This is a genomic window from Pseudomonas sp. FP603 (genome assembly GCF_030687415.1).
Taxonomy (GTDB): Bacteria; Pseudomonadota; Gammaproteobacteria; order Pseudomonadales; family Pseudomonadaceae; genus Aquipseudomonas; species Aquipseudomonas wuhanensis.
Window position 1 is genome coordinate 1,487,406 of record NZ_CP117431.1, and the last position, 115,343, is coordinate 1,602,748.

Consider the following 115,343-nt stretch of genomic DNA (forward strand, 5'->3'; position numbering starts at 1 on the left):
ACTTTCCCCAGATTCTCTTCGGCAATGCCGCCACCGTTATCGGCAACGGTCAGGCGCCACAATTGTTCATCGGCTTCGAGGCGGATTTCCAGACGCTTGCAGGGTTTGTCGTGCATCGCATCCAGGGCATTGCGCAGCAGGTTGATCAGCACCTGTTCCAGGCGAATCGCATCGCCACGCACCCAGGCCGGGCGGGTCAGGTGGAGCACGGTGCTGACATGTTCGTCTCGCAAGCGCGCATCCAGCAACTGCAAGGATTGATCGACCACCGCCGCCAGGTCCAGCCGTTCGCGCAAACCGCTGGGGCTTTTGCGGGCGAAGGTCTTCAGGTGGCCGGTGAGGGCGGCCATGCGCGTGAGCATGTCGTCCACCGGTTTGAGCGCCTTGTAGGCCTCGTCGACCCGACCGTGATCGAGCAGCAGCCTCAGAGTCGCAAGCTGCATGCGCTGGGCGGTCAGCGGCTGGTTGATTTCATGGGCCAGTGCCGCAGACATCTGGCCAAGGGCCGCGAGTTTGGCCGATTGCACCAGCCCGTCCTGAGCGGTGCGCAAATCCCGGGTGCGTTCTTCCACCAGTCGCTCGAGTTCTTCACGGCTGCGCTGACGCATCTTGGCCAGGCGCCAGCGCTGGTTGAGAAACAGCAGCAAAAATACGATGGCCAGCCACAACCCGGCCGCGGCGAGCCCGGCGTTACGGCGGTCTTCGAACGCGACTTGCGGGCGACGCAACAGGTGCAGCGTCCAGCCTTCGGCGGCCAGCGGCAGCGATTCCCAGAGGTAATCCGCCGTCCCGTCGGGGCCAACGACCCGGGTCAGCGCACTGTTGTCGTCGAAGCGCCGCACCGATTGATATTCCAGCGGGGTCAGCGGTTGTTTGTCGTATTGGCGGGTGGCTTTGAGCTCGGCGCGGTCGCCGTCGCTCAGCGGTTTCAATTGGCGATAACGCCAGCCCGGCTGGTTGGCGATGAAGATAATCCCGCGCGCATCGCTGACCAGCAACGTGTCGCTGCCCTGGCGCCATTCGCGCTCAAGCTCCGGGAATTCGAGTTTCACCACCATGGCGCCGAGGAACTCACCACCGTCGCCGGTCACCGCGCTGGAGAGGAAGTAGCCGGGAATACCGCTGGTCACCCCCACCGCATAAAAGCGCCCGGTGCCTTGGGTTCGGGTCTGGCTGAAGTAGGGGCGAAAGCCGTAATTGTGGCCGACGTAACTGCTGGGCAGGCGCCAATTGCTGGCGGCCACGGCCAGACCGGTGCGGTCGAGCAGTTCAAGGGTTGAGGATTGCGCGGCGCCGTTGATCTTCTCCAGTTTGCGATTCAATGCGAGCTGTTGTTCAGGGCTCACTTCACCGCTTAGCGCGGCGCGCAGTTCCGGGTCCAGCGCCAATACGGCGGGCAGGGCACGGTAGCGGTCAATCAGGGTGTGCAGCGAGTTGGCGTACAGCGCCAGTTGCTGATTGGCTCGCGCGGCATCTTCCACCAACGCCTGGCGTTCGGTGTGACGGATGGCCAAGGTGGCGGCGAGCACCGCACCGGCGATGATCAGCAAGGAGTACAACGACAGGCGCAGGGTACGGGAGGTCGGCAGCATGCGGGGCGCAAACAGGTAGACAGTCGGGCGGGCACCATAGCATGGTGCCCGCGGAAAGAGACAAAGGCATCGGAAGTTCCGGTGCCCCTGAGGCGTCAGAGATGGGTGTTGTTTTTGCGCACCGGAGTGCGTGCTGTCGCTCTTCTTTGAAAAACGCCGCTGCCGCCGGAGCTTTGAGATGAAGTGGATGCTCGACGCGACGATGCATTGCTTTCGCTGATGTTTCCTGGTCTCAAACGGGTGATTTTCTCGAGCATCTCCATTGTTTGCCAAGTGATGCCTGTCAAGTCTTCGACTTCCAGCACTTGTTCACGTAACGAGGTCTGTGCCTTCACTGACACCTCATCCACCAGGCGTTGCTCGGCAATCAACCTGTCGATCGTGTCTATCGATTTGCCCGCCTGCGCTTTTTTGTCCGCTTTGGCTTTGGTGCCTCTGAGCTCGTCGACGTACCCCCCCACTATCGGACCCAGCACAGTCCCGGCGACAGCTCCGGCCAAGGTCACGCTGACGCTGATCGTTTGAAACAGACGGTTGGCGTCTTGTGTGACGTCTTTAGGTGGAAGTGTGCCAGCGGTCGCTGAACCCCAGGTGGCCGGTGGAGACCAGCCCGGGTTGAAGATTGTGGCGTGTAATATCAGCTGCGCGCTGGCGGTCAGTATCGTTGAAACGATTGCTGCGTTAGCAGGCCCTGATGTGGTGACTGGAAGCAACGCCAACCCGACTTTAGAGTTGACGGCCGCCAAAGCCTTTTCCTTGCCCCATTCACGCCACGACTGCTCAGGCTTGGGCGGCAATTGGCCGGGAGGGTTTGCTTCAGGATTGCCCACCAGCGCAGGTGAATTAGAACCTTGCGACGTACTGCTTGCGACGGAGCTTCTGCGTGACGACGATGGGGATGAGATACTAATTGTTGTTTGTGCAGGCGTTAAAGGAGGGGGCGCCATCATGGCCCCTTGCTCATCAACAAAGTTGATCGGGTTGTTTCCGGTCATCCGGTACAGGTTCAATCCATCCACGGTTCCGGATTTATCCGGCTGCGTCCAGCGACCCAGCCACGGTGCGTAATAACGCATGCCGTAGTAATACAACCCGCTGACATCCATCTCCTTGCCCGAATAGCGCACAGTCTTGTAATCGACCTCCACCGCCGAACGCGCTGTCATCCATGCGGTGGCGCCGAACGGGTAGTAGCCTTCGTGGCTGATCAATTGTGCCTGTTGATCCAGTTCCATCAGGCACGAACCCAAGTGGTCATCCAGGCTGTAGCGCAACTGGTCGGCGTCGATATCGGCCGGTTTTCCTGCCTCCCAGTGCAGGCAACGCACGCTGCCGATCCCGGTGGCGAGAGTGATGATGTGCAGTTCTTCGCCGTTGTCCCTGGTGCGGATCTCCAGTCTCGGCAGATAGCGCACCTCGTGAAAATGGCTGGTTTTCGCGGTATGGGTTTCGTGGCGTTTGTAGACCCGCACGCCTTGGCTGTAGCGGTAACGTTCTTCGTCGTCGGGGCCGCTGTCGCGCTTGACCAGGGTTACCGACATCAGCTGATCGCGGGCATCCCATTGCATCGACCGGTCGGGCTGCGGGGCCAGTAGATTGCCGTGGCGGTCGAACAGCGTTTGGAAATCCGGGGTGGGGTCACCCTCAGTCCAACGCACGCCACGGTTGCTGCCAGAGTCGATGAATAACTCGCGAGTATGACTGGCACCGTCGCGCACATGGCGTAGCCCGATCAGGTTACCGCCGTGATCATAAGTGTAGGTCTGGGTGTAGTTGCGTCGATCGTTGGGGGCGGTCGGCACGGGCCGGCCCGGAAGGTCTGACGGCGGGGCGTCGTCGTAACCGGTCGCGGTGATCAGTTGGTAAAGAGAGTCGTAGCTGAATGCACGATGGCCATCGACTCGCTGATTCCCAAAGTGGCTGGGGATGAACGCATGGTCGAGGATGCGGATGATGTTGCCTACCCGGTCGTAAACGTATTCGAAATCCTGAAGGGCTGGCTGCTGGTCTTTCTGCGCGCGTTGCCGTTGCAGGCGCCCATCGGCTGGGTCGTAGGTCCAGTGGCTGGTCACGCCATTGCCGGCCTGCTGTTCAATGATTTGCCCGGCGGCGTTGTACTGTGCGTCCCGCAACACCGTCTGCCAGTCGGTTTGCCCCTTGAGCTTCAATTGCACGTCTTTGAGTTGACCGGCAAGGTCGTGGCGTGATTGTTGCCGGTGTTCGCCGGCATCGATCTGCTCCAGCACTGTGCCCAGAGGACTATAAATGCAGCTGCTGACAAAGGTTTTGGCATCGTGAAAGGTGCGGGTTTCGCGTAGCGGCTGCCGGAGCAGGCCATAGCTGTCGAGGCTCAATTTTCCCGAGGGGTCCACTTGTTCAAGCAACTGGCCGCGCAAGTTGTGGCCGGCGTCGACCGAGGCATCGGCATAGGTAAAGGTTTCGACGTCTGGCTGGTCGTTTTCCTCGATGGCGAGCGGGCGCAGCTGCGGGTCATAGGTGGTGCGCCAATGACTGCCGCGTTGATCCCGGCGCTGAAGCGTTTCCCCGGCCAGCCCTGGCAGGCTCAGACGCCAGCCGGCGTCGGCACTGTCGATTTTCAGCGGCTCGTTGGACAGGCTATAGGTTGTAGCGTGGTTGGGTTTGGATAGGCGCGGGTCCCATTGCTCTATCAATCGTCCGGCAGCATCGTGGCGCTGACGGGTCATCAGGGCGATAGCCGTTTCATTGACGAGAGTGCGCAAATACGCGATCTGGCGAATCGGCAAGCCACGACTGTCATTCACCGTGAGCGAGGGCGTGTGTCTATGGATGCCAGCGGTCATGGGCGCGATCTCTGCGGTTCCGTGGACGGCGGCTCATACGTGTCGTTAAAGTCCTCGCTGATGCGGTACCACGGATGATACGTCTCGCGGGAGAAGTACCCTTTGGCGTTGATCAGTTTGACCGGCCGGCCCAACACGTCATAGAACAGTTGATCGAAATAGCCGAGCTCGCGCAGGGAATGATCGTTGACGTAGCGATGGGTGTTGGCAAAAAACGGCCGGAACTGTCGAACTGGCAAGCCTTTATTGTTGTATTCGACCCGTTCGCTGATGCGCCAGCGCGGGTCGGCGAAAACTTCAAGATACTTACCGTCTTCAATGATCAGTTTGCCGTCGGCGTCCACCGCATAGGCCATGCCGGGCTCAACCAGTTGCTGGGTTTGCAGCGGCCGGCCGAAACCGTCCACGCAGGCTTTGACGATGCGGATCTGGGCCGCAACCGGATCGTCGGGGTAACGGTCGACGTCGAGGCTGACGCTGTGCACCGGCACTCGGCGAACCGTGGCGATGAGTTCGCCCAATGCCTGGTCCGACGCGGTCATGGGAACATCTTGCCGCAAGCGTTGCCGGGCGCTGGCGCAAATATGCCCACTGGGCAGGACATCACCGTTGGCGATCCATTTGTCGAGCAGTTCGGGGTTGACGGTTGGCGGCAATTCTCCCATCCAGCTGAACAGATTCTCGAGCAATATGCCGGCGGCCTGTTGCACCGCTGCAACCGGGTCGGCGATGGCCGGGTCGGGACGAGGATCCTCCGGGCGCAGGAAATCGCTCAGCGGCTTGAAGCCTGTGGCGATACCGTTTTCGGTGCCGAAAAAACTGTGGGCAAGGAGCCGCCCGAACGGTTGGTAAATGGCTTCCTGAGTGTTTTCGTTGGCATCGATGATGCGCACCGTTTGCAGTGAGTGATAGTCATGTTCGCTCCGGGTTGTACAGCCATCGGGCAATTCGACGCTTTTGATCGCCAGTTGATAGTCGTCGTGCTTGGCTTTCGTCACACCATGGCTGGGCGTCTTGTGGTACTCCAGCACGTTGAAAAATTTGGCGAGATTGTCGTACCGGGCGAATCCGTGGAGCGACGACCACACATTCTTTTTCTCGTTTTCCGGTGGCGGCGGTTCGAACAAGGGGGGCATCGGCGTGTACCCGATGTTCGTCAGTTCCGCGCGGATATCGAAGGGCGGCGGCAGATCGTTGTAGGCGTCCAGTGCGGTCTTGTCCATTTGCGCCACTTCCAGCGGTCCGGCCAAGGCTTCGTATTCGGCACGGCCATCGGGCAGCAGCGATTGATCGGACGTCTTGAGGTAACGCTGCACCGATTGTCCGGTCAGTACCCGCAAAGCCTTCCACTGTGCAGAATCCTGACGCAGGGTCAGTTGCTCGAACGAAACAAGGCGCGGCTCCAGACCATTGGGTAGAGGCACTTTTGGCAAGATCAGTGCATCGCTGCGCTGCTGCCAGGGCAAACCCAGGCGCCGACGCTGCGAATCCGGATCCACGTCAATGAACCGGGCACGGGTCTCGTTCACGTAGTACGACTGTTGAGCTTCATCACAGGCGTCGCGCCACCACTGTTGTTCATCGGGGTCGGTAAAGGGCGGATCATCTGATTCGGTCAGGCGGCGAGCATAACTGACCTTTAGCGAATGTATGGGCAGACCGTATGGGCTCCAGCGCAGGTTGATTTCATGCTCACACAATGGGTCATCGATAAATTGTTCGTACCAGTATCTGATCGTCTCCAGCGGTAGAGGCAGGATGATTGCATCGGGATAGTGCTCGCCTTTGGCGCGCACCTCGCGAACCAGGTAGCGGTACTCTTGCACCGAGTAAGGCAGCGCGGTTTTCGGGTCGTCTTCGCCGTTGTAGGTCTCGGTTCGCATGGGCGCCCCGGACATTCCTCGGGCGATTTCATACGGGAGGGTGCTGTCGTCGGACGGCGTGAAGGGTACGTCGCGCCCCTCGACAGGGTCATATTGGCTGATCAAGGTATTGCCCAGCGGGACAGCATCCGTGTCCCCGTTGAAATAACCATGACGGGGTGGATTCATGTACTGACCGATGATGAACCAACTGCAAACCCGTATTGGTGCAGTGAAACCGACATCATCGTCGCCGGTGGCGGTTTCGGCGTCCGCCTGTTCCACATAGCCGAACCCCCGGTATTCACGGGCAAGCGGGTCGTAATAACCCTTGCGGTATTTGAACCTTTGGCTCAGGCAATTGCCGGTGACTTCATCCAGCTGCGTTTGCCGACTGACAACCGGCACAGTGAGCGGCAAATAGCATGCCGGGGCTTCATCCGGTTTAGCAGCGAGCCGTTCCTGCTTTTCATCCAGCCATTCCTGGGCCGAACTACGATAGACGACACTGGCGCTGCAGCCCATGTTGTTGTTGCTGGACGTGATCAGGTAGGGCTTGGCCGACAGAAAGTCGTAGCACCAGTGATGCGGCTTCATGTGCGGCTTCGTAAAGATCAGGCTGGCACAGCCCAGACCCTGCCGGTCGACAAGCGTGACCTCGCACAGCCGGTCGTATCGCACGTCCGTGGGCCATGGCACGCTGATCGGTGTTTCTTCCAGGCCCTTGCCGCCCCGGTTCAGGTAAATCTCGAACCCGTCGGAATTCAGGTAGATCAATGCCGGTGCGCCGGATCCATCAACGTCGGCGATCCGCACCCGTGCGGCATCGAACCCGCCGTACAGGAATTTGGGGCCGGGGAGCACCCGACCCTTGCCGAATTTGCCATGGCCCAGGTTCGGCCAGCATTTGATTTCGTCGTGGCGGATGCGGCACAGCCCACTCGTGTCGGCACCCAGCAGGTTGCTCATAAACACCAGTTCGCTGCGGTGATTGCCGAACACGGGAAGGCGGTCATCCACAGGCTTATGGGGAACGTCCTGGGGGGGCTGGAAACCCTCCTCCAGATTGTTGCGGTAAATGCGCACGGCGCGAGGCCCGATCACTGCCAGCGAAAGGAGCCCTTCGCCCGCCAGATCTCCTAATTGCGAATGCGGGCCGAAGAGCTCCGGCGGGATCTTGGCGAAGGTCTGGAATTCAGCCCACGTGCGATCGGCGTTCAATGCCCGGAAGCCACTGAAGCCGGGCTGAGCGCAAACCCATTGGAAACGGCCGATACCGATCAGATCGGTCAGTATCTGAAGCACGGGTTTATTGCGGTCCGCGACCGGTATGTTTTCCAGCACTTTCCAGGGGGCGTAGCGGATTTCATCGGTCCCCGGCGTGTCACGTTCCGGTTCGCGGTAGTACCAGCACTGGTCATGGCTGCAGAGAAAGCCCGGCAAACCTTCGCTGTAAAGGTCGACGCACTTATACAACCCGCCATCTTCGATGCCCGGCATGTTTTCGTCTTCGAACAGGCGTTCCGGTGTTGTGTTGAGGCTGAACGGTGAATGCTCGAACTGCACCGGCGGCATGTTTTCCACAGCGCCGTTGGCATCCCAGGCCTGATAGTGGGCCGAGGTGATGCGGCTGTAGCTCCATTGAGTTTCGTGTTCGTTGTACTTGAGCAGCAGCCGCCGGACCAGCACCTTTCCTGCACCCAGCTCGGCGGGAAAGTGGTGAAACATCAACACCTGCTCACAGCGCCGGCGCATGCCGACTTCAAAGCCGTGCCCGAAGGCTGAGGAGGGGTCTTGACGGGTCAGCCAGGGGCTCAGGGAGGGACCGTCATATTCGGGTTTTTCGGTCAGGGAAGCGGGGCGTTCCCCATAGTCGAACAGCAAATGAAAATGCCAGTCCAGATCGGTCAGATGATCGAACGTCCAACTGTACAGATCCTGGCTGGCCGTGAAGTTGCCGTACAAAACCTGATGCAGATAGCACTGGGCACTGTAGTCATGAACAGGGTCGGGGTCCTGGTCGTCGGTCTTGTAGACGCAGCAGATATGTTCGCCACGGGGGGTCATGCTTTCGCAAAGCAGCCAGATCCCCACGCGTAGCGGATCGTCCGGATCCGCTACCCGCGAGTCCTCTGTTTTGCCGTACATATGCAATGAGCCGTCGGGGCCAAACACCAGCCAGAAAATCGCCTTCGGCTCGCCCGGCGGGTCGATGACAGGCTCCCAGCGCTCCCTGATGCTGAAATCGCTTTCGACCTTCGGCGTGAAGCGCACCACCCTGTGAGGACCGATGTCCTTGCCATTGAAGCTGCTTTCGATGCGGGACTTGATCGTGCCATCCGCATTGCGTTCTTTCGTGCAGATCTGCGCGTCGTGACCGATGATTTCGTCATCGTCGTTATACTGCGGTACACCCTTGTTGGTTCGACGACGGATTTGACCGTTGTTCAGATTCCAGCCGAGGCCGAACGGGCCGTTGCCGGATTGACTGCTGTACGTAAGCGCAAGCTGCGGGTCGGCGCCGCGTCCGGGAGAAATCGGCAGCAGTAGCTGGAATGACGCTTCGCCGGTCGGGCCCACGGGGCCAAAGCCTTGGCCGGCCATGGCGATCGATGAGCTTTTGGTGATGGAAGGCGTGATGATGCTGAGGTCTTGATCGGCCATGATTTCATCCGGTACGCGAGCTGGACGCAGATGCAGTTACGTTATCAAGGCGGGGGTGGGACGTAACCTGTCAAATCTGATAGGGGGGGCGGCGGTTTTATATCAAACAGCTCGGGCAGTTGTGGTTCACGGCCGATACAAAAACGGCCGGTTCACCTTTCGATGACCGGCCGTTTCGGCAGGCGAAGCGCTTACTGCACCTCCACCGCCAGGCTCTCACTGATCTTCTGCTGCCAGATCGCAGGACCGGTGATGTGTACTGACTCGCCCTTGCTGTCGACCGCAACGGTCACAGGCATGTCTTTGACGTCGAACTCGTAGATCGCTTCCATGCCCAGTTCGGCGAAAGCTACCACGCGGGATTTCTTGATGGCTTGTGCCACCAGGTAAGCCGCGCCACCAACAGCCATCAGGTAAACGGCTTTGTGGTCCTTGATCGCTTCGATCGCGGTCGGGCCGCGCTCGGATTTGCCGATCATGCCCAACAGGCCGGTTTGCTCGAGGATCTGACGGGTGAACTTGTCCATCCGCGTCGCGGTGGTCGGGCCAGCCGGGCCGACTACTTCTTCACGCACCGGATCGACCGGGCCGACGTAGTAGATGAAGCGACCTTTCAGATCTACTGGCAGGGTTTCACCCTTGTTCAGCATCTCGACCATGCGCTTGTGCGCGGCGTCGCGACCGGTGAGCATCTTGCCGTTGAGCAGGACGGTTTCGCCCGGCTTCCAGCTCTGCACTTCTTCAGGCGTCAGGGTATCGAGGTTGACGCGACGGGCTGATGGGCCGGCTTCCCAGACGATTTCCGGGTAGGCGTCCAGTGGTGGCGCTTCCAGCGAGGCCGGGCCGGAACCGTCGAGCACGAAGTGCGCGTGACGGGTGGCGGCGCAGTTCGGGATCATGCACACCGGCAACGAAGCGGCGTGGGTCGGGTAATCCATGATCTTCACGTCGAGCACGGTGGTCAGGCCACCCAGGCCTTGGGCGCCTATGCCCAGTTGGTTGACCTTCTCGAACAGCTCCAGGCGCATCTCTTCGATACGGTTGGACGGGCCGCGCTTCTTCAGCTCGTGAATGTCGATGGACTCCATCAACACTTCCTTGGCCATGACAGCGGCTTTCTCGGCGGTGCCGCCGATGCCGATGCCGAGCATGCCCGGTGGGCACCAGCCGGCGCCCATGGTCGGAACGGTCTTCAGTACCCAGTCGACGATCGAGTCGGACGGGTTGAGCATGGCCATTTTCGACTTGTTCTCGGAACCGCCGCCCTTGGCCGCCACGTCCACTTCTACGGTGTTACCCGGAACGATGGAGTAGTGAATAACGGCCGGGGTGTTGTCCTTGGTGTTTTTACGAGCGCCCGCCGGGTCGGCGAGGATCGAGGCACGCAGGACGTTTTCCGGCAGGTTGTAAGCCCGGCGCACGCCTTCGTTGATCATGTCGTCCAGGCCCATGGTGGCGCCATCCCAACGAACGTCCATGCCCACACGCACGAACACGGTAACGATACCGGTGTCCTGGCAGATCGGGCGGTGGCCGGTGGCGCACATGCGCGAGTTGATCAGGATCTGCGCCATGGAATCGCGGGCTGCCGGCGATTCTTCACGCAGGTAGGCCTCGTGCATCGCCTGGATGAAATCCACGGGGTGGTAGTAGGAAATGAATTGCAGGGCGTCGGCAACGCTCTGAATCAGGTCGTCTTGCTTGATCACGGTCATGAGTCGCGCTCCTCTAAAAGACGGGAACATTCAATAAGGTGCTTGCAGCTTGGGTGCATCGGTCGGTTGCAAGCACCTTTCAAGGCACGCCGGGCATGCTGGCGCGACGCTAAAAAGGCGCGGCAGTATACCGCGCCTCGATGGCGGGCACATCCGTTGACAGTCAAACGTTGGTCGCATACCGCCCACATATGAAAGGCCGTTGTGGCGAGGGAGCTTGCTCCCGTCCGGCTGCGAAGCAGTCGTGATGGATTTATCGCAGTTCAACTGAAAGAAGGCAGAGGAAGGCATAGGGCCGCTTCGCAGCCCAGCGGGAGCAAGCTCCCTCGCCACAGGGTTATCTTGAACTCGGGTCATGGCTTTGACGCCAGTTTTCTGCCCCGAAAATTGAATGGTCATTTATCAGACACGCCACTAAAGTGGCATCCGGCCTGTAGAGTAGGACACTCAATCAGCCTCCTTTCCCACGGTGAATCAACGATTGACCCATAACGCCATCCAGCGGCTTTTGCTCAAACGCTTTGCCCTCGCAGCTGGCACCTACGCCCTGGCTTTGCTGCTGCTGTGGCTGGCGTTTTTCACCGGTCACTACCAAGAGTCCATCACCGGTATGGCGATCGGCAGCGCGTTGGTGGTGCTCAGCCAGGCGGTGTTGTTCGCGGTGTTCTCCAGCGGCTGCAACCTGCGCTTTTCCGATCCAAGCCTGACCGAAGTGCAAATACTACTGGGGCTGGGTTGGCAAACCTGGCTGATCGCCCATCTGGACGAAGCGCGCGGCGTGTTTTTGCTGTTGTACCTGCTGATCCTGCTGTTCGGGTTGTTTCATCTTTCGCGCGCGGCTTTCGCCCGTTGCGCGTTTCTGGTGTTTTTCAGTTTCAGCGCCATCACCTTGTGGGAGGGCTACCACTTTCAGCTACCCGACCCGACGCTGGCACTGTTGCAGGTGTGCGTGCTGTTTGTGGTGCTCGCATGGCTGGTGCTTTACGCCCGTTACGTGCGGATGTCGCGCCAGCGTATGCGTCAGCGGCGGTTTGCCTTGCAGGCGCATCAGGACACCCTGCGCGGAATGATGCGCCAGCTCGAAGGCCTGGTGGCGACCGACGAACTCACCGGGCTGTTCAACCGCCGTCATTTCCTGCGCCTGGCCTCTCGCGAGTTGAACGCCATGGAAGCCGACGTGGTGCATGGCCTGGCGTTGATCGACCTCGATCACTTCAAGCGCATCAACGATGTTCACGGCCATGCCGCCGGCGATCAGGTGTTGCAAGCGTTCGCCGGGGTGGCCACTGCCTGCCTGCGCGATGGCGATATTCTGGCCCGCTATGGCGGCGAAGAGTTCGTGGTGCTGTTGCCCGATTGCGACGCCGAGCGCCTGACGGCATGTTGCGAGCGATTGCGCATTGCTTTCATGGATGTCGAGTTGGTCGGCCTGGATGTGCGTCACCTCAGCCTGTCGGCGGGCATGACGTTGTTGGCGCTTGGCGACGATCTGGATGATGCCTTGCACCGCGCCGATCAGGCGCTGTATCGCGCCAAGCGTGACGGCCGTAACCGTTGCGCGGCGGCCTGGGAGAATGTCGATGCCTGAGTTACGGGTCGGCGAACGCCAATGGACAGTGGCGGCGGGGAGCAACCTGCTCGATGCCTTGAATCAGAACGGCGTATCGGTGCCTTATAGCTGCCGGGCGGGCAGTTGCCATGCGTGCCTGGTCAAATGTGTCGAGGGCTTGCCCAGCGACAGTCGTCCCGATGCCTTGAGCCATGAGCAGCGTCAGCAAGGGTGGCGGCTGGCCTGTCAGTGTCAGGTGGTCGATGATCTGCAAGTCGAAACCTTTGACCCGCTGCGTGATGGGCTTGCCGCTCAGGTGGCCGCCAGCGATTGGCTGAGCCCCAGCGTCTTGCGTTTACGCCTGACCAGTGAGCGACCGTTGCGCTATCAGGCGGGGCAGCATCTGGTGTTGTGGGCGGGCCAGGTGGCGCGGCCGTATTCCCTGGCCAGTCTGCCGGAAGAAGACCGCTTCCTGGAGTTCCACCTCGATTGCCGCCAACCGGGGGAATTCAGTGATGCGGCACGCCAGTTGAAAATTGGCGATCCGATCCGCCTCGGCGAGTTGCGCGGCGGGGCGCTGCATTACGACCCGGACTGGCACACCCGACCGCTGTGGTTGTTGGCGGCCGGCACCGGTCTGGGGCCGTTGTTCGGTATTTTGCGCGAAGCGTTGCGTCAGGATCACCAAGGCGCCATCCGTGTCATTCATCTGGCCCATGATGTGGGTGAGCATTATCTGGCCAAACCCCTGCAAGCCATGGCCGACGGCCGGGAAAACCTGACGGTCGAGCTATGGACCGCGGCCGAGTTGCCCGCGGCTTTGGCGCAACTGCGCCTTGTTTCGCGGCAAACCCTGGCCTTAGTCTGCGGGGCGCCCGACAGCGTCGACGCCTTTGCCCGGCGCTTGTACCTGGCCGGTTTGCCGCGCAATCAACTGCTGGCGGATGTCTTTCTACCCCGTGGTTGAGCGCTGATTTTTGTGGCGAGCGAGCTTGCTCGCGCTGGGCTGCGCAGCGGCCCCAAATGTTTGTGAGCGCTGCGCACTCAAGCGCGAGCAAGCTCCCTCACCACAGTTGATCCTCCCAGATCAGGACTCACCATGCCCGATACCATCCGATTTGAACGCGAGCGCGGTTTGCTGACCCTGCGCCTCAACCGCCCCGAGAAGAAAAACGCCCTGACCTGCGCCATGTACAGCCAACTGGCGGAGGGTTTGCGACTTGCCGACAGCGATCCCGACATCAACGCCGTGCTGATCACCGGTGGCGCTGAGTGTTTCACCGCCGGCAACGACATCTTTGATTTCCTTCAGCAACCCCCGAATAACCTCGACAGCCCGGTGTTCCACTTCATGCTCAATTTGCTGGAGTGCCGTAAACCGGTGATCGCCGCTGTGGCCGGTGCGGCGGTGGGGATCGGCACCACGATGCTGCTGCATTGCGATCTGGTTTACGTCAGCACCGACGCCCGGTTGCGCATGCCGTTCGTCAATCTTGGGTTATGCCCTGAGTTCGGTTCCAGCCTGATCCTGCCGCGCTTGCTCGGGCAGGCCAAAGCGGCGGAGTTGTTGCTGCTGGGTGAGGGTTTCAGTGGTGAGCAGGCGGCGGCGTGGGGGATAGCGACTGAGGCTTTAGGCAGTGGCGAGGCGGCATTGGCCAAGGGGCGGGAGATGGCGTTGCGTTTTGACGAACTGCCGCCGGAAGCGGTGCGCATCAGCAAGCAATTGATGAAAGCGCCGGATCGGGAACAGTTGCGCAAGGTGATAGAGGAAGAGGGGGCATTATTCACCCAGCGGCTGCGTTCGCCGGAAGCGATGACGGCGTTGTCAGGGTTTCTCAACAGGCATTAAATCCGCGATGGCCGGGCGGGCTCTTTCGCGGGCAAGCCCGCTCCCACAGGATTTGTGTTGAAATTCGATTTTGTGGACACCTGCAATCCTTGTGGGAGCGGGCTTGCCCGCGATGAGGCCGGCTCAGACAACACATTTTCAGGATCAAAAACCAAAAAGCCCCGCCATTCACATGGCGGGGCTTTTGTTTTTCAGCGAGCGATCACTCAGACCATCGGGTCGCCAACGTGCAGGATTTTCATCCCGTTGGTGCCGCCGGTGGTGTGGTAGCTGTCGCCCTTGGTCAGGATGACCCAGTCGCCTTTCTGCACGACGCCGCGTTTGAGCAACTCGTCGATCGCAGCCTGGCTGACTTGCTCGGCCGGCAAGGAAGCCGGGTCGAACGGTACGGTGTAGACGCCACGGAACATGGCCGCGCGGGCTTGGGCTTCGCGGTGCGGGGTGAACGCGTAGATCGGCACCGAAGAGCGGATGCGCGACATGATCAACGGCGTGTAGCCACTTTCGGTCAAGGCGATGATCGCCTTCACGCCCGGGAAGTGGTTGGCGGTGTACATCGTGGCCAGGGCGATGCTTTCGTCGCAACGTTCGAACGTCTTGCCGATGCGGTGGCTGGAGGTCTTGCTGGTCGGGTGCTTTTCAGCGCCGACGCAGATGCGCGCCATGGCTTGCACCGCTTCCAGCGGGTAAAGACCTGCGGCACTTTCCGCCGACAACATCACGGCGTCGGTGTAGTCGAGTACGGCGTTGGCTACGTCGGACACTTCGGCGCGGGTCGGCATCGGATTCTGGATCATCGACTCCATCATCTGGGTCGCGACGATCACGGCCTTGTTGTGGCGGCGTGCGTGCAGAATGATTTTCTTCTGAATGCCCACCAGCTCGGCGTCGCCGATTTCCACACCCAGGTCACCACGGGCCACCATCACCGCGTCGGAGGCTTTGATCAGGCCGTCGAGGGTTTCGTCGTCGGCTACGGCTTCAGCGCGTTCGATCTTCGCCACCAGCCAGGCAGTACCGCCGGCTTCGTCGCGCAGTTGACGGGCGTATTCCATGTCGGCGGCGTCACGCGGGAAGGACACCGCGAGGTAGTCGACTTCCATTTCCGCAGCGAGCTTGATGTCGGCCTTGTCTTTCTCGGTCAGGGCCGGTGCGGTCAGGCCGCCACCGCGACGGTTGATGCCTTTGTGGTCCGACAGCGGGCCGCCGATGGTCACGGTGCAATGCAGTTCGGTTGCGGTGGCGGTATCGACGCGCATGACCACGCGGCCGTCGTCGAGCAGCAGCTCGTCGCCCACGCCACAGTCTTTCACCAGGTCCGGGTAGTCGATGCCGACCACTTGCTGGTTGCCTTCGGTCAACGGATGGCTGGTGGAGAAGGTGAATTGATCACCGATCTTCAGCTCGATCTTCTTGTTGGCGAATTTGGCGATACGGATTTTCGGGCCTTGCAGGTCACCCAGCAGGGCGACGAAGCGGCCGTGCTTGGCAGCGAGGTCACGCACCAGCTTCGCGCGAGCCTTGTGCTCGTCGGGGGTGCCGTGGGAGAAGTTCAGACGGGCGACGTCCAGGCCAGCCAGAATCAACTGTTCGAGAACTTCCGGCGAGTTACTGGCCGGGCCAAGGGTAGCGACGATTTTGGTACGACGGACGGACATGCAAAGACTCCTGAGTTCAAGCGCTAGCAGAGGCTACTATGGTCTTTGGGTGTAGTCATTGTTCGTATGCACTACTTATTGCTTTCTTTATTGAACCCCCAACAACTTTGCTGCAAGCCATCCTGAAGATTTCCGCCAAGGGGTCGATATAGAGCGCAAGACAGGAGATCCCCCCATGCGATTCGTGCTCATTGCCGTCCTTGCCCTCAGTGTTGTGGGCTGCACCCGTTGGTCGATGAACCATCATTTGAATAATGCCTACAGCGCCTATGACCGTGGCAACTGCGAGCAAGTGATGCTCGAGCTGTCCAAGGTCGAACGCGCAAGCCAGGCGCGGCCTTATGTGTGGCCGGAAGTCTCGATGATGCGCGGCCAGTGCCTGGAGCGGCAAAAGCTGTTCATTGATGCAGCACAGACTTACCAGTTCATCATCGCCTCGTACCCGCAAAGCGAGTACGCCTACCGCGCCCGTGCCCGCCTGGAAACGTTGCAGAGCCTGGGGCATTACCCGACCCGCAGTGCGGCAGCAGTAGTGCGCCCAACCCGGTTCTGATTGAAGGATATTCAAAGGCTGGCTGACCGGCGGCGGTGAGCTATAGTCGAATAGATCGGTTTAGAGCCTTGTTTCTAATTCGAGGTAACACCTGTGATCGGCAGCAGTAAGCGACAGCGGTTGGATGGACTGTCGCACCAGGATCGGGGAGAGCGCGGCTTATGCCTATCAAGCAATAGAGCAGGCCCCGTTCCGAAGCATTAGTGCGGCCCTGCTTAAGGGTCTTGCGTAGCGAAATCAGCATGTTCACTGACCGCCGGATCGAGCGGCATCAACTGCCGTATTTTCTCAAAGTGTTCAACAGCGTCACCGACAAGCCCATTGGCTTTTTGGGCAATCTATCCGAGGACGGGCTGATGTTGATCAGCCAGTTGCCGATCATGGTGGGCGCCGACTTTAATCTGCGCCTGAAAATCCCTACGGATGGACATTGTCAGCAGGTGATCGACCTCAATGCCTGCTGCCTGTGGTGCCACGAGGACGCAACCCCTCACCACTATGACGCCGGGTTCAGCCTGCAACGGGCACCGCCTGAATATGGGCAACTGGTCGAGGCGCTGAAGCAGTACTTCAGTTTTCAGCCGTTGCCTGCCTCGGCCTGAAGGTTGCGGCGCGTTCATTATCGCCATCGCGGGCAAGCCCGCTCCCACAGTTTCAGTGGTGTTCACCTATTGTGTGTTCACCGAAGATCCCTGTGGGAGCGGGCTTGCCCGCGATGGCGTCAGACCAGACGGCCAATACTTAAAGGCTAGGCCGGCTTAATCGCCCGCTCGATATCCAGCGACCGCTCCGCCAGCATCAACCCCATCTCACTCATCTGATAAATCGCCATCGCCAGATGCCGCTGTTTGTCGTCCAGGCTTTCTGCCAGGTCGAGCAGCAAAATGCTCACCGAAGAAAAGGTTTCATAGGTCTGGATGACGAGGGCTTCGGGGTTTGCATCAGCTACGACGGTGAACATTTTCATGGCACGGTCCTGGGATGAGCGCAGCGGTTCGATGTCGGGTTTGAGGTAGTGGTCGAGGGCCTTTTCGGCGGCGGCGTGAAGCTTTTTTGAATCGAGGGAGGCGTAGGGGGAAACCGGGTCGGTTTCTGGGGGATTTGGAGTTGCTTTGAACATAAACGTAAATCCTCTAATGGGGCTGCCACCGTCTCGCGACTAAACGAGGGGTGGCGGCTGTACGCAGGTTAGTCGACCGGGAGGATCACGAAAAAACCGGCGCGCCCGAGGGCGCCCTGCGCACAGCCACCATCAAGTGCGGGGATAGGGATTACCCGACTGGATGACGCTTATGCACCTTTCGCAATACCTACCCGGGCGACTAAACCCGGCCGCTGATTGGCAGCGACGTGGATCAAGTTACGGGGCAAGGCCAAGGTGCACAAGCCGGCGGATTCTGAGGGATCTGTAGGCAAAGGCGCAAGACGTTGTAGTTTGCGGCCGGTGTCGATGTAGTGCCGATAAAAGCCATCCGAGGGGGCGGCTGAAGGCGCTGTTGTCACCCATTGGTTATTCGAATTCCCAAGGGTTGTGTGGTTTTTTATTTCTTATGCCTATCAATAACTGTCATTTCTATCAGTAGGCATGCCGGTGCTGTTTGGTTACGTTGTTATCAACTACGTGCCCTAGGTTTTCAGGTGCGTTTCACGAGCCGAAGAGCCTTACGTGTATAGGTGCGAAAATGGAAGATAAAGCCGTTGATGCAGTTATCAGTGAGTCGGAGCAAGCGCAAGAAAGCCCCCCGGAGCAAATCGATGCAGATATGGATTTGCATGACGAAGTTTTCTGGGCAGATGGTGTTACCGCTACGATAACTGCAATAGGTGGAATAGGCAGTGGGCTGAATAGATTTGCCGCGGTCATGGAGTTTAAATACCGAAATTATGGTGGTTCACTCTTCGTTCGCACAACGAGATATAAAATGACTCAGCCGCCCGGGTATGATCATAAGTACAGAGCGAACATAAATTTTAAGATTGGAATGAAAGGTTCCTATAGGCAAGTGAACTCACCGGATGCATTGTCGCAAGACCGTCAATGGCATACATATGAGAAAGAACTGAGTCTTTCGTGGCAAAGCGGTTATCCGATAGAGATTGCTATCCAATGTGATTTCGATGGCCCGGATGGCGGTGAACCGTTCTGGACGACAAAAAATTATGAGGCAGCCACACCGAATATTACTTTTCCAACAAATTATTTGAACATTGCCGGCTATCCCCTGCGCGTCAGCGGAACAAATAATTTTGCAGTCCCGATAACGGTGAAGTTATGGAGAGGGGGAGACTCGCTGCACGACAGCGTCGCTGCGAGAATCGTTGGAAGTACGTGGACGGCGGATTTTACTGATGGTTTTGTCCCCGGCACTTATCGAGTGACAGCGGAACAACATAGTCTATCTGGAATTTGGGTGTCTCTATTACCTTTGGTTCCACAAGTTAGTTCGCCGGTTTCAAACTCGGTAATCGCTGTGCAGCCAATCACAGTGACTGGCCGCGGTTATCCAGGTGCAGTTGTTGATCTGGTGTATCCTGGCGGTCAACCGTTGAAGGTGGGTATACAAGTGCCTCCAAGTGGAGTCTGGACAACGACCCTGGATACTTTGCCCTGGAATAACGAACTTTCTTTCCATACCATCCAGCGCATCAACGGCATGGATTCTGCCTATCTGGATCCACCCCATAAACTCCGCCTCCTGGGCTCACCGCCCCTCACCACCCATTCCGCCAACCAAAAGGTGGAGCAGAAAATTACCGTTGGTGGGTTGCTGACCGGCCCCTTCAAGAGCGGGACGATCAATGTCTATAGGGATGCCACAAGCACTCGGCTGGGTACCGGGAATGTTCTTTCTACGGGGGGGTGGTCGGCTTCTATTACTTTGACCCCGGGGCCCTACACGGTGACGACGAGTCATGTCTATTCGTCGGTGACGTCATTACGCAGCGCTCCCCTCCGGTTGCGGGTGCGGCCATCCAAACCCACGATTACATCCGCGCTCAATGGGGAAACTGTCAGGCTATCGGGTACGGGGTATAACGGTGCCGATGTCCTAATGCACGTCCATCAAGCTCACAGCGCTGCCCATTACTTTGATGTACCGGTCAACTCAGGCACGTGGGCGAAGGAAATTCCCGGAGAATTTGTACCCGGCAATTACCAGTTCTCGGGTAAACAGAGTGTTTCCGACGGGGGGAGCGGGCGTATTCTCAACTCCGTTTGGGCTGACAATTTGACGGTCAACGTCCCGACACCTGCCCCGACCGGGGTAACCGCCACCGTCAACGGGCAGCGGGCAACCTTCAGAGGCCGAGGGCGCCAGTGGGGAACGAATGCGGTCAAAATCGGTATTTACAACAACGGCATTGCCCTGCCCGGCGTACCACAGGCGAATGTTCTGCCAAACCTCAACTGGGAAACCACGGCAAACGCCGACCTTGCCCCGGGCAATTACACCGCGCTGACGGCCCGGCAATGGGTGAACAATCAGTGGTCTGGCAACAGTGCCAGCTTTTCGATGATCGTGAGTTCGCCTCCCCCCATATTTACCGAACCTCCCCTGACCCCCCCCAGCGGACAACGCCCGCGGATTTCCGGCACTGCCTGGCCCGGGTCCACGATCATCTTGAAGGTCCCGGGCAAGCCCGACGTGCCATTGACGGCAACAGGAGGTTCGTTTGTCCGGAACGCCAGCGAGGACTTGCCACCGGGTACGTGCACCATTACGGCAACGGCGGCATTCGGGGGGCAGACGTCTCCGGTCGCGAGCCGGACATTCACGGTCAAAACACCGAAGCCGGAAATCACCACTGCCGCCAATGCCGAGGTCGATCTTTCTCCGGTCCTTGAGGGCAAAGGTTTCAAAGGGTGTTGGGTGGTTATTTATTCAAACGTCACTCACCAGCCATTGGGGGCTGGGCCGGTGGGGCAGGACAATAAATGGAAGGTGACACTGATTGAGCAGGTTCCGGCCAATTTGACCGTCTATGCCATACAGCAAGAGTCTCAAAGCAGTAACAATATTTCCGATCGAACCGAAGTGCAGACAGTGAAGGTGCGCGTGCCAAAGCCTGGGATCACGGTGCCTGCACAAAACGGCAAGCCGGCGCGTGGGGCGCTGTTTTCCGGCACGGGGCAGTATCCCGGAACTGTCGAGTTGTCGATCAAAGGGCAGGGCCAGCCCTTTCTCAAAGACATTGAAGTGAAAGCAAATGGCACCTGGGAGGCAAAGGTGACGTTGCCGGCGGGCGGCCCCGTCACTCTGGAGGCGAGGCAGCGGCAAAGAACCTACGCCAGTGACCCATTCGAACGAGTCGTCACTGTGGTGCCGGCGGTGCCGGTGGTCGATACACCGCGAAACGGAGCAGCGCTGGGCGCCTTGTTGCGCATTTCCGGGTTCGGTTATCCGGGGGACACTATCGGTATCTATAGACGTAATCGTTATCTCCATTTGGGTAACACTACTGTATCGGCCGCAGGTACATGGTCGGCGAGAGTCGCTCACAACATGATTGCCGGTGATGGAATCAGTGTGCTTGCTTCAGCCGGTGCAGGACTGGATTCGAACCTTTCGCCCATCTTCAATTTTCTTTTGCTCAAACCCGCCCCGAAAATCACCGAACCCCTGGCGGGCGACTGGGTGGGGATACATCCGCTTTTCAGTGGCCTGGCCACGCCCGGGGCGAGCATCGACGTTGCCTCATGGTTCAACACCGACGACGTGCTGGCCCCAGCGACGATAGCGGATGCCCATGGTCGTTGGGCGGTGACGGGCAACAAGGATTTGCGTGAAGGCGCTATGCGAGTGGTGGTGCGCCAAACGGTGGACGGTACGCCTTCGGAGTGGTTTGAGAGCGGTCGCTTCATGGTCGAACGCAAGACCGCCGAATTTGAGGCGCCCGCTGTACATTACCCGCTCCTGGGCCAGGAGGTCGGGCGGCGGCCGATGTTCTCCGGTACGGGGGAGCCGGGTGCCGAGGTGCTCATTGTCAAACAGAATGCAATGTCCACCGAGTTGGGCAGGACGCGGGTTGATCGCAACGGACGATGGGCGCTGCGTTCGCAGATCGAGTTACCGGTGGCGATTACACCCTACGTCTATTCGGTACGGCAGTCCCGTGATGGCGCCATCTCGAAGTGGTTGTTGCCCCACCGCAGTCTTGTCGTGACACAGGTTGCAGCCGGCTTCGAAAAACCGGTAATCGACATACCTGTGGATGATGCCACTCAAGTACTGGAGCGCTATCCGCTGTTCGCCGGCAGGGGAGTGCCAGGGGCGGAGCTCAAGGTCTATCAGGAGGACGAAGGCACTGTGCTTGCCATCACCCGCGTGGATGCCGAAGGCAACTGGTCGGTTCGCAATCAGTTCAGTCTTAGTCAGCGGGTGCGCCGGATATCGACCCAGCAGAATATGGACGGTCAACTCTCGGCATGGTCGTCTACTGTCAGCTTCAACGTAGCAGGGAAGTTGGACAAACCCGTATTCACCTATCCGTCCCAGAACGCGCACGTTTCGCCTCATGCGGTGATTCGTGGTACGGCGTTGCCGAGGGGCGAAGTGCGGCTGTACCAGTCGGGGAATCCGGACAAGGTGTGGGGCCGTGGTGTTGTCGATGGACAAGGGCAGTGGGTGATTGTGACCGAAGCCTTGCCGCTGGGGGATTTCAAAATGGTCGGGCGGGTGCACGCGGGGGCTGATTTCTCGCTATGGACGACTGTGCTTGAGCTGAGAGTGATCGAGGGCGGTTGACCGCTCGTTGTGCCTTCGAATGGCCCTCTTGTGAGGGCCATTTTTTTTGCTGCTTACACGTGCAACAGATTCCGACCAGCGGTCATAAAACCTGTCAGATATGACAGTAGCCCTGTTTCTACAACTAGCGCTAAATCGACGTGACGCCAGCAACCGACAACTCACTTGACGGCCGATGGCACGGTTTTTTGCTGAGGGGGAGCTACCGCAATGAATGCGTCTTACAACCGTCCGGTTCATCAGTTGGTCAAGGCTGTGCTCAAAGAAAGGAACGACGCGCCCCTGCTTTTCGATGAGTACATTGCGCAGTATCCCAGCGTATTCGACTTGATAAAACAGGGCCCGGATGGTTTGCAGAAACTGGGTCTGAGTCGCAAGGAGTCCCATTCGCTGATTGCCCGTGGCAATGCCCTGGCGTTGTACGTGGCCAGGCTGTTTCGCGAGCAAAGCCTGCGCGCACTGCCGGCGCCAGACGATGAACAGGCATTGGTGCCATTGCCCACGTACAAGGAGCAATTCCAGCCGGATATCGACGCCGCAGCCCCGCCGGGCAGCCCCGAGCACAGTGCTTCGACCACCGCCTATATGGCGGCCCTGCGCGAATGGGTCAGGGACAACATCGTGCCGCACGGCGAGCCGCAACAAACCATCCCACTGGATGAACGTCGCCCCGATGTGGATGAATTGCTGATCGACGAAATGGCGATCAACCGCGTGCAGTCACGACTGGAGATCGTCGACTCGGTACTTGAAGCGCATATCCTGGCCCTGGCCCAGCCCAATGTCGAGTTGCCGAGCGTCAAGGCGTACCTGCGCACGATCCGTTTCCATAACGGCCTGCCCTACGATCATGACTGGGAAAGTATTTCCCATGTCGTCGGTACGGCCCTCAAAGGCGGGGCGTTGGGGGACATCATTCGCCGGGTCGACCTGGACTATCCATATTTCAAGAACCCGGGCGCCCGAGGATCACGTGACGACGTGGCCATGCAACTGAGTGGCAGGATCGGGCCGTTGCAGTTGTCGTTGCTGCTGGAAGACCCGTATTTTCCTTTGAACGCGACAATGGCCGAGGCATCGCTGTACAGGGTCGATCCACTGACTCGGAGGGTCGATCCGGATCCGCAAAAGTCTGCGGCCAACTTCTACCTCGACAACTTTGGCAGCCTGGCAATTGCCCTCCCAAGTTTGCGCCAGCTGTGGATTTTTAAAGATGCAACGCGCCTTGATCAGCGTCAGGTCGATTGCCTGCTAGGTCGTGGTGCCTTTACGCCAAAACTCTCGGCCAACGCCCCTGTGTTGGGTAACCCGGACGTGCCGTTAACCGGGGTGGTGGCGGGTGCCTCGTATATCCATGGGGGGCAAGGTCCTGCGATCGAGCTGGTGAAAGACGGTGTGCCGGATCAGTTCCGTTTGCATAACGTAGGAGAAGCTCCTCTTGCGGCCTTGGAGCACCGCATGGACCGCGTCAACCGCAAGTGCCGTCTGGATCGCATGCTGCAACTGCCTGGCCATCATGTCGATCAACTGCTCATGGCCGCGATGCATGCCGAGCGTCGCGGCACCGGTGAGCCGTCGATCTGGATCCGCCCCAATACCCTGCGTTGCCTGGGGCTGTTCAAGGAGCTGAATAGCGTCTATGGCTGCAAGGCCGAAGAATTCGCGGCACTCATCGACGTTCTGTCGGTGTACGGCCAGGATGGACAACTGTCGCACTTTGACCGTGTGTACAACCGGGATGCGGTGTATGAGGAACCGTTGCGTATCGATGACGTCGAGTTTGCGATCGTGCCGCGCACGCAAGCCGAGCAGGAGACGGTGCATCAGATTTGCAGCGCGCTGGAAATCAATTTCGAAACCTACCGGTACCTGGCCACGGTGATCGCCGAGGCTTATGGTCTCAAGACCCATTTGAGGCGCAGCCTGGAGATTCTCTCCAGTTTCTGGCGCCTGGTGTTTCTGGGCCGGTTGTTCGGTCTGACCCCGATTGAATCGACGGCCCTGTTGCAAACCCTGAGCGAAGGGGAAGGCCTGGTGGCACGCCTGGCGGGCGAGCCGACGGTGTCCAGTTACGGTGCGGCGGACGGTGCGGATGCACTGAGTGCCATACGCGGGTTAATGACCTGTGCCAACTGGTGCCGGGAATACGACTTGCCGCCACTGTGGTTGGTGCAAAACGTCAACCCGGTTTATGTGCCGACGGTCTGGACCGAGTCCCAGGAGCAATTGCTGCGGCAATTGCGCAGCCAGGTGCAGGCAGTGCGGGTGGACGAGGCCACGCTGCTGGAGGAGGGCGCGCCGCTACGTGATGATAAGCAGCAGCTCATAAAGTGGCTGACTGTGCTGGAACCGCTGGTGGACGACAACGGATTGGTGAAGGGGAGTGCCGAGGAAACACAGGCCCAGTATCTGGAACACGCCACTACCGTGATCAAGGATGTCGTGAGGACGATCTATCCGCAGGAAGAGGACGCCAGGCGCGAGCCCCTGGAAACACTCATCCGCACAATCGTGCTGCGCTGCCGGGACGAGCAGCGGGTAGTGGTGGAAGAGGGCATTTCTGTCTATTTGAAGCTTGATTCATTGCTGGCGACGCAGGTGTTGTCCTGGGCCCAGGGGCACCCTTATGACTTTTTGAAAGAGGCCGTGTCGTTGCAACCCGCTGATACACCACGGGTGCAGCAGGTGCTGGAGAAGCCGGATTCGTTCCTGCAAATGCTTACCGAGCTGGAGCGGCGCGGCCGGATTGCCGACAAGCTGGAGTTGAGCCCGCAGATGCTCGCCACTCTCCTGATGGGCGAGCAGTATCAATGGTTCAGTCTCGAGAGTCCTTACGAGATTTCGATCCGGGCGGTGTACTACCTGGCGTTCTACCGTCGCGTGATTTCCCGGGCCCGGCAGCCTGAGGAAAAAATCCTCGACTACCTGAGTCAGGTCAACCAGTTGCCCGACGACATGAGTGAGGACGGCCTGCGTCTGGTTCGCGATGCCGCCGCCGACAAGCTGGCGACTTATTTCGGCTGCGGGATCCGGCATGTGCTCGAGTGCGCCGAACACATCAATCACGAGATCGAAGGCAGTGACAATCCAGCCTGGCCCATTCTGCGCAATCTGGCGCACCTTGATTTGCTGGACCGCACACTGGAGCTGGCCCGGCACGGGATGGACATCACTGCCGCGCTCAGCCTGGGCGCGTTGTTCCCGCTGGATCCGGAGCCGCTTTACGCCAGCGCTGCACAAAACGCTCTGGAAAGCCTGTCCCGGTTCAATGCCATGACTGCTCAACAGGATTCGGCGGAAGTCGGCCAGAGTTTTACTACCCGTTGTGTGGTGGACAACCCGACTCTGATTGCGAACCTGCCACAGGAAGTCGCGGAGTTTGAAATCACGCTCCTCGACTTTTACGGCGAGCCACTCAAAGGGGTCGATCTTCACGTCGGTACAGACCTTGGGGCGGTGCTCACGCCTGTGATCAGGACGGATGACAAGGGGCGCGCCTGGGCGCAGTTGCAGGCCGGGGCAAGGATGGGAACCGCCCATGTTTACTACAGTGTGCCGCTTTACGAGCCGGTTTATGCCCCATCGGTGATGATCGATTGCGATGAGGCGACCCTGAAGTTCAACTCCGAGTTGAGCGGATTGCCGCCCAAAGATCCGGTGCTGGCAGGCCGTCTGTGGGAACAAGAGATGTACGCCGTGCTGATCGACGATTACGGCAACAAGGGCGCTCACCGTCAGGTGGCCTGGTCCACGACGCTGGGTGAAATTCGTCCCAGCCAAACGTTCACCGACAAGGATGGCCTGAGCCGTGTATGGATCTCCAGCCTGAGTCCGGGTAATGCCACCCTCACAGTCAGGAACATGGAGGGCAGTCACAGTCTCACGTTCAGTCGTCCCATCGTGTTTGCAGACAAACCGCGGATTTTCGACACGCCTTCAATCACCACGGTGGCGATGGTCGGTCATGCCTTGCCGGTGCGCTGTCGGGTCGTCGGACTGGATGATGCGCCCGTAGAAGGCCAGAAGGTGATGTGGTGGACCAGTGAAGAACCGGCAAAAATCGAGCGACTCAGCGACGCCGACGGGTTCTCCGATTTTTCCGTGGCCAATCCGCAGAGGGGCGATTTGACAGTCTTCGCACAGCTGGGCAGTGATCCCGTTGTCGAGTTCAAGGTGTGGGTGGCCAGTGATGCGGTGATCCAGAACTACTCGGAGGTCATTCGCTTCCCGGTGGCCGGGGCTTTTCGGCCGACTTTGTTGTGGGTGGATGTGAAGGAATCGAGCGACGCGCAGGCGAAGCCGGTGGGCAATTATCCGGTGAGGTGGAAGGTCAATTCGAATCCCCCCGTGGAAATCATCATGGCGACCGATGCTCAAGGGCGATCAGTGTACCCGTTCAAGTCGGCGACGGCGGGTGACTTCGTTGTGACCGCCGATTTGGCGCTCCACCCAACGCACCAGCGACAATTCGATCTGACAGTGATTGAAGCCTTTGGATGGAAAGTCGAGCTGATCACCATTGAGTCCAGGAGTGAAACAAGCGTGCCGATCACCCCGGGAACAGATGTGCTCACCCTGTTCAGAAATGGCCATTACCGTCTGGAAATCTCACCGGTCGACGCCACGCAGCTCAAGGGCAGCCAGGGGGCGCTGGGATGGAGTTCCGATTACACCACCCAGGCGTTGGGAATGGTGTTCACACCACCGCTGGCCACGCGCTTTGAATTCACCGATGCCCCCTATGAGGTGGAGATCCAGACCGCAAACATCCGCAACGGTCGGTTCCAGTTGAATCTGTTTTGCGATCGTCTGAATGAGGCGCTGGTGCTCGAAGGCACTCTGGACAAGCGCCCTGTCACTCGCCGCTCGGGTGATCACGCAGTGACAGGGAGATAAACAATGGAAACGCTCCAGATCAATGAGCTGACAGAACGCTACACGGCGGCGATGGTGGAAGCCGTGTTGGGGCAGAAACTGTGGTCAGGTGCAGTCACCCTGAGAACCCCCGATGAGTTGAGCGAGTATCTGATGCTCGATACTCAGGACAGCGCCCAACTGGAAGCCACCCGGATTTCCTCGACCGTGCGTTGCTTGCAGCAGCATATCCAGTCGGTCTACAGCGGCATGGAGAAGGGATACGAAAACAGCCATTTTGAAGACGAGGACTTGCAATACTGGTATCGGTTTCTGAGTCACTACAGCACGTGGTCGGCCAATGTGCTGCTTAAGGATCAGGCGGAAAACTACATTATCCCGTCACTTCGCCTGAAAAAAACCACCTTGTTCCGGGCCTTGGAAAACAGCCTGAATCAGATGCGCCTGAGTACCGAGTCGGTGCAAAGAGGATTGATGGAGTACACACAGGCCTTCCAGCGCCTCTGTGATCTTGACGTGCTCAGTGGCTACATCGATGGAGAGAACGTTCAGGATGCCCGCTATTACTTGATCGGACAGGAGCGGACAGCGCCGCTTGCCTACTACTTGCGCAGTGTCAAAGTCGAACTGGACAACCACAGCAAAAAAATCAACCCCGCCGCCTGGGGGGAATGGCAGAAGATTGATATCGCCACCACCGGCGCCGTGGTGGATATCCGCTGTGTGAACTGGCTGGGACTGCCGGTCATGGTCTGGTGTGAATGGCGTGAACGCCAGATCGATAGCAACGGCGTGGTGCAGACACCCTGGTCGCTGGAGATCAAACTTGCCTTCAGCTCCCTGAACGGCCAGTGGTCGGCTCCGCTGTCGTTGCATCAGCGTGACAGTGAGTACGACATTTCCAATGGCCGGTTGACCGTTGTGTCACTGGGCGATGGCGATCCACGGGACGACCGTTTGGCCGTTTGTTATACCAACCGTCACGGCCTGGATGGTCAGACCCCGTTCCATGACATAGAAATTCATGAAACGCGCGATGCGTTGTTCCGCAAGGTACCCGATGACACCGCAACCCTGCTGGCGATGACCTTCGGTCGCTTCGGGAACGCGGCCAGTCTGCAACAAAAGGTGGTGCCTGCGGACTATTCGACAGTCACCATCAGTAGCACCGAGGAAACGCCGGGTCCAATCACGGCGAATTTGTTTCTGGACGCCATCCATACACGCGAACAGGGGACGGACAGCAACTTCTATGAGGTGCTCAGGGTTCGGGGCCGCTGCGATGCGGTGAAAGAAGAAGGGCGGGTGCTCGAACGGTTGTCGATCAGTTGGCGGGCGGTGACGAGCAATGCGTCCTTTGACGTCAGGGTTGTAGACGCCGGCGAACAACAGCTACGGATTACGCTGACCACGCACCAGAAGCCGGTGCAGGATTATGCGGTGGAGCTGCCCAAAGACGCTGCCAGGGAGGTTGTCCATTCATTCGTCGCCAGTGACTTCAAGGAAACATCAATGGGCGACGGTATCTGGGTGGCAGAAGCCGTAGCGGCGTTATCCTCCACTGCGCTCGCGTATTTACTTGGCAGAAGTCGGGACGAAATTATTGCGGGGAGCGGTTTCTCCATCAGCCACCTGGGGAACGCCGTTCTTAACGAACAGAATCAAGTGGTACCCCGTATTCTGTATTTCTCCGTGGCGTTCCAGCTCAAATTTCCGGCGCGGACTGTAGTTGATCCGACGGACTGGTATTCGACTGGCTTTTTGAATGGTCACTATGCAACCCCCTGGCTGACATACCGCCGACAAACCCCATCAATGGGTATCGAAAATTTTCCCATTGAATCACCGATCGACTTTTTTTTCGGTGAGGCGGAGGACAAAACAGGATACGGACGCAACAAGTTCTCGGTCTTGCTGAAGGAACGGCCGCGGTTGTACACGACCCCGTCCATCGATAAGAGCAGCGCCGAGGGGGCGCAGTTTCTGAGCTTCAACAACGCTGATCAGGCGCTCAAGTTCTCACGGGTGAACTCAACGTTCGGCCCCGTGTTGACCAGCCGTGCGGCGGTCTCGGTCGATGCATTGCTGGCCTGGGACACCCAGCATGTCGACGAGCCACCCATGCCCGATGGAAAGATTGAGGAAAACGGGCCATTCGACGGCTGCAACGGTTTGTACTTCTGGGAGTTGTTTTTCCATACACCGGATCTGGTGGGTTCGCGCTTGTCGGCGGAGGGCCGTCACCACGAAGCGCAAGCCTGGTACGAATATGTCTTCAATCCGTTGGCGCGCGAAATCACGCCCCCGGAGAATCCGCAGCCCGGTGATCCGGTGGTCATTGAGGCGCCGGCGTATTGGCGCTGCCGGCCGCTGCAAAACCAGAACATCGAATGCTCGTATGAAAGCGCGGCGCCGTCGGACCCGGATGCGATCGGGTACTGCGCGCCGATTCACTTCAAGATCGCCATTTTTCTGCGTTACTTGGAAAACCTGATCGAATGGGGCGACGCTCTTTATCGTCACCTGGATTACGACAGCATGGTTCACGCAGCGCTCAATTACAGCAGAGCCCTGACGTTGATCGGTGAAGATCCGGTCACTCGAACGGCCAGCACCTGGGAACCCAAGAAGCTAAGCGACGTGCTGACCATGATCAGAGGGCGTGATCCGCTCAAGGCTTTTGAAGCCGGCCTTGAATTCAGCCTGACCGATGTGCCTGCCGCGATGCAGACCACACCGCGTTTCGATCTGTTGGGTTCCGGTGTGTTCCGGCCCGGGATCAACGAACGGCCCAAAGCTTTGTGGACGCTGCTCAACGCGCGATTGAACAACTTGCGCAACAATCGTTCGATCGATGGTCAGCCACTGTCGATTCCACTGTTCAACCGGACGATGGATCCGCTGGAGCTGTTGCGTGCGCAAGCCAACGGCAATCCGGGCACCGCTCGCAATCCGGGTGGTCAGGTGCAGGTGGTGCCCTACAAATGGCAGACCGTGTACAACCTGGCGCTGCAAGGCGTGGAGTTTCTGATCCAGCAGGAGGATCAGCTAAGGTCATGGCTGGAACTGCGTGACCGGGGAGAGCTGGAGGAGCTGCAGCAAAACCACATGATCGAGCTGGCCGACTATGCCCGCTCGATCCACGAGGCGACGATCGCCCAGCTCGAGGCGACGGCTGCGTCATTGAGGCAAAGCGAAAGTATGGTCAAGGCCCGGGCGCAGCATTATGAGCTATTGATTCAGGAAGGGGTTTCAGGGGCGGAATATGGCGTGCTGGAAAAAAACAGGTTGGCCCGATCTGTCGCCGTTGGCGCCGGGATATTGCGGACAACGGGGGCGATGCTGGATTTACTTCCCAATATCTACGGGACGTCCAACGGTGGCATGCGTCCGGCGGCCATCCCTTATGCTTTTGCCGAGGTTGCTCAACTGACGGCGGATCTCATGATGCGCGAAGCCGAGGAGGCCAGCATCATTGAGCAACAACGGCGGCGCAAACAAGAGTGGGAGCTTGCCCGCGATCAATCCAATGCCGAGGCTCGGGTGTTGCGCGAGCAACTGCTGGCGCAGGACCACGCGATCAGCGCCGCCCAGGCCAGCCTGCAACAGACCGAAATAGCCAACACCCAAGCCAGGGCGGTGTACGCGTTCTACAAAAATCGCACGACTGGCCGGGAGTTGAGTAACTGGGTCGTGGGGCAAGTGAAGACCCTTATCTACCAGGTCTACGACGTCGTTGCCGGGCTGTGCCTGTGTGCCGAAACCTGTTGGCAGTATGAAATGGCCGATTACAAGACCCGGTTTGTTCGACCGGATGTCTGGATGGACACTTATCACGGGTTCACCACCGGCCAATCGTTGAAACTGGATCTGCTGAGGATGGCGGCTGCGCGCATCAAGCGCGACGAGCACCGGCTGCAGTTAGTCAAAACGATATCGCTCAAGAGTCTGGACGCGACCCGATGGAGCAGCTTCAAAAGCTCGGGAAAACTGGACATCAAGCTCAACGAAAAACTCTTCAATGAAGACTATCCGGGGCATTACTGCCGTCAGGCCAAGGCATTGTCACTGACCTTTCCCGGTCTGTTGGGACCGTACCAGAATATCTGCGGCACGCTGGTGCAAATCAGCAGTTCTACGCTGCTTGAACCGGATCTTGAGGCTGTCAAATACCTGCACACGTCGTCTGGCGTTGCGCCGCCAGGTTCGCTGGTGCAGAACCTGCGCCCTTACCAACAGATCGGGTTGTCCTTGGGGCTGGACGACAACGGCATTGCCAAGTGGGTGGACGATGGCCGTTATCTGCCTTTCGAAGGTACGGGCGCCCATGCTGAATATGTACTGACACTTCCCAGGCATGAGCAGCCTGCCCAAGGGCGTCTTCTGGACTCATTGACGGACGTCATTCTGACGCTGATTTATTCGGCGCGAGATGGCGGGCAGCTCTTCGCCAGCAACGTTGAAGACTTGCTCGGACCCAATGCCGAAAACAATTCGACCGACAAGGCCACGCGTACCTAGCGTGCAAGGATGACGCCGTCATGAAAGAAGAAGATGTTTATGCCAACCATAACTTCATCGCCAACGGTGATTTTGCGAATGGTCTGGACGACTGGACGATCAACGACGAGAGAAAGGTCACCCGACAGGAAGGGATTTGGCAGGGCCAAACGATCGGCTTCATGAACACCGTCAATATGGGGGAGGGTTATCAATCAATCTCGCTGGCACTGCTGCCCCGCCCGACGCCTGGCAGAGCAGATTACCTGCTGAAGTTATGGTACGAGGCGGTTCAAGGCGCGGTAGGTACGCTGCGGATCAATCCGGGGTTGGGAGGGCAGCTGGATCTAACGCTTGTACCTTCGCGCGAGGCCGAGGCTGAACCCGAAAAAGTGTTGGCGCCTGACGAACTTCTGCTGGATCTCAATCTTGTCGAGTACCTCCACACACTCACGCTCGACGCTGATGAAGAGACCGTCAAATTTACCGTCATCAGTCCGGACAATGGTGGGCCGGGTCGGCCTGGCGCCGTGCGGGTCGCTTTCGTACGTGTGGAATTGTTGCTGGAGCCTTTGCGGCTGGACAGCGTGATGATTGATGGCGAGACACAGTCCCCCGACAAAAAACTGTACCTGTGCTTTGGTGCCCGTCATCAGGTGGCATTGCAACTGGCGGGCGACAGTGTGTGGTCTGAAACGCATGCGGGACTACTCGTGAATGATGGGGTGGTTGACCCCGAGGACATTCTCGATGCCGACCCGGTGTGGGGGCGGGAACATCCCGTGGCCAATCCGTGGGAAATCTCCTGTCGCGGGATTGATGAAGACAAAGAGATTGAGCACACCCTGGCCGTGCGCAGCCAGTACACCGCCGATACCTACCCGCTGAGCACGGTCTCCGGGCACTTTCAGCTCGACGTCATTGCACTGAAGGAGGCGGCCTGGTATCCGGTGATCGACCTAAATCAAAGTGTGGAGCTGCGTGTGCGGGTGGAGTCCCATTACACCCGAACGCCTCTGGCCAACCGCCAGGTCACCTGGACGCTGAAAGGCCCGACTGTTGCAGACGATGTCGTGTTGTTCGGGCAACTTTCGGACGAGAACGGTGAGGCCGGTTTTACCTGGACACCGGATACCGCAGGCGATTGGCAAATCGAAGCCTCTGTAGACAGTCACTATAAAAAGGAAGATGCCCGGTATGTGTTCGCGGTGCGTGCGCTGAAGGAGGATCCATGGTTGAGCGCAAAATTTGCACTGGATGGCTCGTTGCGTGAATGGATTTGGGGAGGCGAAACGGGATATCCCTGCCGCGGCGCAACTCATGACGTGGTGCTGGCCTTTGCGGACGGTCATGTATTGGCCGAAACCCAACTAGCGTTGCATTGGGAGGGCGACGACACTCCGGTCGGCCTGGGGATGGGTTTCACGCCGGATCTTGACGACCTCAACCCGGTGGAAGGGTCGGGGCGTCAGTGGAAGATGGTGTGTGGCAATCTGAGGGACAGTCTTTTCGGGTTCAGTGTCAGTTGTTCGAAGCTGTTGAATCGCTCGCCCTTGCAAGAGCTGGTACTGGCCCATAACTGGTTGACCATCGGTGAAGTGAAGCTTCCGACGAGGTTTCCTTCGGTGGGCGGTGCTTCCCTGCCATTGCAGGTTCAAATCCTGTCGGGTGTTCCGGGTGTGGGGGCCGTGACGGGAGTTGATGTCGTATGGCGTCTCAGGGATAAGCCGGATCAGAGACTGCCGACGGGCGCTGACGGTTGGTCTCAATACGACTTCAACCCTGAAGAGGAAGGCTCCTTCACGGTCACGGCCAAAGTCGCCAGCCCTTACGATGGTGCGGATGTCGAACATCGGTTCGAGCTCACGGTTCTACCTGAAAATCCGCTGGCAGGTTTGACCAAGGTGACATTGGCTGGTCAGGAAGCAGGGGCGGTGGGACTTCTCTGTTTTCGCAATGCAGCATCGGTAGAGCTGTCGATTAAGCCGGTTACAGATACCTTGGTGGGCGAATTGTTTTCTCTGAAGCTGACGACCGAAGATGATCGGGATCTGGGCTTTCATTTCGAACCTGACATCGAAACTCCGCGCAGTTTGCCCCAGGATGGCTTGACTTGGCAGGTCAGTTCAACCTCCGATATCAGTGCTCGTTTCCAATTGACTGTGTGCCATGACGAGATAACGCCCTATGAGTTGCAGGGCAGATTATTGTCGACGACCCTTGAGGATGAAGGCACGCTCACTTTTGACGAAGGGGCGTTGGACCTCGCGAGTACGGCATACCCCTGCCTGGGAGGCCTGCACACCCTACGCTTTGTGCCAAAGGCCGGCAGCTTGTTGACCGGACTTGAGGTCGCAGCGAAATGGGTTGATGCGTCAACTCATGCCCTCAATATAAAACTTGCGCCGGACTATGCACGGGATCTCCAAAGTGAAGGCCTGGAGTGGACGCTTGACGCTCGCGACAGCAGTGAAGGTGGAACGTTGGCGCTAGCGTTGGAACTCCCTCAAGCCCGTTTTACATTCCCTTCAATGAATATGGTGTTGGGACACAACCGTATCAAGATCGTCGAAGTCCGTGGGCCCACGTTCGATCCGTTTGTGGGCGAAACCGTTAATTTGGAGATCAAGAGTCAGTCGCACTATACCCAGCGATCAGTACCGGGGCTCGAAGTGAGCTTCTCGCACGGGGGCACTTCAACACCCGTTCCGACATCGGACAATGGTTGGGCACGCTTTCCTTTCACCGCCACACAGCCGGGTAATGTGCAAGTCATGGCCACAGTGCCAAGCCCCTATGATGGCCCTGATGGTTCTCCCTTATTTATATTTGACCTCACGGCACTGGCCGCCGCCGGTGAATCGGATTCGCCCACGGTATTGGCGCCCACAACGCTTGCGGACGAGGGATTGTTCATGTCTGAAGAACAGAATCCGGTACCCAGTGATATCGAGATTGGTGAGGTGAGAGAGCCGGCGTTTGATCCGGTAGAGGGCGAAAGCGTCCGGATGGGCCTCATGGTTCGCTCGTCGGGCACCCGACGGGCAGCGTCCGGTGTCGAGGTGACGTTCATTGCCGAGCAGAAGCGTACCCGGGTGATGACGGGTAGTGACGGTTGGGCGTATTTAGACTATGAACCCGGGCAAGCGGGGAACGTCGAGGTGATTGCTATGCTGGAAAGCGTCAACGATGGCACCGAGGCGGCACCGTCCCATACTTTCCGTTTCAAGTCCTTGGCCGCCGGTGTCTGGGACGATGCCCTGATACAGCTGAACACGGATTTGCCCAAAACGGTGTGGGGCGCAGAAACCTGTTTTCCCCGGACCCCGCAAGCTCATACCATCGGGTTATCGTTCGACAATTTGAACGGCCAATTGCTCGGTCGCGATATTTGCCTCGGATTGAAGGGGGACTCCTCAGCCCGGGAGTCGGGATTGACCGTGCAGCCAGCACTGGGCGTTTTCAGAACATTAACTACCGCTGGTTTGAGTTGGCAGGTCACCGGCACGAACGGTGGTGCCTATGCCTTGCAACTGGAGGCGTCCCGCTTGCTCAAGCAGTCGCCAGTCAATGCGATGTCGTTGGGGCCGGTGCCGCCCGTCGATTGATCGAAGGCTAGAAGGCTAGAAGGCTAGAAGGCTAGAAGGCTGCGGCCTTCTTCCAGCTCAAATACCGCGTCACCAGCTCGGCCCCCAACTCCCCGGGCCGGGCTTGCAGCACCGCAACACCATGGGCACTCAACTGCTCATGGCGTTGCGCGCTGGCATTCAGGTAGTTCACCGCGCCGCAGTAGGCCAGCCCTTCGTCCAGTGTCTGCACTGGACGTTGACGTATTTCATCGAGCACGTTTTCCCGAAGGCTGGCCACCAACACCCGGTGCTGAGCGCTCAGCCGTTTGACGGCGGTCAACAGGTCTTCATCGTCTTCGTCGCGCAAATTAGTGACCAGGATCACCAGTGCCCTGCGTTTTTGTTTCGCCAGTAATTGATTGGCCGCTGCCTGGTAGTCGGCCGTCCGCTGGGTACTGTCGAGATCGTAAACGCTGTTGAGCAACACGTTGAGTTGACCAGTGCCTTTGACCGGAGCGAGGAAGCGCGGCTGATGGCTGGCGAACGTGCTCAGTCCCACCGCATCGCCCTGGCGTAGCGCGACATAGCTGAGCAACAAACAGGCATTGAGCGCATGGTCGAAATGCGACAACTCATCGTCCTGGCTACGCATGCGCCGCCCGCAATCAAGCATGAAAATGATCTGCTGATCACGCTCGTCCTGATACTCACGGGCAATCGGTGTGCGCTGGCGTGCCGTGGCTTTCCAGTCGATCTGACGCAGGCTGTCGCCTTCTCTGAATTCGCGCAGTTGATGAAACTCCAGGCCCAATCCGCGGCGTTGACGTTGGCGCACCCCGAGTTGGCTGAGCCAGTTATCCACCGCCAGCAATTGGCCGCCGTAGAGGCGGGCGAAGTCGGGGTAGACGCGGGTGTTGTCGACGACGTTCAGTAGACGTTTGCCTGACCATAGGCCCATCGGGCTCGGCAGTCTGATTTCACAGTGTTCGAAGGTGAAGTGGCCGCGCTTGAGTGGGCGCAGGCGATAGCCGATCTGGCTCTGTTGGCCGGGTTGCAGTTCGGCCGACAGGGGAAGCTGTTCGAAGTCCAGGCCGTGCGGCACATGGTCGAAGATGTGTACGTTCAGCGGTTGAGCAAAATCGTGCTCGATGTCCAGTCGCACTTCGCCCCATCGACCGAGCGCCAGGCTGCCGGGCATCTGCCGTTGTGCGCGGGGGGAGGGCAGGCGTTTGAGGCGGATGGCGTCGATGATCGCCAATGCCAGCAGTGCTAACAGTAGTCCCCAGTTGATCGCCAACAGGCTCGATGGAACTGCAATGTCCAGTGCCCGCAATGCGCCGAGCACGATGCCGATGGCCAGCAGCATTGCGAGCCAGATCAGCAGCAGGCGTGTGGGTTTCATCGGCGCATACCTTTTGTGGCGAGGGGGCTTGCTCCCGCTCCAGTGCGCAGCGCTGGCAAGCTCTTCGTCCTGTCAGAAATGTCGGGGCCGCTTCGCAGCCCAGCGGGAGCAAGCTCCCTCGCCACAGGGGTGATCCGCATGACGGTGTTCACAGCCGCGGCGCCGGCACTTGATCGAGCAGTTGCTTGAGCACCTGATCGACTTCCAGCCCTTCGATGTCCAGCTCCGGGGCGATGCGCACACGGTGGCGCAGAACGGCCAGGGCGCAGCCTTTGATGTCGTCGGGAATCACGAACTCGCCGCCGCGCAACAAGGCCCGGGCGCGGGCGCAACGTACCAGCGCGATTGACGCGCGAGGCCCGGCGCCCAGGGTCAACCCCGGCCAGGTCCGGGTGGTGCGGGCCAGGCGCACGGCGTAATCGAGTACCTGATCGTCCATTGGCAGATCACTGGCAATGCGCTGCAAAGCCAGCACGTCCTTGGCTTGCAACACAGTGCGCAATGGTTGCACGTCGAGCATGTCGGCCCGGGTCGAGCGGCTGACCTGGCGCACCATGTTCAATTCCTGCTCGGCATCGGGGTAGTCCATGCGCACCTTGAGCATGAAGCGGTCGAGCTCGGCTTCCGGCAACGGGTAAGTGCCTTCCTGTTCGATGGGGTTTTGCGTGGCGAGCACCATGAACGGTTGCGCGATGGGCAGGGCTCGGCCTTCGAGGGTGACCTGGCGTTCCTGCATGGCTTCGAGCAACGCCGCCTGGGTTTTCGCCGGGGCACGGTTGATCTCGTCGGCCAATAGCAGATTGGTGAATAGCGGGCCTTTGCGCAGTTTGAATTGCTCGGTTTGCAAGTCGTACACGGCGTGCCCGGTGACGTCGCTGGGCATCAGGTCCGGGGTGAACTGGATGCGCGCGTATTCACCGCCGAAGCAGCGAGCGAGGGCGCGTACCAACAATGTCTTGCCCAAACCCGGCACGCCTTCGAGCAGTACATGGCCGCCGGCGATCAGGGCGGTCAGCACATCGTCGATCACGATGTTCTGGCCGATCACGGCTTTTTGCAGTTCCGTCCTTACCGCTTGGGCCAACTGGCTGGCGCGCTGGCGCTGTTGGGCGGCGTGGGTCAGTGTGCCGGGCTCGATCTGTTCACTCATGGTTTCCGGAGCCTTGCTAACTGTTACATGTGTTTTATCTTCCATAAATCAGTTACTTACCTAATTTAACTTTTTTTAAGTTTTTTTCGCGCGTAACGAGTGAGTGATTGCCAATCTGCACGACTGCGATTCCATAGTAACCTCTCATTTGAGCTCGTCTGAAGTGGAGGCTAGGCCATGACGGCCATTTATGTTTGGGGGTAGTGCACCCCAAGTGCCGGTTAGCCTTCTGTGGTCTCGACTTCGACTCACTCTCGTTCGTTTCCGGTCGGACTGATGAAGGGTCAAAAATCAGCGCGCAGCGTCGGGATGGCAAGACGTACTACAGTGCGAACCAGCTCATTAGGTTGGCCGTTCCTTTCTGTGCCTAAGAGAGCGAGTCGGATCGTTACATCAAGAGTTTGCCATTTTTCATAGGTGAAGTTATGGAGGACGTTGCTCGGTGAAAATTAGAAAGATATCGATAAAAAACTTTCGTGGAGTGAAAGAGCTTGATTGGAGCCTTCCAACGGCCGACATTTTCTGCCTCATAGGGAAAGGGGATTCTTCCAAGTCAACCATCTTGGAAGCAATTCGATATACGTTCTACCCTCAATGGAATCTCACCTTCAGCGACTCAGATTTTTATCAATGCAGGATTGAGAATGAGATAACCATCGAAGTCACGATTGGCAGCCTGATTGAGGAGTTCTGCGCGCTTAACAAGTACGGGCATCACCTTCGGGGCTGGGACGCAGCTGCATTGACGCTCATGGACGAGCCAGACGACCACCTGGAAAGTGTTTTAACCGTTCGGCTCACGGTTGAGAAAGATTTGGAGCCGAAGTGGATCGTGGTCTGCGACCGCAATCCAGAAGGTGCTCCTTTCAAGCAAACCGACAGAAACAAAGTCGGGGTGGGACTAATCGGTGCGTACAGCGAGAGAGAGCTTTCATGGGCGAATGGAACCGCATTGGCCAAGCTAACTGAAGCACAGAGCCTGACTGAGCTGTTAGCGAATGCGTCGAGAACTGCCAGAACCTCGCTGGATGCTGACCGGCCAGCCACCCTTAAAAACTTCGATGCTGCGGCTATAAAATCTCAGGCGATCGCGAAGCTCTTGGGTGTTCCCGTATTGGACGCCTACAAGGCGCACCTCGACTTGGCCTCTATAAACCTGAAGGTAGGCGGGCTTGCCCTACATGACGGCGAAATACCGCTGCGTCAGTTGGGCCTTGGATCGCGCCGCATGCTTCAGTGTGGAATTCAGAGGGCGGGGCTTGAAGAGGGCCATATCACCTTGTTCGATGAATTGGAGTTCGGCTTGGAGCCGCATCGAATCACCCGCCTCATCAAGCACATTAGAGAAGACAAGCGCGGACAATATTTCCTGACAACCCATTCGCCCATGGTGCTGCGCGAACTCACGGTGAAGGACCTTTACATCGTCCACAGCAAGGGCGGTGTGGTTCAGATCATTTCTGCTGCTCAGAAGGGGCTCGAAGAACACGAGGTTCAGGGCAAGATTCGATCAAGCACCGAGGCATTCCTGGCGAAGAAAGTCATAGTGTGCGAGGGCGCTACGGAGGTCGGCTTCCTGAGAGGCTTTGACGACTACCAGATAGAGAACGAAAAAGATCCGTTTTCGTTCCACGGCGTAGCGCTGCTGGACGCGAAGGGAGCCAGCAAAGTGAAAGCACTGGCGAAAGCTTTTAAATCACTTTGCTATGACGTGTCGGTGCTGGCTGATGGCGACGCGGAGAAGCAGTTTTCTACCGCCGATGCGGCAGAGCTTGTTGCATTGGGGATTCCGACCTATGTGTGGAGCGACAAGCTTTCACTTGAAGAGCGAGCTTTCCAAGATCTGCCGTGGGACGATGTATTGGCCAGTGTGAAGCTCGCTCAAGATGAGCTGTTTTACCCTGTATACGACCAGGTGCGATCACAGCTTTTGGAAAACTTGGACAAAGATATTGGCACGTGGACGGAAAGCCCCAAGCTACGGACCGCTATCGGTGTAGCGGCGAAAAACTCTGGTTGGTTCAAGGACACCACCAGAGGCGATTTGTGGTTCAAGGCAATCTGCCTGGCCTTCCAGGACGCTGCCTTCGGCAAGAAGAACCTTGCGCTTGAACTCAGCAAGCTTTGGGAGTGGGCAGAGCGTGTCTGATGAACTGGCGATCAAGCTCAACGACTGCACAACCAAGGGGTATGTGATCGCGCCTGCTGGGTATGGAAAGACACACCTCATTGCGTTGGCAGTGCGGGCTTCTAGCGGCAGGCAACTGATCCTGACGCATACCTTCGCAGGCGTGAACTCCATCAAGACAAAGATGGCCGCACTTGGTGTTGCAGCCTCCAAATATCAGGTGGACACGATTGCGAGCTGGGCGCTGCGACTTTGCCTGGCTTACCCCAAGACGTCAGGATGGAAAGTAGAAAACCCGACTAGTAAGCAGTGGAACAAGCTCTATGAGTGTTGTTCTGGTCTGTTAGGGAAGAAATTCATTCGTCAGGCTGTAGCTGCCACCTACGTTGGCGTCTATGTGGACGAGTATCAGGACTGCTCTGAGCTACAGCATGCGTTGGTCTGTGCCTTGGCAGAGTTCCTGCCCAGTCGGATCCTAGGCGATCCTATGCAGGCCATTTTCGACTTTGACGAGGGCAAGCCTGTGGACTGGGACATTAGCGTCTATCCCTCTTTTGGCTGTCTGGGGCAACTGGATATTCCTTGGCGCTGGGAGAAGTCAGGGAATCCGAAGCTTGGCGCCTGGCTCAAGGAGGCACGGAAAAAGATAGAACGGGGCCAGAAGATTGACCTGCTCGGCGAACGGCCACCTAGTGTGGTTCGTGTCCACACCGATCCAGAATACCTCTCCTCAAAACAGTATTCCTCGCTCTGTAATCTACTGAACCATGATGAGAGCGTTATTGCTCTGCATGGTGGGGATCAGCAGTCCAAAAACAAGACTCACCTTTTGGCCCGAAGCATGTCAGGACGGTTTTCCTCCATCGAGGAGGTTGAAGGCAAGAATCTTCATTCGTTCGTCAAAAAATTTGTAGCCGCGAAGACTGTCCAGGCCGGCTTCCTCCTCGCAGTTGAGTTTGCAAAGAAATGCTTCACGGGTGTCGCTGATGCATTAACGGCTGGCACCAAACGAGGCGAGGTGGCCAATCTTCGCAAAGGGACGAGATACCCCTTGGTCTTGAAGGCAGCGAACGACTATTTGAACGAACCTACAAGCAGCCATCTCAAGGCATTCTTTCTGGCTTTGAAGAGCAACCCAGAGACGTCTGCTTATCGTCGTGACCTGCTGTATCGCTTCCTCAACGTGCTGAAGATGCACGTTGACGGTGAAGGGGCAACTCTTGCAGAGGCTGCAAACACGTATCAGCGCGAGATGAGGCATACGGGACGGCCTATCAGTCATAAAAAGCTCATCGGAACAACTCTGCTGGTCAAGGGCTTGGAATATGACCATGCAGTTATCCTCGATGCGGATGCACTTAACGCCAAGGATCTGTATGTCGCGATGACTCGTGGATCGAAATCCCTCACTATCATTGGGACGTGCAGACACCTGCCAGCAAAATAATCTTACGTCATGACTAAGAAGCTCTTGCTCGTTGGTCCAGGCGATAGCATGAGGCTCGGTTCCGAAATCAATAGACCACTACAATCGTCTGCTACCAACTCAAGGAAGAACTATGTCAAAGGTCAAGCTTCCCCCAGAGTCCGAAGTAGTGTCCTGGCTACAACAGCTCATTGAGAAGGAAGAACTGCTTCAGTCGATCCAAGGGCGAGAGGCGATCACCTCCTTAACGGACACGGTAGACCAGGGGTATTTTCTTCCCTCCTTTGGCATCGATTACATCTCTCGACGTGCTTCAGCTGAGGCGGCAGATCATGTCCTGAGCCGTTTGAGCGTTCTGGAGATCATCTCGATCAACACCAGTATCTCACTGACCACAGGGGAGGTGCTGCGCCCAGACATCCTTTGTTTCAACGCTGAGACGAAGACACTCGTGGTTTTTGAGGTCAAAAGGGCCAGCGAAACCGAGAGACAGACCGTCACTGAGCTTGCCGGCTACGAGCAGGAACTTCGGAATATGCTCCCTTTCTTGGGCAATTTCGACGTTTGCTTCGTAGTCGTCGCGGCTGACTGGTCGACGCTTCTCGTGCATGCCGTTGGCAGCATGAACGCATGGTCGGGTAAGCAGTATTTGGCACTCAAGTTGACCAACGAAGAGTCTGGGTTTGGTTTCCTAGCACACCTTCCTGAGGCCTGGCATCTAACCGGCAGTACCAATCTCCCAGTCGAGGCGCTTCCATCAATCGATCTTTACCTCGCCTATAAAGGGATTGACGATCTCGGAAGCGAAGAAGGAAATATCGATTCCGTTGGGGGAAATGAAGACGATGAGCGTTGGCCTCCGAGAATAGTGCTTACCGCCATGGATGTGATTGCTCGAGAAGGCGACAGGGCAGGCTCACATGGCTTTATGATGCTCTGGCGTGATGTCAACGGCTTTGGCCGTGGTCGATGGTGCATTACCCTCACTGCCATTGATCCATATGCAATGCATGCCTGGTGTCGTGATCATGGCCTGCCGCATAGGGAGTCGGAGGCTGCGATTTTCCTGCACAATCGTAAGGATGACCTTCTTGGCCAGACACCGCAGACGGTGTACGACATTGCTAAGGCGGCGTTTCCTCTGCTTAAAGAGCATTTCGATCCTGAATTTTGCGGAGATTTCCATTGGCAACTGAAGACTCGTCAGTACCGCAACCGAGTGGTGCCAACTAGGTTCGATTTCTGGGGAAGCCTCGGGCAACATGCCCGGGAATTTGTTTCTAACCCTGCTGTTCGAAATAATTACATGCCATTCGTTGGTCTCAATCAGCTAGATTGGACTGATCCTTCAGTTGCGATGACGTTAGTAATGAACCTCTCGCTGGGAGCACCGTTCCCCAGAGGTGTGATCAAGTGCAGCGATGCGTTTTTGACCGGTCGCGTGCTTGGCGACCTGGCTGTCGCCGCCTTCAACGCCGCTCCGGACAAAGTGCATGCTGCGAGGATTGAGCCCATGGTTGAGTGGGCGCAATTGGAGGCGCTGCGCTTTGCGATTGAGATGAAGCAAATGTACGACATCACTGAGGAAGTGGTTACGCCAATGCCGATGCTGTCCAATGAACCGGCTAAGCGATTGATGGCCACTGAAGAGCTTGCCCAGTGGGTCAGGGTGGATCTAATCAGTAAACGGCATCCATTCCATCAGGCGTGCTTCGATCTTGGCTACCGTCATGCACTGCTTTTCAATCTACTGAGTGAGCAAGCCATTGATTGCCTCAATCCGGATGAGCTTAGGGCAGCTGCTTGTATCGTGCGTAACATTCTCAAGGGCGTGTTGTCACGGGCGGAAGGCAGCCAGGGTGAGACGTTTCAATCTTCAGGCTTCCTACAATTCATGGCATTCCTAGAGCCGCATTTAGGCTCTGGCAGCCATCTCGGAGACGATGAGGCAATAAGTGTGGCGATTGATGCAATTTCTGACGAAAAGCTCCTTTCAGGCTTCTCTGGTGCCATTGTCAAAGGTGTGGATTCAATTATCCCAGTTGTACTCCATACGACCCGCCCACCCTTTCCTGCGCAGGTAGATTGGGAGTGGCTCAAGTCTGGGATTAAGGCGTTATTTGAAAGTGGAGATCATTGCCCAGCTGTCATTTTCAGCCAGGATGGAATGGTGGGTAGTGGCCGCTTGGAGCGACCCTTTAGGCTCGGGTCTCCTATCAGTGATCCTGACGTGGAGGTCTACGTCCTCGATGAGTCGTCTGCGAGGACTATCGCCATCAAGATGACGTGGGATGAGGTGAAAGAATTTCACGCCAAACGAAGTCAAGGGTATTAATCTGGCTCCAGTATGGGCGAGCGTCGTGCAAGCCTAGGGCAATTTGGCGTACTAGGTCTGAAGGACGCTGTTGTCCGATTACTGCCCATCGCGGCAGGCAGCTATCGGCCCGGAGTGTGTAAAAACGCTCTGACCTCATCGTCTTGGATCATCGAGGTTCGTTGGCTGAGCGATCGCACGGTCAATGCTGCGGGTCGTATCGGTCGCGACCTGGAGCATGTCAACGCTGTTTTTACAGCCATCAGGGATGGGCCAGAACCAGCCTTTTTATGCCGACAGCGCCGTCATCAAACCGTGAGCACCGATGATTTTCATCATCACCTGTTTCATGCTGTAGGCGAGCACATTCAAACTCATCTCCGCACTCACCCCGACCAGCTTTCGGGTTAGGAAGTGCGTCGCACCCGTCCATTGTTTGAGCGTCCCGAAGGGATGCTCAACCGTCCGTTTTCGGACTCGCATCATCTCCGGGGCCCTTTGCTCAGCCGAAGCTGCATTTCCTCCAATACGGTTTCATGGGAGTTTTAAGGCGCAATGGAGGACGCCGATGTGGCCCTGCACGGCTGCCTTGAATTGGATCCCCGTCGTTTCTTTTTTAAGAAGCTGTTTACTAAATTTAGTAAATTTACTAAAGTTAGTAATATTAGTGACTTTACTAGAGAGGGTGTCCATGAAAATTCCGACGTATTTGAAGCACAAACCTGTTCTTGAAGTCGCTAACTACGATCAGCTAGATGGCCCTTACAGGAATAAGACCGATGCGAAAGGGCTTTCGGTGGGACTGGCGCAATGGAACGAGCCCGGTTGCACGGAGATCTCGGCCAAGGTGTGGCGCAACACCGGTGAAAAGTGGTCTCGCCAATCTGAAGAGTTGCCCCTGCATCGGGTGATCGATCTGGCCACACTGGTCTGTGCGGCCATTCGTTACACCGAAAATGGCAACGAACTGACCTCCACGGAAGATTTTCCTATTTCCTTCTCGACCGATAACGAGGAGTTGAAGCGATACCTGGAGATCATGAAAAAAAGAGCTGGTAGCCAATAAAGAGCATCTGGACGTGAGCCTGGATCGCTTGGTGATTGCCTTGAAAAAGCTAGGTAAATGCTAGGGGGCGTTCTCATTTGAGCCAAGTAGGGGGCGACGTCGTTAACCAACACCAGGTTCGCAATGCTCTACCGCAACGGCACTGCCTGCGTATCTAATGAGCTCAGTGAAAATGAGTGAGTCACACCAGACCTTCAAGCCGATAATCTATCTGGATCCACAACACAAGCTATCCCGGAAGTTCGAGGCGCTATCCGACCTGCTAACCTCACTCCGTCGTCTTCGGAGTTGGATGGTGTCTGATGGCATTTGTAGACTCGTTCGTTGCCCAAATCGTAGCGCTTGAGGTAGGGCTCTACCATGCTCAAGCCCGAATGGGCGCCAGGACGGACAGTGAAGCGTTGCATGACCTCAGAATCAATCTGCGGCGCATCAGAAGCCTGTTGCGGCCATTGCGTGAGATAGAGGGCATCGCGCCACTGAATGAGGCCGCAGCCGCAGTCGGCAGACTGACCACGCCTGCGCGTGACCTTGAGGTATTGATAGAAGAGCTTGAGGCGCAAGGATTCCCAAAGCAGGCGCATGTCAGAAAAGCGATTCTACAGACCAGCTATAGCCGCATCGTTAAAGCCCGCGCGATCAATCAGCTCTTTTTCCAACTGGATGAGTGGCCTTCAGCCTTCCGAGCTGCTGAGCGTGCGTGCGAGTTAGGTCGAATTAAAAAGACCATCAGCAAACGCTTGCACAAGCAAATCGAGCACCTGAAAGCTGCGTTAGCCGATCCGCAGTTTGATCGTCACCAGCTGAGAATCCTGGTCAAACGTACCCGTTACCTCAACGATGCTTTTCCTCAGCTGTCGCCCCTCTCTGGTGAGGCCGCTGCTTCGCTCAAGACTGTGCAGTCAGCCCTCGGCTCCTGGCACGACCATTTCCAGTGGTGTCTCAGAGCCAAGCACGAAAAAGATTTACAGCCACTTGCGAAAGCGTGGCACGCAGCAGCCGATACCGCACTCTTGAAAGCGGAGTCTCAGTTGGCACAGCTTCTACGACTACTTGCTACTAAATAGAGTGATTCTCAAGAAAACCGATGACAACCTGCGACCAGATGCTTGAGCCTGTCCATGTCCAGGATTTTGACTTCACGGCCTGATACCTCGACCAGCGCATGGTCTCGCAGGTGCGCGATTCCTCGACAAATGGTTTCCAAGCGTAGCCCTAGATATGAGCCGATTTCTTCGCGGCGCATCTTGAGTACAAACTCTTTGGACGAATAGCCGCGCATATTCAAGCGTTGTGACAAGTTCAGCAGAAATGCCGCGAGGCGCTCATCCGAGTTCATGTTGCCTAGCAGCATCAACATGTCGTGATCGCGGACGATTTCCCTGCTGAATATTTTGTTCAGATTGTGCTGTAGTGAGGGCAGTTCTTGAGCAAGTTTCTCCAGGTGATCGAAGTGGATAGCGCAAACTTCGCTGTCCTCAAGGGCAAATGCATTACAAGTGTACAGGCCGCTATTGACAGCATCCAACCCAAGCATGTCGCCAGGCATCTGGAAGCCGGTGACCTGCTCACGACCATCGAGCGAGAGCACATCGGTCTTGAAAAAGCCGATGCGCACGGCATAAAGAAAACGCAATGGATCGCAGGCGCGGTACAGCGCCGCGTCCTTTTTTACCTTGACCCGCTGCATGATCAGGGAGTCAAGCTGCGCGACTTCCTCGCCGGTGAGGCCAAGCGGTAGACAGAACTCCAATATGTTGCAATTGGAGCATGCCAGCTTGAGCGCATGAGCTTGACACGACCGAGTTTCAGGCACGTGATTACCTCCCTTTCGGTATTTTCAGCATAGCTACAGCGAGCAGTAAAGCTGTGTTAACGCGATGAATGGGGGGTGCCCTAGTGCTAGGGGGGGGCAATCAGGCCAACCATATGACAGCTGACACAAGACTCAGCATCGACTGGTAGTTTCTTGCCAGTCGCTCATACCTTGTCGCGATCCGACGGAACTGCTTCAGCTTCTGGAAAAAGCGCTCTACCAAGTTACGTGCCTTGTAGAAATGCCGATCCAGCTGGCGAGGTTTCAGGCGGTTTTTTCTCGAGGGGATGACCGCTTCAGCTCCTTTGCGTTGGATAGCATCAATGAACGCGTCTGAGTCATAGCCCTTGTCTGCCAATACCGCCTCGGGGTAAAGCCCTCGATCAGTGCTTGGGCTTGGCCGTATTCCGAGGCCTGCCCGGGCGTCAGCAGCAGGCGTAGCGGATTTCCAAGAGCATCCACGACGGCGTGGATCTTGGTACTCAGTCCACCTCGGGATCTGCCCATGGCTTCGGCGTCCTGATCGGTTTTTTTGCCGCGCCATGCTGATGAACCCGCACGATGCTGCCATCGACCATCAGATGCTCCACGTCTGCGTCAGCCGCAAGCGACTCCATCACCTTTAACCAAACTCCCTTGCGTGACCAGCGGCTATAACGCACATAAACTCGATGCCAATGGCCATAGGTTTCTGGGAGGTCGCGCCAGGGTGCACCAGTTCGAGCAATCCACAGCACCGCCTCGATAAACCGTCGGTTATCTCGGGCCGTTACGCCGCGGTCGCTGGTTTTACCCGGCAACAGTTCCTTGATCCGCTCCCACTGATCATCACGCAACCAATAGCGGCACATCCGTTACCCCAAAAAGCGGCGAGACTAATCGACGGCGCTACTGGCATCAAATGAGAACGCACCCTAGGCATAAGCAGCGAAAAGACTCTCCAGTTGACGAACGAAGGGTCTCCACACTTTGGCGACGTTTGCTCCAACAGATAAGGAATCAGTAATGCCCAATGCAGAAGAGAAAGTTCGTGAGCACATCAGATCAATCGATGCAGCGCTTTACCCTGATTTCGTAGATGAGGCGTATTCAACCGTCTGGGGCTACTTGCTGGCCCTGTACGATTTTGAACTTATCTCGGAGAGTCAGCGTGAGGATTTGGATCGTGAAGCTGTTGCTGCCAGAGAAACCCGAAAAGCCAAGCTAGCGAAGAAAAAACGCTAAGTTGCTAAGGGAAAAGCGGCTACCGCGCCCCTGAGCGCTGGCAGATGTTGCCCAGGGCGACAAGTCCCCCGTTCACCACCTGCTCCACTTACAACGGAAAACCTCAATGAAAGCAGGCAATGAGAAGCCCATTGACGCGGTAGCAGCGCGGATTGTCGCGTGGGGGGAGCAATTTGAATACCAGGCAATTGAAACCACCTTGACCTGCGCTCAATCTCGCACCGACAAGGAGTAGCCATATGGCTACACATGGGACTATGATCAATAAGAAAAAAACATACGAGATCCACCAAACTCCCGAATTTGAGGATTGGCTTAACGGTGTGAAGGATGTTCAAGGAAGAGCGGCCATCTTAGCCCGCCTGGATCGCGCCGGTGATGGCAATTTTGGAGATTGCGAACCGGTGGGTGATGGGGTGAGCGAAATGCGTGTTTTCGTAGGACCTGGGTACAGAATTTACTATGTGCGCTCGGGGAAAGCTGAGTTCTTGATGCTCAGCGGAAGCGATAAAACGGATCAAAGGCGAGGTATCAAGCGAGCTAAAACGATCCTCGATGCGCTGAGAGACCAATGATATGAAAGATACGAAATTCAACCCCGAGGATATGCCAATCCTCAGCCTCAACGCTTCTGGTACGACTCGTTATGAAGCTTCGCGCTTTCTCGATAGCCCGGAAGCTATGGCGGCTTATTTGGCTGAAAGTATGAAAGCCGGTGATACGGAAGGTCTCATTCATGCTTTGGCAGAAGTCGCAAAAGCTAAAGGCGTAAACAAAGTCGCCAAGGATGCCGGGGTCAATCGTGAAAGTCTTTATAAGGTGCTGAAAACAGGCGCGAAAACGCGGTTTGAGACCATCAGAAAACTGATGAACGCGATAGGTGTAGAGCTCACCGTACAACCGATTGCAGCACTAGCAGTGGTTTCAAAAGCTGCCCCAAGGGCCGGCAAACCAGCCGCAGCCGTAGCCAAGTCTGCTGCAAAACCTGTTGCGAAGCCGGCGGGGGAAAAACCAGCCGCAGCTGTAGCCAAGCCTGCCGCGAAACCTGCTGCGAAACCTGCTGCGAAGCCGGCGGCGAAAAAACCAGCCGCAGCCGTAGCCAAGCCTGCCGCAAAACCTGTAGCGAAGCCGGCGGCGAAAAAACCAGCCGCAGCCGTAGCCAAGCCTGCCGCGAAACCTGCTGCGAAGCCGGCGGCGAAAAAACCAGCCGCAGCTGTAGCCAAGCCTGCCGCAAAACCTGCTGTGAAAAAACCTGCCACTCCCGCATTCAAGCCTGCTGTACCTGCGGCACCGAAACCTGCTCCCTCGGCGACACCTCATAGCGTGCCCGCTGCTGCCAATACAAATAAGGTTCAGGAAGCTGGCCAAGACAGACTCGCTACACATTCGTAGAGCTGAAAGTCGTAAACAGCGCATAAAAGCAACAAAGCGCGAAGGATGCAGCGTCGTGAAGGATAGTACTGATCCAAATTTGCACCCATTGTTGATAGTTGCCATGTACCACTTGCTTGAACCTTCGACACCACCCGTTCTGTGGGAAGTCGGGGAAACCTGGGTAAGGTTCGATAACGGCAAATACACGATTGGTGCCGATGAACCTGCGACTTACGTTCAGGTGCGCGAACTGCTGATTGAAGCGGATTGGAAGGCCCAACAATGGTTAGACGACTGATCTAGGAAAGCACATGAGCGAGCAAGCAATCACCTACTTCAACCAGGCGCAGATGATGCTACTGGATCTGCACAGCTCCATACTTCGGCATCTGATGGCCACGCAGTCCATGGAAGAGGCACGGCAAGGTAATCAAGAAACGGTGGAGCTGTTCGACGGTGTTGAACAACGTGATGGACTTCGAGACGCATGCAGCGCGGGTTTGGACAGGGTCAAGCTGAAGCTCCAAGCCAATATCCGTGCGATTGAAACCTATGGAGTTTTGATCGACATTGCGGCAGGCGCATTACTGCAAATTTCCAAACAAGCTCTCTCTATCGCTCATGGGAAGAGAGAAAACGCTCCTACAGGGGCGAGTATTTCATCTACATGCGTTAGGGACCTGATTTGGCATGGCCGCAATCAGTCGATGCACTATGAAGAAACGCGCCTAATGCCACTGCGGAACGATAACGGCAAGGTGATTTCTGGTTGCAGCACATGGGTAGAGACATTTCAGAAGCTTAACGAACAGAACCCTGGTCGTTTTGAAATGGCGCCCCCTTATAGGTCGCTGGCCATGGATGTTATAGACGCACTGGAGTGGACCTATGATTACGGTAAGTTCGAGCGTGACATGAGGCATTTGATTGGGGTTCCTACACCACTCTAGACGCATAGGAAAAAGAAGAATGGCCGTAATTAGCGCGTTCGAGCGGCGAAAGCTCGAAAAGCTACTGGGGATGGGAAGCGGCTATGTCCTGGACTTCTCGGATCGTACCTACGCAGATTTCTTTATCGATTACCGTATTGATATTGATGCAGCTCAGTATCGAAGTGGAGGCGACTCCAAGGCCAAGAGGATGCGGGCTTTTTGGGATATTGCACCCAACCACACGGTAGGTAAGGTTCTTGATGGACTCATTACCTATGGTGTGCAGATAGATCGCCTCGGTGACAGCAGTCCGCAATTGACAGACGACTGCCGAAAGATCGCAATGCGATTACTCAGCGATCAGTCGGTTGCGGATCTGGATGCACTAACTGCCATTGCTGATGACCGTGACTTTGAAGTCGTTGCTGAGCATGTGCGTGAAGCCATAGAGAAAAACCAGCCCGAGGGAGGACTCGACCGCCTGCATACCTTCGTTAACAAATTTATTCGGGTCACTTGTGAGCCGCATGGCATTAGCATAAGCAGAGAAAAGCCTCTACATAGCGTCTTTGGCGAGTATGTGAAAGCCCTTCGCGAACGCGGCCACCTTGAGTCGGCAATGACAGACCGCATCCTGAAGTCCAGCATCTCGGTTCTGGAAGCCTTCAACGATGTGCGGAACAACAAGAGTCTCGCGCATGACAACCCGATCCTGAATTACGACGAAAGCTTGCTGATTTTCAACCACGTGGCGTCGTCCATCAGGTTCATCAAGTCGCTTGAGGCAGGTATCAAGGCCAACAGCCTGGCGCAAAAGAATGACCTCCCTCCGTGGGACGAAACCATACCCTTTTAATATCAGCCTTTGACGAACCCAATTTATTCAAGGAAAAGTGGCCGTACGTTGGATCAAGGCGGCTCAGGACCAAAAACCTCAAGCAAACATTGACCAGAACCGTTCATTGTTCATCACAGAGGTCGAGTAATTTCCCGCTCAGGAACCCCCAAGCCCCGCCTTGAAAGTGGGGCCGAGTCCGTAGGAAGGACTCGGTTTTCGTGTCTATTCAACGTTAGGAGATCGTCGTGAGCTTGAATCCAGGGTCAATTGAATTAACCCTTATTTACGGTAAACCAGGCGAGTTGGGCCGGACAACAGAGCCACAGACGTTTCCGGCGCTGCTGCAGCGCTTGCACAGCTGTTTCTCGGTGCTCCTCCTACCTGCTGAAATTGGGGTTGCTCTGCTTAAGGCTCCTGGCCTTACTCGTGCGCGCATCAAGCAGAGTGACGGTACGCTGATCGAGGGGACAGTGCGCTGCGTTCAGCAAAACTATTTCGAGCTGGTCGAGGATCATCAGCCAGCATAGGAAAATTATTTGGCGCGTTAGCGCCCCGAATTGGGCAGCGAAGCCAAAGCTGTGGTTAGTGTGGCTGACGCAAACCTTTTGGTAGCGGCAGGTGCCATCGACCGCCGCTAGGAAAGTCCTACCAGCCCTACGGGGCTGCGTCGGAAGCCGCCCAGGTTCTCCCAAGCCTCGCCGTAAACGCGGGGCTGGGTCAGTAAAGAACGCCAATTTTCGCGTTCCATGATCAAGGGAATGAAATGGACAGTGAAACGGACAAACTGCACTGCATGGCTATCCGGCATGAGTATCTTCGGTGTAAGGACGCCTTTGAACTCTTCGTGGTGCAAGGTGAATCCATCGTTCTGCAAGGGCATAGTCATCAGCGGGCGTACCGGGCCTACAATGCCTACTCCAGCTTCATCCACCATTTGTATGAACTTTACATGGCCTTGTTTGCACGGGACCATCAAGTCGTGGACATCAAAAATAGCCCTGAAATAAAGGCTTGGGTGAAAGACGAAAGGGCCAAAAGGACTGGAGAGGAAAAGAGCAAAGTCGGTGCGCATACGTACACTGATGGCGCACTGAATGAGCAGGTCTACCTTCAGGCCAATCAGTGGCTTTCCAGTATCGATCGAGGCACCGTCTCCGCCAAGGTGTACCCGCGTTCCCAATTTGAACGCATGCTACCTGTCGACAAAGATTTCGGTCCCGCCTTCCGATCCATGCGGAACAAGATTGCCGGCCATGTAACTTATGAAAGGATTGAGCTGGTCAAGCTCACCGAGTTCTTCCAGAAGTACCATCCCTACCTTTGCATGCTTTACAGAAATGTTGGTGGCAGCTCATTCGGACGCTACCTCGACACCGTACCTGACTTCGGAGAGGTGACGAGCTTCTTGGAAACCTGCATCCCGCCTGACCCGAACACCAAAGTCGAATAATCACGGAAAATCGATATGAAGCATGTTTTGCTGGGCTTTACGCTGGTTCTCGCACTGGTGGGCTGCTCTGATCCTACTGAAACCTCCAGCGGTGCCAGCAAATACGTTGGTGCGTGGAGCAATGAGCGCAGCGGCGGCGGATTGAAGCTGGTCATCGATCAAGACGGCCGCCACTTTACCGTTAAGGAGCTTTCTGCAAAAAACAATGTTGTGCTCGGGGTAAGTGTCGGTGAGGTAGCAGACGGCTACTTGAACGCGAAGACAGGAATCGGCCCCAAGATTTTTTATTCAACGAAGGATGACGCTCTGATAATCGAGCCTTCATCCACCTTATTCTATCGCCTGGCCCTGTAACGGAAAATCGCCTGGGAGGGCTAAGTGATGCAGATCGAAACTGTCAGCGTGACCGCCGAGTGGTCGATAGCTGGCACGTCTGTCAGCTACCAGGACAGCAAGTCGTTCAGCCTGAATATCGATGCCGACGAACCGGCTGAGCTGATCGAAGAACGCGCCCGTGGCCGTGCCCGCCAGTTGATCGCCAGTGGTGGAAACTGGTCCCCGGGTGTTGTGCGCATCAACGAGTTGCGCGTAACCCGTCACCGGCCAACCGGGCTGTAGGAAAAATAGGCGCCCGGTGGTGCCACCGATACGGCCGGTAGACGGAGGACAAACACGATGATCGAGATTCAAATAGTGGACGGTATCAATTCGCCGATGCTGTTTTGTGACGTATGCGGCGAGCGCATTGAAGACGCTGGCAAAGCAGCAGTCGTCTTTGACAACTTCCGTCAAAATGGAGAACGTGCGAAGACCCTGCATGTCCACAAAGGCAGCATTGGCGGTAAGACCTGTCACCATGAAGCAGAACTTATCATCCGGTCTGGCGGCGGTACACCCGGCTGGCAGGAATTGAAGCGCCACCTCTGTGACCTGGCTCATAACGTCGCTTTCCCCGCCTCCGTAATGGCCGAGTACGACAAGTAAGCTGAAGGATCAACCCTTCAAGGAAAATCACGAATGAAGCGGGTCACCTATCGGAACCTTGAACCTCAAGCTCGCTTCCAGCTGGAAGATCAGTGGTGGGTGAGCGGGTATCGCTAAAATTCTTCATGCGTCTATTACCAAGCATCAAAAATCTGAAGGCTACGGTCCATCGTTCTCTCGTGTGGGAAACACCAGCACACTGTATTTCTCTGAGGCATCTGGCTGTGCCTCAGGGAAGTAGAAATGGCGGCCATCATGGAGGGTATACCGCAGTGAGGTCCCATCCTGACTTTGAGCTACTTCCAACAGTGTATCCATGCGCCAGTCACCGGTGCCGTTGAGCCACCCAGGTGACACCAACTGTACCGACCTCACTTGGACTCCCGCTTCCGTTAGCTCCAGAATGGACGTCAGCGCTTGCAAGCTATCCACGAACACCACGTCGTGGATCTCAAGGCCGTCCTCGCATCTGACTATCGTTGTATGAAACCAAGGTGACATCAAATGTTGTTGAACAAAATGCCAACCTTGGTGGCCAGGCTCCAGCAGTGCTTGAGAGCCTTTCACTTCTGCCTGTCTATTGGTTATGAACACGGCGAACCCTCAACGTGAACAGTATACATTGTAGTTATATACTGTTCGAAAGCGCCTTATCGTTCCTTTTGCAGGACATGCAAAGTGGAATTGAAAAGTGCTTTCGGGACAGTTCTTCGGTGGCTTCGTGTGAAACAAGGCCGGACGCAGGAGGACTTTTCCACCCTTAGCAGTCGGACTTATATCAGCACATTGGAGCGAGGTCTGTACGCTCCGACTATCGAGAAGCTCGACGACATTGCTGCTGTGCTCGGTACGCACCCCATAACGTTGATGGTCGGTAGCTATGCCCTAAAGGACAATCGTTCTGTTGCGAAAGTCCTCGAGGACGTCATTGGGGAGATCGAGCGTCTAGAGGTCGCCGAGGGCGTTTCGAAGCTACGCAAGCGTTACCCCAGAACCGAGTAGGCGCGAGAGCCTTGGAAACACTCGAGTAATGACTTCAAAGCGCTGTATATCACTTCGTCGGGTCGGCGCATTGGGTCGACGTAGGGATGGTTTCCAGGTGTCGATTAAAGGCCGGAAACCTACGAAGCCGGGGCAGGCCATAATTCTGTAACCCTAATTTTTGCACTGTAAACCACTGTGGTTAACAAGGAATAAAAGTGGTTTACACGGAGCAATACACGCCTCGGTTTCTAAGGATACTTCTGTACTGACCTTTCCCTCGACGCAAAGGGTGTGATTGCGCACTACGCGAAATCGACCTATCCATGCGACTTTCTTGAAGGCAGGTCGACCACCTTGCGGTCGCTCATCTTAGCCTTGAGTACACGGTTCTCGTCCGTTAGCACTTCGTTGATGGATGCGAGATTGGCGACCTTGACCCGCAATTCCTCGATCTCCTGACGGTGGGCTGCGGACTTCTTGCGTTCCGCAATCAAGTCTTGTTGTTTCACATCACGCATGGCGCGACTGGAGCGACCTTGAGCCTCTCGGATAGCCTCGGCAATTCGTGGGTAGTAGTTGTGAATCAGCGCCGTCGATACGCCCGCCTCGCGGGCGACTGCCGCGATGGTAACCTTGGATTCCCCGGTGTGGGTGCGACCCTTTTGGATGCGGAGAAGGGCGAGCTTCAGATCCTTCTCGCGATCCTCAGCAGGCTTATAGTTGGTCGCCTTGTCCTTGGATTTCATGCGATTAAAGTCTCCGGGTCCATTCCCAACTGTACCAGTACGTCACGGCAGCGATTCAGGTCGCGCTCAACGCGCTGGCGGCCGCCCTCGCCAATGTCCGGGCAATTCAGTAGCCCTTTTAGATCATCGTAGAGTCGCTGGTAGATGGCCGCGTGACCGTGTCCAATCACAGCATGGTTGCAGTTGCCGCAGCGGGTACGCTCAAGAGTATTACCGACGCAACCGTCATTGTCCGCCGTGCACCAGGCATGGCCGTTGCTGCGAATTGCGGTGCTCTCGGCAATGGACTTCAGCATCGAGGCGTGATCCTTGAAGATCAGCAGATTCTGCGGTTCCCGCTGCCATTGCTTGAGCGCGCGGCCGTAGCCCCCGGCCAAGGGTTCGTCACCCAGCCAGTTATCGACGACGCCTAGTTTTATATCTTCCAACTCACCCTGAATATCTGCGTACAGATCAAGGTCCAGATGCTGTCCCCAGCTATCGTCTATGGCGTAGCCCAGAGACATGTCCAGCGAACAATGTGCGAAATGCTCCTTGAGGTAGCGAAGGTCACCGAAGCGGCTGTGCGCGGCGTAGTTGGCAAACTTGCGGCGGAACTGGTGGCTGGAGAGATTCCAGCTCAGTCCGCAATCCTTGGCGAATGCCTTGAAGCATACGCTCCAAGTAGTGTTGGAAAGCGTGCGCACTTGATTGCCCTCTTTCGGATCTACGCCGAGAAAGAGCGCATAGCGGTGTTTGTGCGCCTCGACGATCTGCGGATCATACGGGTTGGCGTGGCGCCGCTGAAGGATCTCGGCGGCGATCATGGCCTGATAGGGTGCGCACCAGCGCTCCATCACGCGCAGGGCACGCACAGCGGCCTGGGGGATCATCCAATCATGGATACCGACACCGGTCTTTTCCGACCGCGAGCGCATCCAGTGGTAGGCGGTGCCATGATCGTCTTGAGTGCGGTGGTGGGCACCTGACTGCACGTAGGCCAGTTCATGGATGCGACAGCCAGAAGTGCTAGCCAGGACGATATAGCAGGCCGTGCGCAGATTGATCAGTGCCTTATTCAATGCGTTCAGACCGTCCTCCCAACCAAGGGTGCTCAGGTGGCTGTTCTTGGCCTTATTGAGACTCCGAGCACTCCGCCCCTTTCGCTGCATAGCGAGGGTTTCCAGCGCTTCGCGCAGATCAAGCAAGTGCCGGCCGCGCTCAACCTGTTGATAGGCCCGCTCGAACAGTATGCAGAACACATCATCCGGAATCAGCGGGGTCTTGCCGCTCTGGGCACTGCTGCCGGTAAGCCCCGCCATCGCCTTGGCGGAAGTTTCGGGCCAAGGATGCTGAGGCATCGGGTCGTCGGTGTAGTGGCTCAGTTCATGAATGGCTTCGACGGCCTTGAAAACGGCTATGTAGTCCGCTTTGTGATAGCGGCTTGCCTTTGGATCGGCTGGGCTGCCGGTATGCCTTGCAGGCGTCCACATAGGTCGAGCAAACCAGGGGTGTCACCGCACTTAGGTAGTCGAGTTTGAATGCTTCCAGGTGGCGCAGGAATGGCCTTGCATCAGAGAAAATTTGTACCAAAGCGAGGCATTTAGGCCGAACCGCCCCATGGCGTCCACGGCGTAGGTAGCGATATAGCATCGCCTTCATCACCTCCCAAAATGCCGGTGGCGCGGTGCGGAAGTCCAGCCGTGTATGACTCGCCGGCACGTTGCGCTGGTGAAGCCTTCAAGTTGCCAGACGTTGTCGCGGTAGCGGCTGAGAATAACCCACTGCCCATCGACCTGAGTAGCGCTGATGATCAGGGCGTCGCGTTCGGATTCCGGGAGCCCGCGCACATCGCTCGGCTGGACAGCAAGGGGAGCCCAAGGTAGTGCCACCAAGGTGTTGTCACTCATGCAAATAGCTCCAAGCTGTCGATCAGATCAACCGACCAGAACGGGTGCGGCAGGGTCCGGGCTCGCTCGCGGGCGTCCTCCACCGCTGCGGCCTTGAAGGTACCGCGCCGCAGCCCTTCGGCAACGATGTAGTGGTCTATCAAGCGGGGGATGTGGGCGTACTCCCGTGCCCAGCGCCGCTTGTCCATGCGCGAGCGCTCAGCCAGCACGCGGAAGTAGAAGCTGAACAGCTTGTACAGATCCTCTGCGGTTACCGCGTAATGCTTGCAACGCAGGCAGTTCATGAAGTTCATGCAGGTCGCGCCCTCGCGCTTCGGGGCGTACTGGCCGTTCACTGGGTCGGCGCAGCGGCCCATGGGGGTGTCCTTATAGGTTGCACCGACGGTCCGAGTTAGCAACTCCTGCACCATTACCTCGCCCATGAACTGCCAGTTGCGACGGGCATACTCGTCGGGTGCCAGGTAGCTTTGGTCGGCCACCCTCGGGGTATTGCCGAGCGCAGCGGCGGTGGTCGCCAAATCGCCGTCGGTAAGCTCGAAGATGCGGTTGGCGAAGGTCTTGCGCAGGCGTGAGATGTTGATGCGCAGGGGCTTATCGTCACTGTCGGTCAGACCATGCTCGGTTACGAGGCGGTTTATCGACCTAGCCAACGTTTCTGGTATCAGCGTCGTGACTGTACCGAAACCCTTGCGATTGCGTATGCGATACAGCCACACGCGCCCCTTGAGGTCGGCTGGAGCCTCTGCGTCCAATGACTCGGTCAGGGCCATCACGCGGCGGATCAAGCGCTCGACGTTGGTTCTCACGTTCGGCGTGGACTCTAGAAGACGCTCAGTGTCTGACTCGGCTCGCAGCGCCACTTTACTGGTGTTGTAGCCACGTCGCTTCCACAGTACTAGGAACACGGTGTTGTCCTTGGGGTGTGGGCGCAGGCAGTCACGACCCATTTCCAGCAGTGGCGTGGTATTGCGTCCGGTGTGCAGCGCCACGACCAGCAGGGCGTAGACCAGCAGATCGCTGGTCACAGGCTCGTCGTCAGCCCAGATCGGCTTGATGGCCTGCCTGAGCGCCACAGTGAACGCTTGCCGCTCGCGTTTGGACAGCCCCGTCTCGCCCTTGGCCTTGCGGTTGATGTTTGGGAAGGGGTTATGGGGGAAGGTGGTCCCATCGCCGGAGGTGACGAGATGGATTAGCCCACGCCGCCCCAAGGCGAGCAACACGGGCTTGGTCTGCGAGTAGAGGGTTTTCTGACTGATAGTCGCCACGCCCAACCCAGCCAAATGTCCGAGATAGCCGTCGATCAAGTCCCGGTTCACATCGGACATGGCCAAGTCACGGCCGATAGCCGTCGCCCGCAGCACGCAGCAGTCGAAAAAATTGCGCAGCCCATTTTGGCAGTAGCCAGCGACGGTGCTAATCGCGATGGTGCCTTCTTGGCCGGCGAGGAAGCGTTTAATTTGGCACTGGCAGGCGTAGGTGATGGAGTCAATGCCAGCGCCGTACCAGCGGGCAAAGTCGAAACTACGGCTGTTGGAGGCGTTCCGCCCGAACGTGACCGTGGTATTCGTCGGAGGGATGGTATCGGGCAGAATCACCACATTGCCTGCTATGTCGCGGCTGTGCTCGACTTGCGGGACGCTGAGGTCGGTCTTAGTAAATACCTTGCGCTTGCCCATCAGGCCGCCTCCGCCAATGCGTTCAACTCATCGTCATAGGCCAGCACCGCCTCGTCGGCTATTTCGTTGACCAAGTGCAGGTACACCATGGTTGTCTGAATCGAACTGTGGCCGAGTTGCCGCTGAACGAACACCAGAGGCTCCAACCCGCTCGCAGGGTTACGCTGAAGGCTGACCAGGGTATGGGTGGCATAAGTATGCCGAAGCATGTGCGTATGGACTTTGATTCCAGCCCGCTTGCCGGTCTCGCTGATGATCCGGTTGAGGCTCTTGCCGTCGTCACCATAGGGTTCCCCGGACTGGTTAAGGAACAACGCCTTTTGTGGGGTCTTGCTTAGCGAGGCGCGCTCGCCGCGCACCTTCGTCACATAGCGATAGAGTTCAGCCATGAATTTGCGGCTGACGTAAATATCCCGCGGCTTGCTGCCCTTAGTCACCATACCGCTGCCGTCGAACGGATCGAGCCGAATGCGGAGGTTGCGTTCGGTTCGTGCTGCCTTGTCCGGGTCGAAAACATAGGCCAGCGGGAAGGCGGCGATTTCCTCGCGGCGCAGACCCGTATGCAGCCCTAGGCGCATCATCATTCGGTGATGGGGGTTCTCCACTGCGGCCAAGAGCGACTTGATCTCGGCCATGCTCAGAAACTTAGGCAGGGTCTTGTGGCTACGTGGCATTACATCGTTTGCCATGGCCTTGCCGCCACTGGCATCGACATGGGCAAGGAAACTTGTTTGGCACCTTACGGCGCGCTCTTCATAAGCGAAGGGCAGGCGCTTCACCCACCCCTCTTTCAGTGCGAATTCATAAAACTTGCAGATATAAGTCAAACGCTGGCGAGTGGTGTTCGGTGCCAGCGCGCACGCCTCCAGGCAGTAATCTCGGTAGGCCGCCACAAGGCTCTTGGCCTCGCCACGATCCACGTCGCGCCAGTCAATCTCATGAGCCTCGAGGAAGCTGAAGAAATCGTACAGCGCGCGTCCGGTACTGGGCCAGGAACGCTTCGAGCCGATGACCCCGCGAAGCAGGTAGTGCCGAAAGAACTGATTGGCCGGAACGCAACTCTCCATCGAGTCCCATAGCAGAATGGGAAACCCTGGATAAGGTTGCCCTGCGATCACCAAATCCCCTGTAGCCCACACAAGCTCCATCTGCCGTCCTCTGTGCTAATCAGAATCTCAATCACTTTGTCTGCTCTGACCAGTTAGGGGATTAGATCGGCCCTAAAGCGCATGAGCTTCTAAGTGTCTGTTTCTAATATCACAGCAATCTAACGCTTTCCAAGTGCCAGATCATAAGGCGTTCCTCAAGGTTTGCAGGTGGGCGACCTGACGGCTGAATTCAGCGCTGGACAGCCGCTGCTTCGGTCGCGGGCTCATGGCCTGGCTGATGGCGCGTGTGGGTTGGCCAGTCAGGCGTGCGAGCACCAGCCATTGTTCGGCGACGCCGAGTTGTTCAAAACCGGGGTGACGGTGACGGACACGCCGCAGGATGTCTTGTTGCAAGGCTTGCAACAGGCTGTGCTGACCGTTGTGACGGAGCATGAAATCGGCGCTGGCACGCAGGTGTTCCTGGAGCTGGCGGCGGGCTCTCGTGGCCGGCTCCAGCAATGGGCCGTTACGCACGCCAACATGCCAGAACCCGAAAACGATCAAGGCGATCAGGGCCACCAGGGCTTGCGGAAAATAGCGCCACAGCAACGTCAGCAAGCTGTCGTGATCGGTATTGAACAGCAAGGTCACGTCTGTGTCGGCCGTCAGGTACCACAGCAGCCAGGCGTTGTCGTACTGGTCGATGGCCGGGGTTTTCCAGAGGTCGGCGTCGGTGACCACGGTGATCGAACCCTGCCCGTGACTCAGCTGCATCATGTGCGTGGCCTTGCCGCTGTTGGCCCAGGCCTGGGCGAGGTTTTTCGGGTCGTCGAGGTGGAACGCGGTATCGAAGCTGAAGTAGGCCGGCGCCTCCTCGTTTTCCAGGTAGAGCTTGGTCAGTTTGGGGTAAGGATCGTCGACAGGATCGGGCGGCGGCTCCTTGAGGTCTTTGCTCAGGGATTGGTGCAACTGCACCCGGTCGAGCAGCAGATCATTGCTCTGCCCGGTCTTTTCATCCCACAGGGCTTCGGCGACGAATAAAAGACGTCCACCGGCGCGGGTCCAGTTCAATACCTGATTCACCTGTCGCGGCGACATGTTCGACCGATCGCCGAGCAACAACAAACTGCGCTGATGAGGCTCGAGAGTCGGCAAGATATCGAGGCTGTTGGCATGGCTGACGGTCAGGCCCTGTTTACGCAGAAAATGCTCGGCCGCCAGGTAGGGATTGGCCTGGGCTTCCGGGGATGGGCCGTGATCGATTTCTGCTGGATAGGGTATGGCCTTGAAATACAGGTAAACACTCAGCGCACACACTAGCAGGGCGATCAACGCACCGACTGAAAGCCACAAACGCCGGTTCAACGGGCGGCTCCCGGGCCGAACAACGCGCGCCAGCCGTTACAGAGTTCCTGTTGCAAATGCGCGGGGGGCAAGCGATGCCCATAGGCCATGTTTTGCCAGTGCCCGGTGAGGTTTCTGCTGAAGGCCAGCAAGGCAGGTTGTTGCAATTGTTCAACGCGCTGGAGCACTTCGCCTTCGGTGTCGGCTGGTTTGAGCGCCATGTTGAAATCGTGCAGCAAGTGGCTGAGCAGGGCGCGATAGAGCAACCCGAGGGCTTCACGGGGATTGGTCTGCCAGAGGCTTTCGGCACTGGCCGCGATGTCGGCGGGCAAGGTTTCGCGGTTGAGGTCCAGGCCGAACGCCTGCTGGGGTAATGGCCGCGCGACTTTGCGATTTAACGTGGGTCGGCGGCTGACAAAGGCCTGCAGCCAGTCGCGGTAACGCCAGATCAACAGCCCAATGGCGCCGATCACTGTGCCCCACAGCAGCACTTCGATCAGGCTGGCCAATACGCCAAAGCGTCGGCTGTCCAGCAAGCTGAGCAGCGCCTTCAGCCAGGCGGGCGTTTGACCATTGTCCGCAGTGTCGGCGGCGGGTTTGTCTTCGCCAAAGCGATAACGCGTTACCGTTTCCTTATTCTTGAAGGGGGGCTGATCGAGTATGGCCTTGATGCTGTCGCGGGATGCCTGACTGGTCAGTGGTTGCTCCAGCAGACGCGCAGAGTCCGGTGAGATAACCGGTTCGGCGGCCCAGACGCTTTGCGCCGTTGGCACCAGCAGGATCGCAGCCAGCAGCAGCGTGACGACCGTGCTGGTCAAGCGTTGGCGCATTCGGCGAAAAACCAGTTCGATGTCCCAGGCTTCCAGCCACGTGCGCCGGTTCAGATAAAGGCTGAAACCGCAGGCCACATAGATCGGTTCCCAGACAATCAGCACCAGAACGTAAAAGGTATTGGTCAGGTGTTCCAGCCAGCGCCAGTCTTGAGTGGCGGCGGTAATCAAGGTCTGCCAGCCCCAGTCGAGTTCGACCTGTTGCGGCAAGAGCATGTAGAACAGCACCATCAAGCCGATCCACAGCGCGGTTTCCAGATGCACGCCGATGATCGTCAGCCACTGGGCGGCGCCCGCGTTGCGTTGCAGCAACACGCGCAAACGTTGTTGGCGTGCTTCCCCCGCCAGACCTTCGAGTTGCACCACCGGCATCAGAAAACTGCGGCTCAGACTCAGGCGGCGCCAGGTCAGGCTGGCCAGCAGTTGCGGTTTGAGCAGGCGCGGCCATTGGCGCAGGGCCTGTTTCAGTGTGGGCGTTTCGCCGAACATGGCTTTGGACAGGATGTACAGCGGCAGCCGATCGAACGCCGGTTTGAGCCACCAGAACAGAAACACGGCGAGGGAGGGTGAATCCCACAGCAGCAAGGTGAGCAGGGCGAAGATCGGCAAGGTCACGATGGCCCAACTGGTCATCAACAGGCGTCGATGGCGCTGACTCAGCAGCACCCCCAGGTCCATGGCTTCCCAGGTCGTGCGCGGGCGGATCACCACACTGGCGTCACTCAGGCGCATGGCGAGTCCGTCCGGCAAACAGCAGATAAGTCGCCACACCAACAACCAGAGCACCGCGCCGACCAGGTATTTGGTCAGCGGCGAGAGCCCGGTCCGCGACGACCAGTAGGCTTCGATAAACGCCGCAATCAGCAGAAACAGCATGACCCCGCAAATCAGCACCACGCTCTTGCGCGCCGCCAGTCGCAGGGCCTCGGCGCGGGGTAAACGTCCCGGCGCGATCAAGGCCCAGCCCAGTTGCAGGCCTGCGGCACCGGCCAGGGCAATTGCACTCAGTTCGAAGGCGCCATGGCCGATCACGAACGACCAGAAGGTTTGCCCATAGCCGATGTGCGTCAGGTGCCCGGCCACCGCGCCGATCATCAATCCGTTGAAGAACAGGAAAAACGCGCTGCCCAGGCCAAACAGCAAACCGCTGGCGAAGGTCTGAAAAGCGATGCCGATGTTGTGCATGATGTAGTAACCGAACATCACCCAGTCTTCGCTGGCTGCCCGATCTGCCAAGCGCCCCAGATGACCGGCGTCGGGGTCGTACATGCTTTGCATCTCACTGACCTGCTCGGCCGGGATCAGGTTGTAGACCAGCTCCGGGAACAGATACACCAGCAACGCGAAACCGATCAGGCTGCCAAAAAACAACAGGCTGGCGGCAAGGACGAAACGCCACTGCTCACGCACCAGTCGCGGGAAATCGGCGAGGATGAAACTCAACACGTTGGCACCCAGTCGACTGCGATGCCGATAAAGCTGTTGATGCCCGCGCAGGACCAGTTGCTGCAATGAATCGATCAGGAAACTGCTGTAGCCGCGCTCCTGAGCCAAGGCCAGGTGTTGGCAGAGCCGTCGATAATCGCTGGGGAAACTGGCGACTCCAGAGGCATCTTTGCCTCGTTCCAGCCGTTCAAGCATGAGTGCAAACTGCTCCCATTCGGCGCTGTGGCGACTTTCGAACAGGCTTTGCTTCATGTGGGGCCCAACAGTCCACGGGCGATGCCGTTGAGTTCGGCCCTCGCCTGGGGCTTCGATATCTGCAACGGTTGCGCGAGTATCGAGGCGAGCTCGTTGGCCCGCGCCTCGGAGAGTTCACCCTGGCGTTCGGCAAACCCGAGGACGGCGCGTTGCTCGGTCAGCGTCAGGGCGAAGGCTGCGCGCCGTGGCGGGACATCAGGCAGTTGGGGGCGGGTGAGCGGTTGTTCGCGGTAGATCACCAGCGTACCGGCGGCCAGGTCGCCGAGGCGTTTGAAGGAGGGGTGTTGCAGGCAGCTGATCGCCCCGAGAAAGTAGCCGAACGGCAACATGTCGACAAACCGCAGCAGGTTGCGCAGCAAGGACGCGGACCAGCCGATCGGCGTGCCATCGTCATGCACTACGCGCAACCCCATCCAATGCTTGCCCGGCGAACGGCCCTGATTGAGCACTTCGAACAGCACCATGTACCACCAGCTCACCACGAACAGCAGAATCGAACTCAGCCCGGCGCCAAGTTTTCCGAGAAACGCCAACATAATAAACAGCAGGCCCAGAATCACCCCGCGCAGGCCCAGGTCTATGGCGAACGCCAGCGCACGTACCATCAACCCGGCCGGGCGCAGCGGCAAGTCGATGCCTTCGGGCGTTTCGACGTGATACCGCGTGTCCAGTGGCCGGGCCAGCGTCGCTTTCCCTGGCAGTGCTGTGGTTTCGAGCATGGGCAACCTTGATGTGGCCTTGTCCGTCGGATGCTAGCAGCCTCTCGGGGGAAAACGACATAACTATGTATTGCACGGTGCGTGATCAGAGGTGATTGAATGACAAGAACTCTGGTCGGGGCGACGTATGTGCGCCTAGACTTCGTCGGTCTTCAGTTCAGGAACAACCCGTGACCTCGATCTTCTGGTACGACTATGAAACCACTGGCATCAACCCCCGTTGCGACCGCCCGCTGCAAGTGGCGGGGATTCGCACCGACTTCGATCTCAATGAAATAGACGAACCGGTCAACCTTTATTGCCAGCCCAGTGACGACATCCTGCCTCATCCGGCGGCGTGCGCGATTACCGGTATTACGCCCGCGCGTCTGGCCGAGCAAGGTTTGAGCGAAGCCGATTTCATGACACGGGTTCATGCCCAGCTCGCGGCGCCCGGCACCTGCGGGGCCGGGTACAACACGCTGCGTTTTGACGATGAGATGACCCGTTACAGCCTGTATCGAAACTTTTTCGACCCCTACGCACGGGAGTGGCAGGGCGGCAACAGCCGCTGGGACCTGATCGATGTGGTGCGCGCAGCTTATGCCTTGCGTCCTGATGGCCTTGTCTGGCCCAAGGACGACGAAGGGCGAGTCACGCTCAAACTCGAACGTCTGACCGCCGCCAATGGCATCGATCACGGGCATGCACACGAGGCGCTGTCGGATGTTCGCGCCACCATCGCCCTGGCGCGCCTGATTCGGGAAAAACAGCCGAAGTTGTATGACTGGCTGTTTCAATTGCGCAGCAAACAAAAGGTCATGGATCAAATTCGGTTGTTGCAGCCGATGGTGCATGTTTCCGGGCGCTTTTCGGCGGCCCGTAACTATGTGGGGGTGGTGCTGCCGTTGGCCTGGCATCCACGTAATCGCAACGCGCTGATTGTCTGTGACTTGCACTTGGACCCTCAGGGGTTGCTCGATCTGGATGCCGAAACCTTGCGTCAGCGGCTTTATACCCGCCGCGAGGACTTGGCCGAAGGCGAACTGCCGGTGCCGCTCAAGCTCATTCACATCAACAAGTGCCCGGTAGTGGCGCCGTTATCGGTACTGCGTCCTGTAGATCAGCAACGTCTGGGGCTGGATATGGCGCTTTATCAGGAGCGGGCGCTGCGGCTAAGTGACGCACAACAAGTTTGGCGAGATAAAGTGCCAGACATTTACTCCAGCGACGATTTCTCTCCGAGCCAAGACCCCGAGCAACAGTTATACAACGGTTTTATCGGTGATCGGGACCGGCGTCTATGTGAGCAAGTCAGAGCCGCCGACCCTTTGCAATTAGCACAAGAACAGTGGCCTTTCGATGATGAACGTTTGCCTGAATTATTGTTTCGTTATCGCGCACGCAACTTTCCCGATACGTTGAGCCTGGAAGAGCAAGAAAGCTGGCGAATATTCTGTCAGAAACGTTTGTGTGCACCTGAGTGGGGCGCGCCAAATACGCTGGATAGTTTTCAGGAGGTTGCTGCTCAATTGATGACTAGTGCTACATCGTTTCAGCGAGAGGTTCTGGATGAATGGCAGAATCATGTCCAGGCATTACGCAAACGTTTGAGTCTTTGAAAACGAAAATAATCTGCGCTTGAATTCCAGGCATAAAAAAACGCCAGCATTTGCTGGCGTTTTTTTGGTCGCGGATCAGTCCGCGACACGCTTGCGGCTTAGCCCAGCAGGGTAGCCCAGCTTTCAACCACGTCACCGCCCCACTTGGCTTTCCACTCTTTCAGAGTCTTGTGGTTGCCACCTTTGGTTTCGATGACTTCGCCGTTGTGCGGGTTTTTGTATTGTTTAACTTTGCGAGCACGTTTGGTGCCAGTAGTTTTTACTGCGCCGCCACGTGGAGCCTTGGTTTTGGACTCTGGATCCAACAGCGCGATGATGTCACGCAGGGATTTGGAGTATTCGCCCATCAGGGTGCGCAGTTTGCCTTCGAATTCCAGCTCGGTTTGCAGTTTGTCGTCTTGGGACAGATTCTTCAAACGGGCTTGCAGCTCTTTGATAGCTTCTTCGGTGGCGCGATATTCGTTGATCAAGGACATGAGGACTACCTTATGTTGGGCGCTGGATGGCAGGGTGACAGTGCGACAATAATAGTCAGGGTGTTTCATCAAGTAAACATTTAACCGGAGTTTTATTTAAATTAGTTGCGGAACAGGACACACATTGGAGTGACAGTTAAATAGCGTCACAAATGTTCACAGTTGACCTCTTGAAGATTGCCCGCAAGAACACCATCGCGTGGGGCAGCGTGGTGCTTGCAGAACCTGTACCGGACCTGCGGGCAAAGCCACACGTCATCAATACTGCAGTTTTGCTGCGCAATCGCTAGAATGGCGGCCTTTGCGAAGTTCTGGAGTTTCCCCCTCATGCGCACTTTTCGGCTGGTGATTGCTTGCCCGGACCGCGTCGGCATCGTTGCTAAAGTCAGTAACTTTCTGGCGTCACATAATGGCTGGATCACTGAAGCGAGCCATCACTCGGATAATCTCAGTGGCTGGTTCTTCATGCGTCACGAAATTCGTGCCGATTCGCTGCCTTTCGGTATCGAAGCCTTTCGTGAAGCGTTTGCACCGATTGCCGAAGAGTTCTCGATGGACTGGCGCATCACCGACACCGAGCAGAAGAAACGCGTGGTGTTGATGGCCAGCCGTGAATCCCACTGCCTGGCCGACTTGCTGCACCGCTGGCACAGTGACGAACTGGACTGTGAAATCGCCTGCGTGATTTCCAATCACGATGATTTGCGCAGCATGGTCGAGTGGCACGGTATTCCTTACTACCATGTCCCGGTCAACCCACAGAACAAGGAGCCGGCCTTCGCCGAAGTTTCGCGTCTGGTCAAACAGCACGAAGCCGAAGTGGTGGTACTTGCCCGTTACATGCAGATTCTGCCGCCCGAGTTGTGCAGCGAATACGCCCATAAAGTCATCAATATTCACCACAGCTTCTTGCCGTCGTTTGTCGGCGCCAAGCCATATCACCAGGCGTCGATGCGCGGAGTGAAGTTGATCGGCGCTACCTGCCACTACGTCACCGAAGAGCTGGACGCCGGTCCGATCATCGAGCAAGACGTAGTGCGCGTGAGTCACAGCGACAGCATTGAAGACATGGTGCGCTTCGGCCGTGATGTCGAGAAAATGGTGCTGGCCCGTGGCCTGCGTTATCACCTGGAAGACCGGGTGCTGGTGCATGGCAACAAAACCGTCGTGTTCTGATGGTCTGCGGATCGCTCCCACGCTCCGCGTGGGACCGATCCAGGTGAAGAGAGAACATGACCATGGCCGATCCATTGGACAAAGCTACATCCAAAGCACCCGCCACATTGGGTGAGGGCTGTTTGAGTCGCTATGACCCGGATGACCTGAGCCCCGAAGACGGCACGGAGTTTCCCGGTGCCGCCGAGTTGTGGGAGCAGTTGCAGGACGATTCCGACGATGCAGTCGGGGATGCCTGAAAAAAAGATCTTTTAAGCCTGCTTGAGCTTCATCAACTTCCTGAGCAATGGCCGCCCGAGCATCAGCAAAAACACCGGGCCACCGACCACCAGATAGAAGTAATAGGTCACTGTCCGCCAGATCAGAATCGCCGCCGCCGCGGTGGATTTTCCGACCATGGGCGCCAGCAGCGCCGCCGATGTCAATTCCGCCGCCCCGGCACCGCCCGGCAACAGGCTGAACTGCCCCGCACTCAGTGACAGCATCTGGATCAGAAAACACCAGGCCCACTGCAGATCCACGCCCAGCCCACGCAATGCCAGATACAGCACGCTATAGCGCAAGAGCCAATGCAGACAGGTCAGTGCAAACACCGTGATCAATGTCTGAAAGGGCAACTTCAGTGTGTCAGTGAACGCCGCCAGGAAGTGCAGGAGCTTTCGCGCCCAGCGCATCCGGGTGGCGCCTTTGACATTGAGACGAGCGAGCAACCGACCACTCAGACGAATCAGCGAGCGGTGGTAGCGAGCCGCTAATACGCAACTGAATAACCCACCGAACATCGAGATGGCGCTGACGGTCAGCAGCCATTCCATGCGCTGACTGAGGTGCTGGAACAATGCATAAATCAGAATTCCGCTCAGCGCGCAGAGAAAAAACAGCAGATCGCTCAATTGGTCCATGGCGAACACGGCGCTGCCCCTGGCCGGCCGCACGCCGTGACGTGCCAGCAACGCCATGATGGTCAGCGGCCCGCCACTGCCGCCGGGGGTGGCGCAGTAGGCGAATTCGGCAGACATCACCACCCCAAGGCTTTTGAAGCGACTTACCTTGTCGCGCTGATCACCCAGCAACAGGCGCAGGCGCTGGGTGTTGAGCATCCAGCACAGCAGGATCATGCCGAACATGATCAGCAACCATTTCTGCGGAAAGCTTTGCAACCGCGACCATGTTTCTCCGCCACCCAGCAACGACGGAATGAGCACCGCCGCGAGCAGGGCGACGACCAGCAGAATCCCGCGGCTCATGCGGCGCGACCGATGGGGTCGCGTTGCTTTGCCAGCCAGTTGGCCTTGGTCATGGGCACACGACCCTCGTCGAGCAAGCGCTTGAGGGTGTGCAGCCAGTAGTGACGCGAGAACTCATGGCGCATGTCCACGGGGTGCAGACCGAGACGAATCACCGGCGCCTGGCGCCAGCGTTGTTCACGCTGATCGCTGACGATTTTCGACAGGCCGCGACGCCAGGCGCTGCGCGCGCTCCAGACCAGGCACGGGGCATCGATCGCGGTGAAATCCGGCAATCGATACAGATGCTGCGAGTCGCTGGTGTAGCGCAGCGGTAACTGGCGCAAGGCTTGGCGGGTGCCTTCGCTCATCAGCCAGGCAGGAGCGACGAAACCTTCCAATGGCCAGTTGTAGCGGTGGAACACCTCGATTCCGGCACGCAGGCGGGTGAGGGCGGCTTCCTGTGACAGGTCGTAGAACTCGCCTTCATGGGTGTAGATCCGGCGCATGAACCAGTCTCGGGGAGTGATGGGGATCGGTCCTTCATCGCAATGAAAGTAACCGTGCAGTGCCAGTTCGTCGCCGCAAGCGACGCGGCGGGTCAGCAAACGTCGAAACGCCGGATACGCGTCCAGGTCGTTATGCTTGTGGTAATTGGGCACCACCAGCCAGGTAATCGGCACCTCGCCCAGCGCGTCGACGGCTTCGACGAAGGCTTGATAATCGGGCCAGGTGTGCGGCGCAACGTCGTGCAATACCAGTAACAGGCTGGGCGCGTTCATGGGCTCAACCATTGGCGGTCAGTGGCCATTGAGTGCCGAGTACGGCGTGATAGTGCCCCAACAGGCTGTCGACCACGATATCCCAAGCGTAATGTTGCTCGACATGGCGGCGGGCTTGTTTGCCCAGCGCGGCGCCTGCCCTGACTGAACAGTTCGCGCACAGCGTTGGCCATCGCCGCTGGATTGTTCGGCGCGCAAAGCAGGCCGCATTGATCGGTGACAATTTCCTGAAAAGCCCCAGCCGCCACGGCCACCACCGGAATGCCGCTGGCCATGGCTTCGAGGACCACCAAGCCAAAGGTTTCCTGATCACCGGCATGCACCAGCGCATCGGCACTGGCCATCAATCGCGCGACCTGCGCTGCCGGGTAGAACTCATCGAGGACGGTGACATTGCGCGGTACCAGGGTCGGCATTGACGAACCCACCAGTAACAGGTGATAGCGACGACCCAGGCGTTTCATGCATTTGAGCAGCACCGGCAGGTTTTTTTCCTTGGATCCTCGACCGGCGAAGATCAGCAGGTGAGTGTTTTCATCGATGCCCAATTCGGCCCGCAAGCCTGGATCCCGTTTACTGGGGTTGAACGTTTGCAGGTCGACGCCCAGTGGTTGTACGAAAACGTTCTTCACGCCCAACCCGATCAGTTTATCGGCCATGATTTGACTCGGTGCCAGCACCCGATCGAAGTTGCCATAGAGCTTGCTTACATAAGCTTCGACATTGGGTGTAACCCAGTTGCCCATGCGATTGCTGACCAGCAGCGGCAGGTCTGAATGATAAAAACCGATCACCGGCACATCAAGTTGACGCTTGGCGTCCAAAGCAGCCCAGGCAGTCAGGTATGGGTCGCCGACTTCAATCAGATCGGGCTGCAAATCCTGCAGAACATTGCGCCACGGCGCGAGACGGAGGGGGAAGCGATAACCCTTGCCAAAGGGCAGGGCAGGGGCCGGAACCGTGTAAATGCCATCCTGTTCACTCAAATGAGCCCCAGGGATCAGCAAGCTGTGACGAATGCCTGGCTTATTGCCCAAGCGGCGGTGTTTGGCATCCAGATAAGTGCGCACGCCACCGCTGGCAGGGGCGTAGAACATGGTTATGTCAGCGATATGCACGATGAACATCCCTCCGGGACCGTTGTTCTCCCTTTGGTTGACCTATATGAAGGATAGATGTTCGATTGGGGTTTTGCGGTGGGGATGTCAGCGGGGTTTTGCGGGATTGGCAGACCGTCTTCGCGGCCAAGCCTCGCTCCACAGGTTATGCGCAGTTCAGAATGATGCGCCAATCCCTGTAGGAGCGAGGCTTGCCCGCGAAGAGGCCCGCAAGAGTGACTTAAATACGGAAACTGCCCACCAACTGCTTCAAGCGCGAAGCCTGTTGCTCAAGGTCCGAGCACGCACGCAAGGTCGATTGCAGGTTTTCCACGCCTTCCTGGTTCAAGGTGTTGATTTCGGTGATATCCACGTTGATCGACTCAACCACCGCCGTCTGTTCCTCGGTCGCTGTGGCCACGGACTGGTTCATGCCGTCGATTTCACCGATGCGCAACGTCACGCTGTTCAAGCGTTCACCAGCCAGGTTGGCGATTTCCACGCTGTCCTGACTGTGGCGCTGGCTGTCGCTCATGGTGCTGACGGATTCGCGGGCACCGACTTGCAGCTCCTCGATCATGGTTTGCACCTGTTGCGCCGACTCTTGCGTGCGGTGCGCCAGGTTGCGCACCTCATCGGCCACCACGGCAAAACCACGCCCGGCTTCACCGGCCCGCGCCGCTTCGATCGCCGCGTTAAGCGCCAGCAGGTTGGTTTGCTGGGAGATGCTGGTGATCACTTCGAGAATCTGCCCGATGTTCACGGTTTTGCTGTTCAGCGATTCGATGTTGGTACTCGAGGCGCTGAGCATGCTCGACAGCTGATTCATCGCGGCAATGCTGCGATCCACCACTTGCTGGCCGTCCTCGGCCAGACTGCGCGCGTCGCTGGCCTGGCTTGACGCCTGGGCTGCGTTGCGGGCGATTTCCTGGGCGGCGGCGCCGAGCTGGTTGATTGCCGCGGCGACACTGCTGGTGCGTGAGGCTTGCTGGTCGGAATTGAACATCGACGAATTCGAGGCGGCCACCACACGCAGAGCCACTTCGTTGACTTGGCCGGTGGCCGAGGACACTTCGCGGATCGACGTATGAACCCGTTCCACGAAACGGTTGAACGCCGTGCCAAGGATGCCGAATTCGTCCTGATTCTGGATGGTCAGGCGCTTGGTCAGGTCGCCTTCACCGTCGGCGATGTCTTCCATGGCGCGGGTCATGAGGTGCAGCGGCTGGATCAGGATGCGGATCAGCATGCCGAGCAAGGCGATGATGATTGCCACGGCAATGAGGGTTGCGACGACCGCCGAGGCGCGAAATTCGCTGAGCATCGAGAAGGCTTTGTCCTTGTCCACCGACAGACCGATGTACCAATTGACCGAGGACAGGCCTTTGATTGGGGTGAACGTGACGATGCGGGTCTTGCCGTCGACGTCGATTTCACTGAGTTCGCTGCTGATGCGCGGGGTGTTTTTTGGGTACGCCTCGCTCAGGGACTTCATCGCCAGGGCTTTGTCCGGGTGAACCAGGATCTTGCCGTCGGCGCTGACCAGGAACGCATAGCCCATACCGTCGAAGTCCAGCGCGTTGAGGCTGTCGGCGATCACCTGCAAGCTCAGGTCGCCACCGACCACGCCGATACTTTGACCGTCCTTGAGCACACTGTTGACGATGGAAATGACCAGTTGGCCGGAAGCGAGATCGATGTACGGTTCGGTCAGTGCCGAGCCGCCGGTGCTTTGGGCACTCTTGTACCAAGGCCGGGCGCGAGGGTCATAGCCATCAGGCATTTTGCTGTCTGGGCGGATGATGAAGGTGCCATCCTTGTTGCCCAGATAGGCGCCCATGAAGGTCGAGGTCACCGCCTTCTGCTCAAGTAGCGAGGAGACGTTGCCGATGTCAGCGTTCAGTGCGACGTTTTGTGACAGGTTTTCGATCAGCAAGCTGCGTCCGGCCAGCCAGGTCTGGATATTGTTGGCCGTCACGCTGCCCATTTCTTGCAGATAGTTGTCCAGGTCTTCGCGAATGGCGTTGCGCTGCAAATAGTCGTTGTACAGTGTGAACGAGGCGAAGGCAGCAATAACGATGAGGGCGGCGGCAAGCAGTATTTTATGGCTGAAGCGCAGATTTTTATTCATGGCTTGGGGGTCCGCTAAAGTCTTAATGTCCAGGGCGTGCTTTTATAAAGGCGCGCAAAATGGGCAGTGTTGAAAGTAAGCTGATATTTCCACTGCTCCTTAGGGAATTACCGACGCTATTTTTCAGTCTGGTCTCTCGCTTGTTATCGGCCATGAAGGATCAAAGATTAACCATGGGTGACAAAATGCCTGACTCATCGCAACTCGTTATCGGCGCCGATCTCACGGGCCAGTCCATCGCCCAGGCCATGCGCCTGGCCAACCGTCATGGCCTGGTAGCGGGCGCTACCGGGACCGGTAAAACCGTCACCTTGCAGCGCCTGGCCGAAGCCTTCAGCGATGCCGGTGTGGCGGTGTTCGCGGCGGATATCAAAGGCGACCTGTGCGGCCTGGGCGCTGCCGGCAACCCTCAAGGCAAGGTCGCGGACCGGATCGCCGGGATGCCCTGGCTGAACCATAAGCCTCAGGCGTATCCGGTGACCTTGTGGGACATTAACGGTCAGTCCGGTCATCCACTGCGCACCACCTTGAGCGAAATGGGCCCGTTGCTGCTCGGCAGCCTGCTGGAACTGACCGACAGTCAGCAGTCGGCACTTTATGCCGCGTTCAAGGTGGCCGACCGCGAAGGGTTGTTGCTGCTGGATTTGAAGGATTTGAAGGCGCTGCTCAATCACCTGCGCGACAACCCCGAATTGCTGGGGGATGACGCCGCGTTGATGACCACCGGTTCCAGCCAGGCGCTGTTGCGCCGTTTGGCGACGCTGGAACAGCAGGGCGCCGAAGCGTTGTTCGGCGAACCGGCGCTGCAACTCGAAGACATGTTGCAACCGGCCCTGGATGGTCGCGGGCGCATTCACTTGCTCGATGCCAGTCGTCTGGTGCATGAAGCGCCGAAGGTCTATGCGACGTTCCTGCTCTGGCTGCTGGCCGAACTGTTCGAGCAATTGCCGGAGCGTGGTGATGCCGAGAAACCGCTGCTGGCGCTGTTTTTCGACGAAGCGCACTTGTTGTTCGCCGGTACGCCCAAGGCGTTGCAGGAGCGTTTGGAACAGGTAGTGCGACTGATCCGCTCGAAAGGCGTGGGGGTATATTTCGTTACCCAATCACCGGGCGACTTGCCCGATGATGTGCTGGCTCAACTGGGCCTGCGCATTCAGCACGGTTTGCGCGCGTTTACTGCCAAAGAACAGAAATCCCTGCGCGCCGTGGCCGAGGGCTTCCGGCCGAACCCGGCATTTGACGCCTTGTCAGTATTGACGGAGCTGGGGATCGGCGAGGCGCTGGTCGGCACCCTGCAAGACAAGGGCACGCCGGGGATGGTCCAGCGTGTATTGGTTGCACCGCCGCAATCGCGGATCGGGCCGTTGACCGAGACCGAACGCACCGTGCTGATCGCCGGTTCGCCGTTCAAGGGGCGTTACGACAAACCGGTCGATCGCGAATCAGCTTATGAAGTGCTGATGGGGCGTAAAGGGCTGGCGCCGGATCCTGAAGCAGCGCCGGGCAAACCTGCACCTGAAGAGCCGAGTTTCACCGACAAGGCCGGGGAACTCCTCGGCACGGCGGCAGGCCAGGCATTGAAATCAGCTATGCGACAGGCGGCAAATCAATTGGGCCGACAATTGGTACGCGGGTTGATGGGCTCATTGCTCGGCGGCAGCAAACGCCGCTGACAAGTGGGTAATCAAAATGTGGGAGCGAGCCTGCTCGCGATTGCGGCCGGACATTCAACACATGTGTTGACTGATACACCGCTATCGCGAGCAGGCTCGCTCCCACATTGGTTTTATGTCAGGTTTTGGGTTTGGCGTGCGCCGCCAGGCGTTCGAGGGCCGCCCGCAGGTTCGGGTCGGTAATCCCGTCAGCCGTTGCCTGAATGGTCGCCGCCGCATCGGTCGACAAATTTATCGTATGCCCCGCAGCCCCTTGCTGAACGGTAGGCGGCTGAACCTTGAACAGGATCCGCGTCAGGCTGGCGAACTCGTCGAACAGCTGTAACTGCCGTTGCAGACGCTTTTGCTGATAGCGCAGGCGGGTGGCCCAGTGGCCGTCGGTGACAATCAGCAATAAACTGCCTTCACGCCACGACGCCACATGGCAATGCTCGCGGGCAGCCGGCTGCAACTGGCTTTCCACCAGGCGTTGTAAATGACCCAGGCGTTGAGCGTGGCCAAAGATGGCTTTCAGCGGTTTGGCTTCGCGAAGCAGAACGGCGGGTGCTCTGGCCGTGAGAGGGCGAAATGCCATGATCAGACACCTGAAGTAACAGAGCGGCCATGGTAACAGAAAGCATCCGCTGCCCCCGACCCATTGCTTTGTGAGCGCTTTACTCATTAAATCAACGAGTAACTTGTGCCCTCGATGGGTTGAAGTTCAGCAAAAAGCCCTTATTTTAAGTGAGCCCCGTCACAGCGCAGTGCATGCATCGTGGAACAACGCCACTTTCCTCACCATCGTTTCCGGGTAGAATGCTCGTTCGCATGCGGCCATGAGGGCTGCACGGGCGACTCACGGGGCCGCCCTCCATCCCTTTAGTGTGGAAGATCCTGCCGATATGTTTGCGCCTTTGTTAAAGAAACTTTTTGGAAGCAAGAACGAGCGTGAAGTCAAACGCATGCTCAAGACGGTGCAGCTCGTCAATGCCTTCGAAGAGCAAATGGTAGCCCTTTCGGACGATCAATTGCGTGCCAAGACCGACGAGTTCAAGGCCCGCCTCGCCAAAGGGGAATCCCTCGACAAACTGCTGCCAGAAGCCTTTGCGGTCGCCCGCGAAGCCGGCAAGCGCGTCATGGGTATGCGCCACTTCGATGTCCAGCTGATCGGCGGCATGACCTTGCATGAAGGCATGATCGCGGAAATGCGTACCGGTGAAGGCAAGACCCTGGTGGCGACACTGGGTGTTTACCTCAACGCGCTGTCCGGCAAGGGCGTGCACGTTGTGACGGTGAACGACTACCTGGCCCGCCGTGACGCCAACTGGATGCGTCCGCTCTACGAATTCCTCGGCATGACGGTCGGCGTGGTCACCCCATTCCAGCCGCCGGAAGAGAAGCGCGCCGCTTACGCCGCCGACATCACCTACGGCACCAACAACGAATTCGGTTTCGACTACCTGCGCGACAACATGGCGTTCAGCATGGAAGAAAAATTCCAGCGCGAACTCAATTTTGCCGTGATCGACGAAGTCGACTCCATCCTCATCGACGAAGCCCGTACCCCGCTGATCATCTCTGGTCAGGCCGAGGACAGCTCCAAGCTGTACATCGAGATCAACAAACTGATCCCGCAGCTGCAATTGCACGTCGAAGAAGTCGAAGGCGAAGTCACCAAGGCTGGCCACTACACCGTGGACGAGAAGACCCGTCAGGTCGAACTCAACGAAGCCGGTCACCAGTTCATCGAAGACATGCTGACCCGCGTCGGCCTGCTGGCTGAAGGCGAGAGCCTGTACTCGGCGCATAACCTCGGTCTGCTGACCCACGTTTATGCCGGCCTGCGTGCGCACAAACTGTTCAATCGCAACGTCGAATACATCGTGCAGGACGGTCAGGTCGTGCTGGTCGACGAACACACCGGCCGCACCATGCCGGGTCGCCGTTTGTCCGAAGGCCTGCACCAGGCCATCGAAGCCAAGGAAAACCTGAATATCCAGGCCGAGAGCCAGACACTGGCGTCGACCACGTTCCAGAACTACTTCCGTCTGTACAACAAGCTGTCCGGCATGACCGGTACCGCAGACACCGAAGCGTTCGAGTTCCACCAGATCTACGGTCTGCAGGTCATGGTGATTCCGCCGAACAAACCGTTGGCGCGTAAAGACTACAACGACCTGGTGTTCCTGACCGCCGAAGAGAAATACGCGGCGATCATCAACGACATCAAGGAGTGCATGACTCAGGGCCGTCCGGTGCTGGTGGGTACCGCCACCATCGAAACGTCCGAGCACATGTCCAGCCTGCTCGTGAAGGAAGGCATCGAACACAAGGTTCTGAACGCCAAGTTCCACGAAAAAGAAGCCGAAATCATTGCTCAGGCCGGTCGTCCGGGCGCACTGACCATCGCCACCAACATGGCCGGTCGTGGTACCGACATTCTGTTGGGCGGTAACTGGGAAGTGGAAGTCGCTTCGCTGGAAAACCCGACCCCTGAGCAGATTGCCCAGATCAAGGCCGACTGGCAGAAGCGTCACCAGCAAGTGCTGGAGTCGGGCGGCTTGCAGGTGATCGCTTCCGAGCGTCACGAATCGCGCCGTATCGACAACCAGTTGCGCGGTCGTGCCGGTCGTCAGGGCGACGCCGGTTCCAGCCGTTTCTACCTGTCGCTGGAAGACAGCCTGATGCGCATCTTCGCCTCTGACCGGGTGAAGAACTTCATGAAGGCGCTGGGCATGCAGTCCGGTGAAGCGATCGAGCACCGCATGGTGACCAACGCCATCGAGAAGGCTCAGCGCAAGGTTGAAGGTCGTAACTTCGACATTCGTAAACAGCTGCTCGAGTTCGACGACGTCAACAACGAACAACGTAAAGTGATCTATCACATGCGTAACAGTTTGTTGGCCGCTGACAACATTGGCGAAACCATCGCCGATTTCCGTCAGGACGTGCTCAACGCAACCGTCAGCGCGCACATTCCACCGCAATCGCTGCCAGAGCAGTGGGACGTGGCCGGTCTGGAAGCGGCGCTGCAGAGCGACTTCGGTGTGGCGTTGCCGATCCAGCAATGGCTGGACGAAGACGATCACCTGTATGAAGAAACCCTGCGCGAGAAGCTGATGAACGAGCTGATCGCCGCGTACAACGAGAAAGAAGACCAGGCCGGTGCCGAAGCACTGCGCACCTTCGAGAAGCAAATCGTTCTGCGCGTACTGGACGACCTGTGGAAAGACCACCTGTCGACCATGGATCACCTGCGTCACGGCATCCACTTGCGTGGTTATGCGCAGAAGAACCCGAAACAGGAATACAAGCGCGAGTCCTTCACCTTGTTCTCCGAGTTGTTGGATTCGATCAAGCGCGACTCGATCCGTGTGCTGTCGCACGTTCAGGTTCGCCGCGAAGACCCGATCGAAGAAGAAGCTCGCCTGCGTCAGGAAGCCGAAGCACTGGCTGCGCGCATGCAGTTCCAGCACGACGAAGCCCCTGGCCTGGAGCAACCGGAAGTGTTGGGTGAAGAGGTCGATGTAGCCCTCGCCACCGCACCGGTGCGCAACGAGCAGAAGCTGGGTCGTAACGAGCTGTGCTACTGCGGTTCGGGCAAGAAGTACAAGCATTGCCACGGGCAGATCCAGTAAACCCGTTTCATACGCTGAAATACCCGCGCCGCGACCGGCTTATGCCGTCGCGGCGTTTTGCCATTTAAACCACCGCGCCACGTTAAAAGAACGGGGTAATGACGGTGCAGACAATACTTTTTAAGGAGCGCATTCATGGCTGTTGGTCTTGGTCCTTTGCCCACGTTGCACCCGGTTGCCGGTTTTGAACTCGGTATCGCCTCGGCCGGCATCAAGCGCCCGGGGCGCAAGGATGTCGTGGTCATGCGCTGTGCCGAAGGTTCCACCGTGGCGGGCGTGTTCACCCTGAACGCCTTTTGCGCCGCTCCCGTGATCCTGGCCAAACAACGCGTGCAAGGCCCGGTGCGTTACCTGCTGACCAACACCGGCAATGCCAACGCCGGCACCGGCGAGCCAGGCCTGGCAGCTGCTGAGCGCACTTGCGCCAAACTGGCTGAGCTGACCGGTGTCGATGCAAGCCTGGTGCTGCCGTACTCCACCGGTGTGATCGGCGAGCCGCTGCCGGTCGAAAAAATCGAAGGCGCGCTGCAAGCCGCCCTTGACGATCTGTCGGTGAATAACTGGGAAGCCGCCGCTACCGGCATCATGACCACCGACACCCTGCCGAAGGGTGCCAGCCGCCAGTTCCAGCATGACGGCGTGACCATCACTGTCACCGGCATCAGCAAAGGCGCGGGCATGATTCGCCCGAACATGGCGACCATGCTCGGCTATATCGCCACCGACGCCAAAGTCTCGCGCGATGTGCTGCAAAACCTGCTGCTGGACGGCGCCAACAAGTCGTTCAACCGCATCACCATCGACGGCGACACCTCGACCAACGACTGCTGCATGCTGATCGCCACCGGTCAGGCAGCACTGCCGGAAATCACCTCCGCCAGTGGTGAATTGTTCGCCAAGCTGAAGCAGGCCGTGTTCGAAGTGTGCATGGACGTGGCCCAGGCCATCGTGCGCGATGGCGAAGGCGCGACCAAGTTCGTCACCGTGGAAGTCAACGGCGGCGGCAATCACCAGGAGTGCCTGGACGTCGGTTACACCGTGGCCCACTCGCCGCTGATCAAGACCGCGCTGTTCGCCTCCGACCCGAACTGGGGCCGCATTCTGGCCGCTGTGGGCCGTGCCGGCGTACCGAACCTGGACGTGAGCAAGATCGACGTGTTCCTCGGCGACGTGTGCATCGCCAGCCGTGGCGCGCGCTCTGCCACCTACACCGAAGCCCAGGGCGCGGCGGTGATGCAGCAGGAAGAAATCACCATCCGCATCGAGCTGGGTCGCGGCGATTGCAGCGAAACCATCTGGACGACTGACCTGTCCCACGAATACGTGAAGATCAACGCCGAATACCGCACTTAATACAGTTAGACCGAGTCGCCCCCATCGCGGGCAAGCCCGCTCCCACAGGACCTGCGCTAACCCTGTGGGAGCGGGCTTGCCCGCGATGACGGACGACCAGACGCTAGATATTCTGGCTTGTTCCCCTGACAAGAAGGCACCAAACATGAGCCTCCACCTGATCATCGGCGACAAACTGTATTCCTCCTGGTCCCTGCGCGCCGCGCTGGCCCTGGACCTGACCGGCGCGTCCTACACCGAAGAACTGATCAAACTGAACCAGCCCGACACTCGCGAGCGCCTGCTCAAGCATTCGCCGACCGGGAAAGTCCCGCTGCTGAAAACCGAACACGGCACCATCGCCGATTCGCTGGCGATTGCCGAATACCTGGCCGAACAATTCCCCGATGCCGGCCTCTGGCCCAAAGACACTGCCGCCCGTGCCCAGGCGCGTTCGGCGTGCGCGCAGATGCACAGCGGCTTTTTCGCCATGCGCGGCAACATGCCGTTCGACCTGAGCCACAATGCGCCGCTGTCGCCGACCCCGCCTGAGGTTCAGGCTGAAATCGAGCGCATGTTGGCGTTGTGGGCTGAATGTCGCGCCACCGCGACTGAAACCGGCCCGTTCCTGTTTGGGGGCGCGACCCTGGCCGATGCGTTTTTTGCACCGATCGCCGTACGCCTGCGCACCTATCAGGTAAAACTGCCCGAGGTCGACGCGGCCTATGTTGAAACCGTCTACCAATGGCCAGCCTTCAAGGCCTGGCAGAAGGCGGGTCTGGAGGAAATAGAGCGGTGAAACGAGTCCATGTAGCAGCCGCGGTTATCCGCGATAGCAGCGGCAAGATCCTCATTGCCCGCCGTGCCGACACTCAGCATCAGGGCGGTTTGTGGGAGTTCCCCGGTGGCAAGGTCGAGGATGACGAATCCGTCGAAACGGCCCTGGCTCGCGAGCTTCACGAAGAGCTGGGTATCGTGGTCAATACCGCGCGACCGATGATCAAAGTCCGCCACGATTACCCAGACAAGCAGGTGTTGCTGGATGTCTGGGAAGTCTCGGCGTTTACCGGCGAACCCCATGGCGCCGAAGGTCAGCCTTTGGCCTGGGTGACCGCGCGGGAGTTGGTGGACTACGAGTTTCCGGCTGCCAACCAACCGATTGTCGCCGCCGCCCGTTTGCCCGGCGACTACCTGATCACCCCGGAGGGCCTGGAAACCCCGGCCTTGCTGCGCGGTATTCAGAAAGCCATCGCCGGCGGCATCAAGCTGATTCAATTGCGCGCGCCCAACGGCTACGACCCGCAATACCGCGATCTGGCGGTGGACGCAGCGGGGCTGTGTGCCGGCAAGGCGCAGTTGATGATCAAGGGGCCGTTTGAATGGCTCGGGGATTTCCCGTCCGCCGGTTGGCACATCACGTCGGCGCAGTTGCGCAAGTACGCGGCGGCCGGGCGTCCGCTACCGGCTTCACGCTGGTTGGCGGCGTCTTGTCACAACGCTGAAGAACTGGCGTTGGCCGAGCAGATGGGCGTGGACTTCGTGACCCTTTCGCCGGTGCAGCCGACGCAGACGCACCCGGATGCGCTGCCATTGGGTTGGGAGCAGGCTTCGACCTTGATTGAGGGCTTCAGTAAGCCGGTGTTTTTGCTGGGTGGGGTTGGCCCGGCGGAGCGGCAGAAAGCCTGGGAGGCGGGGGCGCAGGGTGTGGCGGGGATTCGGGCGTTTTGGCCTGAAGCCTGATTCTACGGTGTTGCTGCTGGCGCCATCGCGGGCAAGCCCGCTCCCACAGTAGTTCGTAGCGGACACAGATTTGTGTACGACGTTGATCCCTGTGGGAGCGGGCTTGCCCGCGATGGCGTCTTCGGACGCGCCGACTAAACCTCGGGCTTGGCCGCAGGCTGCCACAAAATCTCGGCAATCCCCTGACGCTTGGCAATCAACCGTGCCGCCACAAACAACAAATCCGACAACCGATTGATATACGCCAGGCCAACCCCGGCCAGCGGCTCGATCGCATTCAACTGCTGACAGCGCCGCTCGGCACTGCGCGCCAGGCAGCGGCATACGTGAGCCTGGGCAATCAGCGCCGAACCACCGGGCAGAATGAAATTCTCCAGCGGCCCCAACTCTTCATTCCACGCATCGATCGCCGCTTCCAGGCGCTCGATTTCTGCCGTATTCAGTGCCTGATACACCGGCATCGCCAGTTCGCCACCCAAGTCGAACAACCGATGCTGGCAGGGCGCCAACACCTCGATCACTTCGTTAAGCCCGGGAAACTCGGCACTTTGCGCCGCCAACCCGGCCAACAGCACGCCCACCTGGCTGTTCAGCGTATCGACTTCGCCAATGGCCTCGATGCGCGGATGGTCCTTGGGCACCCGGCGGCCATCGCCGAGCCCGGTCTCGCCTTTGTCGCCAGTGCGGGTGTAAATCTTCGACAAGCGAAAGCCCATGGTTACCTCGACAGCTGATTGAGTTCTTGAGAAACCACCGGAGTGCCCGACAACGGCAGGCGCAAGGTGAAACAGGTGCCTTGGCCCGGCGTCGATTGCACTTCCATCTGGCCTTTGTGGTTGTTGGTGATGATGAAGTACGAGACTGACAGTCCAAGGCCGGTGCCCTGACCGATTTCCTTGGTGGTGAAGAATGGCTCGAATGTGCGTTTGCGCACGTTCTCGCTCATGCCGATGCCGTTGTCCTCGACCTGAATTTCCGCCCAAGGCGGATTCAGTTTTGTACGCAGAATAATCCGCCCCGGTTCGCGATCGTCTGTGCGCTGGTGAATGGCTTGCGCGGCGTTTTTCAGCAAGTTGAGCAGCACCTGTTCCAGTTCATTGGCGGTGCCGGGCACCGGGCCCAGCGCCGGATCGAACTGCCGAATGATCGCCTGACCCTTGAAGTCGAAGCCGATGGCCAGGTCAAAGTCGTTGCCAGCGATTTCCACCGCTTGATCGATCAACGCCGGCAAATCGCAGGGAGCCATCTGCCGGGTACTGCGGCGACTGAAGCTGAGCATGTGCGTCACGATTTTTGCCGCCCGGGCGCCGGCCTGTTGAATGCCATCAAGTAACTGCGGCACTTCGCGAGCTTTCAGGTACTGGTTGACCGTGTCCAGCTCGATGCCCAGTTGCTCGGCCTGTTCGAGGTTTTTCGGCAGATCGGGTGACAAGCGCCGACGAATGTTCTGCACGTTGTGCAAGATTGCGCCCAGTGGATTATTGATTTCGTGGGCCATGCCAGCGGCGAGGCCACCGACCGAGAGCATTTTTTCCGACTGCACCATCATTTCTTCCAGGGACAGACGCTGAGTGATGTCGTCGATCCGGATCACCACGCCGCGCCCGGCACCGCCCATCAACGGATAAAACGTCAGGGCGTAATGCTTGGGTTCATCGTCCTTGAGCCAGGTCACGCGTTCGATCTTCGCCACCGTGTGCTGCTCGACGGTTTGCCTGAGCTGCGGCAGGAACGGTTTGAGCGGTTCGAAGGCGAGGAAGATCGGCTGGTTCAAGGCTTCGTCCAGAGGCGTACCGGACAGGGCGCTGGCTTCCTGATTCCACTGGGTCACGTAGAGCTGCTCGTCGAGGGCGATCAGTGCCGACGGCATGGAGTCGATGATGCTGTTGAGGTAGTTCTGGAATCCGGTGAGCTTCTTTTCGATCTTGCTGCGCACCTGAACTTCCAGCTCCAGCTTGCGGTTGGTGTGACGGGTTTCTTCGGCCAGCCCCTGGGCCTGATCGTAAGCGGCCTGGGAGTCGTCGCGGGCGCGCTTGAGTTGCTGCTCCCGAGCCTCGATGCGCGAGAGCATGGTGTTGAACGCTTCGGCGAGGCTGCCGATTTCGTCGTGGTTGCCGCGAGAGGCGCGCAGGGCGTAGTTCTCTTCCCGGGTCACTTGCCGGGACAACTCTTCGAGCTGATGGATGGGGCGGGTAATCAGGCGTTTAATCTGCCGGGCGATCACCAGCCATAACAGTACGCTGAAGATCAGAATCCCCAAACTGGCGGTCAGGGTCCCGGTGTAGAACGCCATCGGCAGTTCGCTGCTGGCCACCAGCAGCAAATGCCCAGGCGCAGTGCCGGGGCGGGGCAGGGTGATGACTTGGTTGCTGCGGAACTCCATGGCTTGCCAGGCTTCGAGGTGCCGGAAATGCTCCGGCAGATGGAGCTTGTCTCCCTGCTGCAGCTGCGCCAGAAGCACACCGTTGCCGTCATAGAGCGCTGCTGCACGCAACGGTGTATAGCTGTTGAGTTCGTTGAGCAGGCGCTCGGCGGTTTGCGGCGACTTCAAGGCGTCGGAGACCAGGCTGGGGTTGGACACCAGCCGGCCGATGGTCTGCAAGGCCTGGGGGGCCATGCTTTCCTGCGAGATGTAATAGGCGGCGCTGATAAAGGTCAGGTTGGCGACCAGCAAAACGGTGGTCAACAGCACCAGCAGGGCGGCCAGCAATTTCTGGCCGACTGGAAGGTTTTCAAGGCGCTGGCGCAATGGCATCAGGTTCATCGCTGAAAAGGAACAAGTGGCCAGCGTAGCCGCTGCTCAGTCGCTGGGCAATCCAAGGCTGTGCAGATGGGCGATCAAGCGCTGCTGCAATTGATTGAGGTGGGGCAGGTTCAACTGATGCCGCGACGCGACTTTGCAGGCATGGCCCAGCAGGTAGCTGATTTCGGTGCGGCGCTGATTCGCGACGTCCTGGTACATCGAGGAGAAATTGGCCGCGGTGGCCTGGATCACTCGTTCGACTTCCACCCGCAGGTTTTCCGCCGCTGCCGGCTGGCCGCAGCGCTCGAGCAGCTCGGTGAGCTCGGCGCACAGGGTGGCGACTTCGCAATGATGCTGCTGCAAACCGCCGTTGCGGCATTCGTGCAGCACGGTCAACGGGTTGATCGCACAATTGAGCGCCAGTTTTCGCCACAGCCTTGTGAGGATGTCGGTGCTCCATTCATGGGGAATGCCGGCGGCGCTCAAGTCCTCCAGCCAGATCGGCGCCACCGGGTGGCCGGCATCCCCCAGCCAGGTGTAGCCATGACCGGCGAACACCACACGCCAATCGCCATCGCGAAATGCCCCTTCGGTGCTGGAGGCGAAGATGCAGCGCGCCTGAGGCACCTGCGCGGCAACCGCGTCCTGACTGCCGAGGCCGTTCTGCAGCAGGATCAGTTCGGCGTCGGGTGTTAGCCGATGAGCGAGCCGGGCCACGGCTTCTTCGGCGTCGTAGGCTTTGCAGGCCACCAGCAGGCGGCGGATCGGCTCGTCGCTGTCGGCTGTTTCGCCGGGCACTGGATACAGCTGCGCTTCGCCATGTTCGACCAGCGTCAGCCCGCCAGCCGTCTGATAGGCCTGTAAGCGTGTCGCGTCCCGCACGATCAGCCTGACCGGTACGTCAGCCCGCGCCAGACGTGTGGCCCAAAGGGTGCCGAGGCTGCCGGCGCCGAGAATATGCCAAGGGGTAGACATCAGTGTTTTGCTCGGTTTGACGCTGGCATGTGTGGCTCGCAGTATCGGTTGGAAAAGACCCGTTATAATGAGCCCGATTTTAACCGCAAGCCAAGCGCGCTCCATCGTTATCGAGCGTGCCTTTTTATTGGAGAGATTACATGCCGTCGTTCGACGTGGTATCCGAACTGGACAAACACGAAGTCACCAACGCGGTCGAGAACGCCGTCAAGGAACTCGATCGTCGTTATGACCTGAAAGGCAAGGGCAGTTTCGAGTTCAAGGAAAAAGACCTGACCGTCAACCTGACCGCGGAAGCTGATTTCCAGCTCGAAGCGATGATCGAGATCCTCAAGCTGTCCCTGGTCAAGCGCAAGATCGATGTGCAGTGCCTTGAAGTCAAGGATGCCTACGCGTCGGGCAAGCTGATGAAACAGGAAGCGGTACTCAAGGAAGGCATCGACAAGGAGCTGGCGAAGAAAATCGTCGCTCACGTCAAAGACGCCAAGCTCAAGGTCCAGGCCTCCATTCAGGGCGAGCAAGTGCGTATCACCGGCAAGAAACGTGACGATTTGCAGGAAGCCATTGCAGCCCTGCGTGCCAAGACGTTCGACATGCCGCTGCAGTTCAACAACTTCCGCGACTGACTTTTCAAGCGGGACCTGTGGGAGCGAGCTTGCTCGCGCCCACAGGGATTGTGTTTATTCCGGTGGGTCTTTTTCTGCCGCTCATTTTTTGCGTGCCGGGTAGCCGGAAATCAGGAGAAAAAAGATGGATTTGAATGCTGAAGTGGACAACCTGGTCAAGGCATCCCAAGCCTGGATTCCAATGATCATGGAATACGGCAGCCGCGTGCTACTGGCGGTGATTACCCTGGCCATCGGCTGGTGGCTGATCAACAAGGTCACGCAAAAACTGGGTGGCCTGCTGGCGTTGCGCAATGCCGACCTGGCGCTGCAAGGTTTCATCAGCAGCCTGGCGAACATCATCCTCAAGGTTTTGCTGATCGTCAGCGTGGCGTCGATGATCGGCGTGGAAACCACCTCGTTCGTCGCGGCCATCGGTGCAGCCGGCCTGGCGATCGGTCTGGCCTTGCAGGGTAGCCTGGCGAACTTCGCGGGCGGCGTGCTGATTCTGTTGTTCCGCCCGTTCCGCATCGGTGACTGGATCGAAGCCCAAGGTGTTGCCGGTACGGTCGACAACATCCAGATCTTCCACACCGTATTGCGCACCGGTGATAACAAAACCATCATCGTGCCTAACGGCGTTCTGTCGAACGGCATCATCACCAACACCAACCGTCAACCGACCCGTAAGGTCGTGTTTGATGTAGGCGTGGCTTACGAGGCGGACTTACAGAAGGCCCGTCATGTTTTGCTGGACCTGGCCAAAGATGAGCGCGTTTTGGCTGACCCGGCACCTCAGGCAGTGATTTCTACTCTGGGCGACAGTTCGATTACTGTTTCCCTTCGAGTGTGGGTGAAGACGGCGGATTATTGGGATGTGATGTTCATGTTCAACGAACAGTCCCGTGATCGTTTGAAAACGGCCGGTATCGATATTCCGTTTCCACAGCGGGTGATTCGAGTGGTTCAGGAGTCTGCAGTGCAGTAAGCAACAAAAGAGGCCCATCCGAAGATGGGCCTCTTTGTTTGTTACCGCAAACTAACTTGATGCGATTACAAAATCGACAGCGGGTAGTCGACGATCACACGGAACTCTTTCACGTCGCCTTCACCTTCGTCGGCGTTAGCAAAGTGCCAAGCTTGACGGAAGCGGACGGACAGATCTTTTGCCGGGCCAGACTGAACAACGTACTTGGCTTCGAAGTTGGTTTCGTTGTGCTTGCCATCTTCACCGTACAGGCCGGCGTAAGCGCTGCCTGCTGGAGTTTTGGTACCGTCGATGTCCCAACCTTTCACGTAACGGGTCATGAAGCTCAGACCAGGAACGCCGTACTCAGCCATTTTCAGATCGTAACGGATCTGGGCAGACTTCTCGCCAGGGGCGTTGAAGTCAGAGTACTGGATGGAGTTGGCGAGGAAGATCGAGTCGCCGCCGCGGTTGTTTTTGCCAATACCGACGTAGTCGAACGGGGTATCGCCATTAACCTTTTGGAAGGCCAGGGTGATGGTGTGTGCTTTCAGGAACGACAGAGCAGTGGCCAGCGAGAATGCTGTGTTGCTAATGTCACCGGCTTTCGCGTCACCGGTGTCGGTGGTGCGGTAGATGTTGAAGTCGGTGTTCAGCGACGTGTCACCACCAAATGGAGTGGTGAGGTTCACGTTGGCGTAGTACTGGTTCCAGATGTCTTCCAGCTTGGCGCCATACAGCGATGCGGAAAGGTTATCGGTAATGCCGTACTTGCCACCGAAATAGTCGATGCTGTTGGCTTCAACGCCAGCGTAGTTTGCAAACAGGCCGCCGTCACGGGCGTTTTTGTCCTGGCTGGAACCCGAGTAGAAGTGACCGGCTTCGAGGTCAAGGTCTTTGACTTCGCTGCTCTGCAGTTGGAAACCGCTGGCAACTTGAGGAAGGATACGGGAACCGCCAACAGCAAACACTGGAGCAGTGCTTGGCGACATGTCGCCGAATTTCAGCTCGGTTTTGGAGACGCGGAATTTAATGGCCCCCCCGGCTTTACCCTGACTGTCGTTGACGTCGCGGCCACCGTTAGCGTTGACGGTGTCGCTACGGCTCATGTTGCCCGAACCGGAAGTGCCATCGCCGCCATCCAGTTTGATGGCCAGGTAACCGAATGCATCAACGCCAACGCCAACAGTACCCTGGGTGTAACCGGAGCTGAAGGTGCCCCAAAGACCTTGGGTCCAGTCTTTAACGTCGCGGGCGCCATCTTTGTTGTCACGGTTGAAGTAATAGTTGCGAATCAGCAAGTCGAACTTGGCGTCTTCAACAAAACCTTTGGCTTCAGCCTGGTCACTTACGAACGGTGCGGCCGTAGCCATTTGAGTACTGGCTGCTGCTGCAACTGCCAGTGCGATCATGCTCCACTTCATCACGCGCATCGTGATTTGCTCCTTTGGTTTTTAGAAGAGTACTGCCGTCCCGCCTGTTTTATTATCCGGGCGGCTCTTTCTTTTTGTGTCGGCGCAAACTTATATCACGCCGACCATGTTGGCGATACTTGCGCATCTAACCTTTCAGCTTCTTTACGACCCTGTCGCAAATGGCTGGGTAGATGTCGCAAATTCACAATCCCGACGCAATCGGACTGACAACTTCAGCGTTGTTTTCCATGACTTGAGCATCGGTAAAAAAGAGTCCCTGGTCCTGCACTTGAATCTCCATCGGGCAATCCTGCCACTGTTTTTATTGGCCTTAAGGCTTCCACTTCCAGCAGACGCCTTATAGACGATATAGGTGTGAATGCAACAAGCGTGCACAAATCGGAATTCTGTTGCTGTTTTTTTTCAAAGGCCTGCCTGCTGCTGTAAAAACCCCATAAAACCGGGGGGTTCAAGCTCGTTTTACTTGAGCTTGACGCCATGCTTCGCATCGTGTTTACCACATCGAACCAGTGGGGGCGACAACCAAAAACGTTACCGGTTCACCCCGCCAGTGAGTAGTTAGCGGATGCTGACGCACTGAGCGTAGACGCGTTGTGCGGTTTTGGTGCAAAAAATTTCAATTGCTGTACCGAATTCATACAGTGTCGTTTTGTGATCGAATCGAACAGCCCGTTGTTTATCGGTCATTTCGCCATTTTTTGTGCGGTGGCTGGTTCTGTCATGGTGCATGCCTGATCAAAATGGCTTATGTCGGGGCGCCCGGAGGACGCTGCAGGCGGCAGTTCGTCGTGAAGCGCTTGGCGTTCGCAGGTATGCTGCCGTCCTGTCGCTTGGTGCGCCGTCTTTCGGTAGGGGCGCTAAGCTGAAAAAAGATGACCAGAGGGGAGTGTGCGCTGTGTTCGCTTTAGATCCACGACTTCAACAAGACACGTTGCCGATCGGCGATTTCCCGCTCTGTCGGCTGTTGTTGTCCAATGATTCGAACTACCCGTGGTTCATCCTCGTGCCACGCCGCGAGGATATCAGTGAAATATTTCAGTTGGATGGCGCAGATCAACAGCAGCTGTGGCGGGAAACGACTGAGCTGGCGGAAATCCTCAAGGACTCGTTTGACGCGGACAAGTTGAACGTCGCGGCTCTGGGTAACGTCGTCAGTCAGTTGCACATGCATGTGATTGTGCGCAAGCGTGAGGACGCCGCCTGGCCAGCTCCGGTCTGGGGCAAACAGCCGGCCAAACCCTACAGTCCAGAGCAGATCGCGACGATTCGCGAGCGGCTGCGTCTGGTGTTGACCGATGACTTCACATTTCTGGAGGGTTGAGTCATGAGCCTGGAAGAACGCGTTACCGATCTGGAAAGCCAGTTGGCGTTTCAGGATGACACCATCCAGACATTGAACGATGTGCTGGCGGCGCAGCAACATGCGGTTGAGCGCCTGCAACTGCAAATGACGGCGCTGATCAAGCGGCAGGAAGAAATGGTCGGCCAGTTCGAGTCCTTCGAAGAAGAGGCGCCACCGCCACATTACTGAAAAGCAAATCATAAAAAAACCGCGAACAGCCTGGGCTGTTCGCGGTTTTTTTTAGCCTTGGAGTCAGCGACGCGGCAGGGCGGCGATCACATCTTCGGCTTGCAGGCCTTTGTCACGGTTCATGACAGAGAACTCCACGCGCTGGCCTTCCACCAGAACGCGGTGGCCTTCACCGCGAATGGCCCGGAAGTGCACGAAAATATCATCACCGGAATCACGGGAAATAAAGCCGAAGCCCTTGGAGGTGTTGAACCATTTAACGGTGCCAGTATCGCGGTTGCTCATGTCATAGCTTGGCGAGGCGGCGGCCGGTGAAGATTTGTAGAAACTGACGGCCAGGTGCAGAAAAATGGCGATCAGGGCAACGACCAGACTGAACAGAACGGCAGGTTGACCGGCGATGACAGGCATCGGGGCGATCAGCGTCAGGGTTTGCAGCACGACAGCCAGAACCAGCAAGGCGCTGACCAGGTTTTGCAGTTGGTGACGCGGACCTTTGTTCCAGTAAGGAATAACAGGTGCAAGGGTGAGGTTGAGCAGGCCGAAAAAGGCCAGGTACAGCGCATCGGGTTGTTGCAGGTAAGGTACCGCTTCGGATCGCAGGCTAGGGATGAAGGACAGCAGCAGGGCTGCTGCGCCCATTAGCAGGTGGACGATTTTCAACATTTCGATTAACTCACGTTAAGACGGATCACAAGGAAGAGCTGATGGAGCACGGTTCGCTTCAGAACAATAAGAGGCGTTGGACACGTACCGGGTATCAGCCTATGCGCAACCCCCGGAAAATAGGCGGTAGCGACACACTGCCTATTTAACAGCAAAGCCCGCGGCTACTCAAATCAGGCGGTCCAGCGGTGCTTCCTTTTGGCCGCTGTGCAGATGACGCTTGCTGAGTGTTGTTCGCGCGCAGTGTTCCTCGGATCTTTTGCCTTTTCATCGAGTGATGTTGCGTCAGCATTTGTGGGAAAACGTCCGGCCTAGGACGTGCTCCATGATCCCCTCTCCGTTGTTGGCTTATCCTACGTTGATGGGCAAAAAGTCATCTGGATATGCCTGTGCGCCTGCGCTTTTATAAGGAAACGGAATATGACTCTTATAAGCAGCAAGGATGGCAAAGGAGTGTCAACGGTATGGTTCATGAAGACAGGCGAGACGAGGGGAGGGTCGGTCCACTCAAGGACGTAAGGATTGATTTATTAGTCAGCGAATTCGATATGGGCCTGGCCCAGCCATTATCCCGGTCAGTGCGTTTGAATGGCTTTGCCACCTGTTTGCGGCTTGAGCAGGTCTATTGGGATATTTTGGGTGATATGGCCAAGGTCAATCGCTGCTCGGTCAGTACGCTGTTGTCCCACGTGGATCGCGAAGTGCATTTGCGTCATGGCGGTGTGAAGAACTTCACCGGGCTGGTGCGGGTTGTCTGCGTCGTGCACAGCTTGAAGGAGGGAAATTGCCTCGCCATGGCTTAGCGGTTGGCGATGGATCGGGTCGAGTGTCGGTCTGTGCAGTCTTACGGCTGCACAGGCTGCATTTAATGGATATAATCCCGCCCTTTGCCGCAAAGCCCAGCATGCGCGGTAGCAATCTGATCGCCGAGACAACCCCCATGCCGATGTACGACTATCAATGTGCTTCCTGTGGTCATCAGTTGGAAGCCATTCAAAAGATCAGCGCAGCACCGTTGGTCGACTGCCCTGCCTGCCAGGCGCCAGAGCTTAAAAAGATGCTGTCCATGCCGGGCTTCCGCCTCAGCGGCACCGGCTGGTACGAAACCGACTTCAAGACCGGTTCCAAGAAAAATCTGGCCGGTGGCGACAAAGCTGACTAGGGTCTAGCGCCCGGGCTGAATGACACGCGCGAGCTCTTGCATCATCCGGCACCTTTATTTAAGTGCGGGGGGGCGGCAAGACCTCCAACCGAATTTCGAATTACGAGAAGTGAAACCACTACCATGATGCGCAGCCATTATTGCGGCCAACTGAACGAAAGCCTGGAAGGCCAGGAAATTACCCTTTGCGGATGGGTCCACCGTCGTCGTGACCACGGTGGGGTGATTTTCCTCGATATCCGTGATCGTGACGGTCTGGCCCAGGTGGTGTTCGACCCGGACCGCGCTGAATCCTTCGCCGCCGCCGATCGCGTACGCAGCGAATACGTGGTCAAGATCACCGGCAAGGTTCGCCTGCGTCCGGCCGGTGCCACTAACGCCAACATGGCGTCGGGCATGATCGAAGTGCTGGGCTACGAGCTGGAAGTATTGAACGAAGCGGAAACCCCGCCGTTCCCGCTCAACGAGTTCTCCGACGTCGGCGAAGAAACCCGCCTGCGTTATCGCTTCCTCGACCTGCGTCGCCCGGAAATGCTCGAGAAGCTGCGTCTGCGTTCGCGCATGACCACCAGCATCCGTCGCTTCCTGGACGAGAACGGCTTCCTCGATGTCGAGACGCCGATTCTGACTCGCGCCACGCCAGAAGGCGCTCGCGACTACCTGGTGCCGAGCCGTACTCACGCAGGTAGCTTCTTCGCCTTGCCGCAATCGCCACAGCTGTTCAAGCAGCTGCTGATGGTCGCCGGCTTCGACCGTTACTACCAGATCGCCAAGTGCTTCCGCGACGAAGATCTGCGCGCCGACCGTCAGCCGGAGTTCACCCAGATCGACATCGAGACCAGCTTCCTCGATGAAAAAGAGATCATGGGCATCACCGAACAAATGATCCGCAACCTGTTCAAGGAAGTGCTGGGTCTGGAATTCGGCGACTTCCCGCACATGACTTTTGAAGAGGCCATGCGTCGTTACGGTTCCGACAAGCCGGACCTGCGTAACCCGCTGGAACTGGTTGACGTTGCCGATCAACTGAAAGAAGTCGACTTCAAGGTGTTCAGTGGTCCTGCCAACGACCCGAAATGCCGCGTTGCCGCTCTGCGCGTTCCAGGCGCAGCAAGCATGCCGCGCAGCAAGATCGACGACTACACCAAGTTCGTCGGCATCTACGGTGCCAAGGGCCTGGCGTACATCAAGGTCAACGAGCGCGCCAAAGGCGTCGAAGGTCTGCAGTCGCCAATCGTCAAGAACATCCCGGAGGCCAACCTCAACGTGATCCTGGATCGCGTCGGTGCGGTCGATGGCGACATCGTGTTCTTCGGTGCCGACAAAGCCAAGATCGTCAGCGAAGCCCTGGGCGCGCTGCGGATCAAGGTTGGTCACGACCTGAGCCTGCTGACCTGCGAATGGGCCCCGATGTGGGTCGTCGACTTCCCGATGTTCGAAGAGAACGACGACGGCAGCTTCACCGCCTTGCACCACCCGTTCACCGCGCCGAAGTGCACCCCGGAAGAACTGGAAGCCAGTCCGGCAACCGCGCTGTCCCGTGCCTACGACATGGTCCTGAACGGCACCGAGCTGGGTGGCGGTTCGATCCGTATCCACCGCAAGGAAATGCAACAGTCGGTGTTCCGTCTGCTGGGTATCAGCGAAGCGGAACAGGAAGAGAAATTCGGCTTCCTGCTCGACGCCCTGAAATACGGCGCGCCGCCGCACGGTGGTCTGGCCTTCGGTCTGGACCGTCTGGTGATGCTGATGACCGGCGCCCAGTCGATCCGTGAAGTGATCGCCTTCCCGAAAACCCAGAGCGCTGCCTGCGTCATGACTCAGGCACCGGGTCTGGTGGATGCCAAGGCATTGCGCGAACTGCACATTCGACTGCGCGAAACGCCTAAAGCTGAGTAAGGCTGACCAGAAGGGCGCCTCTTCGGATGCGCCCTTTCTTTATACAATGGTCGAGATTTTTATTTGCTGGCTGGCGCATCATGGCGTGGCGGGCAATGTTTCAAAGAGAATTCGGAGCGAGTTATGGCGGGTCATTCCAAGTGGGCGAACATCAAGCACCGCAAAGAACGTCAGGATGCCAAGAAGGGCAAGATTTTCACCAAGTGGATTCGTGAACTGACGGTTGCTGCTCGTCAGGGCGGCGCTGATCCGGGCTCCAACCCGCGTTTGCGTCTGGCGCTGGATAAAGCGCTGGGTGCGAACATGAGCCGCGACATCATCGACCGCGCGGTTGCTCGTGGTGCCGGTGCTGCCGATACCGACGACATGGTCGAGCTGACCTACGAAGGTTACGGCCCGGGCGGTGTGGCGGTGATGGTTGAATGCATGACCGACAACCGCAACCGCACCGCAGCGGCTGTTCGCCATGCGTTCAGCAAGTGCGGCGGTAACCTTGGCACCGACGGTTCGGTGGCCTACCTGTTCGAGCGCAAGGGGCAGATTTCCTTCGCGCCAGGCGTGGATGAGGATGCGCTGATGGAAGCGGCCATGGAAGCCGACGCCGATGACGTGGTGACTCACGAGGACGGTTCGATCGACGTCTTCACCTCGTTCGCCGGCTTCTATTCCGTGCGCAACGCTTTGGAGGCCGCAGGCTTCAAGGGCGATGACGCGGAAATCGTCATGCTGCCGACCACCAGTGCCGAACTGGACCTGGAAGGCGCCGAGAGAGTTTTGAAGCTGATCGACATGCTTGAAGACCTGGACGACGTGCAAAACGTGTATTCCAACGCCGACATTCCGGAGTCGGTGGCCGCACAGCTCGGATAAGGGCGACTAAGATTCAGTGTGGGAGCTGGCTTGCCTGCGATGGCGGCGTGTCAGGCTACATCATTGTTTGATGTGCCTGCGCCTTCGCAGGCAAGCCAGCTCCCACATTTGTTATTCGCTGTATTGAATATCGTGCTCTTACCTAACCCGCAGGCGTTATGACTTTAATTCTTGGAATCGACCCCGGTTCGCGTATCACCGGTTATGGCGTGGTACGTGATACCGGGCGTGGCTGCGTGTACGTGGCGTCGGGCTGCATTCGCACGGGCTCCGGCGAGCTGCATGAGCGCCTGCAAATCGTCTATCGGGGCGTGCGTGAAGTGATCCAGACCTACGGCCCGGTGACCATGGGCATCGAAAAAGTCTTCATGGCGCGCAATGCCGATTCCGCCCTCAAACTCGGCCAGGCCCGTGGCGCAGCCATTGTGGCCGGTGCCGAGGAAAGCCTGGAAATCGCCGAATACACCGCGACCCAGGTCAAGCAGGCGGTGACCGGCACCGGCGGGGCGAACAAGGAACAGGTGCAAATGATGGTCATGCACATGCTGAAATTGACCAGCAAGCCGCAAATCGATGCTTCGGATGCCCTGGCCATCGCGATTTGCCACGCTCACACCCGGTCCAGCCTGTTGCCTCATGGTCTGGGTACGGCACGCAGTCGTGGCGGGCGCCTGCGTCTCTGATAGCATCAGCAATCATTTTTTATGGAATGAGGGTTTTGCGCCTGTGTTGTCGGCGCAAAACCCTTGTTCTGTCAGTCGCCAGCACTGATCTGGCCAAGGCTCAAGGATCTGAAACGTGATTGGACGCTTGCGCGGCACTTTGGCTGAGAAACAGCCGCCGCACCTGATTCTGGATGTAAACGGTCTGGGGTATGAGCTGGAAGTACCCATGACCACGCTGTATCGCTTGCCGTCGGTCGGTGAACCGCTGACCCTGCACACCCATTTGGTCGTACGCGAAGACGCGCAGTTACTCTATGGCTTCTTTGGCAAGCGCGAGCGAGACTTTTTTCGCGAGCTGATCCGTCTCAATGGTGTGGGGCCGAAACTGGCGCTGGCCTTGATGTCGAGCCTGGAGGTCGACGAACTGGTTCGTTGCGTGCAGTCTCAGGACACTTCGGCGCTGACCAAGGTGCCGGGCGTGGGCAAGAAGACGGCCGAGCGTTTGTTGGTGGAACTCAAGGATCGCTTCAAGGCTTGGGAAACCGTGCCGGCGATGTTCGCGTTGGTGCCAAACCAGCCGGGTGGGCCAGATGCGCCTCCGGTCGCCACCGCCGAAAATGACGCGGTCAGCGCGCTGATTTCCCTGGGTTACAAGCCGCAGGAGGCCAGCAAGGCGATTTCCGCGATCAAGGAGAAAGGTTTGAGCAGTGAAGACATGATTCGTCGTGCCCTTAAGGGAATGATCTAAGTGATTGAAGCTGATCGTCTGATCGCCGCCACGGGTGGTCCCCGTGACCGCGAGGAAGTCCAGGATCGGGCGATTCGCCCCGTCAGCCTGGCCGAATACATTGGCCAGCCGACCGTTCGCGAGCAAATGGAGTTGTTCATCCAGGCCGCGCGCGGGCGCAATGAATCGCTGGACCACACGCTGATTTTCGGCCCGCCGGGCCTGGGTAAAACCACCCTGGCCAATATCATTGCCCAGGAAATGGGCGTGTCGATCAAAAGCACCTCGGGGCCGGTTCTCGAGCGTCCGGGTGATCTGGCGGCGTTGCTGACCAACCTTGAACCGCACGACGTGCTGTTCATCGACGAGATCCATCGGTTGTCGCCGATCGTCGAAGAAGTGCTGTACCCGGCCATGGAGGATTTCCAGCTCGACATCATGATCGGCGAAGGGCCGGCCGCGCGCTCGATCAAACTCGATCTGCCGCCGTTCACCCTGGTCGGCGCAACCACCCGTGCCGGCATGCTGACCAACCCGTTGCGCGACCGTTTCGGGATCGTCCAGCGTCTGGAGTTCTACAACACCGCTGACCTGGCAACGATTGTCAGCCGTTCGGCGAACATTCTCGGTTTGCCGCTGGACCCGGAAGGCGCCTTCGAAATCGCCCGCCGTGCCCGTGGCACGCCGCGGATCGCCAACCGCTTGCTGCGTCGGGTCCGGGATTTCGCCGAGGTTCGCGCCAAGGGTCACATCACCAAGCCGATCGCCGACCTGGCCTTGAACCTGCTGGATGTCGACGAGCGTGGCTTCGACCATCAGGACCGACGCCTGCTGCTGACCATGATCGAGAAGTTCGACGGTGGGCCGGTGGGTGTAGACAGTCTGGCGGCGGCGATCAGCGAAGAGCGTCACACCATTGAAGACGTGCTGGAGCCGTATCTGATCCAGCAGGGCTATATCATGCGCACTCCGCGGGGGCGGGTGGTCACTCGGCATGCGTACCTGCACTTCGGTTTAAACATCCCGTCACGATTAGGCGAGATGCCCGTGGTAGACGAGTTCCTCGATGCCGTGGACGATTAGTAACCTTTGCGCGCTGATTTATTCCGGGTTTGTGCTGTCCCAGGACCGTACTTTCGCCAGAAAGCCGCGAATCAATGAAAAACAGTTGCCTGGCCGGATTGGCAACCTGAGGAGTAAGCACTAGAGTATGCGCGCGCAAAACGGGCTTGAGCCGTTCGCACATCGTTGTCGCGTTTATTACGAGGACACCGATGCGGGCGGCATCGTGTATTACGTCAATTACCTCAAGTTTATGGAACGGGCTCGAACCGAGCGGCTCCGGGAGCTGGGCTTTGCCCAGTCGGCGCTGGCAGGGGAGGACCTGTTGTTCGTCGTGCATTCCAGCGAAGCGCGTTACCACGCGCCGGCGCGACTGGACGACGAACTGCTGGTAAGCGCTGAAGTAATTGAATTGAACCGGGTCAGCCTGCGCTTCAAACAGCAGGTCAGGCGAGCTACGGATAATGTGCTGCTCTGCGAAGGGCAGTTTCTGGTGGCCTGTGTGCGCACCAACAGTTTGAAACCCCGGGCCATTCCCGAAGCTCTACGTGCGGCCTTTGCCGACGTGAGCGGCGCGGGTACACACTCAAAGCAGGAGATAAAGCGTGGAAGCTAACGTCGTCGACCATTCCTCCATGTGGAGCCTGGTCAGCAATGCCAGTATCGTGGTGCAACTGGTAATGCTGATCCTGGTAGCCGCATCGGTGACCTCATGGATCATGATCTTTCAGCGCAGCAACTTGCTGCGCGCCGGTCGACGTGCCCTGGAGAGCTTTGAAGAGCGCTTCTGGTCCGGTATCGACCTGTCCAAGCTCTACCGTCAGGCCGGCAGCAACCCTGATCCGGATTCGGGCGTCGAGCAGATCTTCCGTGCCGGTTTCAAGGAATTCTCCCGTCTGCGTCAGCAGTCAGGCGTTGACCCGGAAGCGGTCATGGAAGGCGTGGCGCGTGCCATGCGCGTGGCCATTTCCCGCGAAGAGGAAAAACTCGAGCAGAGCCTGCCGTTCCTCGCCACCGTCGGTTCCGTCAGCCCATACATCGGTCTGTTCGGTACGGTCTGGGGCATCATGAACTCCTTCCGTGGTCTGGCAACTGCCCAGCAAGCGACCCTGGCCACTGTGGCCCCTGGTATTGCCGAAGCACTGATTGCTACCGCGATCGGTCTGTTCGCCGCCATCCCGGCCGTTATCGCCTACAACCGTTTTGCTGCCCGCAGCGAAACCCTGCTGGGCCGCTACTACACCTTCGCCGACGAATTCCAGGCGATCCTGCACCGCAAAGTGCACACCAGCGAAGAATAAGCAGGTAATTTCCAATGGCTTTAATCGCTCGAGCTCGCAAAAAGCGCAAGCCGGTTGCCGAGATGAACGTGGTGCCTTACATCGACGTGATGCTGGTACTGCTGGTCATCTTCATGGTGACCGCGCCGATGCTCAATCAGGGCGTGAAAGTTGATCTGCCCAAGGTTTCCAGCGAAGCCTTGCCGCAGGACAACAACACTCAGGTCCTGACCATTTCGATCAAGTCTGACAAGACCTACTACTGGAACCTTGGCAGCGAAGTCGACACCGAAAAGCAGCAGGACAAGGCCATGACCTTGCCGCAAATGACCGACGCGGTGACCAAGATCATTCGCGCCGGTACTGAAGGCGGCAAGCGTACCCAGGTATTCATTCGCGGCGACAAGACTGTCGATTACGGCTCCGTCATGGGCGCGATGGGCGGGTTGCAGAAGGCCGGGGTCGGTAATGTTGGCTTGATTACCGAGGCACCCTGATGCAGCAAATGCGAGAGCCGTCCGCCTCGGAAAGCTACTTCTGGCCTAGTGTCTGGGCGATTGTCTTGCACGTGCTGGTTTTTGGCATGCTGTTCGTCAGTTTCGCCTTCACACCGGAGCTGCCGCCGGCCAAGCCGATCGTCCAGGCGACCCTGTACCAGCTGAAATCGAAAAGTCGGGCGACCACCCAGACCAATCAGAAGATTGCGGGTGAAGCGCAGAAATCTGCTGCGCGCCAGACCGAAGTCGAACAGATGGAACAGAAAAAGATCGAACAGGAAGCGATCAAGGCCGCGGAACAAAAGAAGGAAGATGCGGCTCAAAAAGCCGAAGAATCCAAGAAGGCCGACGAGACGAAGAAAGCGGAAGAGGCAAAAAAGGCTGATGAAGCCAAGAAAGCCGATGAAGCGAAGAAGACCGCCGAAGCCAAAAAGGCCGAAGAGAAACAATTGGCTGATATAGCCAAGAAGAAATCTGAAGAAGAAGCCAAGAAAGCTGCTGAAGAAGAGGCCAAGAAAGCGGCCGCTGAAGAAGCGAAGAAAAAGATCGTCGAAGACGCGAAGAAGAAAGCCGCCGAAGACGCCAAGAAGAAATCTGAAGCTGAAGAGGCGAAGAAGAAAGTCGCCGAAGACGCGAAGAAGAAAGCTGCTGCCGATGCCGCGAAGAAAAAATCGCAGGAAGCGGCACGTAAATCCGTCGAAGACAAAAAGGCCCAGGCCCTGGCAGATTTGCTTTCCGACACGCCGCAGCGTCAGCAGGCCTTGGCCGATGAGCAGGGTGACGAAGTCGCCGGCAACTTCGATGACCTGATTCGTTCGCGTGCTTCTGAAGGTTGGGCGCAGCCACCGTCGGCCCGCAAGGGCATGAAAGTGATCCTGCAAATCAACATGCTGCCTGACGGAACGATCTCCGGTGTATCGGTTGCCCGTTCCAGTGGGGATGTGCCGTTCGACAGTTCAGCGGTAGCGGCGGTAAAAAATATTGGTCGATTGACCGAAATGCAGGGTCTGAAGCCAGCTGATTTCGCACCCTATCGTTCATTCAAGATGACATTCACACCTGAGGATCTAGCCTTGTGAGAAACCTTCTTCGAGGACTGCTTGTAGTCATGTTCTGCTTTGCAGGACTGGCCACGGCAGATGAAAAAAATATCCTGGTCAGCAGTGGTAGCTCCCAGGCAACTCCAATTGCCGTAGTGCCATTCGGTTTCCAGGGCGGCAGCGTGCTGCCGGATGACATGGCCGAAATCATCGGTAACGACCTGCGTAACTCGGGTTACTACGCACCGATTCCAAAGCAGAACATGATCAGCCAGCCAAGCCAGGCGAGCGAAATCATTTTCCGTGACTGGAAGGCTGTTGGCGCCCAGTACATTATGGTCGGCAGCATCGTTCCAGCGGGCGGTCGCCTGCAGGTTCAATACGCACTGTTCAACGTTGCCACCGAGCAGCAAGTGCTGACCGGCAGCGTGTCGGGCGGCGTCGATCAACTGCGCGACATGGCGCACTACATCTCCGACCAGTCGTTCGAGAAACTCACCGGTATCAAAGGTGCGTTCTCGACTCGCCTGCTGTACGTGACGGCCGAGCGGTTCTCCGAGAAGAACACTCGCTACACGCTGCAACGTTCGGACTATGACGGTGCCCGTGCCGTGACACTGCTGCAATCGCGCGAGCCAATCCTGTCGCCGCGTTTTGCACCGGATGGCAAACGTATTGCCTACGTGTCGTTCGAGCAGAAGCGTCCGCGCATTTTCATGCAGAACATCGACACCGGTCGCCGTGAGCAGATCACCAACTTCGAAGGCCTGAATGGTGCGCCGGCATGGTCGCCGGATGGTCAGCGCCTGGCGTTCGTACTGTCGAAAGACGGCAACCCGGACATTTATGTGATGAACCTGGGTTCGCGTCAGATCAGTCGCGTCACCAACGGTCAGGGCATCAACACCGAACCGTTCTGGGGTAAGGATGGTTCGACCATCTACTTCACCTCCGACCGTGGCGGCAAGCCACAGATCTACAAAACCAGTGCAAGCGGTGGTGGTGCGGAGCGTGTGACCTTCATCGGTAACTACAACGCCAACCCTAAACTGTCGGCCGATGAAAAGACCCTGGTGATGATCCATCGTCAGGAAGGCTTCACTAATTTCAAGGTGGCGGCCCAGGATTTGCAGCGAGGTAGTGTAAAGATCCTCACTGATAGCACTCTGGACGAGTCGCCTACTGTTGCGCCCAACGGCACCATGGTAATCTACGCCACCCGCCAGCAGGGCCGGGGAGTCTTGATGCTCGTGTCCATTAATGGACGCGTGAGGCTCCCGCTTCCTACCGCACAAGGCGAAGTCAGAGAACCGTCCTGGTCCCCTTACCTGAACTGACGCGGCGCTACACGTTGTACTTAACACACTGGGGTTCATTAGGAGTTTCACGATGGAAATGCTGAAGTTTGGTAAATTTGCTGCGCTGGCTCTGGCCATGGCTGTAGCTGTAGGTTGCTCGTCCAAAGGCGGCGACAACGCCGGTGAAGGCGCTGTAGATCCAAACGCTGGTTACGGCGCTAACACTGGTGCAGTTGACGGCTCCCTGAGCGAAGAAGCTGCTCTGCGCGCAATCACCACCTTCTACTTCGAATACGACAGCTCGGACCTGAAGCCAGAAGCCATGCGCGCTCTGGACGTTCACGCCAAAGACCTGAAAGCAAACGGCGCTCGCGTTGTTCTGGAAGGCAACACCGACGAACGTGGTACTCGTGAGTACAACATGGCACTGGGCGAGCGTCGTGCGAAAGCCGTTCAGCGCTACCTGGTACTGCAAGGTGTTTCCCCAGCTCAGCTGGAACTGGTTTCCTACGGCGAAGAGCGTCCAGTTGCTACCGGCAACGACGAGCAGTCCTGGGCTCAAAACCGTCGCGTCGAACTGCGTAAGTAATTCGTCATGCGAACGTGCCGTCGTGCTGTAACTGTTTTGGCTCTCAGCCTCGCACCGCTTGCGGTGTGGGCTGCGGTTCCTGTGGTCGAGGACAACTCCGGCTATAACAATAGCGGGAGTAGTTATCCGCCTGCGGGTTACGGTACGAACGGCGCCTATGCCGGGGGAGGGGTTTCGGCCCCTGTCTCGGCACAGGGCCAGCTGTTCAACCAACTGCAACAGATGCAGGATCAGATCTCGCGCCAACAGGGTGTGATCGAAGAACTGCAAAATGATGTAGCGCGCATGAAGCAAGAGAGCCTGGAGCGATATCAGGATCTTGATCGGCGCATAGGAACCGGCGTTGCACCAGCCGCGACTCCTGATAATTCTTCCACCGGTGGCAATTTGAATGCCCCCGGTGCAGCAGCCGGCGCAGGTGCGGGAGCGGCAGCTGCTGCCACTTCCACACAAGCGCCTGCCGCAGGTGGCGAACCGGCTGATCCGGCGAAGGAAAAACTGTATTACGATGCAGCCTTCGACCTGATCAAGGCCAAGGATTTCGACAAGGCCAGCCAGGCTTTCGCCGCATTCCTGCGCAAATACCCGAACAGCCAATACGCGGGCAACGCCCAGTACTGGTTGGGGTGAAGTGAACCTGGCCAAAGGTGATCTGCAAGGTGCAGGTCAGGCTTTTGCCAAGGTTTCGCAGCTGTACCCCAAGCACCCCAAAGTGCCTGATTCGCTGTACAAGCTCGCTGATGTAGAGCGTCGCCTTGGTCATACCGACAGGGTCAAAGGCATTCTGCAGCAGGTCGTGTCCCAATATCCGGGCACTTCCGCCGCTCAGCTGGCGCAGCGTGACTTGCAAAAAATGTAAGGGCAGCTTGACCCGTTTTGAAGAAACCCGCGCTTGTCGCGGGTTTTTTCGTTAGAATTCATGCCCTTTTTATGAAACACGCTTTTTTGGGATCTGCGCGTTGGCGAGGTTCCTTGAAGTGCCTGACGGAGGCGGACAGCCTGTTTAGCTGTTACGCCCGTGGCGACTATGCAAGACACATTGAGAATCACCGAAGTTTTCTACTCGTTGCAGGGTGAAACGCGGACTGCCGGGCTGCCCACTGTTTTTGTGCGCCTGACCGGTTGCCCATTGCGTTGCCAATACTGCGACAGCGCCTACGCGTTCACTGGCGGCACCATTCGCACGCTCGATGACATCCTCGAGCAAGTGGCCGGTTTTCGCCCGCGTTATGTTTGTGTCACGGGTGGCGAGCCCCTGGCGCAACCGAATGCCATTCCCTTGCTCAAGCAGTTGTGTGACGCCGGCTACGAAGTGTCGCTGGAAACCAGTGGCGCACTGGATATCTCGGCGGTCGATCCACGGGTCAGTCGCGTCGTCGACCTGAAAACCCCGGGTTCGAAAGAAGCACACCGCAACCGCTACGAGAACATCGAGCTGCTCACGCCTAACGATCAGGTAAAATTTGTCATCTGCTCGCGGGAAGACTACGACTGGGCCGTGTCCAAACTGATTCAGTACGGTCTGGATCAGCGTGCCGGCGAAGTCCTGTTCTCGCCGAGCCACCATGACCTGAACGCGCGTGATCTGGCGGACTGGGTGGTGGCGGACAATCTGCCTGTGCGTCTGCAATTGCAGCTGCATAAATATCTTTGGAATGACGAGCCGGGGCGCTGAAATGACTGAACAAACGAACACTGCTGAAAAACGTGCGGTCATCCTGCTGTCTGGCGGCCTCGACTCCGCGACAGTGGTGGCCATGGCCCGTGCCGAAGGCTACAGCTGCTACACCATGAGCTTCGATTACGGTCAGCGGTCGCATGCCGAATTGCACGCCGCCGCACGTGTCGCCCAAGACTTGGGTGTGGTCGAGCACAAGGTGATCGGCCTGAACCTGAACGGTATAGGCGGCTCGGCCCTGACCGACAGTAGCATCGATGTGCCGGAAACGCCGGGTGAAGGCATCCCGGTGACTTACGTGCCGGCGCGCAACACGGTGTTTCTATCCCTGGCGCTGGGCTGGGCTGAAGTACTGGGCGCGCGTGACATCTTTATCGGTGTCAACGCGGTGGATTATTCCGGTTATCCGGATTGTCGTCCCGAGTTCATCGAAGCCTTCGAGCGCATGGCCAACCTGGCGACCAAGGCCGGGGTAGAAGGGCAGGGCTTCCGTATCCAGGCGCCACTGCAGAACCTGAGCAAGGCGCAGATCGTTCAGGCTGGCGTGAAGCTTGGCGTCGATTACGGGCTGACCGTTTCCTGCTATCAGGCGGACGATAATGGCCGCGCCTGCGGTAAATGCGATAGCTGCCGCCTGCGTGCAGAAGGCTTCGCGGCGGCCGGTGTGACTGACCCAACACCTTATTTTTGATTTATTTCAAATTAGGTGTTGAATAGTCCTTAAAAATCAGTATTATACGCGCCACCACACAGCGGGTCGTTAGCTCAGTTGGTAGAGCAGTTGGCTTTTAACCAATTGGTCGTAGGTTCGAATCCCACACGACCCACCATTTTAAAAAATCTGGAAGGCCCACGTAAGTGAGGATTTCCGGGTTTTTTTTTGCCCGCGATTTGAGCTCGACTCAGTCCGGGTGACGCAGGTCAGAATCATCTTTTGCATCCACGGGATATTCTGTAGCCTTGCGCAGCTTCAACGCTGTCCACGCCTGATGAATACTCACTCTCCCGGCGGTACCCCGAAGGGTCCGGAGCCGGGTGTATACTCGACTTTCGCGCGAAAGCGCTTGCAGGTCTTGCGAACATGACGCAGATTTCCGAACGCCTTCTGGTTCAAGCTCACCTCGATGCCAAGCAGCCCAAACCGCTGACGGCCGAGGAAGAGGCTTATTACCGTACTGCCATCGCTGCCGAGCTCAAGGCTCAGGACGCGGTGCTGGTTGCCCACTTCTATTGCGATCCGGTCATTCAGGCCCTGGCCGAAGAAACCGGTGGCTGCGTCTCCGACTCTCTGGAGATGGCCCGCTTCGGCAATGCCCACCCGGCCAAGACGGTGGTGGTCGCCGGTGTGAAGTTCATGGGCGAGACCGCCAAAATCCTCAACCCTGAAAAACGCGTGCTGATGCCAACCCTGGAAGCGACCTGCTCGCTGGACCTGGGTTGCCCGGTGGACGAGTTCTCGGCGTTCTGCGATCAGCATCCGGAACGTACGGTGGTGGTGTATGCCAACACTTCGGCGGCAGTCAAAGCCCGTGCGGACTGGGTGGTGACTTCCAGCTGTGCGCTGGAAATCGTCGAAAGCCTGATGGATAACGGCGAAACCATCATCTGGGCGCCGGACAAGCACCTGGGCACTTATATCCAGCGCAAGACCGGTGCCGACATGCTGCTATGGGACGGTGCCTGCATCGTTCACGAAGAGTTCAAGGCCAAGCAGCTCGAAGACATGAAGGCGCTGTACCCGGATGCGGCCATTCTGGTGCACCCGGAGTCGCCGACCGCAGTCATCGATTTGGCCGATGCGGTGGGTTCCACCAGTCAGTTGATCGCTGCTGCGCAAAGTCTGCCAAACAAGACCCTGATCGTCGCGACCGATCGCGGCATCTTCTACAAGATGCAGCAGCTGTGCCCGGACAAGGTCTTTATCGAGGCGCCAACGGCCGGTAACGGCGCTGCCTGCCGCAGTTGTGCGCATTGCCCGTGGATGGCGATGAACACCCTTGAGCGCACGCTGAAGAGCTTGCGCGAGGGCACGAACGAGATCTTTGTTGATCCGGCGTTGATTCCGCAGGCGGTGCGGCCGTTGAAGCGGATGCTTGATTTCACCCAGGCGGCGCGGATGAAACTGGCCGGCAACGCCTGATACTTACTGTGGCGAGAACTGTTGTGGCGAGGGAGCTTGCTCCCGTTCGGTTGCGCAGCAGCCGCATTTGGGGGCGCTTCGCACCCCAGCGGGAGCAAGCTCCCTCGCCACATTTACTGGGTCTTCTTCGGGATCCGCACCAATTGGGTATTGGAGTAGATGTCATGCCAGCTGCGTTTCTGCTTGTCGAACAGTGACCAGAAGAACCCCAGCCCGAGGCATAGCCAGGACGCGATCGACACCACAAAGCGCAGCAGCGCCTGCCACAGGCTAATGGATGAGCCATCGGCGTTTTGCACGCGGATGCCCCAGACCTGCATGCCCAGCGTCTGCCCCGACCAGATCCAGAACTTGGCGAAGAAGCCGAACAGCACGAACAACAGCACCGTCGATAGCAGCGGATCACCGTCCAGCGCGCCAGCGTCGGTCAAGGCACGCATTTGGCCTTCGCCGATGATCGCCATCTGGATCATTTTGTAAATGCCGCTGGTGACGATCAGCAGGGCGGTGCATAACAGGAAGTCGTAGAACATCGCTGCCAGGCGACGACCCAGGCCGACGGCGGGGAAGTCGCCCTGTGGGTAGAGCAGGTGTTTCGACATGGCAGCCTCTGAACGGAAAAGAAGTCATTTTACGGATTTACGCGCACAAAAAAGCCCCTGATATCAGTATCAGGGGCTTTTTCGTTACAGAAGATCAGGCTTCTGCTTGTACTTCGTCAGCCTGCATGCCTTTCTGGCCTTGTACAGCAACGAAAGTCACTTTCTGGCCTTCTTTCAGGCTCTTGAAGCCGTTGCCCTGAATAGCGCGGAAATGCACGAACAGATCCGGACCGCTTTCTGGAGTGATAAAACCAAAACCTTTCTCGTCGTTAAACCACTTGACGGTACCGCTCTGACGTTGGGACATTTCTTATTTCCTTTGACGCAAAAATGAATGACAGTCTCTTTCTCGTGAAAGAGTACTGGGGCTGGTTGCAGGAGAGTAAGAAGACGTCGAACGGGATGTAGCTAACTTGTAGGCTACTGCCCAGGTCACGATTTCCAAGCGACCCATGCAAACACAGTGAACAAACTCTACGCCAACTACGGGAGAAAAAACAAGCCCTGCGAAGGCCCGGATTTCCTCAGCTTGATGGCAGTTAACAGGCACACTAGTGCAGGCTTATTCGATCGAGTTGTTCATTGGTTTTCGATTGTTATAAGTAACGTTCATAAACGAAACGTATGCACTATTTTATGGCGGTTGCGTTACAGATTAGTGCACTGTTAACGCAACCGCGTTACTTATAGAAACATTCAATCAGCCGCGATAGTAGCGTTGTGGAACAAATGGCATTTTGCTTACAAGCAAAGACACCTTTTTCCCACGCACGATGGCCCAAACCGGCGTTTCCAAAACGGTATAAGCGCTGTCGAGGTAACCCATCGCCAAAGGACCGCCCAGCGTCGGACCGAAGCCACCGCTGCACACGCTGCCGATGATGTCGCCGGCTTCGTTGACGATTTCCGCACCTTCGCGCACCGGCGTACGTTCCTGCGGCAGCAGGCCAACGCGTTTGCGGCTGACACCGGCTTGCTGCTGGGCGAACACGGTTTCAGCGCCAGGGAAGCCACCGGCCCGCGCGCCATCGGCACGTCGAGGCTTGGAGATGGCCCACAGCAGGCTCGCTTCGATTGGGGTGGTTTCGGTGTTCATGTCGTGGCCGTAGAGGCACAGGCCGGCTTCCAGGCGCAGGGAGTCGCGAGCGCCGAGGCCGATGGCCGCCACTTCCGGTTCGGCCAGCAGGGCACGAGCCAGGGCTTCGGCATTGGCCGCCGGCACGGAGATTTCGAAACCGTCTTCGCCGGTGTAGCCCGAACGGCTGACAAAGCAATCCACGCCCAACAGCTTCACGCGGGCGAACTGCATGAAGGTCATCTTCGCAACTTCTGGCGCCAGGCGTGCGAGCACGGTGACAGCGGCCGGGCCTTGCAGGGCCAGCAACGCGCGCTCTTCGAACAGTGGCTCGATCGTGCACTGGTCGCCGATGTGCTTGCGCAAGTGCGCCAGGTCCTGATCCTTGCAGGCGGCGTTGACCACCAGGAACAGTTCGTCGTTACCGAGGTTGGCGACCATCAGGTCGTCGAGGATGCCGCCGGTCTCGTTGGTGAACATCGCGTAGCGCTGCATGCCCACTGGCAGGTCGATGATATCCACCGGCACCAGGGTTTCCAGGGCTTTGGCCGCGTTGGCGCCAGTCAGGCGGATCTGGCCCATGTGCGAGACATCGAACAGCCCGGCCTGATCTCGGGTGTGCTGGTGTTCTTTCATCACGCCCAGCGGGTATTGCACCGGCATGTCATAGCCGGCGAACGGCACCATGCGGGCGCCGAGTTCGAGGTGCAGTGCGTGCAACGGGGTTTTCAACAGTTGTTCGGTGGACATATCCAGCTCCTGAAAATAGTGCAGATGCGCGCATCAGCACTCGATAATGTTGACCGCCAAACCGCCACGGGCGGTTTCCTTGTATTTGCTTTTCATGTCGGCGCCGGTCTGGCGCATGGTGCGGATGACTTTGTCGAGGGAGACGAAGTGCTGACCGTCGCCGCGCAGGGCCATGCGCACCGCATTGATGGCCTTGACCGAGCCCATGGCGTTGCGCTCGATACAAGGCACTTGCACCAGCCCACCAATCGGGTCGCAGGTCAGGCCGAGGTTGTGTTCCATGCCGATTTCGGCGGCGTTTTCTACCTGCTGCACCGTGCCGCCCAGCACTTCACACAAGGCGCCGGCGGCCATGGAGCAGGCGACGCCGACCTCGCCCTGACAGCCGACTTCGGCGCCGGAGATCGAGGCGTTTTCCTTGTACAGAATGCCGATCGCGGCGGCCGTCAGTAGGAAGCGCACGACACCATCTTCGTTGGCGCCGGGGATGAAGCGCATGTAGTAATGCAGCACCGCCGGAATGATTCCGGCTGCACCGTTGGTGGGCGCGGTGACCACGCGTCCGCCGTTGGCGTTTTCTTCGTTGACCGCCAGGGCGTACAGGTTGACCCAGTCCAGCACCGACAGCGGATCGCGCAGCGATGATTCCGGGTTGTTGCACAGTTGCCGATGCAACGCCGCAGCCCGACGTTTGACCTTCAGTCCACCGGGAAGGATGCCTTCGTTGCGGCAACCGGCGGCGACGCAGTCTTGCATCACTTGCCAGATCTTCAGCAAACCGGCACGGGTTTCTGCTTCCGGGCGCCAGGCACTTTCGTTGGTCAGCATCACCTGACTGATCGACAGGCCGTAGGTGCTGCAATGACCGAGCAGGTCCTTGGCGCTTTTGAACGGGAAGGTCAGCGGCGTGGCGTCTTCAACGATGCGGTCGGCACCCGCGGCGTCTTCATCGACGACGAACCCGCCACCGACCGAGTAGTACTCGCGGCTGCGGACTTGCAAGCCCGCCGCGTCGAATGCACGAAAGATCATGCCGTTGGGGTGATAGGCCAACGGTTTGCGAATCATCGCCAGGTGTTCTTTCTCGTTGAACGCAATGCTGTGTTCGCCGAGCAGGTTCAAGCGACCGTTGCCACGAATCTCTTGCAGGCGAGCGGCGACGGTTTCGGTGTCCACGGTATCCGGGTGTTCGCCTTCCAGGCCCAGCAACACAGCCTTGTCGCTGCCGTGGCCTTTACCGGTGGCGCCGAGCGAGCCGTAGAGCTCGACTTTGACGCAGGTGGTTGCCGCCAGCAGCCCTTCACGGCGCAGACCTTCGGCGAAGCGCGCAGCGGCACGCATCGGGCCGACGGTGTGGGAGCTGGAGGGGCCGATGCCAATCTTGAACAGGTCGAACACGCTTAACGACATGGTTGTTCTCCGGTTTCTTGTTATGGGAATTGGCGAAAATTTTTTGACTAAATACGATCCTGTGGGAGCAGGCAAGCCAGCTCCCACAGGGGGATGTGGTGTTCTTGAAAATGGGGCGAGTAAACCCGCCCTCATTTGTTTAAGCGTAGCTTTCGATCGACGGGCAGGCGCAGACCAGGTTGCGATCGCCGAAGACGTTGTCGACGCGACCGACCGGTGGCCAGTACTTGCCTTCGATCAGCGACGCAACCGGGTACACCGCTTGCTCGCGGCTGTACGGGTGAGTCCACTCGCCGACGATTTCCGCGGCGGTGTGTGGCGCGTTTTTCAGCGGGTTGTCCTCCTTGTCCAGCGTGCCGTTTTCCACTGCGCGGATTTCTTCGCGGATGCGGATCATGGCGTCACAGAAGCGGTCCAGTTCTTCCTTGGATTCGCTTTCGGTCGGTTCGATCATCAACGTGCCGGCCACCGGGAACGACATGGTTGGGGCGTGGAAGCCGAAGTCGATCAGGCGCTTGGCGACGTCATCGACACTGATGCCGCTGCTGTCTTTCAACGGACGCAGGTCGAGGATGCATTCGTGTGCCACCAGACCGTTGCTGCCGGTGTACAACACTGGGTAATGCTCTTCGAGGCGACGGGAAATGTAGTTGGCATTCAGGATCGCCAGTTGCGAAGCGCGCTTGAGACCTGCGCCACCCATCATTCGAATGTACATCCAAGTGATCGGCAGAATGCTCGCGCTGCCGAACGGTGCCGCGCAGACCGCGCCTTCTTTGCGTTCCATCTGGGCGTGGCCCGGCAGGAACGGCGTCAGGTGCGACTTGACGCCAATCGGGCCGACGCCGGGGCCGCCACCGCCGTGTGGAATGCAGAAGGTTTTGTGCAGGTTCAGGTGCGACACATCGCCGCCGAACTTGCCCGGTGCGCAGAGGCCGACCATGGCGTTCATGTTGGCGCCGTCGATGTAAACCTGGCCGCCGTTGTCGTGAATGATGCCGCAGATTTCGCGGATGCCTTCTTCGAACACGCCGTGGGTTGACGGGTAGGTGATCATCAGCGCCGCGAGGTGTTCGCGGTGCTCGATGGCCTTGGCACGCAGGTCTTCGATGTCGACGTTGCCGCGGGCATCGCACGCGGTCACGACCACGCGCATGCCGGCCATGTTAGCGGTGGCCGGGTTAGTGCCGTGGGCGGACGATGGGATCAAGCAGATGTCGCGACGGTCTTCGCCACGGCTCTGGTGATAGGCGCGAATCGCCAGCAGACCGGCGTATTCACCTTGGGAACCGGCGTTCGGTTGCAAGGAGATCGAGTCGTAACCGGTGGCGGCGCAGAGCATCGCTTCCAGTTCATCGGTCAGTTGCTGATAACCGGCGCTTTGCTCGGCCGGGGCGAACGGGTGCAGGGCACCGAACTCAGCCCAGGTCACCGGGATCATTTCGCTGGCGGCGTTGAGTTTCATGGTGCAGGAACCCAGCGGGATCATGGTGCGATCCAGTGCCAGGTCCTTGTCGGCGAGCTTGCGCAGGTAGCGCATCAGCTCGGTTTCCGAGTGATAACGGTTGAATACTGGGTGGCTGAGGATCGGCGATTGACGAACCAGCGTGGCCGGGAGAGTGCTTTCGACCGAAGCGGCGAGGGCGGTGAAATCTGGCAGTGCCTTGCCGTCGGCCAGCACGCTCCACAGGGTTTCAACGTCGGCCTGGCTGGTGGTTTCGTCCAGGGACAGACCCAGACGCTCGCCATCCACAACACGCAGGTTGATCTTCTGAGCACGCGCCTTGTCGTGCAAAGCCGCCGTTTGCGCGCCGGTCTTGATCGTCAGCGTGTCGAAGAAGTTGGTTTGCTCGACGGTCAGGCCCAATGCGCTCAAGCCTTTGGCGAGGATCGCGGTCAGGTGATGAATGCGCTGGGCGATCTGCGTCAGGCCTTTCGGGCCGTGGTACACGGCGTACATGCTGGCGATGTTGGCTAGCAGCACTTGGGCGGTGCAGATGTTGCTGGTGGCTTTCTCGCGGCGGATATGTTGCTCGCGGGTCTGCATGGCCAGGCGCAGGGCCGGCTTGCCGAAACGGTCCACGGAAACGCCGACCAGACGGCCCGGCATGTCGCGCTTGAACGCATCGCGGGTGGAGAAGTAGGCCGCGTGCGGACCACCGAAGCCCAACGGCACGCCAAAGCGTTGCGCGCTGCCGATGGCCACGTCGGCACCGAACTCGCCCGGCGGGGTCAGCACGGTCAGGGCCAGCAGGTCAGCCGCGACTGCGACCAGCGCATTAGTAGCGTGGAAGCGCTCGGTCAGTTCGCGGTAGTCGAACACATCACCGTTGCTGGCCGGGTATTGCAGCAAGGCGCCGAAGAACGGCGTCATGTCGGTCAGTTCGCGCTCGTTGCCGACCACCACGTCGATACCCAACGGCTCGGCACGGGTGCGCAGCACATCGAGGGTCTGTGGGTGGCAATGCACCGAGGCGAAGAATGCGTGGCTGCCTTTGTTCTTGCTCAGGCGTTTGCAGAAGGTCATGGCTTCGGCAGCGGCGGTGGCTTCGTCGAGCAGCGAGGCGTTGGCGATCGGCAGGCCGGTCAGGTCGCTGATCAGGGTCTGGAAGTTCAGCAGCGCTTCGAGACGGCCCTGGGAAATTTCTGGCTGGTACGGGGTGTAAGCGGTGTACCAGGCCGGGTTTTCCAGCAGGTTGCGCAGGATCGGCGACGGCGTGTGAGTGCCGTAGTAGCCCTGACCGATGTAGGTCTTGAACAGCTGGTTTTTGCCGGCGATGGATTTGATCAGCGCCAGGGCATCCGCTTCACTCAGGCCGTCTTCCAGGCCGAGGACGCTGGTGCCCTTGATGCTGTCCGGGATGACGCTGGCGCTCAGGGCTTCCAGCGAATCAAAGCCCAAGCTATTGAGCATGGCTTGCTCGTCGCCGGAGCGCGGGCCGATGTGGCGTGCGATGAATTCGTTGGCGGTGCTTAGGTTAACTTGAGTCATGTCAGCGCTCCTCAGGCTTCGGCGTTGGCTTTGATCAGACGGTCGTAAGCGTCTTGATCCAGCAGTTGGCCGACAGCCGAGGCGTCGGTTGGCTTGAAGCGGAAGAACCAGCCTTCGCCCAGCGGATCTTCGTTGACCAGTTCAGGGCTGCTGTCCAGCGCCGGGTTCACTTCCAGCACTTCGCCGTCGAGTGGCATGTACACGCCGCTGGCGGCTTTTACCGATTCCACGGTAGCGGCTTCAGCGCCTTTGTCGTAGGACTGCAGCTCAGGCAGTTGTACGAAAACCACGTCGCCCAGGGCGTTCTGTGCGAAAGCGGTGATGCCGACCGTGACGGTGCCGTCAGCATCGGTGCGCAGCCATTCGTGATCTTCAGTAAAACGCAACTCGCTCATGGAAACTCCTAAGGGGGCCAGACTCGTCTGGTGGACGCGATGGAATGCAGGGTAAAAAGCCCTGCTTTATAGGAGGTTACTAAGCAAAAATGCGGCCAATGTTATTTTATTGTTTAAAAACAATGATTTAGATATTTGTGCGAGTCGTTGCATTTCTGCGGCTGTAGCGAAATCGCTACAGCTCAAGCCGAAGAAAAAAGCCTAGGTGGATCAAAGCCTTGCGCAGCGCTGATTAGGAGAGGGTGTATCGATATCATTCCACTGTAGCGCTTTCAGTACAGTTGGAGGTCGCTTTTGAAAACGATTTTGAAAAACCGCGCAGAATCTGTGGGAGCGGGCTTGCCCGCGATGAGGCCGTCGCATTCAACATTTATATTGAGTTTCATATCGCCATCGCGGGCAAGCCCCACAGGGTTTTGTGGTGTTGAGGGGATTGTGTTTCAGCCACAAGCCTTACGGCTTATTGGGTATGCCGTACTTACGCAACCGATGAGCAATCGCGGTGTGGGAGGTTTGCAGGCGGCTGGCCAGTTGGCGGGTCGAGGGGTAGCTGACGTAGAGTTTTTCCAGCAGGGTTTTCTCGAACTCTTCCATGGCCTGTTCGAGGCTGTCGACGTCACTGTCGCTCTGGCGCGCCACGGAGGTGCCGGCGATGTCGAGGTCGCCGATGTCCACCAGACTGCTTTCGCAAATCGCTGCGGCGCGGAAGATTACGTTCTGCAATTGCCGCACATTGCCCGGCCAGCGATTGCCCAGCAGCGCCGGGTAAGTGCCGGGGGCCAGGCGACAGACCGGGCGCTGGATCTGCGCGCAGGCCTGCTGCATGAAGTAGCGCGCCAGCAGCAGAATGTCCTGGCCGCGCTCGCGCAGGGGCGGGACTTCGACATTCAGCACGTTGAGGCGATAGAACAGGTCTTCGCGGAAGGCGCCTTCGCTGACCATTTTTTCCAGATCGCGGTGGGTCGCGCTGAGGATTCGCACATTGACCTTCACTTCGCGATCGCCACCAACCCGACGGAAGCTGCCGTCGTTGAGAAAACGCAGCAATTTCGCCTGCAAGTACGGCGACATCTCGCCGATCTCATCGAGAAACACCGTACCCTGGTTGGCCAGTTCCATCAGCCCGGGTTTGCCGCCCCGTTGCGCGCCAGTGAAGGCGCCGGGGGCGTAGCCGAACAGTTCGCTTTCGGCGAGGTTTTCCGGTAGTGCCGCGCAGTTCAAGGCCAGGAACGGCGAACTGTGGCGGGCGCTGATGGCGTGGCAGGCGCGGGCCACCAGTTCTTTGCCGGTGCCGGTTTCGCCCTGGATCAGCAACGGTGCATCGAGGGCTGCGACTCGTTGAGCGCGAGCCTTGAGCGTACGAATGGCCGGGGATTCGCCGAGCAGGGCATCGAAACCTTCGGCGTGATCGTGGTGCAGCGCCGAAAGACGTTCACCGATGCGGTTCGGTTGATACAGGGTCAGCAGGGCGCCGGCGTCGGTGATCGGCGTGGCGTCCAGCAGCAGGGTCTGACCGTTGACGGTGATCTCGCGCAGCGGCAGGCGGAAGCCGTTTTCCAGCAACGCGTCGAGCAGCGCCGGGTCGGCAAACAGCTCGCTGATGCTTTCACCCGCCGGTTCGCGGCCGTACAGGGCAATCAGCGCCGGGTTGGCCAGCAGCACCTTGCCAGCGCTGTCGAGGGCCAACACCGGGTCGGTCATGGCGGCGAGCAACGCATCGAGCTGCAAGTGACGGCGCTGGCCGGGAAGAATGTCGACCACCGTCACCGCTTGCACCCCGCGCACACTGAACAGCGCGTCGCGCAACTCTTCAAGCACTGCCGGGCTCAAGGTCGGGGCGTCGATATAGACGTTGGGCGGCACCATTTCCACGGCATCCAGATTGAGATTGCGCCCACCGAGCAGGGCCAGGACTTCCTGGGTGATACCGACGCGGTCGATGAAGCTGACGTGGATACGCATGGGGCGGTTGGGTTCTGGAGTGCGGAGGGTGGCAAGTATGCCTTGGGGCGGGTCAATGGTGAAATCCTGCGCAGGACTTCACGTCACCACACAACCCATGTGGGAGCGGGCTTGCCCGCGATAGAGGTGTGTCAGACAACATAGATGTTGAATGTTAAACCGCAATCGCGGGCAAGTCGGATCGCCGCACCGCCGCTCCCACAGGTACAGCGTTCATCCAGGGGAATAGGATTATTCGAAGTTCTCGAGGTTTACCGGGTCGCCGGATTTCATATCCAACTGCTTCCGGATGTCTTCAAACATTAAATCGTAATGCTTGTGAACCGAGCCGATCTGGCTGTGTGTCTTCGGGATTCCGTACTTCTCGGCGATTCTCGTCACGTTGTTAGCGAAGTTGTAAGCCTCCTCCTTGGGCAGAAAGAAGGTCTCCGACATGTCCTTTCCCTGCATGCTGCCGTGCAAGGTGAATAGCACCCCTTTGCCTTTCTTGGGATCCTGCGCGACCTCATAGTCGAGGTGCACGTTGTAGTTGACATCATCCGGGGTCAGCGCGTGGCGCTCGATGTGCAGATGACCGGGCTCAAACGTTGCCATTGACGTCTCTCCTTATAAATAAGTTATGCCAGGTGTCGCCGTGCTGATACGCGTGCCGGCCTTGCCCTGGACGATCGCCTCGATATCCGAGAGTGAACCGATCACCGCGGTTTTTCCAGTATGGCGGGCGAACTCGCAGGCCGCCTGGACCTTTGGTCCCATGGAACCGGCCGCGAAGCCGAGTTTCTCCATCTCATCGGGGTGGGCCTGGGCGATGGCTTTCTGGGTGGGTTTGCCGAAGTCGATGAACGCCGCGTTGACGTCGGTGGCGATCACCAATAGATCGCTTTCAAGCTGTTCGGCCAGTAGCGCCGAGCACAGGTCTTTGTCGATCACCGCTTCCACGCCCTGCAGTTTGCCGCTGGCACCGTACATCGTCGGGATGCCGCCACCACCGGCGCAAATCACGATGCTGCCTTTTTCCAGCAGCCACTTGATCGGGCGTATTTCGAAGATGCGTTTGGGTTTCGGGCTGGCGACCACGCGACGGAATTTGTCGCCGTCCGGAGCAATCGCCCAGCCTTTTTCGGCAGCGAGTTTTTCCGCTTCGGCCTTGGTGTAGACCGGGCCGATGGGTTTGCTGGGGGCCTGGAACGCCGGGTCGTTGGCGTCGACTTCGACCTGGGTCAGCAGGGTGGCGAACGGGACTTCGAAGTCCAGCAGGTTGCCCAGTTCCTGTTCGATGATGTAGCCGATCATGCCTTCGGTTTCGGCACCGAGCACGTCCAGCGGGTATGGGGAAACCGGGGTGTAGGCCGCCGCTTGCAGCGACAGCAGCCCGACTTGCGGACCATTGCCGTGAGCGATCACCAGTTGGTTGCCGGGATGGATTTTGGCGATCTGTTC

Annotated in this window: 90 protein-coding genes, 1 tRNA gene and 6 pseudogenes (2 of these 97 cut by a window edge); 56 read left to right on the forward strand and 41 right to left on the reverse strand. The window is 58.1% G+C overall.

Translation table 11 applies throughout. The features are described from left to right. From PSH65_RS06860 to PSH65_RS06875, 4 genes are all read right to left on the reverse strand, one after another. Positions 1-1,592, reverse strand: the 5' portion of a protein-coding gene (locus PSH65_RS06860; RefSeq protein ID WP_305425488.1) for an ATP-binding protein. It extends 169 nt beyond the left edge of the window; the window shows 1,592 of its 1,761 coding nt (coding positions 1-1,592); it begins with the start codon at positions 1,590-1,592; its stop codon lies off the left edge, out of view. A 95-nt stretch (positions 1,593-1,687) separates the two neighbouring features. Then, on the reverse strand, positions 1,688-4,414 hold the full coding sequence (locus tag PSH65_RS06865; RefSeq protein ID WP_305425490.1) for an RHS repeat domain-containing protein: 2,727 nt from the start codon (positions 4,412-4,414) through the stop codon (positions 1,688-1,690). After that, the gene (locus PSH65_RS06870) at positions 4,411-8,940 is read right to left on the reverse strand and encodes a SpvB/TcaC N-terminal domain-containing protein (protein ID WP_305425492.1); all 4,530 of its coding nucleotides are present in this window, start codon (positions 8,938-8,940) and stop codon (positions 4,411-4,413) included. The genes PSH65_RS06865 and PSH65_RS06870 overlap by 4 nt, the downstream gene beginning before the upstream one ends. A gap of 191 nt (positions 8,941-9,131) precedes the next feature. Then, positions 9,132-10,655 (reverse strand): fumarate hydratase, encoded by a 1,524-nt coding sequence (locus tag PSH65_RS06875; protein WP_007898341.1) that lies wholly within the window; start codon positions 10,653-10,655, stop codon positions 9,132-9,134. A 481-nt stretch (positions 10,656-11,136) separates the two neighbouring features. On the opposite strand from PSH65_RS06875, the gene PSH65_RS06880 reads away from it, so the two are divergent. From PSH65_RS06880 to PSH65_RS06890, 3 genes are all read left to right on the forward strand, one after another. Continuing rightward, positions 11,137-12,243 carry a GGDEF domain-containing protein gene (locus PSH65_RS06880; protein WP_305425493.1) on the forward strand — a complete coding sequence of 369 codons (1,107 nt, stop codon included), beginning with the start codon at positions 11,137-11,139 and terminating at the stop codon, positions 12,241-12,243. Beyond that, on the forward strand, positions 12,236-13,171 hold the full coding sequence (locus PSH65_RS06885; protein WP_305425494.1) for an iron-sulfur-binding ferredoxin reductase: 936 nt from the start codon (positions 12,236-12,238) through the stop codon (positions 13,169-13,171). Before PSH65_RS06880 ends, PSH65_RS06885 begins: the two co-directional genes overlap by 8 nt. 132 nt (positions 13,172-13,303) lie before the next feature. Then, positions 13,304-14,053, forward strand: a complete 750-nt coding sequence (locus PSH65_RS06890; RefSeq protein WP_305425495.1) for an enoyl-CoA hydratase-related protein — start codon at positions 13,304-13,306, stop codon at positions 14,051-14,053. Between the two features lie 206 nt (positions 14,054-14,259). Here the strand turns inward: PSH65_RS06890 and pyk are convergent, their stop codons facing one another. Next, entirely contained in the window at positions 14,260-15,711 is a 1,452-nt protein-coding gene (gene pyk, locus PSH65_RS06895; protein WP_305425496.1) for a pyruvate kinase, read from the reverse strand. A 175-nt stretch (positions 15,712-15,886) separates the two neighbouring features. Here pyk and PSH65_RS06900 point away from each other — a divergent pair, with 175 nt between their 5' ends. Further along, entirely contained in the window at positions 15,887-16,264 is a 378-nt protein-coding gene (locus tag PSH65_RS06900) for a tol-pal system YbgF family protein (RefSeq protein WP_305425497.1), read from the forward strand. A gap of 242 nt (positions 16,265-16,506) precedes the next feature. Further along, positions 16,507-16,866 carry a PilZ domain-containing protein gene (locus PSH65_RS06905; protein WP_305425498.1) on the forward strand — a complete coding sequence of 120 codons (360 nt, stop codon included), beginning with the start codon at positions 16,507-16,509 and terminating at the stop codon, positions 16,864-16,866. Positions 16,867-17,012: 146 nt separating this feature from the next. Here PSH65_RS06905 and PSH65_RS06910 read toward each other — a convergent pair whose 3' ends face one another. Further along, the gene (locus PSH65_RS06910) at positions 17,013-17,384 is read right to left on the reverse strand and encodes a DUF6124 family protein (RefSeq protein WP_305425499.1); all 372 of its coding nucleotides are present in this window, start codon (positions 17,382-17,384) and stop codon (positions 17,013-17,015) included. A gap of 562 nt (positions 17,385-17,946) precedes the next feature. Between PSH65_RS06910 and PSH65_RS06915 the strand changes: the two genes are divergently transcribed. The 4 genes from PSH65_RS06915 (at position 17,947) to PSH65_RS06930 (ending at position 34,994) form a co-directional block, all read left to right on the forward strand. Continuing rightward, a complete protein-coding gene (locus tag PSH65_RS06915; RefSeq protein ID WP_305425500.1) occupies positions 17,947-22,011 on the forward strand; it encodes a hypothetical protein in 4,065 nt (1,354 codons plus the stop codon). Positions 22,012-22,221: 210 nt separating this feature from the next. Then, complete coding sequence (locus tag PSH65_RS06920) at positions 22,222-26,907, forward strand: Tc toxin subunit A (RefSeq protein ID WP_305425501.1); 4,686 nt, start codon at positions 22,222-22,224, stop codon at positions 26,905-26,907. A gap of 3 nt (positions 26,908-26,910) precedes the next feature. Next, positions 26,911-31,407 carry a neuraminidase-like domain-containing protein gene (locus PSH65_RS06925; protein ID WP_305425502.1) on the forward strand — a complete coding sequence of 1,499 codons (4,497 nt, stop codon included), beginning with the start codon at positions 26,911-26,913 and terminating at the stop codon, positions 31,405-31,407. Positions 31,408-31,427: 20 nt separating this feature from the next. Then, a complete protein-coding gene (locus PSH65_RS06930) occupies positions 31,428-34,994 on the forward strand; it encodes a hypothetical protein (RefSeq protein ID WP_305425503.1) in 3,567 nt (1,188 codons plus the stop codon). Between the two features lie 31 nt (positions 34,995-35,025). Here the strand turns inward: PSH65_RS06930 and PSH65_RS06935 are convergent, their stop codons facing one another. Together PSH65_RS06935 and PSH65_RS06940 are read right to left on the reverse strand one after the other, a co-directional pair. Then, positions 35,026-36,357, reverse strand: coding sequence for a DUF58 domain-containing protein (locus PSH65_RS06935; RefSeq protein WP_305425504.1), 1,332 nt, complete (start codon positions 36,355-36,357; stop codon positions 35,026-35,028). Between the two features lie 148 nt (positions 36,358-36,505). Continuing rightward, positions 36,506-37,507 (reverse strand): MoxR family ATPase, encoded by a 1,002-nt coding sequence (locus PSH65_RS06940; protein WP_305425505.1) that lies wholly within the window; start codon positions 37,505-37,507, stop codon positions 36,506-36,508. A gap of 442 nt (positions 37,508-37,949) precedes the next feature. On the opposite strand from PSH65_RS06940, the gene PSH65_RS06945 reads away from it, so the two are divergent. The 3 genes from PSH65_RS06945 (at position 37,950) to PSH65_RS06955 (ending at position 43,396) form a co-directional block, all read left to right on the forward strand. Beyond that, the gene (locus PSH65_RS06945; protein WP_305425506.1) at positions 37,950-39,656 is read left to right on the forward strand and encodes an ATP-dependent endonuclease; all 1,707 of its coding nucleotides are present in this window, start codon (positions 37,950-37,952) and stop codon (positions 39,654-39,656) included. Further along, positions 39,649-41,082, forward strand: a complete 1,434-nt coding sequence (locus PSH65_RS06950; protein ID WP_305425507.1) for a UvrD-helicase domain-containing protein — start codon at positions 39,649-39,651, stop codon at positions 41,080-41,082. Before PSH65_RS06945 ends, PSH65_RS06950 begins: the two co-directional genes overlap by 8 nt. A gap of 112 nt (positions 41,083-41,194) precedes the next feature. Beyond that, positions 41,195-43,396: a hypothetical protein gene (locus PSH65_RS06955; RefSeq protein ID WP_305425508.1), complete on the forward strand. Its 2,202-nt coding sequence runs from the start codon at positions 41,195-41,197 to the stop codon at positions 43,394-43,396. Positions 43,397-43,663: 267 nt separating this feature from the next. On the opposite strand, the pseudogene PSH65_RS06960 reads toward PSH65_RS06955, so the two are convergent. Then, a pseudogene (locus PSH65_RS06960) lies at positions 43,664-43,914 on the reverse strand (IS5/IS1182 family transposase); the annotation flags it as partial. A gap of 152 nt (positions 43,915-44,066) precedes the next feature. On the opposite strand from PSH65_RS06960, the gene PSH65_RS06965 reads away from it, so the two are divergent. Next, on the forward strand, positions 44,067-44,441 hold the full coding sequence (locus tag PSH65_RS06965; RefSeq protein WP_305425509.1) for a DUF6530 family protein: 375 nt from the start codon (positions 44,067-44,069) through the stop codon (positions 44,439-44,441). A 302-nt stretch (positions 44,442-44,743) separates the two neighbouring features. Further along, positions 44,744-45,508: a CHAD domain-containing protein gene (locus PSH65_RS06975; RefSeq protein ID WP_305425510.1), complete on the forward strand. Its 765-nt coding sequence runs from the start codon at positions 44,744-44,746 to the stop codon at positions 45,506-45,508. Between the two features lie 8 nt (positions 45,509-45,516). Here PSH65_RS06975 and PSH65_RS06980 read toward each other — a convergent pair whose 3' ends face one another. Together PSH65_RS06980 and PSH65_RS06985 are read right to left on the reverse strand one after the other, a co-directional pair. Then, positions 45,517-46,257 (reverse strand): helix-turn-helix domain-containing protein, encoded by a 741-nt coding sequence (locus PSH65_RS06980; RefSeq protein WP_305425511.1) that lies wholly within the window; start codon positions 46,255-46,257, stop codon positions 45,517-45,519. Positions 46,258-46,357: 100 nt separating this feature from the next. Then, positions 46,358-47,108, reverse strand: a pseudogene (locus PSH65_RS06985) (IS5 family transposase). Between the two features lie 154 nt (positions 47,109-47,262). On the opposite strand from PSH65_RS06985, the gene PSH65_RS06990 reads away from it, so the two are divergent. From PSH65_RS06990 to PSH65_RS07040, 11 genes and pseudogenes are all read left to right on the forward strand, one after another. Next, the gene (locus PSH65_RS06990; RefSeq protein WP_305425512.1) at positions 47,263-47,481 is read left to right on the forward strand and encodes a hypothetical protein; all 219 of its coding nucleotides are present in this window, start codon (positions 47,263-47,265) and stop codon (positions 47,479-47,481) included. A 257-nt stretch (positions 47,482-47,738) separates the two neighbouring features. Beyond that, entirely contained in the window at positions 47,739-48,056 is a 318-nt protein-coding gene (locus PSH65_RS06995; protein ID WP_348529765.1) for a type II toxin-antitoxin system RelE/ParE family toxin, read from the forward strand. A 1-nt stretch (position 48,057) separates the two neighbouring features. Further along, positions 48,058-48,462 (forward strand): annotated as a pseudogene (locus PSH65_RS31755) (addiction module antidote protein); the annotation flags it as partial. 466 nt (positions 48,463-48,928) lie between these two features. Continuing rightward, positions 48,929-49,153, forward strand: a complete 225-nt coding sequence (locus PSH65_RS07005) for a hypothetical protein (protein ID WP_305425515.1) — start codon at positions 48,929-48,931, stop codon at positions 49,151-49,153. A 13-nt stretch (positions 49,154-49,166) separates the two neighbouring features. Continuing rightward, entirely contained in the window at positions 49,167-49,805 is a 639-nt protein-coding gene (locus PSH65_RS07010) for a hypothetical protein (RefSeq protein WP_305425516.1), read from the forward strand. A gap of 19 nt (positions 49,806-49,824) precedes the next feature. Then, a complete protein-coding gene (locus tag PSH65_RS07015; protein ID WP_305425517.1) occupies positions 49,825-50,643 on the forward strand; it encodes an abortive infection family protein in 819 nt (272 codons plus the stop codon). Between the two features lie 227 nt (positions 50,644-50,870). Beyond that, positions 50,871-51,152: a hypothetical protein gene (locus PSH65_RS07020; protein WP_305425518.1), complete on the forward strand. Its 282-nt coding sequence runs from the start codon at positions 50,871-50,873 to the stop codon at positions 51,150-51,152. Positions 51,153-51,388: 236 nt separating this feature from the next. Beyond that, entirely contained in the window at positions 51,389-52,075 is a 687-nt protein-coding gene (locus PSH65_RS07025; RefSeq protein ID WP_305425519.1) for a hypothetical protein, read from the forward strand. Positions 52,076-52,090: 15 nt separating this feature from the next. Further along, positions 52,091-52,429: a hypothetical protein gene (locus tag PSH65_RS07030; RefSeq protein ID WP_305425520.1), complete on the forward strand. Its 339-nt coding sequence runs from the start codon at positions 52,091-52,093 to the stop codon at positions 52,427-52,429. 27 nt (positions 52,430-52,456) lie between these two features. Further along, positions 52,457-52,693 carry a hypothetical protein gene (locus tag PSH65_RS07035; RefSeq protein WP_305425521.1) on the forward strand — a complete coding sequence of 79 codons (237 nt, stop codon included), beginning with the start codon at positions 52,457-52,459 and terminating at the stop codon, positions 52,691-52,693. Positions 52,694-52,750: 57 nt separating this feature from the next. Then, a complete protein-coding gene (locus PSH65_RS07040; protein ID WP_305425522.1) occupies positions 52,751-53,059 on the forward strand; it encodes a hypothetical protein in 309 nt (102 codons plus the stop codon). Positions 53,060-53,218: 159 nt separating this feature from the next. Here PSH65_RS07040 and PSH65_RS07045 read toward each other — a convergent pair whose 3' ends face one another. Further along, positions 53,219-53,653 (reverse strand): hypothetical protein, encoded by a 435-nt coding sequence (locus PSH65_RS07045; RefSeq protein ID WP_305425523.1) that lies wholly within the window; start codon positions 53,651-53,653, stop codon positions 53,219-53,221. Between the two features lie 84 nt (positions 53,654-53,737). Here PSH65_RS07045 and PSH65_RS07050 point away from each other — a divergent pair, with 84 nt between their 5' ends. Beyond that, positions 53,738-54,061, forward strand: a complete 324-nt coding sequence (locus tag PSH65_RS07050; RefSeq protein WP_305425525.1) for a helix-turn-helix domain-containing protein — start codon at positions 53,738-53,740, stop codon at positions 54,059-54,061. A 299-nt stretch (positions 54,062-54,360) separates the two neighbouring features. On the opposite strand, the gene PSH65_RS07055 is transcribed toward PSH65_RS07050, so the two are convergent. The 9 genes and pseudogenes from PSH65_RS07055 to PSH65_RS07085 all read right to left on the reverse strand — a co-directional run bounded on the left by PSH65_RS07055 (position 54,361) and on the right by PSH65_RS07085 (position 64,036). Next, positions 54,361-54,789 (reverse strand): TetR family transcriptional regulator, encoded by a 429-nt coding sequence (locus tag PSH65_RS07055; RefSeq protein ID WP_305425526.1) that lies wholly within the window; start codon positions 54,787-54,789, stop codon positions 54,361-54,363. Beyond that, complete coding sequence (locus PSH65_RS07060) at positions 54,786-56,261, reverse strand: integrase (protein ID WP_370694678.1); 1,476 nt, start codon at positions 56,259-56,261, stop codon at positions 54,786-54,788. Before PSH65_RS07060 ends, PSH65_RS07055 begins: the two co-directional genes overlap by 4 nt. Before the next feature lie 168 nt (positions 56,262-56,429). Further along, a complete protein-coding gene (locus PSH65_RS31760; RefSeq protein ID WP_370694679.1) occupies positions 56,430-56,678 on the reverse strand; it encodes a hypothetical protein in 249 nt (82 codons plus the stop codon). Further along, positions 56,675-58,354, reverse strand: a complete 1,680-nt coding sequence (locus tag PSH65_RS07065) for a hypothetical protein (protein ID WP_305425528.1) — start codon at positions 58,352-58,354, stop codon at positions 56,675-56,677. Before PSH65_RS07065 ends, PSH65_RS31760 begins: the two co-directional genes overlap by 4 nt. After that, entirely contained in the window at positions 58,354-59,502 is a 1,149-nt protein-coding gene (locus tag PSH65_RS07070) for a site-specific integrase (protein ID WP_305425529.1), read from the reverse strand. The genes PSH65_RS07065 and PSH65_RS07070 overlap by 1 nt, the downstream gene beginning before the upstream one ends. Before the next feature lie 141 nt (positions 59,503-59,643). Beyond that, complete coding sequence (locus tag PSH65_RS07075; protein WP_305425531.1) at positions 59,644-60,807, reverse strand: DUF4350 domain-containing protein; 1,164 nt, start codon at positions 60,805-60,807, stop codon at positions 59,644-59,646. Further along, a complete protein-coding gene (locus PSH65_RS31765; RefSeq protein WP_305483496.1) occupies positions 60,804-62,348 on the reverse strand; it encodes a DUF4129 domain-containing protein in 1,545 nt (514 codons plus the stop codon). The genes PSH65_RS07075 and PSH65_RS31765 overlap by 4 nt, the downstream gene beginning before the upstream one ends. 159 nt (positions 62,349-62,507) lie before the next feature. After that, positions 62,508-63,314 (reverse strand): annotated as a pseudogene (locus PSH65_RS31770) (stage II sporulation protein M); the annotation flags it as partial. Then, the gene (locus PSH65_RS07085; protein WP_305425535.1) at positions 63,311-64,036 is read right to left on the reverse strand and encodes an RDD family protein; all 726 of its coding nucleotides are present in this window, start codon (positions 64,034-64,036) and stop codon (positions 63,311-63,313) included. The gene PSH65_RS07085 and the pseudogene PSH65_RS31770, both read right to left, overlap by 4 nt. A 170-nt stretch (positions 64,037-64,206) precedes the next feature. Between PSH65_RS07085 and sbcB the strand changes: the two genes are divergently transcribed. Next, entirely contained in the window at positions 64,207-65,637 is a 1,431-nt protein-coding gene (sbcB, locus tag PSH65_RS07090; RefSeq protein ID WP_305425537.1) for an exodeoxyribonuclease I, read from the forward strand. 98 nt (positions 65,638-65,735) lie between these two features. Here sbcB and mvaT read toward each other — a convergent pair whose 3' ends face one another. Next, complete coding sequence (gene mvaT / locus PSH65_RS07095; RefSeq protein WP_007903853.1) at positions 65,736-66,113, reverse strand: histone-like nucleoid-structuring protein MvaT; 378 nt, start codon at positions 66,111-66,113, stop codon at positions 65,736-65,738. Between the two features lie 327 nt (positions 66,114-66,440). On the opposite strand from mvaT, the gene purU reads away from it, so the two are divergent. Then, positions 66,441-67,289 (forward strand): formyltetrahydrofolate deformylase, encoded by an 849-nt coding sequence (purU, locus tag PSH65_RS07100; protein WP_007903852.1) that lies wholly within the window; start codon positions 66,441-66,443, stop codon positions 67,287-67,289. Between the two features lie 62 nt (positions 67,290-67,351). Continuing rightward, positions 67,352-67,528, forward strand: a complete 177-nt coding sequence (locus PSH65_RS07105; protein ID WP_305425538.1) for a hypothetical protein — start codon at positions 67,352-67,354, stop codon at positions 67,526-67,528. A gap of 12 nt (positions 67,529-67,540) precedes the next feature. On the opposite strand, the gene PSH65_RS07110 is transcribed toward PSH65_RS07105, so the two are convergent. The 4 genes and pseudogenes from PSH65_RS07110 to PSH65_RS07125 form a co-directional block, all read right to left on the reverse strand. Continuing rightward, positions 67,541-68,536 (reverse strand): lysylphosphatidylglycerol synthase transmembrane domain-containing protein, encoded by a 996-nt coding sequence (locus tag PSH65_RS07110; RefSeq protein WP_305425539.1) that lies wholly within the window; start codon positions 68,534-68,536, stop codon positions 67,541-67,543. Then, complete coding sequence (locus PSH65_RS07115; protein WP_305425540.1) at positions 68,533-69,309, reverse strand: polysaccharide deacetylase family protein; 777 nt, start codon at positions 69,307-69,309, stop codon at positions 68,533-68,535. The genes PSH65_RS07110 and PSH65_RS07115 overlap by 4 nt, the downstream gene beginning before the upstream one ends. Further along, positions 69,302-70,424, reverse strand: a pseudogene (locus tag PSH65_RS07120) (glycosyltransferase family 4 protein). Before PSH65_RS07120 ends, PSH65_RS07115 begins: the two are co-directional and overlap by 8 nt. A gap of 211 nt (positions 70,425-70,635) precedes the next feature. Then, on the reverse strand, positions 70,636-72,525 hold the full coding sequence (locus tag PSH65_RS07125; protein WP_305425542.1) for a methyl-accepting chemotaxis protein: 1,890 nt from the start codon (positions 72,523-72,525) through the stop codon (positions 70,636-70,638). Between the two features lie 185 nt (positions 72,526-72,710). Here PSH65_RS07125 and PSH65_RS07130 point away from each other — a divergent pair, with 185 nt between their 5' ends. Beyond that, on the forward strand, positions 72,711-74,198 hold the full coding sequence (locus PSH65_RS07130; RefSeq protein WP_305425543.1) for a helicase HerA-like domain-containing protein: 1,488 nt from the start codon (positions 72,711-72,713) through the stop codon (positions 74,196-74,198). A 118-nt stretch (positions 74,199-74,316) separates the two neighbouring features. Here the strand turns inward: PSH65_RS07130 and PSH65_RS07135 are convergent, their stop codons facing one another. Beyond that, the gene (locus PSH65_RS07135; RefSeq protein WP_007906612.1) at positions 74,317-74,772 is read right to left on the reverse strand and encodes a DUF721 domain-containing protein; all 456 of its coding nucleotides are present in this window, start codon (positions 74,770-74,772) and stop codon (positions 74,317-74,319) included. 307 nt (positions 74,773-75,079) lie between these two features. On the opposite strand from PSH65_RS07135, the gene secA reads away from it, so the two are divergent. From secA to PSH65_RS07155, 4 genes are all read left to right on the forward strand, one after another. Next, a complete protein-coding gene (gene secA / locus PSH65_RS07140; protein ID WP_305425544.1) occupies positions 75,080-77,815 on the forward strand; it encodes a preprotein translocase subunit SecA in 2,736 nt (911 codons plus the stop codon). A 135-nt stretch (positions 77,816-77,950) separates the two neighbouring features. After that, positions 77,951-79,168, forward strand: coding sequence for a bifunctional glutamate N-acetyltransferase/amino-acid acetyltransferase ArgJ (gene argJ, locus PSH65_RS07145; RefSeq protein ID WP_305425545.1), 1,218 nt, complete (start codon positions 77,951-77,953; stop codon positions 79,166-79,168). A 145-nt stretch (positions 79,169-79,313) separates the two neighbouring features. Continuing rightward, complete coding sequence (locus PSH65_RS07150; protein ID WP_305425546.1) at positions 79,314-79,946, forward strand: glutathione S-transferase family protein; 633 nt, start codon at positions 79,314-79,316, stop codon at positions 79,944-79,946. Then, complete coding sequence (locus PSH65_RS07155; protein WP_305425547.1) at positions 79,943-80,887, forward strand: Nudix family hydrolase; 945 nt, start codon at positions 79,943-79,945, stop codon at positions 80,885-80,887. Before PSH65_RS07150 ends, PSH65_RS07155 begins: the two co-directional genes overlap by 4 nt. A 134-nt stretch (positions 80,888-81,021) precedes the next feature. Here PSH65_RS07155 and PSH65_RS07160 read toward each other — a convergent pair whose 3' ends face one another. The 3 genes from PSH65_RS07160 to PSH65_RS07170 are packed head-to-tail and all read right to left on the reverse strand — an operon-like array spanning position 81,022 to position 84,605. Further along, positions 81,022-81,603, reverse strand: coding sequence for a cob(I)yrinic acid a,c-diamide adenosyltransferase (locus PSH65_RS07160; RefSeq protein ID WP_305425548.1), 582 nt, complete (start codon positions 81,601-81,603; stop codon positions 81,022-81,024). A 2-nt stretch (positions 81,604-81,605) separates the two neighbouring features. Further along, a complete protein-coding gene (locus tag PSH65_RS07165; protein WP_305425549.1) occupies positions 81,606-83,642 on the reverse strand; it encodes an ATP-binding protein in 2,037 nt (678 codons plus the stop codon). A gap of 45 nt (positions 83,643-83,687) precedes the next feature. Beyond that, positions 83,688-84,605, reverse strand: coding sequence for a putative 2-dehydropantoate 2-reductase (locus PSH65_RS07170; protein ID WP_305425550.1), 918 nt, complete (start codon positions 84,603-84,605; stop codon positions 83,688-83,690). A gap of 140 nt (positions 84,606-84,745) precedes the next feature. On the opposite strand from PSH65_RS07170, the gene PSH65_RS07175 reads away from it, so the two are divergent. Both PSH65_RS07175 and PSH65_RS07180 read left to right on the forward strand, forming a co-directional pair. Beyond that, positions 84,746-85,231, forward strand: coding sequence for a YajQ family cyclic di-GMP-binding protein (locus tag PSH65_RS07175; RefSeq protein WP_149657896.1), 486 nt, complete (start codon positions 84,746-84,748; stop codon positions 85,229-85,231). Positions 85,232-85,355: 124 nt separating this feature from the next. Beyond that, complete coding sequence (locus PSH65_RS07180; protein WP_305425551.1) at positions 85,356-86,198, forward strand: mechanosensitive ion channel family protein; 843 nt, start codon at positions 85,356-85,358, stop codon at positions 86,196-86,198. 65 nt (positions 86,199-86,263) lie between these two features. Here the strand turns inward: PSH65_RS07180 and PSH65_RS07185 are convergent, their stop codons facing one another. Next, positions 86,264-87,610, reverse strand: a complete 1,347-nt coding sequence (locus PSH65_RS07185; protein ID WP_305425552.1) for an OprD family porin — start codon at positions 87,608-87,610, stop codon at positions 86,264-86,266. An 898-nt stretch (positions 87,611-88,508) separates the two neighbouring features. Between PSH65_RS07185 and PSH65_RS07190 the strand changes: the two genes are divergently transcribed. Both PSH65_RS07190 and PSH65_RS07195 read left to right on the forward strand, forming a co-directional pair. Then, positions 88,509-88,934: an HIT domain-containing protein gene (locus PSH65_RS07190; protein ID WP_305425554.1), complete on the forward strand. Its 426-nt coding sequence runs from the start codon at positions 88,509-88,511 to the stop codon at positions 88,932-88,934. Between the two features lie 3 nt (positions 88,935-88,937). Then, complete coding sequence (locus PSH65_RS07195; RefSeq protein ID WP_305425555.1) at positions 88,938-89,144, forward strand: SlyX family protein; 207 nt, start codon at positions 88,938-88,940, stop codon at positions 89,142-89,144. 63 nt (positions 89,145-89,207) lie between these two features. Here PSH65_RS07195 and PSH65_RS07200 read toward each other — a convergent pair whose 3' ends face one another. Next, on the reverse strand, positions 89,208-89,810 hold the full coding sequence (locus PSH65_RS07200) for a cold-shock protein (protein WP_038981954.1): 603 nt from the start codon (positions 89,808-89,810) through the stop codon (positions 89,208-89,210). 464 nt (positions 89,811-90,274) lie between these two features. Between PSH65_RS07200 and PSH65_RS07205 the strand changes: the two genes are divergently transcribed. The 18 genes and pseudogenes from PSH65_RS07205 (at position 90,275) to nadA (ending at position 104,717) form a co-directional block, all read left to right on the forward strand. Next, positions 90,275-90,613, forward strand: a complete 339-nt coding sequence (locus PSH65_RS07205) for a ribbon-helix-helix domain-containing protein (RefSeq protein WP_305426954.1) — start codon at positions 90,275-90,277, stop codon at positions 90,611-90,613. Positions 90,614-90,750: 137 nt separating this feature from the next. After that, positions 90,751-90,972 (forward strand): FmdB family zinc ribbon protein, encoded by a 222-nt coding sequence (locus tag PSH65_RS07210; protein WP_010457489.1) that lies wholly within the window; start codon positions 90,751-90,753, stop codon positions 90,970-90,972. 123 nt (positions 90,973-91,095) lie between these two features. Beyond that, positions 91,096-92,871, forward strand: coding sequence for an aspartate--tRNA ligase (gene aspS, locus PSH65_RS07215; protein ID WP_305425556.1), 1,776 nt, complete (start codon positions 91,096-91,098; stop codon positions 92,869-92,871). 123 nt (positions 92,872-92,994) lie between these two features. Continuing rightward, positions 92,995-93,741, forward strand: a complete 747-nt coding sequence (locus PSH65_RS07220; RefSeq protein WP_305425557.1) for a YebC/PmpR family DNA-binding transcriptional regulator — start codon at positions 92,995-92,997, stop codon at positions 93,739-93,741. A gap of 158 nt (positions 93,742-93,899) precedes the next feature. After that, on the forward strand, positions 93,900-94,424 hold the full coding sequence (gene ruvC, locus PSH65_RS07225; RefSeq protein ID WP_007897036.1) for a crossover junction endodeoxyribonuclease RuvC: 525 nt from the start codon (positions 93,900-93,902) through the stop codon (positions 94,422-94,424). A 115-nt stretch (positions 94,425-94,539) separates the two neighbouring features. Continuing rightward, positions 94,540-95,154 carry a Holliday junction branch migration protein RuvA gene (gene ruvA, locus PSH65_RS07230; protein ID WP_038981959.1) on the forward strand — a complete coding sequence of 205 codons (615 nt, stop codon included), beginning with the start codon at positions 94,540-94,542 and terminating at the stop codon, positions 95,152-95,154. Next, a complete protein-coding gene (gene ruvB / locus PSH65_RS07235; protein ID WP_008006678.1) occupies positions 95,155-96,216 on the forward strand; it encodes a Holliday junction branch migration DNA helicase RuvB in 1,062 nt (353 codons plus the stop codon). Between the two features lie 127 nt (positions 96,217-96,343). Next, the gene (gene ybgC, locus PSH65_RS07240) at positions 96,344-96,811 is read left to right on the forward strand and encodes a tol-pal system-associated acyl-CoA thioesterase (RefSeq protein WP_007933231.1); all 468 of its coding nucleotides are present in this window, start codon (positions 96,344-96,346) and stop codon (positions 96,809-96,811) included. Next, complete coding sequence (gene tolQ / locus PSH65_RS07245; RefSeq protein WP_007897030.1) at positions 96,801-97,496, forward strand: protein TolQ; 696 nt, start codon at positions 96,801-96,803, stop codon at positions 97,494-97,496. Before ybgC ends, tolQ begins: the two co-directional genes overlap by 11 nt. Positions 97,497-97,519: 23 nt before the next feature. Continuing rightward, positions 97,520-97,972, forward strand: a complete 453-nt coding sequence (gene tolR / locus PSH65_RS07250; RefSeq protein WP_162556275.1) for a protein TolR — start codon at positions 97,520-97,522, stop codon at positions 97,970-97,972. Next, the gene (gene tolA / locus PSH65_RS07255; protein WP_305425560.1) at positions 97,972-99,051 is read left to right on the forward strand and encodes a cell envelope integrity protein TolA; all 1,080 of its coding nucleotides are present in this window, start codon (positions 97,972-97,974) and stop codon (positions 99,049-99,051) included. Before tolR ends, tolA begins: the two co-directional genes overlap by 1 nt. 29 nt (positions 99,052-99,080) lie before the next feature. Continuing rightward, a complete protein-coding gene (tolB, locus tag PSH65_RS07260; protein ID WP_305425562.1) occupies positions 99,081-100,349 on the forward strand; it encodes a Tol-Pal system beta propeller repeat protein TolB in 1,269 nt (422 codons plus the stop codon). A gap of 52 nt (positions 100,350-100,401) precedes the next feature. Next, complete coding sequence (gene pal / locus PSH65_RS07265) at positions 100,402-100,899, forward strand: peptidoglycan-associated lipoprotein Pal (RefSeq protein WP_003178634.1); 498 nt, start codon at positions 100,402-100,404, stop codon at positions 100,897-100,899. A 6-nt stretch (positions 100,900-100,905) separates the two neighbouring features. Beyond that, positions 100,906-101,758 (forward strand): annotated as a pseudogene (ybgF, locus tag PSH65_RS07270) (tol-pal system protein YbgF). Positions 101,759-101,926: 168 nt separating this feature from the next. After that, on the forward strand, positions 101,927-102,574 hold the full coding sequence (gene queE, locus PSH65_RS07275; RefSeq protein WP_008072914.1) for a 7-carboxy-7-deazaguanine synthase QueE: 648 nt from the start codon (positions 101,927-101,929) through the stop codon (positions 102,572-102,574). Position 102,575: 1 nt separating this feature from the next. Continuing rightward, positions 102,576-103,268 carry a 7-cyano-7-deazaguanine synthase QueC gene (gene queC / locus PSH65_RS07280; RefSeq protein WP_305425563.1) on the forward strand — a complete coding sequence of 231 codons (693 nt, stop codon included), beginning with the start codon at positions 102,576-102,578 and terminating at the stop codon, positions 103,266-103,268. A gap of 63 nt (positions 103,269-103,331) precedes the next feature. Then, positions 103,332-103,407 (forward strand) — tRNA-Lys (locus PSH65_RS07285). A 251-nt stretch (positions 103,408-103,658) separates the two neighbouring features. Further along, complete coding sequence (nadA, locus tag PSH65_RS07290; protein WP_048395651.1) at positions 103,659-104,717, forward strand: quinolinate synthase NadA; 1,059 nt, start codon at positions 103,659-103,661, stop codon at positions 104,715-104,717. Between the two features lie 113 nt (positions 104,718-104,830). On the opposite strand, the gene PSH65_RS07295 is transcribed toward nadA, so the two are convergent. From PSH65_RS07295 to arcC, 9 genes are all read right to left on the reverse strand, one after another. After that, positions 104,831-105,319 (reverse strand): RDD family protein, encoded by a 489-nt coding sequence (locus PSH65_RS07295; RefSeq protein WP_305425565.1) that lies wholly within the window; start codon positions 105,317-105,319, stop codon positions 104,831-104,833. A gap of 94 nt (positions 105,320-105,413) precedes the next feature. Next, on the reverse strand, positions 105,414-105,626 hold the full coding sequence (locus tag PSH65_RS07300) for a cold-shock protein (protein ID WP_003175786.1): 213 nt from the start codon (positions 105,624-105,626) through the stop codon (positions 105,414-105,416). Between the two features lie 393 nt (positions 105,627-106,019). Beyond that, positions 106,020-107,144 carry a glycine cleavage system aminomethyltransferase GcvT gene (gene gcvT / locus PSH65_RS07305; protein WP_305425566.1) on the reverse strand — a complete coding sequence of 375 codons (1,125 nt, stop codon included), beginning with the start codon at positions 107,142-107,144 and terminating at the stop codon, positions 106,020-106,022. Positions 107,145-107,177: 33 nt separating this feature from the next. Further along, the gene (locus PSH65_RS07310; RefSeq protein ID WP_305425567.1) at positions 107,178-108,554 is read right to left on the reverse strand and encodes an L-serine ammonia-lyase; all 1,377 of its coding nucleotides are present in this window, start codon (positions 108,552-108,554) and stop codon (positions 107,178-107,180) included. A gap of 139 nt (positions 108,555-108,693) precedes the next feature. Further along, positions 108,694-111,546, reverse strand: coding sequence for an aminomethyl-transferring glycine dehydrogenase (gene gcvP / locus PSH65_RS07315; RefSeq protein ID WP_305425569.1), 2,853 nt, complete (start codon positions 111,544-111,546; stop codon positions 108,694-108,696). Positions 111,547-111,557: 11 nt separating this feature from the next. Beyond that, a complete protein-coding gene (gene gcvH, locus PSH65_RS07320) occupies positions 111,558-111,941 on the reverse strand; it encodes a glycine cleavage system protein GcvH (protein ID WP_305425571.1) in 384 nt (127 codons plus the stop codon). A gap of 453 nt (positions 111,942-112,394) precedes the next feature. Then, positions 112,395-113,903, reverse strand: coding sequence for a sigma-54-dependent transcriptional regulator (locus PSH65_RS07325; RefSeq protein WP_305425572.1), 1,509 nt, complete (start codon positions 113,901-113,903; stop codon positions 112,395-112,397). Positions 113,904-114,134: 231 nt separating this feature from the next. After that, on the reverse strand, positions 114,135-114,497 hold the full coding sequence (locus tag PSH65_RS07330; protein WP_305425573.1) for a DUF5064 family protein: 363 nt from the start codon (positions 114,495-114,497) through the stop codon (positions 114,135-114,137). 12 nt (positions 114,498-114,509) lie between these two features. Further along, positions 114,510-115,343, reverse strand: partial view of a carbamate kinase gene (gene arcC / locus PSH65_RS07335; RefSeq protein ID WP_305425574.1) — the 3' portion only. It continues 96 nt past the right edge of the window; only the last 834 of its 930 coding nucleotides appear in the window; the start codon falls outside the window, past its right edge; the stop codon is at positions 114,510-114,512.

Excerpts from the sequence above, each read along its gene's own strand:
- PSH65_RS06915 (WP_305425500.1), top strand. The coding sequence starts at position 17,947 with ATGGAAGATAAAGCCGTTGATGCAGTTATCAGTGAGTCGGAGCAAGCG.
- PSH65_RS06935 (WP_305425504.1), bottom strand. The coding sequence starts at position 36,357 with ATGAAACCCACACGCCTGCTGCTGATCTGGCTCGCAATGCTGCTGGCC.
- PSH65_RS07025 (WP_305425519.1), top strand. The coding sequence starts at position 51,389 with ATGGACAGTGAAACGGACAAACTGCACTGCATGGCTATCCGGCATGAG.
- PSH65_RS07330 (WP_305425573.1), bottom strand. The coding sequence starts at position 114,497 with ATGGCAACGTTTGAGCCCGGTCATCTGCACATCGAGCGCCACGCGCTG.
- purU (WP_007903852.1), top strand. The coding sequence starts at position 66,441 with ATGCGCACTTTTCGGCTGGTGATTGCTTGCCCGGACCGCGTCGGCATC.
- gcvP (WP_305425569.1), bottom strand. The coding sequence starts at position 111,546 with ATGACTCAAGTTAACCTAAGCACCGCCAACGAATTCATCGCACGCCAC.
- pal (WP_003178634.1), top strand. The coding sequence starts at position 100,402 with ATGGAAATGCTGAAGTTTGGTAAATTTGCTGCGCTGGCTCTGGCCATG.
- PSH65_RS07110 (WP_305425539.1), bottom strand. The coding sequence starts at position 68,536 with ATGAGCCGCGGGATTCTGCTGGTCGTCGCCCTGCTCGCGGCGGTGCTC.
- PSH65_RS07060 (WP_370694678.1), bottom strand. The coding sequence starts at position 56,261 with ATGTGGACGCCTGCAAGGCATACCGGCAGCCCAGCCGATCCAAAGGCA.
- PSH65_RS07175 (WP_149657896.1), top strand. The coding sequence starts at position 84,746 with ATGCCGTCGTTCGACGTGGTATCCGAACTGGACAAACACGAAGTCACC.
- nadA (WP_048395651.1), top strand. The coding sequence starts at position 103,659 with ATGACGCAGATTTCCGAACGCCTTCTGGTTCAAGCTCACCTCGATGCC.
- PSH65_RS06975 (WP_305425510.1), top strand. The coding sequence starts at position 44,744 with ATGGCATTTGTAGACTCGTTCGTTGCCCAAATCGTAGCGCTTGAGGTA.
- PSH65_RS07310 (WP_305425567.1), bottom strand. The coding sequence starts at position 108,554 with ATGTCGTTAAGCGTGTTCGACCTGTTCAAGATTGGCATCGGCCCCTCC.
- ybgC (WP_007933231.1), top strand. The coding sequence starts at position 96,344 with ATGCGCGCGCAAAACGGGCTTGAGCCGTTCGCACATCGTTGTCGCGTT.
- PSH65_RS31760 (WP_370694679.1), bottom strand. The coding sequence starts at position 56,678 with ATGAGTGACAACACCTTGGTGGCACTACCTTGGGCTCCCCTTGCTGTC.
- PSH65_RS07055 (WP_305425526.1), bottom strand. The coding sequence starts at position 54,789 with ATGAAATCCAAGGACAAGGCGACCAACTATAAGCCTGCTGAGGATCGC.
- PSH65_RS07070 (WP_305425529.1), bottom strand. The coding sequence starts at position 59,502 with ATGGAGCTTGTGTGGGCTACAGGGGATTTGGTGATCGCAGGGCAACCT.
- PSH65_RS07030 (WP_305425520.1), top strand. The coding sequence starts at position 52,091 with ATGAAGCATGTTTTGCTGGGCTTTACGCTGGTTCTCGCACTGGTGGGC.
- secA (WP_305425544.1), top strand. The coding sequence starts at position 75,080 with ATGTTTGCGCCTTTGTTAAAGAAACTTTTTGGAAGCAAGAACGAGCGT.
- gcvT (WP_305425566.1), bottom strand. The coding sequence starts at position 107,144 with ATGTCCACCGAACAACTGTTGAAAACCCCGTTGCACGCACTGCACCTC.
- PSH65_RS07180 (WP_305425551.1), top strand. The coding sequence starts at position 85,356 with ATGGATTTGAATGCTGAAGTGGACAACCTGGTCAAGGCATCCCAAGCC.
- PSH65_RS07195 (WP_305425555.1), top strand. The coding sequence starts at position 88,938 with ATGAGCCTGGAAGAACGCGTTACCGATCTGGAAAGCCAGTTGGCGTTT.
- PSH65_RS07135 (WP_007906612.1), bottom strand. The coding sequence starts at position 74,772 with ATGGCATTTCGCCCTCTCACGGCCAGAGCACCCGCCGTTCTGCTTCGC.
- PSH65_RS07200 (WP_038981954.1), bottom strand. The coding sequence starts at position 89,810 with ATGTTGAAAATCGTCCACCTGCTAATGGGCGCAGCAGCCCTGCTGCTG.
- PSH65_RS07165 (WP_305425549.1), bottom strand. The coding sequence starts at position 83,642 with ATGCCATTGCGCCAGCGCCTTGAAAACCTTCCAGTCGGCCAGAAATTG.
- PSH65_RS07130 (WP_305425543.1), top strand. The coding sequence starts at position 72,711 with ATGCCTGACTCATCGCAACTCGTTATCGGCGCCGATCTCACGGGCCAG.
- PSH65_RS07220 (WP_305425557.1), top strand. The coding sequence starts at position 92,995 with ATGGCGGGTCATTCCAAGTGGGCGAACATCAAGCACCGCAAAGAACGT.
- PSH65_RS07125 (WP_305425542.1), bottom strand. The coding sequence starts at position 72,525 with ATGAATAAAAATCTGCGCTTCAGCCATAAAATACTGCTTGCCGCCGCC.
- PSH65_RS06995 (WP_348529765.1), top strand. The coding sequence starts at position 47,739 with ATGATCAATAAGAAAAAAACATACGAGATCCACCAAACTCCCGAATTT.
- PSH65_RS06890 (WP_305425495.1), top strand. The coding sequence starts at position 13,304 with ATGCCCGATACCATCCGATTTGAACGCGAGCGCGGTTTGCTGACCCTG.
- PSH65_RS07150 (WP_305425546.1), top strand. The coding sequence starts at position 79,314 with ATGAGCCTCCACCTGATCATCGGCGACAAACTGTATTCCTCCTGGTCC.
- tolB (WP_305425562.1), top strand. The coding sequence starts at position 99,081 with ATGTTCTGCTTTGCAGGACTGGCCACGGCAGATGAAAAAAATATCCTG.
- ruvC (WP_007897036.1), top strand. The coding sequence starts at position 93,900 with ATGACTTTAATTCTTGGAATCGACCCCGGTTCGCGTATCACCGGTTAT.
- PSH65_RS07160 (WP_305425548.1), bottom strand. The coding sequence starts at position 81,603 with ATGGGCTTTCGCTTGTCGAAGATTTACACCCGCACTGGCGACAAAGGC.
- PSH65_RS06940 (WP_305425505.1), bottom strand. The coding sequence starts at position 37,507 with ATGAGTGAACAGATCGAGCCCGGCACACTGACCCACGCCGCCCAACAG.
- gcvH (WP_305425571.1), bottom strand. The coding sequence starts at position 111,941 with ATGAGCGAGTTGCGTTTTACTGAAGATCACGAATGGCTGCGCACCGAT.
- PSH65_RS07185 (WP_305425552.1), bottom strand. The coding sequence starts at position 87,610 with ATGCGCGTGATGAAGTGGAGCATGATCGCACTGGCAGTTGCAGCAGCA.
- PSH65_RS07015 (WP_305425517.1), top strand. The coding sequence starts at position 49,825 with ATGGCCGTAATTAGCGCGTTCGAGCGGCGAAAGCTCGAAAAGCTACTG.
- PSH65_RS06865 (WP_305425490.1), bottom strand. The coding sequence starts at position 4,414 with ATGACCGCTGGCATCCATAGACACACGCCCTCGCTCACGGTGAATGAC.
- queE (WP_008072914.1), top strand. The coding sequence starts at position 101,927 with ATGCAAGACACATTGAGAATCACCGAAGTTTTCTACTCGTTGCAGGGT.
- queC (WP_305425563.1), top strand. The coding sequence starts at position 102,576 with ATGACTGAACAAACGAACACTGCTGAAAAACGTGCGGTCATCCTGCTG.
- PSH65_RS07210 (WP_010457489.1), top strand. The coding sequence starts at position 90,751 with ATGCCGATGTACGACTATCAATGTGCTTCCTGTGGTCATCAGTTGGAA.
- PSH65_RS06905 (WP_305425498.1), top strand. The coding sequence starts at position 16,507 with ATGTTCACTGACCGCCGGATCGAGCGGCATCAACTGCCGTATTTTCTC.
- pyk (WP_305425496.1), bottom strand. The coding sequence starts at position 15,711 with ATGTCCGTCCGTCGTACCAAAATCGTCGCTACCCTTGGCCCGGCCAGT.
- PSH65_RS07295 (WP_305425565.1), bottom strand. The coding sequence starts at position 105,319 with ATGTCGAAACACCTGCTCTACCCACAGGGCGACTTCCCCGCCGTCGGC.
- PSH65_RS06965 (WP_305425509.1), top strand. The coding sequence starts at position 44,067 with ATGAAAATTCCGACGTATTTGAAGCACAAACCTGTTCTTGAAGTCGCT.
- PSH65_RS06920 (WP_305425501.1), top strand. The coding sequence starts at position 22,222 with ATGAATGCGTCTTACAACCGTCCGGTTCATCAGTTGGTCAAGGCTGTG.
- PSH65_RS07040 (WP_305425522.1), top strand. The coding sequence starts at position 52,751 with ATGATCGAGATTCAAATAGTGGACGGTATCAATTCGCCGATGCTGTTT.
- PSH65_RS06930 (WP_305425503.1), top strand. The coding sequence starts at position 31,428 with ATGAAAGAAGAAGATGTTTATGCCAACCATAACTTCATCGCCAACGGT.
- PSH65_RS07065 (WP_305425528.1), bottom strand. The coding sequence starts at position 58,354 with ATGGGCAAGCGCAAGGTATTTACTAAGACCGACCTCAGCGTCCCGCAA.
- PSH65_RS07170 (WP_305425550.1), bottom strand. The coding sequence starts at position 84,605 with ATGTCTACCCCTTGGCATATTCTCGGCGCCGGCAGCCTCGGCACCCTT.
- PSH65_RS06885 (WP_305425494.1), top strand. The coding sequence starts at position 12,236 with ATGCCTGAGTTACGGGTCGGCGAACGCCAATGGACAGTGGCGGCGGGG.
- PSH65_RS07010 (WP_305425516.1), top strand. The coding sequence starts at position 49,167 with ATGAGCGAGCAAGCAATCACCTACTTCAACCAGGCGCAGATGATGCTA.
- argJ (WP_305425545.1), top strand. The coding sequence starts at position 77,951 with ATGGCTGTTGGTCTTGGTCCTTTGCCCACGTTGCACCCGGTTGCCGGT.
- PSH65_RS07325 (WP_305425572.1), bottom strand. The coding sequence starts at position 113,903 with ATGCGTATCCACGTCAGCTTCATCGACCGCGTCGGTATCACCCAGGAA.
- PSH65_RS06870 (WP_305425492.1), bottom strand. The coding sequence starts at position 8,940 with ATGGCCGATCAAGACCTCAGCATCATCACGCCTTCCATCACCAAAAGC.
- PSH65_RS06990 (WP_305425512.1), top strand. The coding sequence starts at position 47,263 with ATGCCCAATGCAGAAGAGAAAGTTCGTGAGCACATCAGATCAATCGAT.
- PSH65_RS06900 (WP_305425497.1), top strand. The coding sequence starts at position 15,887 with ATGCGATTCGTGCTCATTGCCGTCCTTGCCCTCAGTGTTGTGGGCTGC.
- PSH65_RS31765 (WP_305483496.1), bottom strand. The coding sequence starts at position 62,348 with ATGCGCCTGAGTGACGCCAGTGTGGTGATCCGCCCGCGCACGACCTGG.
- PSH65_RS07205 (WP_305426954.1), top strand. The coding sequence starts at position 90,275 with ATGGTTCATGAAGACAGGCGAGACGAGGGGAGGGTCGGTCCACTCAAG.
- PSH65_RS06955 (WP_305425508.1), top strand. The coding sequence starts at position 41,195 with ATGTCAAAGGTCAAGCTTCCCCCAGAGTCCGAAGTAGTGTCCTGGCTA.
- PSH65_RS06875 (WP_007898341.1), bottom strand. The coding sequence starts at position 10,655 with ATGACCGTGATCAAGCAAGACGACCTGATTCAGAGCGTTGCCGACGCC.
- PSH65_RS07085 (WP_305425535.1), bottom strand. The coding sequence starts at position 64,036 with ATGCTCGAAACCACAGCACTGCCAGGGAAAGCGACGCTGGCCCGGCCA.
- PSH65_RS07035 (WP_305425521.1), top strand. The coding sequence starts at position 52,457 with ATGCAGATCGAAACTGTCAGCGTGACCGCCGAGTGGTCGATAGCTGGC.
- PSH65_RS06925 (WP_305425502.1), top strand. The coding sequence starts at position 26,911 with ATGGAAACGCTCCAGATCAATGAGCTGACAGAACGCTACACGGCGGCG.
- PSH65_RS07115 (WP_305425540.1), bottom strand. The coding sequence starts at position 69,309 with ATGGTTGAGCCCATGAACGCGCCCAGCCTGTTACTGGTATTGCACGAC.
- mvaT (WP_007903853.1), bottom strand. The coding sequence starts at position 66,113 with ATGTCCTTGATCAACGAATATCGCGCCACCGAAGAAGCTATCAAAGAG.
- PSH65_RS07105 (WP_305425538.1), top strand. The coding sequence starts at position 67,352 with ATGGCCGATCCATTGGACAAAGCTACATCCAAAGCACCCGCCACATTG.
- aspS (WP_305425556.1), top strand. The coding sequence starts at position 91,096 with ATGATGCGCAGCCATTATTGCGGCCAACTGAACGAAAGCCTGGAAGGC.
- PSH65_RS07300 (WP_003175786.1), bottom strand. The coding sequence starts at position 105,626 with ATGTCCCAACGTCAGAGCGGTACCGTCAAGTGGTTTAACGACGAGAAA.
- tolA (WP_305425560.1), top strand. The coding sequence starts at position 97,972 with ATGCAGCAAATGCGAGAGCCGTCCGCCTCGGAAAGCTACTTCTGGCCT.
- PSH65_RS06910 (WP_305425499.1), bottom strand. The coding sequence starts at position 17,384 with ATGTTCAAAGCAACTCCAAATCCCCCAGAAACCGACCCGGTTTCCCCC.